Origin of the sequence: Rhodovastum atsumiense (assembly GCF_937425535.1) — a bacterium.
Lineage (GTDB): Bacteria > Pseudomonadota > Alphaproteobacteria > Acetobacterales > Acetobacteraceae > Rhodovastum > Rhodovastum atsumiense.
In genome coordinates this window covers 4752575-4867917 of the sequence record NZ_OW485601.1, presented here as the reverse complement: position 1 = coordinate 4867917, position 115343 = coordinate 4752575, and the positions used below count along the sequence as shown (strand labels likewise).

Annotated in this window: 88 protein-coding genes and 14 pseudogenes (2 of these 102 running past the window's edge); 43 read left to right on the top strand and 59 right to left on the bottom strand. The window is 65.9% G+C overall.

The annotated features are described in order from the left end of the window. Positions 1-167, bottom strand: partial view of a hypothetical protein gene (locus tag NBY65_RS21945; protein WP_150045840.1) — the 5' portion only. It extends 25 nt beyond the left edge of the window; 167 of the gene's 192 nt are visible here — the first part of the coding sequence; its start codon is at positions 165-167; the stop codon falls past the left edge of the window. 378 nt (positions 168-545) lie between these two features. Between NBY65_RS21945 and NBY65_RS21940 the strand changes: the two genes are divergently transcribed. Continuing rightward, the gene (locus NBY65_RS21940) at positions 546-1580 is read left to right on the top strand and encodes an IS630 family transposase (RefSeq protein ID WP_250265717.1); all 1035 of its coding nucleotides are present in this window, start codon (positions 546-548) and stop codon (positions 1578-1580) included. Positions 1581-1617: 37 nt separating this feature from the next. Here the strand turns inward: NBY65_RS21940 and NBY65_RS21935 are convergent, their stop codons facing one another. Continuing rightward, positions 1618-3849, bottom strand: a complete 2232-nt coding sequence (locus NBY65_RS21935) for an AAA family ATPase (protein WP_150045534.1) — start codon at positions 3847-3849, stop codon at positions 1618-1620. A 2-nt stretch (positions 3850-3851) separates the two neighbouring features. Further along, the gene (locus NBY65_RS21930; protein ID WP_150045535.1) at positions 3852-5144 is read right to left on the bottom strand and encodes a GIY-YIG nuclease family protein; all 1293 of its coding nucleotides are present in this window, start codon (positions 5142-5144) and stop codon (positions 3852-3854) included. A gap of 98 nt (positions 5145-5242) precedes the next feature. Here NBY65_RS21930 and NBY65_RS21925 point away from each other — a divergent pair, with 98 nt between their 5' ends. Further along, positions 5243-5524, top strand: coding sequence for a ribbon-helix-helix domain-containing protein (locus NBY65_RS21925; protein ID WP_150045536.1), 282 nt, complete (start codon positions 5243-5245; stop codon positions 5522-5524). 47 nt (positions 5525-5571) lie between these two features. On the opposite strand, the pseudogene NBY65_RS21920 reads toward NBY65_RS21925, so the two are convergent. Both NBY65_RS21920 and NBY65_RS34110 read right to left on the bottom strand, forming a co-directional pair. Further along, positions 5572-6696 (bottom strand): annotated as a pseudogene (locus tag NBY65_RS21920) (ISAzo13 family transposase); the annotation flags it as partial. Beyond that, the gene (locus NBY65_RS34110) at positions 6623-6898 is read right to left on the bottom strand and encodes an IS66 family transposase zinc-finger binding domain-containing protein (protein WP_162530898.1); all 276 of its coding nucleotides are present in this window, start codon (positions 6896-6898) and stop codon (positions 6623-6625) included. The gene NBY65_RS34110 and the pseudogene NBY65_RS21920, both read right to left, overlap by 74 nt. A gap of 1383 nt (positions 6899-8281) precedes the next feature. Between NBY65_RS34110 and NBY65_RS21910 the strand changes: the two are divergent. Further along, a pseudogene (locus tag NBY65_RS21910) lies at positions 8282-9150 on the top strand (IS1380 family transposase); the annotation flags it as partial. A 68-nt stretch (positions 9151-9218) separates the two neighbouring features. Continuing rightward, positions 9219-9437: a transposase domain-containing protein gene (locus NBY65_RS21905; RefSeq protein ID WP_150045538.1), complete on the top strand. Its 219-nt coding sequence runs from the start codon at positions 9219-9221 to the stop codon at positions 9435-9437. On the opposite strand, the gene NBY65_RS21900 is transcribed toward NBY65_RS21905, so the two are convergent. Both NBY65_RS21900 and NBY65_RS21890 read right to left on the bottom strand, forming a co-directional pair. After that, positions 9395-9658 carry a hypothetical protein gene (locus NBY65_RS21900; protein ID WP_162530897.1) on the bottom strand — a complete coding sequence of 88 codons (264 nt, stop codon included), beginning with the start codon at positions 9656-9658 and terminating at the stop codon, positions 9395-9397. The genes NBY65_RS21905 and NBY65_RS21900 overlap by 43 nt on opposite strands. Positions 9659-9870: 212 nt before the next feature. Beyond that, on the bottom strand, positions 9871-10071 hold the full coding sequence (locus NBY65_RS21890; RefSeq protein ID WP_150045539.1) for a hypothetical protein: 201 nt from the start codon (positions 10069-10071) through the stop codon (positions 9871-9873). Between the two features lie 322 nt (positions 10072-10393). On the opposite strand from NBY65_RS21890, the gene acuI reads away from it, so the two are divergent. The 7 genes from acuI to tnpB (NBY65_RS21855) all read left to right on the top strand — a co-directional run bounded on the left by acuI (position 10394) and on the right by tnpB (NBY65_RS21855) (position 19630). Beyond that, positions 10394-11374, top strand: coding sequence for an acrylyl-CoA reductase (NADPH) (acuI, locus tag NBY65_RS21885; protein WP_150045540.1), 981 nt, complete (start codon positions 10394-10396; stop codon positions 11372-11374). A gap of 189 nt (positions 11375-11563) precedes the next feature. After that, the gene (locus NBY65_RS21880; protein WP_150045541.1) at positions 11564-12097 is read left to right on the top strand and encodes a glycine cleavage system protein R; all 534 of its coding nucleotides are present in this window, start codon (positions 11564-11566) and stop codon (positions 12095-12097) included. 86 nt (positions 12098-12183) lie between these two features. Beyond that, positions 12184-13950, top strand: coding sequence for an ATP-binding protein (locus NBY65_RS21875; RefSeq protein ID WP_150045542.1), 1767 nt, complete (start codon positions 12184-12186; stop codon positions 13948-13950). Positions 13951-14016: 66 nt separating this feature from the next. Next, a complete protein-coding gene (locus NBY65_RS21870; RefSeq protein WP_250265715.1) occupies positions 14017-18288 on the top strand; it encodes a tetratricopeptide repeat protein in 4272 nt (1423 codons plus the stop codon). Between the two features lie 214 nt (positions 18289-18502). Continuing rightward, positions 18503-18913 (top strand): IS66-like element accessory protein TnpA, encoded by a 411-nt coding sequence (tnpA, locus tag NBY65_RS34105; protein ID WP_150045544.1) that lies wholly within the window; start codon positions 18503-18505, stop codon positions 18911-18913. Between the two features lie 91 nt (positions 18914-19004). Beyond that, positions 19005-19424, top strand: a complete 420-nt coding sequence (gene tnpA / locus NBY65_RS21860) for an IS66-like element accessory protein TnpA (RefSeq protein WP_150045545.1) — start codon at positions 19005-19007, stop codon at positions 19422-19424. Between the two features lie 29 nt (positions 19425-19453). Next, positions 19454-19630 (top strand): IS66 family insertion sequence element accessory protein TnpB, encoded by a 177-nt coding sequence (gene tnpB / locus NBY65_RS21855; RefSeq protein ID WP_203330746.1) that lies wholly within the window; start codon positions 19454-19456, stop codon positions 19628-19630. A 57-nt stretch (positions 19631-19687) separates the two neighbouring features. Here tnpB (NBY65_RS21855) and NBY65_RS21850 read toward each other — a convergent pair whose 3' ends face one another. Beyond that, positions 19688-20131: a helix-turn-helix domain-containing protein gene (locus NBY65_RS21850; RefSeq protein WP_150045547.1), complete on the bottom strand. Its 444-nt coding sequence runs from the start codon at positions 20129-20131 to the stop codon at positions 19688-19690. Positions 20132-20247: 116 nt separating this feature from the next. Here NBY65_RS21850 and NBY65_RS21845 point away from each other — a divergent pair, with 116 nt between their 5' ends. After that, positions 20248-21465 (top strand): IS256 family transposase, encoded by a 1218-nt coding sequence (locus NBY65_RS21845; protein ID WP_250265698.1) that lies wholly within the window; start codon positions 20248-20250, stop codon positions 21463-21465. Positions 21466-21944: 479 nt separating this feature from the next. Here NBY65_RS21845 and NBY65_RS21840 read toward each other — a convergent pair. Then, positions 21945-22586, bottom strand: a pseudogene (locus NBY65_RS21840) (recombinase family protein); the annotation flags it as partial. A 236-nt stretch (positions 22587-22822) separates the two neighbouring features. Continuing rightward, positions 22823-23302, bottom strand: coding sequence for a transposase (locus tag NBY65_RS21835; RefSeq protein ID WP_250265714.1), 480 nt, complete (start codon positions 23300-23302; stop codon positions 22823-22825). A gap of 63 nt (positions 23303-23365) precedes the next feature. Between NBY65_RS21835 and NBY65_RS21830 the strand changes: the two are divergent. Then, positions 23366-23518 (top strand): annotated as a pseudogene (locus tag NBY65_RS21830) (IS66 family transposase); the annotation flags it as partial. Positions 23519-23657: 139 nt separating this feature from the next. Here NBY65_RS21830 and NBY65_RS21825 read toward each other — a convergent pair. From NBY65_RS21825 to NBY65_RS21815, 3 genes and pseudogenes are all read right to left on the bottom strand, one after another. Then, positions 23658-25004, bottom strand: coding sequence for a hypothetical protein (locus NBY65_RS21825; RefSeq protein WP_150045237.1), 1347 nt, complete (start codon positions 25002-25004; stop codon positions 23658-23660). Further along, entirely contained in the window at positions 25001-26125 is a 1125-nt protein-coding gene (locus NBY65_RS21820) for a glycoside hydrolase family 71/99 protein (RefSeq protein ID WP_150045238.1), read from the bottom strand. Before NBY65_RS21820 ends, NBY65_RS21825 begins: the two co-directional genes overlap by 4 nt. Positions 26126-26513: 388 nt before the next feature. Beyond that, positions 26514-27369, bottom strand: a pseudogene (locus NBY65_RS21815) (transposase); the annotation flags it as partial. 62 nt (positions 27370-27431) lie between these two features. On the opposite strand from NBY65_RS21815, the gene NBY65_RS21810 reads away from it, so the two are divergent. Then, positions 27432-27632 (top strand): hypothetical protein, encoded by a 201-nt coding sequence (locus NBY65_RS21810; protein ID WP_203330725.1) that lies wholly within the window; start codon positions 27432-27434, stop codon positions 27630-27632. 36 nt (positions 27633-27668) lie between these two features. Beyond that, positions 27669-28562 carry a transposase gene (locus NBY65_RS21805; RefSeq protein WP_203330726.1) on the top strand — a complete coding sequence of 298 codons (894 nt, stop codon included), beginning with the start codon at positions 27669-27671 and terminating at the stop codon, positions 28560-28562. A 369-nt stretch (positions 28563-28931) separates the two neighbouring features. Here NBY65_RS21805 and NBY65_RS21800 read toward each other — a convergent pair whose 3' ends face one another. The 3 genes and pseudogenes from NBY65_RS21800 to NBY65_RS21790 form a co-directional block, all read right to left on the bottom strand. Continuing rightward, positions 28932-30266 carry a glycosyltransferase family 2 protein gene (locus NBY65_RS21800; protein WP_150045240.1) on the bottom strand — a complete coding sequence of 445 codons (1335 nt, stop codon included), beginning with the start codon at positions 30264-30266 and terminating at the stop codon, positions 28932-28934. A gap of 519 nt (positions 30267-30785) precedes the next feature. Continuing rightward, a pseudogene (locus NBY65_RS21795) lies at positions 30786-30917 on the bottom strand (IS5/IS1182 family transposase); the annotation flags it as partial. Between the two features lie 49 nt (positions 30918-30966). Further along, positions 30967-31176 (bottom strand): annotated as a pseudogene (locus NBY65_RS21790) (transposase); the annotation flags it as partial. Between the two features lie 274 nt (positions 31177-31450). On the opposite strand from NBY65_RS21790, the gene NBY65_RS21785 reads away from it, so the two are divergent. Then, positions 31451-32668 carry an IS110 family RNA-guided transposase gene (locus tag NBY65_RS21785; protein ID WP_150045249.1) on the top strand — a complete coding sequence of 406 codons (1218 nt, stop codon included), beginning with the start codon at positions 31451-31453 and terminating at the stop codon, positions 32666-32668. 357 nt (positions 32669-33025) lie between these two features. On the opposite strand, the pseudogene NBY65_RS21780 reads toward NBY65_RS21785, so the two are convergent. The 3 genes and pseudogenes from NBY65_RS21780 to NBY65_RS21770 form a co-directional block, all read right to left on the bottom strand. Next, positions 33026-34048, bottom strand: a pseudogene (locus tag NBY65_RS21780) (IS256 family transposase); the annotation flags it as partial. Positions 34049-34348: 300 nt separating this feature from the next. Further along, positions 34349-35377 (bottom strand): IS110 family RNA-guided transposase, encoded by a 1029-nt coding sequence (locus NBY65_RS21775; protein ID WP_150045241.1) that lies wholly within the window; start codon positions 35375-35377, stop codon positions 34349-34351. 34 nt (positions 35378-35411) lie between these two features. Further along, positions 35412-35945: pseudogene (locus tag NBY65_RS21770) on the bottom strand (DUF6444 domain-containing protein); the annotation flags it as partial. Positions 35946-36070: 125 nt separating this feature from the next. Here NBY65_RS21770 and NBY65_RS21765 point away from each other — a divergent pair. The 6 genes and pseudogenes from NBY65_RS21765 to NBY65_RS21740 all read left to right on the top strand — a co-directional run bounded on the left by NBY65_RS21765 (position 36071) and on the right by NBY65_RS21740 (position 41017). Next, positions 36071-37234 (top strand): IS110 family RNA-guided transposase, encoded by a 1164-nt coding sequence (locus NBY65_RS21765; RefSeq protein ID WP_150045242.1) that lies wholly within the window; start codon positions 36071-36073, stop codon positions 37232-37234. A gap of 378 nt (positions 37235-37612) precedes the next feature. Further along, positions 37613-38179 (top strand): annotated as a pseudogene (locus NBY65_RS21760) (transposase); the annotation flags it as partial. 152 nt (positions 38180-38331) lie between these two features. Beyond that, positions 38332-38718 (top strand): IS66-like element accessory protein TnpA, encoded by a 387-nt coding sequence (gene tnpA, locus NBY65_RS21755; RefSeq protein ID WP_162530862.1) that lies wholly within the window; start codon positions 38332-38334, stop codon positions 38716-38718. Further along, on the top strand, positions 38715-39062 hold the full coding sequence (gene tnpB, locus NBY65_RS21750; RefSeq protein WP_150045244.1) for an IS66 family insertion sequence element accessory protein TnpB: 348 nt from the start codon (positions 38715-38717) through the stop codon (positions 39060-39062). The genes tnpA (NBY65_RS21755) and tnpB (NBY65_RS21750) overlap by 4 nt, the downstream gene beginning before the upstream one ends. Before the next feature lie 69 nt (positions 39063-39131). Continuing rightward, positions 39132-40766, top strand: coding sequence for an IS66 family transposase (gene tnpC, locus NBY65_RS21745; protein ID WP_150045250.1), 1635 nt, complete (start codon positions 39132-39134; stop codon positions 40764-40766). Positions 40767-40768: 2 nt separating this feature from the next. After that, positions 40769-41017 carry a hypothetical protein gene (locus tag NBY65_RS21740; protein ID WP_239003181.1) on the top strand — a complete coding sequence of 83 codons (249 nt, stop codon included), beginning with the start codon at positions 40769-40771 and terminating at the stop codon, positions 41015-41017. 587 nt (positions 41018-41604) lie between these two features. Here NBY65_RS21740 and NBY65_RS21735 read toward each other — a convergent pair. From NBY65_RS21735 to NBY65_RS21715, 5 genes and pseudogenes are all read right to left on the bottom strand, one after another. After that, positions 41605-42054 (bottom strand): hypothetical protein, encoded by a 450-nt coding sequence (locus NBY65_RS21735; protein ID WP_150045245.1) that lies wholly within the window; start codon positions 42052-42054, stop codon positions 41605-41607. Between the two features lie 100 nt (positions 42055-42154). Next, a complete protein-coding gene (locus tag NBY65_RS21730) occupies positions 42155-46087 on the bottom strand; it encodes a glycoside hydrolase family 99-like domain-containing protein (protein WP_150045246.1) in 3933 nt (1310 codons plus the stop codon). A 52-nt stretch (positions 46088-46139) separates the two neighbouring features. Further along, a complete protein-coding gene (gene rfbC / locus NBY65_RS21725; protein WP_150045247.1) occupies positions 46140-46697 on the bottom strand; it encodes a dTDP-4-dehydrorhamnose 3,5-epimerase in 558 nt (185 codons plus the stop codon). Between the two features lie 7 nt (positions 46698-46704). Further along, a pseudogene (locus tag NBY65_RS21720) lies at positions 46705-46971 on the bottom strand (glucose-1-phosphate thymidylyltransferase); the annotation flags it as partial. A gap of 1 nt (position 46972) precedes the next feature. Beyond that, a pseudogene (locus NBY65_RS21715) lies at positions 46973-47399 on the bottom strand (GDP-mannose 4,6-dehydratase); the annotation flags it as partial. Positions 47400-48012: 613 nt separating this feature from the next. On the opposite strand from NBY65_RS21715, the pseudogene NBY65_RS21710 reads away from it, so the two are divergent. Continuing rightward, positions 48013-48474, top strand: a pseudogene (locus tag NBY65_RS21710) (DUF6444 domain-containing protein); the annotation flags it as partial. 65 nt (positions 48475-48539) lie between these two features. Beyond that, positions 48540-50077 (top strand): annotated as a pseudogene (locus NBY65_RS21705) (IS3 family transposase); the annotation flags it as partial. A 404-nt stretch (positions 50078-50481) separates the two neighbouring features. Here the strand turns inward: NBY65_RS21705 and NBY65_RS21700 are convergent. From NBY65_RS21700 to NBY65_RS21685, 4 genes are all read right to left on the bottom strand, one after another. Further along, a complete protein-coding gene (locus NBY65_RS21700; RefSeq protein ID WP_150042239.1) occupies positions 50482-51456 on the bottom strand; it encodes a glycosyltransferase family 2 protein in 975 nt (324 codons plus the stop codon). Positions 51457-51468: 12 nt separating this feature from the next. Continuing rightward, entirely contained in the window at positions 51469-54531 is a 3063-nt protein-coding gene (locus NBY65_RS21695) for a glycosyltransferase (RefSeq protein ID WP_162530661.1), read from the bottom strand. A gap of 8 nt (positions 54532-54539) precedes the next feature. Next, the gene (locus NBY65_RS21690; RefSeq protein ID WP_150042241.1) at positions 54540-55010 is read right to left on the bottom strand and encodes a hypothetical protein; all 471 of its coding nucleotides are present in this window, start codon (positions 55008-55010) and stop codon (positions 54540-54542) included. 434 nt (positions 55011-55444) lie between these two features. After that, entirely contained in the window at positions 55445-55768 is a 324-nt protein-coding gene (locus NBY65_RS21685; protein ID WP_150042242.1) for a hypothetical protein, read from the bottom strand. Positions 55769-56512: 744 nt separating this feature from the next. Here NBY65_RS21685 and NBY65_RS21680 point away from each other — a divergent pair. The 4 genes from NBY65_RS21680 (at position 56513) to NBY65_RS21665 (ending at position 59763) form a co-directional block, all read left to right on the top strand. After that, on the top strand, positions 56513-57085 hold the full coding sequence (locus NBY65_RS21680; RefSeq protein WP_150042243.1) for an IS607 family transposase: 573 nt from the start codon (positions 56513-56515) through the stop codon (positions 57083-57085). Next, on the top strand, positions 57082-58653 hold the full coding sequence (locus tag NBY65_RS21675; RefSeq protein WP_150042244.1) for an IS200/IS605 family accessory protein TnpB-related protein: 1572 nt from the start codon (positions 57082-57084) through the stop codon (positions 58651-58653). Before NBY65_RS21680 ends, NBY65_RS21675 begins: the two co-directional genes overlap by 4 nt. A 188-nt stretch (positions 58654-58841) precedes the next feature. Next, entirely contained in the window at positions 58842-59129 is a 288-nt protein-coding gene (locus NBY65_RS21670) for a hypothetical protein (RefSeq protein ID WP_150042245.1), read from the top strand. A 46-nt stretch (positions 59130-59175) separates the two neighbouring features. Then, positions 59176-59763: a tyrosine phosphatase family protein gene (locus NBY65_RS21665; protein WP_239002883.1), complete on the top strand. Its 588-nt coding sequence runs from the start codon at positions 59176-59178 to the stop codon at positions 59761-59763. A 190-nt stretch (positions 59764-59953) separates the two neighbouring features. Here NBY65_RS21665 and NBY65_RS21660 read toward each other — a convergent pair whose 3' ends face one another. From NBY65_RS21660 to NBY65_RS21615, 10 genes are all read right to left on the bottom strand, one after another. Then, on the bottom strand, positions 59954-61834 hold the full coding sequence (locus NBY65_RS21660) for an FUSC family protein (RefSeq protein WP_150042247.1): 1881 nt from the start codon (positions 61832-61834) through the stop codon (positions 59954-59956). A gap of 146 nt (positions 61835-61980) precedes the next feature. Next, positions 61981-62754 carry an SDR family NAD(P)-dependent oxidoreductase gene (locus NBY65_RS21655; RefSeq protein ID WP_150042248.1) on the bottom strand — a complete coding sequence of 258 codons (774 nt, stop codon included), beginning with the start codon at positions 62752-62754 and terminating at the stop codon, positions 61981-61983. Next, positions 62751-64298 (bottom strand): class I adenylate-forming enzyme family protein, encoded by a 1548-nt coding sequence (locus NBY65_RS21650; protein ID WP_150042249.1) that lies wholly within the window; start codon positions 64296-64298, stop codon positions 62751-62753. The genes NBY65_RS21655 and NBY65_RS21650 overlap by 4 nt, the downstream gene beginning before the upstream one ends. After that, positions 64295-65293 carry an ABC transporter ATP-binding protein gene (locus tag NBY65_RS21645; RefSeq protein ID WP_408895385.1) on the bottom strand — a complete coding sequence of 333 codons (999 nt, stop codon included), beginning with the start codon at positions 65291-65293 and terminating at the stop codon, positions 64295-64297. The genes NBY65_RS21650 and NBY65_RS21645 overlap by 4 nt, the downstream gene beginning before the upstream one ends. Then, the gene (locus NBY65_RS21640) at positions 65265-66269 is read right to left on the bottom strand and encodes an ABC transporter ATP-binding protein (protein WP_150042251.1); all 1005 of its coding nucleotides are present in this window, start codon (positions 66267-66269) and stop codon (positions 65265-65267) included. Before NBY65_RS21640 ends, NBY65_RS21645 begins: the two co-directional genes overlap by 29 nt. 1 nt (position 66270) lies before the next feature. Further along, positions 66271-67128 carry an ABC transporter permease gene (locus NBY65_RS21635; protein WP_239002884.1) on the bottom strand — a complete coding sequence of 286 codons (858 nt, stop codon included), beginning with the start codon at positions 67126-67128 and terminating at the stop codon, positions 66271-66273. A gap of 7 nt (positions 67129-67135) precedes the next feature. Then, positions 67136-68104 (bottom strand): ABC transporter permease, encoded by a 969-nt coding sequence (locus NBY65_RS21630; protein ID WP_150042252.1) that lies wholly within the window; start codon positions 68102-68104, stop codon positions 67136-67138. Positions 68105-68116: 12 nt separating this feature from the next. Next, the gene (locus NBY65_RS21625) at positions 68117-69730 is read right to left on the bottom strand and encodes an ABC transporter substrate-binding protein (RefSeq protein ID WP_203330559.1); all 1614 of its coding nucleotides are present in this window, start codon (positions 69728-69730) and stop codon (positions 68117-68119) included. After that, positions 69727-70155 carry a PaaI family thioesterase gene (locus NBY65_RS21620; RefSeq protein ID WP_150042253.1) on the bottom strand — a complete coding sequence of 143 codons (429 nt, stop codon included), beginning with the start codon at positions 70153-70155 and terminating at the stop codon, positions 69727-69729. Before NBY65_RS21620 ends, NBY65_RS21625 begins: the two co-directional genes overlap by 4 nt. Beyond that, the gene (locus tag NBY65_RS21615) at positions 70152-71165 is read right to left on the bottom strand and encodes a quinone oxidoreductase family protein (protein ID WP_150042254.1); all 1014 of its coding nucleotides are present in this window, start codon (positions 71163-71165) and stop codon (positions 70152-70154) included. Before NBY65_RS21615 ends, NBY65_RS21620 begins: the two co-directional genes overlap by 4 nt. A 630-nt stretch (positions 71166-71795) precedes the next feature. On the opposite strand from NBY65_RS21615, the gene NBY65_RS21610 reads away from it, so the two are divergent. From NBY65_RS21610 to NBY65_RS21600, 3 genes are read left to right on the top strand one after another with little or no spacing between them, the layout of a single operon-like run. Beyond that, on the top strand, positions 71796-78047 hold the full coding sequence (locus NBY65_RS21610) for an FG-GAP-like repeat-containing protein (protein WP_150042255.1): 6252 nt from the start codon (positions 71796-71798) through the stop codon (positions 78045-78047). A gap of 59 nt (positions 78048-78106) precedes the next feature. Then, a complete protein-coding gene (locus NBY65_RS21605) occupies positions 78107-79432 on the top strand; it encodes a glycosyltransferase family 9 protein (protein WP_150042256.1) in 1326 nt (441 codons plus the stop codon). Between the two features lies 1 nt (position 79433). Continuing rightward, a complete protein-coding gene (locus tag NBY65_RS21600) occupies positions 79434-80240 on the top strand; it encodes an FkbM family methyltransferase (RefSeq protein ID WP_162530662.1) in 807 nt (268 codons plus the stop codon). Positions 80241-80256: 16 nt separating this feature from the next. On the opposite strand, the gene NBY65_RS21595 is transcribed toward NBY65_RS21600, so the two are convergent. Next, on the bottom strand, positions 80257-81351 hold the full coding sequence (locus tag NBY65_RS21595) for a ChuX/HutX family heme-like substrate-binding protein (protein ID WP_162530663.1): 1095 nt from the start codon (positions 81349-81351) through the stop codon (positions 80257-80259). A gap of 653 nt (positions 81352-82004) precedes the next feature. On the opposite strand from NBY65_RS21595, the gene NBY65_RS21590 reads away from it, so the two are divergent. Next, positions 82005-82313, top strand: a complete 309-nt coding sequence (locus tag NBY65_RS21590) for a hypothetical protein (RefSeq protein WP_150042259.1) — start codon at positions 82005-82007, stop codon at positions 82311-82313. 188 nt (positions 82314-82501) lie between these two features. Then, the gene (locus NBY65_RS21585) at positions 82502-83305 is read left to right on the top strand and encodes a DUF2934 domain-containing protein (RefSeq protein WP_150042260.1); all 804 of its coding nucleotides are present in this window, start codon (positions 82502-82504) and stop codon (positions 83303-83305) included. Positions 83306-83349: 44 nt separating this feature from the next. Here the strand turns inward: NBY65_RS21585 and NBY65_RS21580 are convergent, their stop codons facing one another. The 5 genes from NBY65_RS21580 to NBY65_RS21560 all read right to left on the bottom strand — a co-directional run bounded on the left by NBY65_RS21580 (position 83350) and on the right by NBY65_RS21560 (position 90037). Then, positions 83350-84819 (bottom strand): carotenoid oxygenase family protein, encoded by a 1470-nt coding sequence (locus tag NBY65_RS21580; protein ID WP_150042261.1) that lies wholly within the window; start codon positions 84817-84819, stop codon positions 83350-83352. Positions 84820-84917: 98 nt separating this feature from the next. Then, entirely contained in the window at positions 84918-86069 is a 1152-nt protein-coding gene (locus NBY65_RS21575) for an MFS transporter (protein WP_203330560.1), read from the bottom strand. Continuing rightward, entirely contained in the window at positions 86066-87346 is a 1281-nt protein-coding gene (locus NBY65_RS21570) for an HdeD family acid-resistance protein (protein ID WP_150042262.1), read from the bottom strand. The genes NBY65_RS21575 and NBY65_RS21570 overlap by 4 nt, the downstream gene beginning before the upstream one ends. A 168-nt stretch (positions 87347-87514) precedes the next feature. Next, positions 87515-88687 carry an iron-containing alcohol dehydrogenase gene (locus tag NBY65_RS21565; protein ID WP_150042263.1) on the bottom strand — a complete coding sequence of 391 codons (1173 nt, stop codon included), beginning with the start codon at positions 88685-88687 and terminating at the stop codon, positions 87515-87517. Positions 88688-88831: 144 nt separating this feature from the next. Beyond that, positions 88832-90037 carry an RNA-guided endonuclease InsQ/TnpB family protein gene (locus tag NBY65_RS21560; protein WP_162530664.1) on the bottom strand — a complete coding sequence of 402 codons (1206 nt, stop codon included), beginning with the start codon at positions 90035-90037 and terminating at the stop codon, positions 88832-88834. Here NBY65_RS21560 and NBY65_RS34100 point away from each other — a divergent pair. Together NBY65_RS34100 and NBY65_RS21555 are read left to right on the top strand one after the other, a co-directional pair. After that, a complete protein-coding gene (locus NBY65_RS34100) occupies positions 90015-90263 on the top strand; it encodes a BrnA antitoxin family protein (protein WP_150042265.1) in 249 nt (82 codons plus the stop codon). The genes NBY65_RS21560 and NBY65_RS34100 overlap by 23 nt on opposite strands. A 154-nt stretch (positions 90264-90417) precedes the next feature. Then, a complete protein-coding gene (locus NBY65_RS21555) occupies positions 90418-91545 on the top strand; it encodes a S1C family serine protease (protein ID WP_150042266.1) in 1128 nt (375 codons plus the stop codon). 29 nt (positions 91546-91574) lie between these two features. Here the strand turns inward: NBY65_RS21555 and NBY65_RS21550 are convergent, their stop codons facing one another. From NBY65_RS21550 to NBY65_RS21525, 6 genes are all read right to left on the bottom strand, one after another. Next, complete coding sequence (locus NBY65_RS21550; protein WP_203330561.1) at positions 91575-92108, bottom strand: DoxX family protein; 534 nt, start codon at positions 92106-92108, stop codon at positions 91575-91577. After that, on the bottom strand, positions 92108-92908 hold the full coding sequence (locus NBY65_RS21545; protein ID WP_150042267.1) for an HvfC/BufC N-terminal domain-containing protein: 801 nt from the start codon (positions 92906-92908) through the stop codon (positions 92108-92110). The genes NBY65_RS21550 and NBY65_RS21545 overlap by 1 nt, the downstream gene beginning before the upstream one ends. Next, the gene (bufB, locus tag NBY65_RS21540) at positions 92895-93812 is read right to left on the bottom strand and encodes an MNIO family bufferin maturase (RefSeq protein ID WP_150042268.1); all 918 of its coding nucleotides are present in this window, start codon (positions 93810-93812) and stop codon (positions 92895-92897) included. Before bufB ends, NBY65_RS21545 begins: the two co-directional genes overlap by 14 nt. Positions 93813-93843: 31 nt before the next feature. Beyond that, positions 93844-94155, bottom strand: a complete 312-nt coding sequence (locus NBY65_RS21535; protein WP_150042269.1) for a BufA1 family periplasmic bufferin-type metallophore — start codon at positions 94153-94155, stop codon at positions 93844-93846. A 117-nt stretch (positions 94156-94272) separates the two neighbouring features. Further along, positions 94273-94929 (bottom strand): NrsF family protein, encoded by a 657-nt coding sequence (locus tag NBY65_RS21530; protein WP_203330562.1) that lies wholly within the window; start codon positions 94927-94929, stop codon positions 94273-94275. Further along, on the bottom strand, positions 94919-95554 hold the full coding sequence (locus NBY65_RS21525; RefSeq protein WP_239002885.1) for a sigma-70 family RNA polymerase sigma factor: 636 nt from the start codon (positions 95552-95554) through the stop codon (positions 94919-94921). The genes NBY65_RS21530 and NBY65_RS21525 overlap by 11 nt, the downstream gene beginning before the upstream one ends. Before the next feature lie 268 nt (positions 95555-95822). On the opposite strand from NBY65_RS21525, the gene NBY65_RS21520 reads away from it, so the two are divergent. Continuing rightward, positions 95823-96452: a TetR/AcrR family transcriptional regulator gene (locus tag NBY65_RS21520; protein WP_150042270.1), complete on the top strand. Its 630-nt coding sequence runs from the start codon at positions 95823-95825 to the stop codon at positions 96450-96452. Positions 96453-96633: 181 nt separating this feature from the next. On the opposite strand, the gene NBY65_RS21515 is transcribed toward NBY65_RS21520, so the two are convergent. The 8 genes from NBY65_RS21515 to NBY65_RS21480 form a co-directional block, all read right to left on the bottom strand. After that, entirely contained in the window at positions 96634-96975 is a 342-nt protein-coding gene (locus NBY65_RS21515) for a chaperone modulator CbpM (RefSeq protein ID WP_150042271.1), read from the bottom strand. Then, complete coding sequence (locus NBY65_RS21510) at positions 96972-97913, bottom strand: DnaJ C-terminal domain-containing protein (protein ID WP_150042272.1); 942 nt, start codon at positions 97911-97913, stop codon at positions 96972-96974. The genes NBY65_RS21515 and NBY65_RS21510 overlap by 4 nt, the downstream gene beginning before the upstream one ends. 690 nt (positions 97914-98603) lie before the next feature. Continuing rightward, positions 98604-99608, bottom strand: a complete 1005-nt coding sequence (locus NBY65_RS21505; RefSeq protein WP_150042273.1) for a substrate-binding domain-containing protein — start codon at positions 99606-99608, stop codon at positions 98604-98606. A 71-nt stretch (positions 99609-99679) separates the two neighbouring features. Next, complete coding sequence (locus NBY65_RS21500; protein ID WP_150042274.1) at positions 99680-100702, bottom strand: ABC transporter permease; 1023 nt, start codon at positions 100700-100702, stop codon at positions 99680-99682. A gap of 29 nt (positions 100703-100731) precedes the next feature. After that, positions 100732-102216 carry a sugar ABC transporter ATP-binding protein gene (locus tag NBY65_RS21495; protein ID WP_150042275.1) on the bottom strand — a complete coding sequence of 495 codons (1485 nt, stop codon included), beginning with the start codon at positions 102214-102216 and terminating at the stop codon, positions 100732-100734. A gap of 12 nt (positions 102217-102228) precedes the next feature. Beyond that, positions 102229-103722 (bottom strand): xylulokinase, encoded by a 1494-nt coding sequence (gene xylB, locus NBY65_RS21490; protein ID WP_150042276.1) that lies wholly within the window; start codon positions 103720-103722, stop codon positions 102229-102231. 1 nt (position 103723) lies between these two features. Beyond that, positions 103724-104656 (bottom strand): AraC family transcriptional regulator, encoded by a 933-nt coding sequence (locus tag NBY65_RS21485; RefSeq protein ID WP_150042277.1) that lies wholly within the window; start codon positions 104654-104656, stop codon positions 103724-103726. 64 nt (positions 104657-104720) lie between these two features. Beyond that, entirely contained in the window at positions 104721-105764 is a 1044-nt protein-coding gene (locus NBY65_RS21480; protein WP_150042278.1) for an NAD(P)-dependent alcohol dehydrogenase, read from the bottom strand. A 604-nt stretch (positions 105765-106368) separates the two neighbouring features. Between NBY65_RS21480 and adh the strand changes: the two genes are divergently transcribed. Together adh and adhP are read left to right on the top strand one after the other, a co-directional pair. Further along, positions 106369-107889: an aldehyde dehydrogenase gene (gene adh / locus NBY65_RS21475; protein WP_150042279.1), complete on the top strand. Its 1521-nt coding sequence runs from the start codon at positions 106369-106371 to the stop codon at positions 107887-107889. A gap of 121 nt (positions 107890-108010) precedes the next feature. Then, positions 108011-109039 (top strand): alcohol dehydrogenase AdhP, encoded by a 1029-nt coding sequence (gene adhP / locus NBY65_RS21470; RefSeq protein WP_150042280.1) that lies wholly within the window; start codon positions 108011-108013, stop codon positions 109037-109039. Between the two features lie 68 nt (positions 109040-109107). Here the strand turns inward: adhP and NBY65_RS21465 are convergent, their stop codons facing one another. Further along, on the bottom strand, positions 109108-110394 hold the full coding sequence (locus NBY65_RS21465) for an MFS transporter (protein WP_150042281.1): 1287 nt from the start codon (positions 110392-110394) through the stop codon (positions 109108-109110). 343 nt (positions 110395-110737) lie between these two features. Here NBY65_RS21465 and NBY65_RS21460 point away from each other — a divergent pair, with 343 nt between their 5' ends. The 5 genes from NBY65_RS21460 to NBY65_RS21440 all read left to right on the top strand — a co-directional run. After that, entirely contained in the window at positions 110738-112243 is a 1506-nt protein-coding gene (locus NBY65_RS21460; protein WP_150042282.1) for a mannitol dehydrogenase family protein, read from the top strand. A 39-nt stretch (positions 112244-112282) separates the two neighbouring features. Beyond that, on the top strand, positions 112283-113473 hold the full coding sequence (uxuA, locus tag NBY65_RS21455) for a mannonate dehydratase (RefSeq protein WP_150042283.1): 1191 nt from the start codon (positions 112283-112285) through the stop codon (positions 113471-113473). Between the two features lie 167 nt (positions 113474-113640). Beyond that, the gene (locus NBY65_RS21450) at positions 113641-114378 is read left to right on the top strand and encodes a GntR family transcriptional regulator (protein ID WP_150042284.1); all 738 of its coding nucleotides are present in this window, start codon (positions 113641-113643) and stop codon (positions 114376-114378) included. Positions 114379-114479: 101 nt separating this feature from the next. Further along, positions 114480-115004: a hypothetical protein gene (locus tag NBY65_RS21445; RefSeq protein ID WP_150042285.1), complete on the top strand. Its 525-nt coding sequence runs from the start codon at positions 114480-114482 to the stop codon at positions 115002-115004. 171 nt (positions 115005-115175) lie between these two features. Next, positions 115176-115343, top strand: the beginning of a protein-coding gene (locus NBY65_RS21440) for a hypothetical protein (protein ID WP_150042286.1). The gene runs 1692 nt beyond the window's last position; only the first 168 of its 1860 coding nucleotides appear in the window; the start codon lies at positions 115176-115178; its stop codon lies beyond the right edge, outside the window.

Genomic DNA, 115343 nt, shown 5'->3' with positions numbered 1-115343 from the left:
ACTCCGCCTCCTGCTGCGTCTCCAATCATCGTCCGCGCCCCCGCCAGTCTCGCCGCGCGCGCGTGACAGCGCCAGGTGATCAGGCCGCAATGGTTACGACGCACAAGCTCGAAGCACTTGGCCTCGTCCAGCAGGCCCGAGAGGTTGACTACATCGGATACGGCCATGATTGCGTAGGCTCCTCGGACCGACCGGATTGCATCTTCATCCCATCAGATCAGAGACTTGGCCTTGGTGCTACCCCTCGACATTCACCACCCCGAAACCCGATAAGAGCCTCGACGGTTTGCTGCGCCGTTGCACGCCGGTGTGTACCGCACCCGAATTCCTGGACAATAGTACCGTCGAGGCCGGGTAATGCCGGCGGAGGGAAGGAGCCCTGTCCCGCCCCAGGCGAGGGAAGGGCCAACAGCCCGGTGATTGACGATGAGTCTACCAACGCCGTCTGAAACGGTTGAGAAGCTGCAGACCTCGCTGCAGGCGAAAGCTATTGATCCGGCCTGGGCTGTCTTGGAATGAGGTAGGGCTGCGCCCAGGTCTGGCAGATGAAGCACCTGGACATGCGGAGCCTGGCGCCTGCGGCTCAAGAGGAGCGTCGTCGGCAGGTGATCGGGCTACGGGAACGTGGCTTGACCTACGCTGAAATTGCCGCGCAGGTTGGGCTGACCAAGAACGGCGTGTTCGACATCTGCAAGCGCTTCCGAGCGCGTGGGATAGCGGGGTTGCAGACCGGCCCGCGCGGCCCTGCGCCGGGGACCGGACGGTTTCTCGCGGCGACACAGGAAGCGGAGATCCGCAAGCTGATCCGCCGCGGCACGCCGGACGCCTATGGCCTGCCGTTTGCGCTGTGGAGCCGGGCGGCCGTGGCGGCCCTGATCGAGCAGTGCTGCGGCGTGCGTCTGGCGGTACGCACGATGAGCACCTACCTGGCGCGCTGGAACTTCACCGCACAGAAGCCGCTGCGGCGCGCCTATGAGCAGCGGCCCGGGCAGGTCCGGCACTGGCTGGAGAAGGAATACCCAGCCATCCAGACGAAGGCGCGGCGACAGAAAGGCGCGATCTTCTGGGGCGACGAGACCGGCCTGCGCTCCGACGACGTGCGCGGCCGCGGCTATGCCCCGCGCGGCAAGACGCCCGTGGTGCGCCCCTGCCACAAGCAGGCCAATGTCGGCCTGATCTCGGCGGTGACCAACAAGGGCGAACTGCGTTGGATGGTGCTCGACCGGGGTATCACCGCTACACTGCTGATCACCTTCCTCGAGCGCCTGATCCGCGATGCCAGGAGCAAGGTGTTCCTCATCCTCGACCGTCTGCCAGTCCACCGTGGCCGAGCTGTGCAGGACTGGCTGGCCGGGCGGCGTTCCCAGATCGAGGTGTTCCACCTGCCCGCCTATAGCCCAGAACTCAATCCGGACGAGGGACTGAACGCCGACCTCAAGCAGAGCATCCCGCGCAAGGCACCGGCCCGCAGCCGGGAGGCGCTGAAACGCAACCTCATCGGCCACATGCGCAGGCTCTCCAGGCCGCCAGCCCGCATCCGAAGCTACTTCCGCCACCCCACATTCCGCTACGCCGCCTGATCCAAGACCGCCCAGGCCGGATCAATATGTACAGTGATTATGGGCTTTCGCCATTGGCATGTCGTCGGATGACCGCCTCCGCGTCGGGCCCATCAAGCAGTTGGCGCTCCACGAGCATGGTGGCGAGCGCCCGCACAGCTTCTGTCCGCGGCCGGATGAGCAGATCCCGGGCTGCCGCATAAGCATCGTCAAGTCGGGCGCGGACGCGCTCGGCGAGCCTGGCATTCCTCGCAAGGACCACCGGAATGGTGCTGGCATCTGGCATACCGTACCACACCAAGCCGGCCTCCGTGAGACCGAGCGCCGTGTCCGCGATCACCGCCAGCCACGTGGCCCGGGCGAGGTCGCTTTCGTGTTCACCGCCCGCACCGGACGACGCGAAGCCCAGCAACTCTTCTTCAGCCGCACGACCAGCGAGCAAGATCATCAACTGGCGTTTCAGGTCGGCCTCGCACAGATGCGTGGACTGCGCCATTTCTGCATCGGTGAAGCCGCCTTTTCCATTGCCCGCCCGCAAGGACACCCCCTTGAGCGTCCCGGGCCGGAGAACGCTGATTGCTACGGCATGGCCAGCTTCATGTACGGCGGCGATCCAGAGGTCTTTGGGGGCCCTGCTCTCCATACCACTGATCTCGGCAAGCAGATCGTCCAGCATCATGGCCCTGGCAGCCGTCCTGGCGCGGCGGCGCGCACCACGCACCCATTTCTCGCAGTCGGCGCCCGTACCCCCGGTTGCGGCCAGCGCGGCTGCGGAGAGATCCACGCCCGCGAGGTCGGCTCCGAGGTGCTCACGCAGGATCGCCGCCAGGGCCGTCCGATCGGGTAGGGACAAACGAATGTGGCGGTCGAGCCGTCCACTGCGGATCAGTGCCGGATCGAGCTTGTCCGGGTAATTGCAGGCGGCAATGAGGACCACACCTTCCCGCCCCTCTACGCCGTCAATCTCCGCCAACAACCCGTTCACCACCTGGATCTCCCATTCAGCGTAGTGGTATGAAACGGTCGAGCGATTTGGAAAACTGTCGAGCTCATCAAGGAAGAGGATGCATGGTGCGGACTCCCGCGCCCGCGAGAACGTCCGTCGCATCGCCTTGAGAAGATCGCCCTGATGGGCGTTGCCCGTGCCGTGCCACTCGGAATACGATCCGGATACCAGCGGGACGTCGCAGCTCCGGGCCAGGGCGCGTGCGAATAAGGTCTTGCCGACGCCGGGTGGACCGGACAACAGGCAACCGCGATCCACTTCGGTCGAAGTCATCTTGCCTTCGGCAACCAGCCGCAAGTCACTGGCCAGGCCCACCCCCCAGCGGACCGCCTCGTCCATGCCGTGAAGACGGGTGAGATCCGGCGTGTTCCGCGGAGAGGTCGGAACGATCGCGGCACGGACTGCGGCGGCCTGATCGCGGTCCATCAGGTCGACCAGCTTACGAACATAGGCATCAGCCGCTTGGCCGGGACGTCGCGCCAGACGTAGCAGCCGCGGCGTGAGCAGGACGGTCTGCTCCTCGGAGAGACGTTCCGTGGGCGTCTCGTCGCACAGCTCGGTTACGATCGCCGAAACGTCGTCCGGACAAAGCCTTGGCACCGTCAGCCGGATGTCGGCGGCCTGGACCAGATCATTCGGCAGCCAGGCGGGATCGGCGGTGAATGCGGCGCAGTGCCGCCCCTTCGCGATGCTGGTGGCGAACTTCTCGGCGGCCTGGCGCCGTTCATACTCACGAGGCGCTTCGCTTGCCACCCAAATGGCACGAGTCCCGTAGATCTCGTGCAAGCCATCAGCAGGGCGGTTATCTGTGCAGGCCAGATCCTCCCATTCATCCTGCGCGATCATCGTCCAGACCGAGCCGGGGAGCAGGACAAGGCAAACGACACCGTCACGCCCGGCGGCGCCGGCGCTGATGCCGGCGGCCTCCAGTGCGCGAGTCAGCATCACCCGCACGGCGATGCGCGCCGGATCGGACGGTTGCTTTCGGATGTGTCCGTGGTCCGCGTCTGGATCCGGAGCGTCGACATTGTCTACAGGCGCCGTGCCGGCCGAACCGGACAAGGCAGTCGGAGCCAGGTTGGGCACATCGTCTGCATCCGCGGTCAGTGCGCCCGGATGAGCACGCCACCGCAATGAGAACGGCCATGGGAGCCGCATTACCAATTGGCTACGGATCCGACGGCACCAGCGACGCTGGTGGGTGATTCGCCGGAGATCGCAGGACAGTTCACCAACGACCTGCTGGTCGGTCGCTCGTCCGTCCTGATCGGAATGACCGTGCATGGTCAGACACCCCTCGCCTGAGGATGCACCGCGCCGGCGAGGCCCGGTGTGAACCCGAACGCCCAGGATATGGCATCCTCCGTGAACGGACCCTGCGGCCAGCCCGGCAGGCGGCGCAGGCGGGCGCGGATCGCCGATTCACCCAGTCGCTCGATGCGCCCCCCTTTCAGCCCTGGGTCGTCCAGCACCTGCCGGATCACCTCACGGACGCCGCCTGCGACGCGTCGGCCGTCAGGCAGAACGAGGGTAAGATGCACTCGGCGGTCCACCGGGGTCTGCAGCGCCGCCAGCACCATCGTAGGGTCGAGCTCAGCGACGTCGGTGTTCCGACGTCGCAGGCGGTGCCAGCGCGTCAGCACCGTGGCGCGCGGTATGCCAGTCAGGCGCGCGAAGGTCGCCGCATCCACCGGAGGCGCGGACGAGGAACGCGGATCCGGCAAAGCGAGTCGTGCCGCCCGGCATCGCTGCTGCGTCGCGTGGCAGCGCCGATCGGTTCCGGCATCGTGGCTTTCGCCATGACCGGCCTGACGAGCCCGGTGCAGCCGCGAACGCGCGGTCGCAATCGGCAGTCCTTCCACCCTGGCGAGGTCGCGCAGGCTGTCGTAGCGCCGCCCATGCCACAGAAAGGGCGGTCGACGTGTCCGCGCATCGCGATGATCGACCAGTTCGAACGCCTCGTCTGTCGGCCAACCGAGTTCCAGGCGGGCGCAAACCGTGGCTTCCGCAAGCGGCCGAAAACCGCTGCGCAGGCGCTCGGCGTTGATGTCGGCGAGCGCGGCGGAAATCGCTGGGAAGCGGAGTTCGCCGCGCACCGGATGGGAGAACGAGATTTCCTTGGCATTGCCGGGGCCGCCAACCGAGGCGCCGCCAGGCATCAGGTTGAAGCCGGTCGGGGCGGCAGTGCCGAGACGGGCGATCCAGGCCTTCTCGGCCCGACGAGCCTGCGTCAGGTCGGCGCAGACCTCGAGCACCTTGGTGATGAAGCGCTCACGCGGCTTCTGGCCTGCCCGGAGCACCTCGCGGATCGCCTCGGTGATCGTGCCGTGCCGCCCGCGGCGGCCGCCGTCGCGCATGGCGTCGGCGCAATGGGCGGTGAAGCGGACCGGCAGCGGACGCTGTGTGAGGCCGACGTAGCGCTTGCCGTCGGCGGTGCGACGGATCTCGTAGATGAGGATCGGCCGTGCCGATGGCAGAGTGGAAATCGTTGACCGAAGAGGAACTTGGTAAGAAGTGGGGGTTTTCACGCGATCATCCAGCAGAGTGATTGGCGCCTGAGTTGTGCTCGATCGATGCATGTATGAAAAGTCGACTTTTAGGATTCACACTTGATTGTGAAATGCACCTCGTGGATATCGGTCGTGCAGCCCCTGGTGCGCCACCTGATAAGGAGTCGATGACGAAGTCCCTGGAACCCGCCCACACACCCGCCGAGGCTGACGCCGGATCGCGGCGTCAGCCGTCCCGGATCGGCGCGGTGTGGGTCGGCGCGCATTTCGATCCAGCGGTCAAACGCGCCCTTCGGATGCTGGCCGCCGCGCAGGACACCACCGTCCAGGCCCTGCTCGCCCGCGCCATCAACGATTTGCTGGAACACCATGGTCACGGGCGACCGGCGGACGAGGCCGTGCGACCCCGAGGGGGCGCCGCCCGGGCGATCAAGAAAGGCGCCCCCTGACCAGGAACCTTATGGGTGAATTTAGGACCTGAACCCGAATAGCTGCTTCAGTTATAGGGCGACCTTGGTCTGATGGTGTAGTTCCATTCGCCGTGGAAGTTGGCGGTTTGGATATCGAGGCTGGCCATCTCGGTGTCGGAAACCTTGACGTCCTTCTCGTAGCTGTTGGTGTCGAGCCGACAGGCGACGGTCAGGCCGGTTCTGGTGATGGTGCTGGCGATCAGCTGCACGACCACCTGATAGCTGACCAACGGCGCGCGCCAGTTCTGGGTGATGAAGGCGAACAGGCGGTGCTCGATTCGGTTCCACTTGCTGGTGCCCGGCGGCAGGTGGCAGACGGTAATGGCGATGCCGATTTCGTCGGCCAGGGCTTGCAACTCGTGCTTCCACAGCCGCACCCGTGTGCCGTTGCTGCCGCCGCAGTCGGCGGTGATCAGCAGCTTCGTCGCGGCGGGATAGCGGGTGGTGCCGAGGTCGTGCCACCAGCGGCGGATGGCCTCGACAGCGAAGACGGCGGTGTCGTGATCGATGCCGACGCTGACCCACCCGGCATTGGCGGCGATGTCGTAGACGCCGTAGGGCACGGCTTTGCCGAGTTCGGGAATGGCGAAATCGTGGACACGAACCGCTTCGGGTTGTCCCTTTGGCCGCAGTTCACATCCGCCGTTCCTGAAATCTCCGACAAGCTCCTTCTTCTTCGTGTCAACCGAGATCGCCGGTTGTCCGGCCGCCTGGAAGACGGCCACGGCGGCGTTGATGTGTTCGAACTGAGCGTTGCGGTCGGGATGCTGCGTGCCCTCGCGGGTCTTGCGGTTGGCCTGCAGGCTGAAGCCCAGCGTGCCTACAACCGCCCGACCAGCTTCTGTCCGGCCACGAACCCACGTGTGGCGAACGCGGCCGAGAGATGGCGCTGGCTCTATGCTGGCCCAGCGCAGTGCCGCTTACGGGTCACCACGGATGGACGATTGTACCAACTCCTCAGTGCCGCCAAAAGCCCAGGTTGCGTCTCGGTCGCTGGCTTGCTGCCTCCCCCGGCGGACGCGCTGGCTGCCAGGTTGCGTACCCGAGCGCAGGTCCGCCAGCCCCCGATTGATCGTGCTACGTGCAACCCCGGTCGCTTCGGCGACCGCGGTGATCCCGCCGCGTCCGGCAGCCCGCGCCTCGCTCGCCGCGCATGACGGTCTCGCAGGCGCGGCAGCTCAGCTTCGGGCGAACATGCTTGATCACCTTGAAGTTGGCCGGGACGTATTCGAGCACTTCGCGTTCGTCATCGCCGATGCGGCTGAAGGTGGTGCCGCCGCAGCCGGGGCAGGTACAGGGCGGCTCATGGACGACGGTTTGGCGCGGCAGACCCGGCGGCAGCGGCGTGCGCACCGGCTGGCGGCGCGGCCGCTCGTCCGCGTGGGCGAGACCATCCCCGATTACGGGAATGCGTGGTAGGCGGTCATCAGCTTACGCTTACGGTTGGACCGCCTGTCTCGAGCGGCCAAAGCTGTGACGCGCGACCGTGCTGGCCGAGGGCGCCGCCGAAGAAATCATCCTGGGGGCGCCCGGTGCAGGCGGCGGCCCAGCCAGCGACCTGGCGCGCGCCACCGCCCTGGTTACGGCGGCGATGGGATCTTGAGGCTCAGCCGGAGAGGTGAGCGCTGCACAGGCGGGGGAGCGCCGTATCAGCTTGCGACCGTTGCCGCGCGCGGTCGAGGACGGGATCGACGCCATGCTGGCGGCTCGCGGCGACCTATGCGGCGGCGCTGGAGATCGCCCGCGCCCACCGCAACGGAATCGAGGTGATCCCTGCGCGCCGCTCGAGGCGGGTAAGCTCGACGGCCCCGCGGCCAAGGCGCGGCTACGTGGCGTCCAAGGGCAAGGTCCCGGCGTAATCCCGGCGCCTCACTGCGGTTACCCCCGTTTCCATGACGGCGCACGTGAATGAGCCGGGCTGGTGTCGCTGCATGGCGAGCGGTCCGAAACTGCCGCGAGGCTGGTAACGCTTTCTCTCTCGCTTGCATACTTTCACTTGCATGCACCCCAAGCACGCATCTCAGCATCGTCCCCTCGTTACTCTGGTGCTGCGTAACACATTTTCGGATTTGTGAAACACAAATTCCGGTCCTTTCGCGAAAGTGGGGGAAACACTTTTTTGGAACGAATTAGCAATTTTTCTGGTGCGCAGCTGCCGCAGAAACTTTGTTGGATGCTTGCGGCTTCCCTCTTTCAAACTGGCCAGGGCCATGTCCCCGATCATTCGCGTGCGCAATGGTGACATGGTTGTCTCCCTTGATTGATATTCCGATGGACGTTATCGGGTTCGCCACCCCAAGAGCTACGCCCGATCGGCTCAGCCCTGCCTTGATCCGGCTCGCCTCGGCGCAGCCGTTCCGTCCAACGCACCCGTATTATACGGTGTCGGGACGGTGCGGTACCGGCATTTCACCCCAAAAACACCGCATGCTGGCGGTATCCGCTTTTCCAAAACTTGTGTTTCACCGCACCGAAATAGTGTTATCCAATTTCTGAAAAATATTACCCGACTCCCAAAAAGCGTTACACAGCCGTTATTGGAAGCAAAAATGCAAGTGCGCGCCTGAAGACTTTCAAAACATTCTTCTATCAGGTAGCCTGATACCTTCTGCAGCGGTATGTACATAACACACTTGCGCCACGGCATTGAGCGCGATCTTCAGCGTGCATGCATTTTGTTGACAGAGATATCTAAAACTTACCATGCCGGGCCACGGATGAGGCACGGTCTATACTGTGGTGCTCTTATCGGAGTTCAGCTTTCCAGCTGTGGGCCGCAAGAAACTGACCGCCGCCTTCGACGGCGGGCGCATCACCTCCGATGGCGGCATGCTGCTGCTCGGCGAGGTGGAACGGCAGCTCGGCATCGCCGAAACACTGGCCAGCCTGATCGCTGATCCCCGCACCCCGCTGTTCGTGACGCACGCTGTCAGTGACATCCTGCGCGCCCGCATCCTCGCCATTGCCTGCGGCTACGAGGATGCCGACGACCTCGACCAGCTGCGCGGCGACCCGGCCTTCAAGCTCGCCTGTGGCCGCCTGCAGGACAGCGGCGGCGACTTGTGCTCGCAGCCGACCATGTTGCGCTGGGCTTGACCGCGAAAGCGGCCAAGGCGCCGACCATGCGCGAGGTGATCCGCATGACCTACGCCCTGGTCGACCGCTACTGCGCCAGCTATGCGCGCCCCCCGGTCACTGTCACGCTGGACATCGATGACACCTGTGATGTCGCACATGGCAACCAGCAGCTGGCTCTGTTTCACACCAATTACGATGAGCGGCGCTTTCTGCCGATCCACGTCTACGACGCCGCCACCACGCGTCCGGTGGCGGTCGTATTCCGCCCGGGCAAGACGCCAAGCAGGGTGGAGATCCGCGCCCATGTGCGGCGTATGATGCGCCGCATCCGCACGCACTGGCCCAACACGCGCATCATCCTGCGCGGTGACAGCCACTACGGCCGCCATGAGGTGATGGCGTGGTGCGAAGAGAACGGCCTGCGCTACATCTTCGGCCTGTCCGGCAACGCCGAACTCGACCAGATGGTGGAGTCGCTCGCCGACGATGTGCGGGTACGGCGCGCCGAGGCGCAGGCGGCACTGCTGGCGTTGCGCGGCGGCGCACCGCCGGTTGACGCGACGCAGTTCAGAGCAACAACGCGGCCGAAAGAACCATGCGCCCCCCGGTCCTCGGTAGGCGCAACCACCTCTTCTGCCTCTTCTGCGGCTCCGACCCGGGCGGCCGTCGCGCCGCCTGCATCTACACCATCATCGAGACCTGCAAGCTGAACAGCATCGACCCGCAAGCCTACCTCACCGATATCCTCGGCCGCATCGCCGATCATCCCATTCAGCGCACCAGCGAAATGCTCCCCTGGCACTGGAAAAAGTAGCCCAGCACCCGCTCGGCGCCGACGGCAAATACCGCGGTCATCGGCCGACGCTTACTGCGGAAATAGCGGCCCAACGGTAGCAACGAGCGGCCACACTTCGCCGCGTGGTAAGGGGCGCACGCATTCTCAACGAAGGCGTCGAACCCGGTGCCAACCAACTCGATCTGGAGACGGTCGTAGAAGACGTGCCCTGGTGAGCGCGGCAGTTCCGCCCAGGTCACTCGACGAAACCGCTGCCAGCACCAAAATGGCGCGCCTGCATGGTCGGCCCCCGCAAGGCGAGCGGTTGCGGGCTGGGATGCTGCACGGCCACTGTAAGACCGTCACTTTCGTCGGAGCCTTGCGACTTTCAGGCATACCCGCGCCGATGCGCGCTGCTCGGCCAACGGTGGCTTGTGCTACATGATACCGCAACGCCCTTGGATCCCGTTTTTCAGCGACGCAGGCCCTCGGTCGGAATCGGGTCGACCTGCCAGTAGGATGGGCGGGGATTATGCGTCCACAGCCAGGCGAGCACGAAACCGGCAACGATCAGCAGCACGGCTGCGCGGAACGGCCGCGACGTTGTGACCAGCCTGACGAACAACGCCAGCGTCAGGATGGCGAGCAGCACGGTCAGGACGAAGCGCAGCATGGAGCGGTCCGGACACAGGGCAGAAAAGGGCGACCGGCAGCATGCCGCCTTCCCACGCCCCCGGGCAAGATATCCCTCACACGCAATCAGGCAGGGCGGCCGCAACCCACTGACCTGCAGCAACTCGCGCACCGGCCCGATCGGCACCGGGAATCCCGCCAGCGCGGACGCGCCCGGGCGGTGAAATCACTCGATCTGCACGGCGCGACCCCCTCGCCCGCCCCCCTCGCCCGCCCCATAGCCCGCGCGCGACCGCTCTGGCATAGCTGAGTGACGAAACTCGATACCGGACCGACAGAACAGAGATGCGGAGGAAACCATCATGCAGGCCGTGTTGCTGACCCGGGGCGAGAACGGGGTCCCCCACGCCGCCCTCACCGACCTGCCCGAGTCCGAACTGATGGAAGGAGAGGTCACGCTCCGCGTTACCCATTCCGGCGTCAATTATAAGGATGGACTCGCGGTGACCGGGCTGGCCCCGGTGGTGCGGCGCTGGCCGATGGTGCCGGGCATCGACCTGGCGGGCGTGGTCGAGGTCTCGACCGATGCGCGCTTCGCGCCGGGCGATGCGGTGATCCTGAACGGCTGGGGCGTGGGCGAGACGCATCTCGGCGGCTGGGCCGAACGCGCCCGGGTGAAGGCCGACTGGCTGCTGCCCCAGCCCGCCGGGTTCACCCCCGCCCAGGCCATGGCGATCGGCACCGCAGGCTACACCGCCATGCTGACGGTGCTGGCGCTGGAGGACCATGGGCTGGAGCCCGCGCGCGGCAAGGTGGTAGTGACCGGGGCAGCGGGCGGCGTCGGCTCCGTCGCGATCGCGCTGCTGGCGCGGCGCGGCTGGCACGTGGTGGCCAGCACCGGCCGTCCCGGCGAGGCGGCCTACCTCAAGGAACTGGGCGCGGCCGAGGTGATCGACCGGGCGGAGCTGAGCGCCCCCGGCAAGCCGCTGCAGAAGGAGCGCTGGGCGGCGGCGATCGACGCGGTGGGCAGCCACACGCTCGCGAATCTGCTGGCGGGGTGTCGCTACGGTGGGGCGGTCGCGGCCTGCGGACTGGCGGGCGGGCTGGACCTGCCGACCTCGGTGGCGCCCTTCATCTTGCGCGGCGTGGCGCTGCTGGGAATCGACAGCGTCATGGCGCCGATCCCGCGCCGCCAGCGCGCCTGGCAGCGCCTGGCCGAGGACCTGGATCCGGCGACGCTGGCCCGCGCCACCACCGAGATCGGGCTGGACGGGGCGATCGAGGCCACCCGGCAGGTGGTGGAGGGTAAGCTGCGCGGGCGCACCGTCGTGCGGGTGGGCTGAGTCCCGGCGCGCGGCACGGCGGCGAGGCAGCGCCGGGACGGCTACTCGGGGCCGGGGCAGCGGCGGCGAGTCGCCGTCCCGGCGGGGCGGGTTGGCAACGAAAGCGTCCCGGCGGTGCCGGGACGGCTTGCCACACGCGGCCGCCGCCGCCACTCTCCGCGCCGCAGTGGAAGGAGCAGCGCCGTGGAAATGGCTTCCCTGATTCTGACTCTGGTCGGCCCCGATCGGCCCGGCGTGGTGCGCCAGTTGTCGGAAGAGGTCGCCGCCCGCGGCGGCAACTGGCTGGAGAGCCGGATGGCGCGGCTGGCCGGGCAGTTCGCCGGTATCGCCCTGGTCGCGGTGCCGCGCGCGGAGCTGGCCGGGTTCTCCGAGGCGGTAGCAGCCTACCAGTCGGGTGGGCTGCGTGTGCTGGTGCAGGAAGGCAGCGCCCAGACGGTCTCCATCGCCCATACCGCCTTCCAGGTGGAACTGATCGGCCAGGACCGCCCGGGCATCGTGCGCGACATCACCCAGGCGCTGGCGAACCGGGGCGTGAACATCGAGGAACTCACCACCGACGTGCTGAGCGGGTCGTTCTCCGGCGAGCACCTGTTCCGCGCCGAGATCCGCCTGCGCGCCCCGGCCGCCGAGGCGGTGGATTTGGTGCGCGAGGATCTGGAACGACTTGGAAACGAGCTGATGGTGGATATCCGGACAAGCGAGCCGGATGACGGGACGGAGTGAGGGGCTTGCTCGTTTTCGTCACTACACCAGGATGGTATTTCACCCTCAGGTTATGATAGGAGAGGTCAATTACCTGAGGGGTGCTGATGTCGGAGCGTTCGCCGGTTACAGCGTTGCGCGTTGCGAATGAGGCATTTCTTGTCTCCAGCATGATCGAACGCTGCCCGAAGACGATGATGCTTCGGGAATTGGTTGTGAACGCAATCGAAGCGGCGATGCGTGGCGAGGGCGAACGGTTGGTCGAGATCACCGCACGCATCATCGATGGAACGCCCAAGCTCTGCATCCGGAACACCGGCCCGGGCCTGTCGGCGATGGAGTTGCACAGGATCTGCGACCTCGCCTCTTCATTGCACAAAGAAAACAGCCTCGACGGTAATTTCGGCATGGGTGCGAAGGTCGCATCCCTGCCGTCCAACCGGCATATGCTGCGGTATCGCTCCTGCAAGGCCGGACGCGTCAGCGAGGTGGTCCTGTGTGAGCGGAGCGGCGTGTACGGGCGACTTTGCCTCGGCACGGATGCCGCGGGAAACCCGTTGGAAGTCCTCAACGTTACGGATATATGCCAAGCGGAGGGGGATTATGATCTCTCCCGCGACTGGACCGAGGTCGTGCTCGGGGGCAACCATGCCCGGCAGAACACGGTGGTCGATCCATACGATGGGAGTCCTCGCTACGAAGCGGGATGGCTCGCCGAGACCCTGGCGCTGCGCTTTTTCCGCCTGCCCGCTGGCCTGACGCTGCATCTACGCCCTGAGGTGGCGGGCGGCAGCACGCCAAGGCGGTTCGAGACTTTTTTCGCCCACTGGGAACAGTTCAAACAGACCGAGTCGGTGCGCACGGCAAGCGGCATCACGATCCACTATTGCTACGATCCGACTGCAGGCGAGGCCCACCCTGGACAAGGTGACGTTTCAGCCACGACGGAAGGACTCGGCTGCATCGTCTATAAAGGCGAAATCTATGACGTGCGGGCCAGAGAGCGCTGGGTTCTCGAAGGCCCGTCTTTCGGCTTCAGCTTCGGGGCGAAGCACTGCAAGGTCTTCGTGGAATTACCGGACGATTATGTTGTGCGGCCCGAGGCGTACCGACAGTTCCTGCGCTTCCGCGGCGGCGATCAGCAGCAGGTGTTTCTGGCGCATTTTTCTGCACTGGTCCGCACCCATCTGCCGGAATGGCTGCTGTGCATCATCCGTTCCTATGGCCCTGATCAGGCCAAATTCGCCAACGAGGTACAGGACGAATTGCGGGACCTGCTGGCAGAACTGGGCGTTGAGGCAAGCTTCATTCCGCGACCGTCAACAGCCCCCGGCCGCAGCGTGGAAGGGAGCGGCAAGGCCACCACAACGGAGCCGAAGACGGCAGAGTCCCAACGTCCCGAGCGCCCCCCTTCCCCACCCCGCCGTATCTATGAGCGTCCGCCGGAAATCATCGGATTGGACCAGGACGAGATGATTGCCGAACGTGGGTTGACTGGGCGCGTGGCACAGTACTTCCCGCAGTCGCATCAGATCTTCATTAACTTTCAGTACTCTGCTGTGCTCGCGCTGGCAGAGCAGCTGGAAGCGGAATTCGGCCCCCAAGCCGAAGCCGAGGAGGTGCGTGCCTCCGCAACCGAGGCAGCGCGCTGGGCAGTGACTCGGCGGATCGCCCGTGCGCTCGTCTACAGCTTTGCCAAGAAGGCGGCAGGCTGGAAAGCCGAGGACGTGCAGCGGAGCCAGTCCCCCGAGAGCCTCTGTCTCATCGTGGACGACTGGTCGGCCTTTCTTCCGGCGGCGCGGATCCGCCTGGAAGAGATGCTGCCGGTCCGCGCCGGAACGGAAGACGGGGCGCCGGGCGCCCTGGCGGCATGACACCTGGCCTTGTCATACGGATCGAAACAGTCAGGCCATATCACCAATCACGATCGGCCATGAACCATGCAGGACCTTGATCTTCTCGCGGATCCGACCAATCCAGGCCGTACGGTTCGTCTGTCCCTCGACCTGCAGCGGCAAGGCGACCTGGACGGAGCGGAGCAGGCCATCCGTTGGGCGCTCGACTTCAATCCGTCCAATGCCCTTCTGCTGGGACGGTTGGGCGAGCTGGCCGCTTACAAGGGCAATCTCGACGCCGCCATCGACTGGGTGGAACGAGGCCTCGCCGCGTTGCCGGCGACGACCGGGCTGCGGAACCAGTTGGCCGGCCTGCACCTGAGGCGCGGCGAGGCGGCCGCCGCCGAAGCCACCGTGCAGGAAGGGCTGGAGATCGAGCCGGAGCACCCGGCGCTGCTGCGGCGCATGAGCGACATCGCCGCGCGGCGTGGCGACTTCGCCGCCGCCTTCGACTGGGCCGGCCGCGCCGTCAGTGCCAATCCCGCCGACCCCCACTCCTACAACCATCAGGCCACGCTGCATCTGCAGCGCGGCGCCCTGGCCGAGGCCGAGGCCGCGGTCGCCAGGGCGCTGGAGATCGAGCCCGCCAATCCCGGCTTCCTCCGCCGCATGAGCGACATCGCCGCGCGGCGTGGCGACTTCGCCGCCGCCTTCGACTGGGCCGGCCGCGCCGTCAGTGCCAATCCCGCCGACCCCCACTCCTACAACCATCAGGCCACGCTGCATCTGCAGCGCGGCGCCCTGGCCGAGGCCGAGGCCGCGGTCGCCAGGGCGCTGGAGATCGAGCCCGCCAATCCCGGCTTCCTCCGCCGCATGAGCGACATCGCCGCGCGGCGTGGCGACTTCGCCGCCGCCTTCGACTGGGCCGGCCGCGCCGTCAGTGCCAATCCCGCCGACCCCCACTCCTACAACCATCAGGCCACGCTGCATCTGCAGCGCGGCGCCCTGGCCGAGGCCGAGGCCGCGGTCGCCAGGGCGCTGGAGATCGAGCCCGCCAATCCCGGCTTCCTCCGCCGCATGAGCGACATCGCCGCGCGGCGTGGCGACTTCGCCGCCGCCTTCGACTGGGCCGGCCGCGCCGTCAGTGCCAATCCCGCCGACCCCCACTCCTACAACCATCAGGCCACGCTGCATCTGCAGCGCGGCGCCCTGGCCGAGGCCGAGGCCGCGGTCGCCAGGGCGCTGGAGATCGAGCCCGCCAATCCCGGCTTCCTCCGCCGCATGAGCGACATCGCCGCGCGGCGTGGCGACTTCGCCGCCGCCTTCGACTGGGCCGGCCGCGCCGTCAGTGCCAATCCCGCCGACCCCCACTCCTACAACCATCAGGCCACGCTGCATCTGCAGCGCGGCGCCCTGGCCGAGGCCGAGGCCGCGGTCGCCAGGGCGCTGGAGATCGAGCCCGCCAATCCCGGCTTCCTCCGCCGCATGAGCGACATCGCCGCGCGGCGTGGCGACTTCGCCGCCGCCTTCGACTGGGCCGGCCGCGCCGTCAGTGCCAATCCCGCCGACCCCCACTCCTACAACCATCAGGCCACGCTGCATCTGCAGCGCGGCGCCCTGGCCGAGGCCGAGGCCGCGGTCGCCAGGGCGCTGGAGATCGAGCCCGCCAATCCCGGCTTCCTCCGCCGCATGAGCGACATCGCCGCGCGGCGTGGCGACTTCGCCGCCGCCTTCGACTGGGCCGGCCGCGCCGTCAGTGCCAATCCCGCCGACCCCCACTCCTACAACCATCAGGCCACGCTGCATCTGCAGCGCGGCGCCCTGGCCGAGGCCGAGGCCGCGGTCGCCAGGGCGCTGGAGATCGAGCCCGCCAATCCCGGCTTCCTCCGCCGCATGAGCGACATCGCCGCGCGGCGTGGCGACTTCGCCGCCGCCTTCGACTGGGCCGGCCGCGCCGTCAGTGCCAATCCCGCCGACCCCCACTCCTACAACCATCAGGCCACGCTGCATCTGCAGCGCGGCGCCCTGGCCGAGGCCGAGGCCGCGGTCGCCAGGGCGCTGGAGATCGAGCCCGCCAATCCCGGCTTCCTCCGCCGCATGAGCGACATCGCCGCGCGGCGTGGCGACTTCGCCGCCGCCTTCGACTGGGCCGGCCGCGCCGTCAGTGCCAATCCCGCCGACCCCCACTCCTACAACCATCAGGCCACGCTGCATCTGCAGCGCGGCGCCCTGGCCGAGGCCGAGGCCGCGGTCGCCAGGGCGCTGGAGATCGAGCCCGCCAATCCCGGCTTCCTCCGCCGCATGAGCGACATCGCCGCGCGGCGTGGCGACTTCGCCGCCGCCTTCGACTGGGCCGGCCGCGCCGTCAGTGCCAATCCCGCCGACCCCCACTCCTACAACCATCAGGCCACGCTGCATCTGCAGCGCGGCGCCCTGGCCGAGGCCGAGGCCGCGGTCGCCAGGGCGCTGGAGATCGAGCCCGCCAATCCCGGCTTCCTCCGCCGCATGAGCGACATCGCCGCGCGGCGTGGCGACTTCGCCGCCGCCTTCGACTGGGCCGGCCGCGCCGTCAGTGCCAATCCCGCCGACCCCCACTCCTACAACCATCAGGCCACGCTGCATCTGCAGCGCGGCGCCCTGGCCGAGGCCGAGGCCGCGGTCGCCAGGGCGCTGGAGATCGAGCCCGCCAATCCCGGCTTCCTCCGCCGCATGAGCGACATCGCCGCGCGGCGTGGCGACTTCGCCGCCGCCTTCGACTGGGCCGGCCGCGCCGTCAGTGCCAATCCCGCCGACCCCCACTCCTACAACCATCAGGCCACGCTGCATCTGCAGCGCGGCGCCCTGGCCGAGGCCGAGGCCGCGGTCGCCAGGGCGCTGGAGATCGAGCCCGCCAATCCCGGCTTCCTCCGCCGCATGAGCGACATCGCCGCGCGGCGTGGCGACTTCGCCGCCGCCTTCGACTGGGCCGGCCGCGCCGTCAGTGCCAATCCCGCCGACCCCCACTCCTACAACCATCAGGCCACGCTGCATCTGCAGCGCGGCGCCCTGGCCGAGGCCGAGGCCGCGGTCGCCAGGGCGCTGGAGATCGAGCCCGCCAATCCCGGCTTCCTCCGCCGCATGAGCGACATCGCCGCGCGGCGTGGCGACTTCGCCGCCGCCTTCGACTGGGCCGGCCGCGCCGTCAGTGCCAATCCCGCCGACCCCCACTCCTACAACCATCAGGCCACGCTGCATCTGCAGCGCGGCGCCCTGGCCGAGGCCGAGGCCGCGGTCGCCAGGGCGCTGGAGATCGAGCCCGCCAATCCCGGCTTCCTCCGCCGCATGAGCGACATCGCCGCGCGGCGTGGCGACTTCGCCGCCGCCTTCGACTGGGCCGGCCGCGCCGTCAGTGCCAATCCCGCCGACCCCCACTCCTACAACCATCAGGCCACGCTGCATCTGCAGCGCGGCGCCCTGGCCGAGGCCGAGGCCGCGGTCGCCAGGGCGCTGGAGATCGAGCCCGCCAATCCCGGCTTCCTCCGCCGCATGAGCGACATCGCCGCGCGGCGTGGCGACTTCGCCGCCGCCTTCGACTGGGCCGGCCGCGCCGTCAGTGCCAATCCCGCCGACCCCCACTCCTACAACCATCAGGCCACGCTGCATCTGCAGCGCGGCGCCCTGGCCGAGGCCGAGGCCGCGGTCGCCAGGGCGCTGGAGATCGAGCCCGCCAATCCCGGCTTCCTCCGCCGCATGAGCGACATCGCCGCGCGGCGTGGCGACTTCGCCGCCGCCTTCGACTGGGCCGGCCGCGCCGTCAGTGCCAATCCCGCCGACCCCCACTCCTACAACCATCAGGCTACGTTACACTTACAGCATGGGAATCTGACGGCTGCCGAGGTCACAGTGGGCAAGGCATTAGAGCTCGACCCCACCAATTCCGGCTTCCTCCGCCGCATGAGCGACATCGCCGCCCGACGTGGGGATTTCGAAGCCGCCTTCGACTGGGCCGACCGCGCCATCGTCGCCAATCCCGCCGATCCCCACTCCTACAACCATCAGGCCACGCTGCATCTGCAGCGTGGCGCCCTGGCCGCGGCCGCGGCCGAGGCCGCGGTCGCCAGGGCGCTGGAGATCGAGCCCGCCAATTCTGGCTTCCTCCGCCGCATGAGCGACATCGCCACCCGACGTGGGGATTTCGAAGCCGCGTTCAACTGGGCCAAACGCGCCGTCGCCGCCAATTCTTTTGATGCACACTCTCATATCCAGCTGGCCAAATTACACCTACAAAAAAACGATATAAATTCAGCTCGAGAGGCGACATGCGCGGCACTCGATCTACTACCCACTAATACCGAATTAGTTCGACAGCTTAGCTATATCAATGCACTAAAGCATTAATATTGATTTGTTAAATAAACGATCAAACAGGTATCGCGCCACCACCACCTAACCTCGGCTTTCCGTTGGTCGTTTCGTGATCCCATGGTGTAGATGAGCCAGCGTGGTGGGAATTTCGTGAGGTTTCAGGGTAATCCTTCGCCGAAGGCCGCCTGGGTTCGACGCCGATCGCCGCTTTAAGTAGCTGTTTAAGTCGGCGCTTGAGGTTGTGTTGATGGACGGGGTGGTCGAGATCATCACGGGTCGGGAGCGCCGCCGTCGGTGGAGCACGGCGGAGAAGCTCCGGCTGGTGGCGGAGACGCAGGAGACTGGCGCTTCGATCCGCGCCGTCGCGGCCCGACACGGCGTCTGCGAGAGCCTGTTGTTCACGTGGCGGCGTCAGGTGCGCGAGGGTGTGCTGACGGCGGCGGAGACGCCGATCTTCATGCCGGTGCGCATGATCGACGCGGCGCCGACAGCGGCACCGGCGCCACCTCCCCCTGCGGCGCGCCCATCCGCTCCCGCGCGACCGGCCGCGCCGTCCGGCCTGATCGAGATCGAACTGGGCAACGGACGGCAGGTGCGCGTTGGCAGCGACGTGAACCTGGCCGCCTTGCGCCGCGTGCTGGCGGCGCTGCGCGAATGATCCCGAGTAAGCATTGTGACGACCTCACCTACGAAAGTCGCGTGCGCGCGGAGATGATAGGTGCCGTTCTTGTTTGAAGGAGGGCACGGCGATGGACGGGATGGCACGGGATGGTGGTCTGGCGAGCCGGGTGAGCGCAGGGGGCGGACGCCGGCAGTGGTCGGCAGCGCAAAAGGCGGCGATTGTAGCGGAGAGCTATGCGACCGGTGTGCGAGTGTCGGAGGTTGCGGCCCGGCATGGTGTGAACGAAAGCCTTGTGTTCACCTGGCGGCGGCAGGCGAGGACCTTGCAGACGATGGAGGCGAGCGAAAAAGCAAACGAGGAATTGCGGTCCCCACCAGCGTCGTTTGTACCGGTGCTGCTCTGCGACGACGCAGCTGCGGATCAGCGACAGCAGCGGGTGGCCGGCAGCATTGAGATTGCGGTGGCGGATGTGAGCATCCGGGTCACGGCGGGCGTGGATGCGGCGACGCTGGCGATGGTGTTGGCGGCGGTGCGAGGGGTAGGTTGATTGCGCCACGAGCTGGGCTGCGGGTGTGGATGGCGACGCGGCCGGTGGATTTCCGAAAGGGGGTGCACGGCTTGGTCGCGTTGGTGGCGGATGTACTGTGCGCTGATCCGTACGGCGGCGATATTTTCGTGTTCCGCTCGAAGCGGAACGATCGGATCAAGCTGCTGGCGTGGGATGGCAGCGGAATGGTCGTCTCTTGGTCATGATGCCTCTCCAAAGCAGATTTAGAACGCGCGTGTTCCGGTCATAGATGCCGTGGGAGTTCACGAGGACGGCCTGGACGGCAGACGGCCTCCCGAACCGCGCTGATGCAGCAGCCGCTCGACATCGTCGAGGCGGATGAGCCAAAGGCTTCGGTCGGCGGCTACGGCGCGGCGAGCGGGCAGGCGCCCCTTGTAGAGCCAACTGTAGACCGTGCCTTCCGGCATATTCAGGCGCGCAGCGATCTCTGCGGGCGTAAACTCGTCATCACCGCGTACCAGCATGGCTGTCGGGCGCGTAAGCCGCCCCGAAACAAGGCCCATGCGGATCATGAGGGAGCGGATGCCGTTCTCCCGGTAAGGCTTGCCGTGCGCCGAGCGCCAGCCCTCTGCCACGAGGGTGCGGGCAATGGCGGGCGGGCGCCTGCCCTCATGGTGGAGAGCACGGATGCGCTCGAGCAATTCCGCATGGCGGGACAACTGCGTCGTGCGCCGGACGGAACGCACGAGGGCATGCTGCGTCCGTTGCCCGCCGGCCCAGAGGCAAATGACATCCGCCTGTTCGGAGACTGTCGGAAATTTCGTGTGCGGGATGACATGATGGGAAGGAAGGAGAATCCCTCATGGCCCGACGCAAGGAGCCGCGTATCCCGGACGCGGTGCTCGACCAACTGCTGGCGGGAGCTGACCCGAAGACGGCCTTTGACCCGAAAGGCCTGCTTGACGAGCTGAAGAAGGCGCTGGCGGAGCGGGTGCTGAACGCGGAGATGGATCACCATCTGGCTGGCGACGAGACCGGGAACAGCCGCAATGGCTATGGACGAAAGACGGTGATCACCGACACGGGGAAGCTGACCCTGGAGATCCCGCGGGACCGGCAGTCGACTTTCGATCCCCAGCTGATTGCGAAGTATCAGAGACGATTTCCTGGCTTCGACGACAAGATCATTTCCATGTATGCGCGTGGCATGAGCACGCGGGAGATTGTCGGCCATCTTCGTGAGCTTTATGGCATCGATGTCTCGCCGGATCTGATCAGTGCGGTGACTGATGCCGTTTTGGACGAGATCACCACCTGGCAGGCCCGACCGCTGGAGCCGGTCTACCCGCTGGTTTTCTTCGATGCCCTGCGGGTGAAGATCCGGGACGAAGGCATGGTCCGCAACAAGGCCGTCCATGTGGCACTTGGCGTGCGAGCCGACGGCACCAAGGAAGTCCTTGGTCTATGGCTCGAACAGAACGAGGGAGCGAAATTCTGGCTGCGGGTGATGAACGAGCTGCGCAATCGTGGCGTGGAAGACATCCTGGTTGCCGTAGTTGATGGATTGAAGGGCTTCCCCGAAGCCATCCTCGCGGTCTTTCCCCAGACCACCGTTCAGACCTGTATTGTTCATCTGCTGCGCCAGAGCCTGGATTTCGTCTCTTACAAAGATCGCAAGGCGGTCGCCGGTGCCCTCAAGGAAATCTACCGAGCAGTAGACGCCACCGCGGCAGAAGCGGCATTGACGGCTTTTGAAGAAGGGCCATGGGGCCAGAAATACCCGGCCATTGGCCAGAGTTGGCGCCGCGCCTGGAGTGAGGTGATCCCCTTCTACGCCTTCCCGAGCGAGGTTCGACGCATTCTCTATACGACCAATGCTATCGAATCTCTCAATGCCAAACTTCGGCGGGCGGTGCGGGCGAGAGGACATTTTCCGAATGACGACGCTGCATTGAAGCTGCTCTTTCTGGTCTTGAACCGGGCGGAGAAAGAGTGGACCATGCCAGCGCGTGAATGGTGCATGGCCAAGGCCCAGTTCGCCATCCTTTTCGGCGAACGGTTCACCCGGGCTCTGGCCTGAACGTGTGCAACGTCATCTCGCACACGAAATTCCGGATAGTCCCCCTGTTCGGTATCACCATGCAGCGTGACCTCGATGCGCTCCAGCAAGAGGCGCGCGATCTCCTTCCGCTCCGCAGCTGTAGTGGTTTCTGCGTGCCAGAGCGCCGGCACCTCCTCCGATAGCCGCCGGATCGCATCGCGGTCGCCAGGCGAGAGCCGCGCGGGCTCGCGGCTGAGAAAGCGCGTGTGCTCCTCGCGCAGCCGCGTCTCGGCCGTCAGCGCCTCCTCCCAGTGTCGCTCAAGGGTTCGCGCCACCAGCCGGTTTTCGGGCTCGACGGCGTTGTATTGCCGCTCGGCGCGCTCGACCTCGTAGTGCGCCTGCTCAAGCCGCAGCGCCCATTGCCGGTGTCGCGCCGTGCGCTCAAGTTCAATGTCTTCCGCCATCTGCAGGCTCACCTCGACCGCCGACGGGCGCAGCACCTCCAGAATGAGGCGGGTCACGAGCGCATCGAGTTTCGCGCCGGAGAGTGCCTGACAGGGTGGAGCGCCGTAGTTGATCTGATGGCGCGTGCAGCTGTAGCGCAGGTCATGCCCGTTGTTGCGATAGCAGGTGACCATTCGGCAGCCGCAGCGGCCGCAGTAGAGCAAGCCGGCCAATAGCGACGGCCCGCCACGGGGAACTCCCTTGTGCTTGCTTCGGTTCGCCATCAGGCGTCTCTGGTTCTCCTCGAAAGTCTCCCAACTGATGTAGGCCGGCCAGCGGCCATGTAGCAGCACCCGCCAGTCCTCCGGATCACGGCTGGGTCGCTGCGTGCACGACCTGCTTATGCGCGAGGCCGGGCTCTCCGGCGGACGTCGACCAAAGGCGTAAGTGCCAGCATAGGCCGGATTGGTCAGCAGGTTGATGATGCCGCCGCGATGCGGCCGGCGCCAAGCAACTTCGCCCGTGGCCGGTCCACTCCGAACGCGGTCAGGCAAAGCGATATCATGCTCCACGAGATAGCGCATCACACCATGCACGCTGCCGCGGCGATCGAAAATATCGAAGACAAGCCGAATTGTTTCGCGTACGCGCTCGTCCAGCCCAGCGAGGCTGCAGCTGTTCTTACCCAGGTCAATGCCGAGAACAGCGATGGACATAGCCAGTCCTCCTTCCCTCCGGTAGCCCCCGCCAGTCTACACCAGCAGGGGAAGAGGGGCGGGCCATTCCATAAATTTCCGACAGTCTCCGCCAGCGGCGGCGTCGGTGCCGGCACGCCAGCGCTGTCGCGTCCGCGGATCAATGCCCGCCTCGGCACAAGCCGCGCTCAGACGCGCCCCGGCCGCATGCGCCCGGGCAACCTCCTCCAGCAGGGTCCGGCGGTCTTCCGGCGAGGTCATGCGTCCTCGCCGTCGCGGAAGACCGCCGCCAGTTTTCCCCGCATCACCAGCAAGGCCGTGGTCTCCGCCAGCGCCTTGTCCTTGCGCTGCAACTCGCGCTCCAGCTCCTTGATCCGTCGCCGGTCCTGCTTGGTGTCGGCAGCACTGGCGCCTCGGGGCTCGCCCAGCCCGGCCATGGCGTCACGCTTCCAGCGCTCCAGGTCCGCGACGTAGAGCCCGTGCTCCCGGCACCAGGCACTGCGGCTCGCCTCGTCCATCGACGCCGTGGTGATCACCGCTTCCAGCCGTGCCGCCGGCGTCCATCGTTCCTCCCCACCCGCCGCCGCGCCGGGCTCAACCAACGCAGCCGCCCGCCAGCGCTCCAGCGTCGCCACGCTCACGCCCACCTCGCGCGACACCACCTCTACCGCCGCGCTCTCCGGTGGCAGCAACCGGGCCACCACTCGCCGCTTGTATGCCTCTCCGTATCGAGCCAATTGCGTCGTCCCGCGCCCCATCGCCTCATCCTATCCAGGCGGCAACTTCAGTGACACAGGGGGGTGTTCCGCAAGGTCACCAACGGGTTCCGCTCAGCCTGGGGCGCCAAGGTCCACGCCGGCTACCGCTCGATCACCGGGACGGCCCGCCTGAAAGGGACGACCGCCCTCAACGCCGTCCGCGCTCTCATCGATGGTTCGTTCGCCATCGCCTGAACCCCACGCGTCAGCCAACCCGGTGAGCAATTACAGATCAGGGCCCGCGATCATGCGCACCGCACATTGAGGCCAGACACATGATCGCACCCGACCGCGGCGCCGTCACGCCAAAACGCCCTTGCATCTACGAGGCCATTCACACATGATCTTGTCTGGAATTCGCAGCAGAATCATAAACGGCCCCTTCTAAAACGGCCTCAAGTCTAGCAATAATGTCATCAATATCCGAAATTCGATAATCATAGAAGCTTGGTCCCCGCGGTCCGTCATTGGGATGGTCAATGACGCCTTGCTTGCTTAGAAAGTAAGGCGTCACGCCGGACTCGGTTGCAAAGGTTCCAGAATCGAGCTTGTCGAGTGACACAGTTGGTCCGTGGACCACACCACCTGCTTGAGTGAACCATCCCAGCTTATGTTGTGGTGTACCAACGTGTGAGACATATGCGTCGATACATTGTAGTGAGCTAATAGCCTTCAGAATGGAGGTTCCGACCAGGACTTTGACCGGTAATGTGCTCGGAAGCTCCGCCATCACTTGGCGACATAAAGCGACTTCAGTGCCGATCAACGCCGAATTTGTGGTGAATATTGCGTCGGGAAGGGGCGAATCTGGCAGGCACCATCCGTCGAGAATGACGCCGAGACGCGGATAGCGTGGGAGAAAGTGGGAAACGATTTTGCTGACTACTTCTACAAGATTAAGGCAACGACGACCGTCATTTCGAACCGAAAATGCAATGACTGGGTCTGCATTGAGGATTTCGGGTGAAAATTTTTGCAACGCGCGCCGCAAAATGCGATTTCGCAACGAGCGAGGAAAAATATTGGCTCCAATTTTATGGACCTTCCCATAACCAGTTTTGACCTCGTCGTAAGACATCCTGCGGATTTTATTCGCAATTTCAGGAAACAGTTTTTGCGTGTCGCCAAAAAACTCTTTGCCAACAATCCAAAATTCATCAAATTGCTGATGCGCCCCGGTATCAATCAATCTCTGCAATCCGCTGAGATTATTCATAATCTGATGGCCAAAATTCATTGGCATCGGGACGACACCTATGCGACCTGGCCCAAGGCTCCCCGTGGGCGGATTCATACATGAATCCCAAGCGGTTTGGCACGCGGCAGGCTGGAGGTCGTAAATCACAGCCTCGGCTTTGGGGATGACGATGTGTGTCGGCCGGCTTGTAAGACCGAGCCAACCAACAAAAAAGCTTTCCCTCTTTTCGAAAATGCTTACATGCCGATGAGATGAGGCAAGCTGGCTGATAAAAGCTGGGTAATCGGAAGGTGCCTTCAGGATTGGCTCGGCAGCCTGCCTTTCGCGCAGAATAAAATTCCTGATGTACGGAGCAACGCTACCAATAAGGTTTGGTTCACAAAATATAGGTGGCCCGATCAGAATGTCATGCGCAATTTCGAAAGGAAATTGAATTTGGTCCAGGCAGGCCGGATTATTCTGTTCAAATTTAACATACTTCATTTCAGTATTTCCGCTAAGGAATTAATACGCGATACGTCTGGACCATTGTCAGTCCAGGTGGGACAAAGCCATCCTCCTTCGGTAAACTCATTCCAAGCATAAATCAGAGCGACATTAGCCGGAGCAGCCGCGCGATGCGTCCGGATCCAAGCAATTATATCATTCATTTCGGTCTTGAGTTCATCCGGATTCGGCGCATCATAGACTCGGCTCGGTCGTAAATGGGCTTGAGGTTTCCATGGCAATACCCTGTCATGTTCCGGCCGAGTATCCCAGCCCGTCATGGCAAGAGGTATAACCGGATATCCCGTTGCGGCCATGGCCGACCGCAGCGTTGATACCTCTCGCGCGAGATCTTTAAAAGTATGCTGCTCTCCATTTCCCACCGTCGCGTAGGCGCTGATAGCATCCCCACCAAATTCCGCAGCATCTCGTGCCGCCAAGGCCGCATTGGCGAACATGACGACGACATAGGGGTTGCCAACGCCCAATGTGGCGCGGCGCAAGGCGAGTACATCGGCTTTAAGTTGATCATTGGTCACGCCGGAATCCCGAAAGAGATAGAGCAACGGACGATGATCAAGCACACGCTGAAAATTGTCCTGCATGAAAAATTGTGCATAGACCTCAGGTGAAGCGTAGCCGTTCGCGCGAGTCATATCGAAGTGAAACTGGCTGTAGCCGACAATCATTGACCATTTCACCTCGTTGCGACGCAAGCTCTGCTGGTAAAGACGCCAGCCTTCGAGCATCGGGTCGCCAAGCCGGTACCAGACAAAGGCCCAGTAACCGAGTCCCGCCGTGTGTGCATAGACAATCTCCTGATCTATAATTTTACCCATTTCTGCGATAGATTTCTGATTGCAATCGAGTCCTCCATCAGCAGTCTTTTGAAAAAACCACGGTGCCCGCCAATGATATTGGCGGGCTGCCAAGGCACTGCAGGTAAAATAGCCTGGCGCCGGCGAAGAGGTCACGTACCAAGCGTCCCAGCGGATCGCACCAATCGTCGGCCTATCACCGGCAAAAGCGCTGGTGACGAAACAGAATTGACTAATTAGTAACCCCAATCTGAAACTAACTGACGTGGCACGCGCTTTTGCTGCAAACTTAATGAACAAGCCGAGCGCTTCCTTGGATGAACTGAAATTCAGCTGGGGATATCGGACAAGTTTGCGGCGAAGGCAGCCCGGGCCTTCATGTCCTGACCGCCGATCCTGTGAACCTGTCATTTCTTCAGCCTCACCATCGCCTCGTAGCCCGCTAGAGTTCGTCGTGCTGTTCGGAAACTGCCGAAGCCAAGCCCAGGCCCGGTCAGCGGTTTGACTTATCAGTGATTCTGTTCATTTGGTGCGTGTCAATGTAGCTACCGTGTCTTTTTCGTAACAAAATTCCCCTTATCCGGGCCGGCGTGATGACCAGACGTTGGCCGGATGCGGTGGTCCGCCCACCTGGGCCGAGTCTGACACGGTGCTCGCCGCAGGGAAGATCCGGTGCTCGCCGTTCTCGTCATGGGCCAGGCTGGATGACGGCGTCGCCCTTTGGGTTCAGCGTGACCGCGCTGATTGGGGTCCAATTGCGGGTCTGCCGACTCCAGCGCCGGGGATGGCGCTTGCGTGCCTCCTGGTAGAGCGCATGGCAGGCGCCGAGCAGGCGGCCATCCAGGCCGGTATTTGGCGGTGCGGAACACCGCTTCGGCGGACGCATTGTTGTCGCTCACTCGCGGGCGCGAGTACGAGGGGCTGATGCCGAGCCAGTGCAGCATAGTCAGCACCGTGGTGTCCTTCAGCGTGGCGCCGTTATCGCCATGAAACACCGGCCGGGTCGGCATCTCATGCACACCCTCCGCAAGCGCGGCACGCCGGACCAGGTGTGCGGCATGCTCAGCGCTGTCGCGGTCATGCACCTCGAAGCCGACGATCTTGCAGTTGAAGAGGTCGAGGATCAGATACAGGTGGAACCAGCGTCCCTGCACCGCAGTCGGCAGGGACAGTGTCAAGGTCACGTCCCAGCACCACACCTCGCCTGGGCGGGTGGCCATGTGGGTGGTCGGCGGGCGTGAGGCCCACGGCAGGCAGGCGCAGCCGCGGCGGTTCATCTGGCCATGGGCGCGCAGCACCCGATGGAAGCTGGACTCACTGGCAATGTAGATGCCTTCGTCGGCCAATGCTTTGCCGATGCGCGTCGGTGGCGCATCGGCAAAGCGCGCTTCGTTGGTCACCGCCACCATCTGCGCGCGCTCGGCCGCGAGCGCCTGGGAAGGCGTCTGGCGCACCGCTTCCGGCCGGCGGTCGGCACGCACCTCGGCAGACGCATCGGCCTGACCGCTGCCCTGCCAGCGCCGTCGTGTGCGCGGATAACAACCCGTTGACGAAATCGTCCTGGCCTGATTCGTGGTGCCGACGGGCATCGTGGCGGGGACGGCGGATGGCACTGAGTCGGCAGCGGACGCGGCAGGAGGAGATGCTGGTAGCCTGGGCGGAGTTGCCGCGCTCGCCGGGCCATGCGCTTTACGACCGACTGCAGTCGGAACTCATCGCGGCCGAGTTCGACCCTTTTGTCGAGGGCGTGTGCGCAGCGCATTACGCTGAGCGGCGCGGCCGTCCGTCGCTGCCGCCGGGACGCTAGGCCGATCGCGGTCTGGTCCGGGGCGAGCGGATCGGCGTGGACGCCTCGACGATGGAGGCCAACGCGGCGCTGCGCACGCTGGTGCGGCGCGACAGCGGCGAAACCCATCGCGAGATGCTCAGGCGCATGGCGCACGAGAGCGGCATCGAGACGCCGACGACGGAGGATCTGATCCGGCTCGATCGCGCCCGCAAGGACAAGACGCTCTCGAACGCCGACTGGGAGAGCCCGGTCGATGCCGAGGCGAAGATCGCCAAGATGAAGGATGGACGCACGCATCTGGCCTACAAGCCCGAGCACGCGGTGGATCTCGACACCGGCGCGGTGATTGCCGCCGAGGTGCATGGCGCCGACCAGGGCGACACCACGACAATGCCCGGCACGCTCGCCGCGGCGCGGCACCTGGCCGAGGTGAACGCGGCGCCGACCGCCGAGGCGCCAGCCGAACTGGTCGCCGACAAAGGGTATCACGCGCGGGCAGCGCTCAAGGATCTTGAGGACGGGCCGTGGAAGACCCGCATTGCCGGGCCGCAGCGCAAGGAATACCTGCGCTGGAACGGCCGGGCCGTCTATAACAACCGGGCGGGACTGCTCTCCGGCGTCGCGCGCGTCGCCTTCAGGCTGCGAGCCGAACGGGTGGAGCGATGTTTCGCCCTGGTCTTCGATCGCGGCGGCATGCGCCGGGTGTGGCTCCGCGGCCGCGAGAAGGTGCAGAAACGCTACCTGATCCACGTCACTGGCTACAATCTCGGGTTGATCATGCGGCTCCTGACCGGGAGCGGAACACCAAGGGCCTTCCATGACCAAGGCTCGGTCTGGATCGGCCTCTTTGCGTGCCCCGATGGCGGCATGGTGGCGCTGCTCATCGTCATCGCTGGCGATCAGACCGCCCTTCTCGCCATCGCCGTGCAGCCAGACGATCCAAACTGATCCAGTCGCAGCACCCGATTTCTCAACGAACTGATAAATGCCAGCCAGAGCCGGGCCCCCGCGGCACGAGCCTGCGCGATCTCCTGCAGAATGTCCCCATCGCCTCATCCTAATCCAGGCGGCAACTTCAGTGACACAGGGGGCTGCGCGTGGGCAGCGGCTGGAGAGCCCTGCCAGTGACTTTTCCGCCCTGGCGGACCGTGTATGGCTGGTTCCGGCGCCGGTAAGCACTGGAGATATTCGACCGTCTGCTCCTTGATGTGGCCTTTTTGTGCCGTCAGGTGGCAGATCGTTCGCCGGAGTCGACGCTGGGCATCATTGACACCCAGTTGGTCAAGTGCATCCCGTACGCCAAATAAAAAACCAAGATCAGAGTCGACCTTTCTTTTCATAAACGGCTCGCAAATTAAATTGTTTATCAATTTTTTCTAGCTCGGCTTTGGTGACTTCTTCAACACGATATAAAGCATCTGCCACACCTTCTAACTGCAAAAGCTTTGAATAAGTAACTCGAGTTGCTGTCAGAATCCTTTCTATAGGAGGGTCATAATTTCCTTTCTCATAATTGTTTCCCCATTGAAAAAATGTTTCAAATGGTCTTTGCTCTCCATCCATTGCCAGGGCTCCGCGCCCGCGAAATTTTTTGATCACAAATTCGCAAAATGACTTGTTCCAATAGTGGTTTATCTGTCCCGTACCATATGTCGGTTCGATTTCTACCATTGGAATGGGAATTTCTTGTAATGAAGAATTGTAAACGCTAACTCCCGGCAGAAAAATAGGAAAATGTATTGGCCACATAGAAATAATAGACCACAATTTCGATAGTGTTTTTACATGTTTATTATGCTTAGAGTAAACAAATCTCTCCAACAAAAGGCCATCCGTTCGCTCGAAAGCATTCTCACTTCCAAACCACTTCCAATTATAAAGTATTGCAATGGGACGATCAGAACCAAGTTTGTGTTCTACGTGCTCCGTCAGCTTCTGAATTGTAAGTTCTGGCTCACAGCGAGGAATTAAAAATTCATCTGCATCGAGATAGCAAACCCATTCATACTTCCTGATGTCATGTAAAAAATGAATTGAATGTTCAAAAGCTTTTCTTTGAGGGGAAACATTTTTCCCATTCTCATTTTCAATATAATGAATGATACCATGGTGAGCTAGATTTTTTAATAATGTGCTTGATTCATCTGTATTAGAATTTGCATAAATATAAATCCCTTCAAACCCAATTGCTTGATAATGCGCAATCCACTCAAGGATGCTAAGGCCTTCGTTTCTTATAGACGTAACGACTGCAGCGTGCTTTGTGCACTGCAAGCTAACGAGAACGACAAAGTTTATAGTTTTAAAAAGTGACCAATCACTAACTTCCCGGTTTTCGACGATAAAATCGTAATTAGCAGAGGCCTGCCGCACACGGTAAGAGTTTTCCTCTACGGGAAGGGGCCAATTAATTAGTGCATTCCAGCAAGATTCAGCAAAGTGTGCATCGGGGGCTGACAAATTTAAATTTTCTATATCTAATTTGATTTCTGCATAAAGAGCATCCAAAAATCTAACTGCTGTCAAGAAATTTGGATCAAGGTGAAAGTGAAACAAAACCAAATCAGCCAAAATCTGCCGCAGGGCAAGACGAGATTTTGCTTTACGAGCAGCAGTGCAATATACAGCTAGATTGTCTCTAGATACAGCCATTAGAATATTCCAATCATCTATTGGAAGGTTTCTTGCGAAACATTCTCTAAACCCATATTGGCTTGTATTATGTACCCCAATCAGTAGATCGTCAAACCAACAGGGTTTGCTCTGGAAGAGCCTCCCCTGTGTCAGTCCCCCTGTGTCACTGAAGTTGCCGCGTGGATAGGATTGAGGCGATGGGGGCGCGGGACAAGGGCATTGGCTCGATACGGAGAGGCGTTGTCAGGCGCCATGAGAATCTGGTCCTTCCGCACTTTTGGTGTGCCTGGGTCGAAATTCAGACGGCCGGTCCTATATGTGACGGATCAATATGGAGTTCTGATCAGCAATCTTGTCTCGCCATCTTCTGCCTCTGATTGAACGAAACCAGCATCATGTAGCAGACGCCACCTGCGGCCGGTTCGGGTTCTGAGATCGGCCATCTACCCTCGTTCCACTGGAATTCAGGAGGAGGGGGGCGAGGTCGTGGTCGAGTAGCTCAGCCATTCGGCTTTCGCCCTCAGTGTCTATCCGGGATCATTTCCTGCGCGGGCATAGCTTTCGGAGCATGAGTCGGACGGAAGCCCAGCGCAGGAAGGCGAGGCCGGAGCGGTTCAGGCACTCCCAATCCTTGGCCAGTCGGCGGCAGCGGTTGAGCCAAGCGATGGTGCTCGAGGGACTATCCGGAATTTCGTGTGCGAGATGACGTTGCACACGTTCAGGCCAGAGCCCGGGTAAACCGCTCGCCGAAAAGGATAGCGAACTGGGCCTTGGCCATGCACCACTCACGCGCTGGCATGGTCCACTCTTTCTCCGCCCGGTTCAAGACCAGAAAGAGCAGCTTCAATGCAGCGTCGTCATTCGGAAAATGTCCCCTCGCCCGAACCGCCCGTCGAAGTTTGGCATTGAGGGATTCGATAGCATTGGTAGCATTGGTATCAGGTATGAGGATCGCGGTGCCTGCACGTCCGGCTGGAACCGGTCTGGTTCTGGCGTATGGTACGACCATCCGGGACGAGGGGCACCGGGAGCACGCAAGGTGGGTAGGCCGATTTATACGATGAGCCAAGAGCTCGTGTTAGTAGCTGGCCGCCCCTGCGACCTGCCCGGTTGCGCCGAGAGCGCGGATCCGTAGGTGTCGTGTTGCCCACTGCTCCCGTCTGACCATAGGAGAGGAGCGGAACATGCGGCGCGTGATCGGCATGGACATTCACCGCACCTTTGCGGAGGTGGTGTTTTGGGACGCGGGTCGGCTGCAACCGGCGGGGCGGATCGACATGACTCGCTCGGGACTCGAAGGGTTCGCCCGCAGCCTGACGCAGCAGGACGAGGTGGTGATCGAGGCGACCGGCAACGCGATGGCGGTCGTGCGGGTGCTGTCACCCTACGTGGCGCGGGTGATCGTGGCCAACCCGATGCAGGTGAAGGCGATCGCGCACGCTCACGTTAAGACCGACAAGATCGATGCGGGCGTGCTGGCCTCGCTGCGGGCTGCAGACTTCCTGCCTGAGGTCTGGCTGCCCGACCCCGAAACCGAACGGATGCGGCGCCTGGTCGCCCGCCGCGACCAGGTTGTCCGCCACCGCACGCGGATCAAGAACGAGGTGCACGCGATCCTGCACGCGCATCTGGTGCCGCCGTGCCCTCATGCCGACCTGTTCGGGCGGCTCGGCCGCATCTGGCTCGGGGCACAGGCCCTGCCCGACGACGAGCGTGCCGCCATTGACCGTCATCTGCGCGAACTTGACCGCCTGGGCGAGGATTTGGATGGGCTTGAGCGCGAGATCGCCCATGCCGCGATCGGCAATCCAGCGGTCCGGCGCCTGCTGACCATCACCGGCGTCAACATGACGGTTGCGGCGGGCTTGCTCGCCGCCATCGGAGACATCAGCCGCTTTGCGGATCCGCAGAAGCTGGTCAGCTACGTGGGCCTGAACCCGCGAGTTCACCAATCGGGGCTCGGATTTGCCCAGTATGGCCGCATCAGCAAGCAGGGGCGTGCCCATGCGCGTGCCATGCTGGTGGAAGCTGCCTGGGCGGCCTCCAAGGCACCAGGGCCGTTGCGGGCGTTCTTCCTACGGATCCGGGCGCGGCGCGGCCACCAGATCGCCGCCGTCGCGGTTGCACGTAAGTTGGCGGTGTTGTGCTGGCATCTCCTGACCAAGAACGAAGACTATCACTGGGCACGCCCGGCGCTGGTCGCCAATAAGATCCGGGGGATGGAACTGCAATCCGGGCAACCAGCCAGGAAAGGCAACCAGCGCGGCGCCACCTACGCCTATAACGTCAAGGAACTGCGCGATCGCGAGGTCGACGTTGCACGTCAGGCCGAGCGTGCCTACGAGCAATTCGTGAGCCAGCGTCAGCAACGTAGCCCGGCGAAGCGGCGCACGGGTGCCGCCACTGAGGCGCGACAATGAAGGCAGCGCGGCAGGCCTTGCGTCCTCGGACCCTGCTCTTCGCCACGCGGTCACCCGTGCGAGGCCAGAATAGCACGTCGACAAGGTTCAGTGCTCGACCTGCCGGATAGCGTTGGACGAGGACGCGACCGACGGCATGCTTCAGTATCTCTCGGCAGGACGCGCCGTCGTCAAGCCCGGCGCCTGCGGCGCCCCGCTGCGCGGCTGCGGGGCTTGACCCCGGCGCGCCCGCCGAGAGCGTGGCCGTGATGCCGTCGACGCACTACTCTGCTTTCGCGTGCAGCAACAACTCGTAGCCCGGCCCGGTCTCCCCGGCCAAATTCCGGCCGTCCCGGCAAAATCGCAAAGGAGAGGGTTGTCGATCTCATCCGTCGTGTAGAGAATGCGCCGCACCTCGACCGGGAAAGCGTAGAAGGGGATCACTTCACTCCAGGCGCGGCGCCAACTCTGGCCAATGGCCGGGTATTTCTCGCCCCATGACCCTTCTTCAAAAGCCGTCAATGCCGCTTCCGCTGCGGTGGCGTCCACCGCTCGGTAGATTTCCTTGAGGGCACCGGCAACCGCCTTACGATCTTTGTAGGAGACAAAATTCAGGCTCTGGCGCAGCAGATGCACAATACAGGTCTGAACGGTGGCCTGGGGAAAGACCGCGAGGATGGCTTCGGGAAAGCCCTTCAATCCATCAACCACGGCAACCAGGATGTCTTCCACACCGCGATTGCGCAGCTCGTTCATCACCCGCAGCCAGAACTTCGCTCCCTCGTTCTGTTCGAGCCATAGACCAAGGACTTCCTTGGTGCCGTCGGCTCGCACGCCAAGTGCCACATGGACCGCCTTGTTGCGGACCATGCCTTCGTCCCGGATCTTCACCCGCAGGGCATCGAAGAAGACAAGCGGGTAGACCGGCTCCAGCGGCCGCGCCTGCCAGGTGGTGATCTCGTCCAAAACGGCATCAGTCACCGCACTGATCAGATCCGGTGAAACATCGATGCCATAAAGCTCACGAAGATGACCGACAATCTCCCGCGTGCTCATGCCACGCACATACATGGAGATGATCTTGTCGTCAAAGCCAGGAAACCGTCTCTGATACTTCGCAATCAGTTGGGGATCGAAGGTCGACTGCCGGTCCCGCGGGATCTCCAGGGTCAACTTCCCCGTGTCGGTGATCACCGTCTTCCGCCCATAGCCATTGCGGCTGTTCCCGGTCTCGTCGCCAGCCAGATGGTGATCCATCTCCGCGTTCAGCACCCGCTCCGCCAGCGCCTTTTTCAGCTCGTCAAGCAGGCCGTTCGGATCGAACGCCGTCTTCGGGTCAGCTCCCGCCAGCAGTTGGTCGAGCACCGCGTCCGGGATACGCGGCTCCTTGCGTCGGGCCATGAGGGATTCTCCTTCCTTCCCATCATGTCATCCCGAACACGAACGTATGGCCCGCCCCGTCGGCAAGCAGTTTCTTCGCGATGAACCGACCAGTCTGCGTCAACGTATCCGGCCTATGGGCATGGCCCTGGCCAAGATGGAGATCCGCGCGTCCCGGTCCTCATAAATTTCGCGGCGTCGAGCGCCATTCGTGTGCTCAGGTTTCCGGAACGCCGGTCGACTGTCAGGCCATCTCGCTTCCACCACCCGCAGACATCGGCGACCAGTCAGCGCCTCATGGCACGCTGCCAGCCGGTTCGATTACGCCGCGGCTATTGCCGCCGCCTTGAACTCCTTTCCATGCCGCAGGACCGCCCAGGCGATCCGTGCAAGCTTGTTGGCCAGGGCAACAACCGCGGCATTGTGGTGCACGCGCTCCATCAAAGCACGCAACCACTGGCCGAGCGGCGTGGCACTCTTGGCCAGCGGGGTCATGGCGGACCGGGCGCCGTGGATCAGCAGCTTGCGCAGGTACTTATTGCCACGCTTGGTAATACCTACCAGACGCGGTTTGCCACCCGTCGTCACTTGCCGGGGCACCAGCCCCAGCCAGGCAGCGAGATCACGGCCGCGCTCGAATGTGCGGCCATCACCGATGGCGGCCACCAGCGCTGTCGCGTTCAGTACACCGATGCCCGGAATGGTCGCCAGCCGCCGTGCGGCTTCGTCCTGGCGAGCATGATCAGCAAATTCGTCGTCCAGAGCATCAATGCGGCGGTCCAACTCGTGCCATTGCTCGCGCATGTCGTCGATCAAGGTCAGTATCCGGGAGCTCAGCGTTGATTTCGTCTGCTCCTCAGCCGCGTCGAGATACTTCGCGAGCTTGTAACGACCTTGTGGAACGGTAATACCGCGCTCGAGCAGAATGGCACGTAGCTGATTGATCAGAGCCGTCCGCTCCCCGACAAGACGCTCACGCGCACGATGCAGCGTCTGCATGTCGAGTTGCTCTTCACTCTTCAGTTCGACGAAGCGCATGGTCGGCCGTGTCGCGGCTTCGGCAATCGCTTCCGCATCGCGATCGTCGTTCTTCTGCGCCTTGACATAGGGCCGGACGTACTCCGGCGACATCAGCCGCACCGTGTGGCCCTGGGCCATGAGCAGCCGGCCAACGTGATGGGCACCACAGCAGGCTTCCATTGCAATAACACAGGGAGTCAGAGCAGAGGTAAACTTTGCAATGTTCTCGCGCCGCATCCGACGCCGCTTGACCACCGCCCCGCGCTCGTCCAGCCCAGCGAGGCTGCAGCTGTTCTTACCCAGGTCAATGCCGAGAACAGCGATGGACATAGCCAGTCCTCCTTCCCTCCGGTAGCCCCCGCCAGTCTACACCAGCAGGAGAAGAGGGGCGGGCCATTCCATAAATTTCCGACAGTCTCGGCCCGAACGGCGTTCCCGGTGGCATGGCCGCCGGCGTCGGGGCGCGATAGCGCCGGCCGCAACCGTGACACCGCCCGCCGAACACCTCGACCCGCGTCACCTCCGGGCGGACGACAGGAAGGTCGACGTGGTCGTAGCGCTCGCGGCACTGCTGCGCCGTCTCGGCCACGGCCGCCCCGCAATGCGGGCAGGCCTCGACCAGGCAGCGTTCCGTCTTATCGGGGGTGTCCGCCAGGGGCCGCGTCGCCCCCGGTCGCGAGGGGCGGGGTTTGCGCGACCGCTTCCGCTCTCGGTTCTTGCGCCCCGGGCCATCCTGGGATGGCGGAATGCTGGAATTCGACGACGTCTTCCGCGGTTTGCCAACCAGCGCTTCCAACTCGGCGATCCGTGCCGCCATGCGCTCAATCAGCGCCGCCTGCTCCAGCAGCAGTGCGTCCTTTTCAGCCTCGGTCAGCCGGATGCGAGGAGGGAGCGGCATTCAGATTTTGATTCACATCTCAGCGCCCAGCGCAATCCCCTCCCGCCAACCCCGTGAGAAACTATGGGGCAGGCGGTGAGGAGATGACACCATCGCCACCGTGATCAATGCCGATGGAGTGCCAGATGTCCCAGCCGAACGATCTGAGCCGATCCCTCGCCCCCTTCGAGCAGGACAGCACGCTGGTGGCCGTCATCGAACTCAGTCAGTCGAGTTGGCTGATCGCCGCGTCCGTTCCTGGCGTCGAGCGCCAACCGCTGAAGAAGATCGTCCCGGACGAGGCGGCCCTGCTACGCTTGCTGCACCGGTGGCGCGACGAGGCGATCCGGAGCGGCTCTACCATCACCCGCATCGCCGTCGCATTCGAGGCGGGGCGTGATGGAGTGTGGTTGGCACGCTGGTTGACCCAGCGGGGAATCGAGATCCATGTGATCCACTCGACCAGCGTTGCTATCTCCCGAGAGCACAGACGGGCCAAGACGGATCGTCTCGATACGGCCATGTTGATGCGGGTGTTCATGGGCTGGCTACGCGGCGAACGCGGCCACTGCGGGATGGTTGCCGTGCCGACAATCGAGGAAGAGGACGCTAAACGGCCGAGTCGCGAGCGAGAAAACCTTGTCGGCGAGCGCACACGCATCGTCAATCGCATGAAGGCGGCACTGACCCGCCTGGGTATCCGCGGCTTCAAGCCAGAGCTGCGCAAAGCACCAGGTCTTCTGGAATCTCTTCGAACACCTGAAGGCTCGCCAATCCCACGGAACACGCTCGACGAGATGCGACGTGACCTCGCTCGGTTAGCCATGCTGCGTGACCAGATCAAGGACATCGAGCAGACCCGCTTGGCACGCCTGGAGCAGGCGCCATCAACCGGGCCGACCGGCATGATTCGCCTGCTCGCCAGCATCATCGGGGTTGGTATCGAGACAGCCGATATGCTGGTCCATGAAGTTCTCTCGCGCAACCTTCGTGACCGCAGGGCGGTCGCACGCTATGCCGGGCTCACCGGGGCTCCCGATGAGAGCGGCTCCAAGCGACGCGAGAAAGGGCTAGCCAAATCAGGCAATGCCCGCGTGCGTCGCGGACTGATTCAACTCGCCTGGCGGTTCCTCATGTTCCAGAAGGAAAGCGCGCTGGCTGTCTGGTTCCGAACCCGGACCGAGGGCGCCAGCGGCACGCGCAAGACGAAAATGATCGTCGCGCTTGCCCGCAAGCTACTCATCGCCCTCTGGCGCATGGTCACCGCTGGCGAAGTCCCGCACGGCGTCGTGCTGCGTCAGCCTGCTTGACCGATTCCCCACAGCACGGAGCGCAACCATAGAGGTTCCAACGCCCATCCAGATCGATAATGGGTCGTTGACCGCGATCCGAGGTGGCGGCAACCCGAGTGATTGCATGGCTTTTCATGCCGTCGTGAGAATGGGCCCGCCGCCTTGGAGCCTCGCCGCCGAAGCGAATGGCTGCTTCATGGTCCGGCCCCGGGTGGGGCCAACCGAATACAAGGTTGCGGCGCGATGCTCCGCGCTGCCAAGGCGGGCTCCCCTCGGTTCGATCGTATATGCCAAGCGCTCATCCCCCCACAGAACGGCAGTTGCACCGCACCCAGGATAACACACGCCATGAAGCCCCCTTGACAGAGGCAAGCCCCATACAAGCAATCACCCCGTCCCGGCGAGGTTTGGTGCTGGGACGTGACATTTCTGCCGGTCACGGTGCAGGGCCGCTGGTTCTATCTGTACCTGATTCTCGACCTCTACAGCCGCAAGATTGTTGGCTTCGAGGTGCATGACAGCGACACCTCCGAGCACGCCGCCCATCTGGTCCGACGCACGGCACTCGCGGAAGGAGTGCATGCGATGCCAGCCCGGCCGGTACTGCACGGCGACAACGGGGCCACGCTGAAGGCGACCACGGTGCTGGCCATGCTGCACTGGCTCGGCATCAGCCCTTCGTATTCGCGCCCGCGGGTGAGCGACGACAATGCCTTTGCCGAGGCGGTGTTCCGCACCGCCAAATATCGGCCCGCGTTTCCGGCCAGGGGATTTGCCGACCTGGAAGCGGCCCGGGCATGGGCAGCGTGGTTTGTGCAGTGGTACAACCATGAGCACCGGCACAGCGGCATCCGCTACGTCACCCCGGCGCAGCGCCATGCCGGTGAGGCTGGCGGCTTGCTCGCCGCCCGCCATGCCGTCTACCAGGCGGCACGCGAGCGCCATCCCCGGCGCTGGAGCCGGCACCAACTCGTCCCGCAGCGTCATGCTGACCCTCCTCATCCCCGCTTGTTCCACGTATCCCTCCGCGGACGGCCGCCTTGTGGCGCTGAATCCCGGCTCTGACCTTACCGACGCTCGTACGAACATCGGTAAGAACAGGAGCAGGTAGAGCTGTGGAGATCATCACGGGGGTTGAGCGGCGGCGGCGGTGGCGACTGGAGGAGAAGCTGCGGATCGTTGCTGAGGCTGAGGAGCCTGGCGCCAATCTGACCGAAGTGGCACGTCGGCACGATGTCAGTCGGGCCCTGTTATGGAACTGGCGGCGACAGGTGCGGAACGGCGAGTTGGCGCTGCCTACAACGGCACAGTTTCTGCCGGTGCAGATGGTGGCGGAAGCGCCCGCGATGCCAGCCGAACCGCTGGCATTGCCGCGTCGGCAGCCAGCGGTGGCGGGAGATGCCGTCATCGAGATCGGGTTGCCGGACGGCACCACGGTGAGGGTCGGACGGGATGTGGGTGCGGTGGCGCTGCGGCGCGTGCTGGGGGCGCTGCGCGGATGATCCCGGTTCCCTCGGGCGTGCGGATCTGGCTGGCGTCCGGCCCATCGGATATGCGACGCGGCATGAACGGCCTGGCGCTGCAGGTGCAGCAGGCGCTCGGACGCGATCCGCATGGCGGTGATCTTTACGTGTTTCGCGGCCGCCGCGGTGACCTGATCAAGATTCTCTGGCACGACGGACTTGGCATGTCGCTGTACGCGAAGCGGTTGGAACGCGGACGGTTTATATGGCCCTCTCCCGCCGACGGCGTGGTGCCTGTCACGGCTGCACAACTCGGCTATATGCTCGAAGGAATTGATTGGAGAAATCCGCAACGCACCTGGCGGCCGCAGGCCGCCGGGTAGATTAAAATAGTTCGGAGGACACCGAAGAAAGCCGTGACGCGGTCACGGCTTTCATGATTCTATCCGGTGATGGAAGCGGAACCTGCGGCACTGCCGGACGACATCGAGGCGCTCAAGGCAGCGCTTCTTGCCGCCCGCGCTGATGCCGCCGCCGCGCGTGCCGAGCGTTCCGACGCCCAGGCCTTGATTGTGAACCTCAGGCTGGAAATCGAGAAGCTCCGGCGTGCACTCTACGGCCAAAGTTCAGAGCGCGGCCGGCGCCTACTCGACCAGATGGAACTGCAGCTTGAAGAGCTGGAGACTGCGGCGACCGAGGACGAGCTGCGCGCCGAACGGGACGCTGCGAAGACCACGCAGGTCGGCCCGTTCACCCGCAAGCGTCCGGGGCGCAAGCCGTTCCCCGACCACCTGCCGCGCGAGCGGGTGATCGTGCCGGGACCGACGACGTGCGCGTGCTGCGGCGGCACGCGTCTGGCCAGGCTGGGCGAGGATGTGACCGAGACGCTGGAAGCCATTCCCCGGCGTTGGAAGGTGATCCAGCACGTGCGCGAGAAGTTCACCTGCCGCGACTGCGAGCGCATCAGCCAGGCGCCGGCGCCGTTCCATGTGGTTCCGCGCGGCTGGGCGGGGCCCAGCCTGCTGGCGATGATCGCCTTCGAGAAGTTCGGCCAGCATCAGCCGCTCAACCGGCAGGCCGAACGCTACGCCCGGGAAGGCGTGCCGCTCAGCCTGTCCACCCTGACCGACCAGATCGGCGCGTGCTGCGTGGTACTCGACCCACTGTTCCAGCGCCTCGAGAAACACGTCTTTACAGCAGAACGGCTGCACGGCGACGACACCACGGTGCCGGTGCTGGCCCGCGGCAAGACCGATACCGGACGCTGTTGGGTCTACGTGCGCGACGATCGCCCATTTGGCCATACCTCGCCGCCGGCGGCGGTGTTCTACTACTCGCGGGACCGTGGCGGCGGTCATCCGCAAGGTCACCTGGCCAGCTACGCCGGCATTCTTCAGGCAGACGCGTTCAGCGGATATGGCAAGCTTTATGAAGCGGACCGCAAGCCAGGCCCGATCACGGAAGCGGCGTGCTGGGCGCACGCGCGGCGCAAGTTCTTCGTGCTTGCCGACATTGCCGAAAGCGCACGCCGCAAGGCGAAGGGCAAGACGCCGGCCTTCGTCTCGCCGTTGGCACTTGCCGCGGTGCGGCGCATCGATGCGCTCTTCGAGATCGAGCGTGCCGTCAACGGCAAGAGCGCGTCGGAGCGTCTTGCCGCACGGCAGGAACACAGCGCTCCGCTGGTTGCCGACCTGGAGAGCTGGATGCGCGCCGAACGCGCCAAGCTGTCGCGGCACAACGACGTTGCCAAGGCCATGGACTACATGCTCAGCCGCTGGCCTGCCTTTACGCAGTTTCTGAAAGATGGCCGTATCTGCCTGAGCAACAATGCTGCAGAGCGCGCGCTGCGTGGCATCGCCCTTGGACGAAAGTCGTGGCTGTTCGCAGGATCGGATCGCGGCGGCCAACGCGCGGCGAAGATGTACAGCCTCATCGTCACCTGCAAAATGAACGACGTTGATCCGCAGGCATGGTTGGCCGACGTGCTGGCACGGATTGCCGGGCATCCGGCTCACAAGCTTGATGAGTTGCTGCCGTGGAACTGGAAAGCAGGCGAGCCCGCATCGCACGTCGCAGAGGCGGCCTGATCGTGCCTGCCATCAGCGCCGTGTTCACGATCCGCCGCGTTGCTGCCATGCTCGGAGAAGACGAGGAATGGCTCCACGAGCTGTCTATCGGCATGTTCGCCGAAGACGGCTGCCTTCACGTCTATGATCTCGACGACGACGGCACGACGGCTTTCACCGAATACGGCATCGAGTGCCTCAGGCAGATCATCGCCGATGAACGAGAGGCCGGCCGCGCGCCGCCTCGCCGGGAGCAACCATCCGCAGAGTAGGCCGAGCAGCTGATCCGGCCGAACCAAGTCGAACCAGGCCGCGGTGCTCACCGAATGGATACTGTTCCACCCGGGGCTGGTCGGGAGCAAATCACATGAGGCAAGAGGTCAATCGTTCGGGAGCAGTTCAGGTGAGGCAATGCGCCCGACAAAGACCCAGCTTTCCGGTTCGATCGGCGCACCTGCTTTCCCGCCCCGACCTGGTAGCGCCCTGGCCACGGCGCGCAGCGAAGGGGACGGGAGGAGAGAAGCCGCCCGCAGCCACGCGCAGCGCAGCGAGCATGGCGAGCACCGGACCTTCCCCGCAGCGAGCACCGTGGCAGGCTCCGCCCTGGTCGGAGGGGCACAGCATCCAGCCCACCCACCCTCAGCACAGCCCGGATAGGGGGATATTCGTTACGAGATACAAGCGGCAACCACGTTGACACGCACCGCGTCATCTCGCACGCGAAATTCCGGATAGTCCCGGTTACGCGGTTGGCACAACGACGTATCGAGCCCGCCTACGTCATTGCATGGTCGCTCTGGCGGCATGGTGGGCCCGCCGCCAGGCGCTCACATCTGAAACGGAAAAAGCAACTGTAGTGTTAGGCATTCATACTGCGCAACGCAGCTTTCCATTTCGCGGCGGCAGAATCATAGGCTGCACTTGGGCTTCTGCCTTCCTTGACGCCGACAACTCTAAAATGCTCTGCTCCAGAAGAAATCTGGCGTTTCCGGACAGCTTCAGCCACGTCGGGATATACCTTTAAGTACCAGGCCTCATCAACATCGGGCAATGCCCCCATGCGTCCTTCAAAATAGCCATAGCCGGCGTAATGAAGCTTGGCGCTTTCGATATCTCCCATTTTAATCGCATCATTTACATCCGGATTTTCTTTCAAATAATCGCGCTCATTAAAGTCACTTGTTGCGATAGCAAGTTGAACTAAAAATTTAAAGAGACCTGTTGGAATTGAGATCTGCTTCTCGCTCTCCCAATTTGCCGCCGTTTTTCCAGATGCCTCAAGTAGCACACCAAGTGGGGGAACAAACATCACATTTCCTTCTATACTCAGAACGCGATAGTGGATTTTTCTCTCGGAACTTCAAGGACGTAACCCATACTAATATCCTTCTTTTTACGATTTTTATATATTATTTATGCCCGCGATTCATGCGCTTCTTTTTTGGCACAGATTGTCTAACGTGAATATTTTTAGCATGACTTTTAACTAGTTTTATATCAAGCTGATTAGCGATTTCATTCAAATACGAAGATTGCTCATTTCTTTTTTTGTCATCCGCACCAATAATGCCGCAAACGACAGCATGGCAATCTGCTATTTCTTTCAGATGCTGCTCTGCATCCAATTTATGGGTAACACTTTCCGCATGACGCCGGTGAATATTTAAAGGTTCCGCTTCATAAGCGACACGAGCTCCAGGTCGAGCTAAGACTTCCAAATAAAGACGCCAGTCTCCCGCAACACGGTAATTTCGAAGCTCTTCATTACATGCTTCAAGAGCTTGCAATAACGCTTCGCGGCGCCACACAACTGCGCTGACGTTCAGAATCAGGTTCTTAACAGAAATTACGTCACGGATAAAATCCGGAGCATCAAAGATCATGGTTTTAGAGAGCGTACCAGGGGCAACTGTGGAGTAATAATCTTTATAGCTTTTCCATTGCGGTGCGCCGTCGCTGAGCACCGTGCTTGAATCCGTGAAAGCAAATTGAATCATTGGATCAGCCTTAAGCATCACCAATGTTTTTGCAAGAAATTCCGGATGAGATAAATCATCGGCTTCTGCGATCCAGATATATTCGCCTGTTGTCAGTTCTGCAGCTTTTCTCCAGGCAGCAAAAACGGATCCGGAGTTTTTTTCGTTCTTTACGAAGTCGATTTCACGTCCCCAATCGGCAGCTACACGCGGAATTACAACGGCGCTATCATCCTTCGAGCAATCGTCTATCACGACGATTTCATGGATAGGATGTGTTTGCTGGAAAATTGTTCCTAATCGCCCCTCCATATAGCGCGCATAGTTATAATTTGGTACTGCCACCGAAATCTGCGGGAGGTTTGGCAATGCAAGCTCGACAAGCTTCTTTACGTATGGTTTAAACTGAAATCGCTCAGTGACTAATGCCTGTCTTTCTTTTCGCAGTTCATCTGGCAGTGGGGTGCCAATAATTTTCTCAATTGCATTAGCCATGCCGAGCACGTCCCCATAGGGAACCACCATCCCCTGCCCGGTGCTCTGTAGCATATCTGGTATTCCACCGGTCGCGTCAAATGCGACAACCGGCAACCCTACGCTTAGAGCTTCGAGAGCCACCGTTGGAAATGGATCTTCGCGGGAGGTTAAAGCAAAAACGCTCGCAGCGGACAGAATTGCATCCACATCCTGCCTGAACCCTAACAGGTGGAATGTCCCTGTCGTCGCGGCCAGATCAATTTCAGCTGCTAGCCACCCCTGTAAGTCCGGATCCATTGCACCTACCCAGATAAGGTGGATGCGTCTCTGCGGTGCCTTTCCATGAAGGAGGCGCCAGAGTTGGAGAAAAAGATCAAAACCTTTACGCATATCTGCATAGCCGATACCGACTATAACAGCATCATCGTTTCCAATAGACAGTTCGGCCCGGACTTTTGCTGCACTTTCTGGGTTCCAACTTATGTCTTTATATACTCCTTGAGGCAAAATAGATACACGCTCACTCGCTTCGCGCCCAAGCAAGCGTAACAATTCATCACGCACAAACGGAGCAGGAAACACAACCTGATCTGCATCAACCACTGCCGATTCGGCACCAGCAATTAGGTTTTTTTCTTTAATAATGCGGGGCAGCTCGTGGACCAGAGCAGTTGTTCGCATACCAACGCTCCGCACATCCATTAATATGTGCGCGGCAGCCGTCGTATTGATGATTGCAGATGCAAATCCCCTGTCAAAATATGATCCAAGCTTCGCTCTGATGCCGCTACGGCTATTACAAATTTCGGTCGGCCCTATAGATTTATATTGGCTCTCCAATTTACCGCCATCCAGCAAAAGAAATTCAACGGCGAAACCAAAGCATTTTTTTAGTGTTCTGCCAATGCTAAGAAGAAGCATTTGCGCACCACTCGGAAACGCATCATGCCCAATTAGTAGAAGTCGGGGAGCCGATGTTTCTTTGAGAAAACCGGTGATCGCACGAGATGTTGCATTAAGGTACGCAGCACCAAAATAGAGGTCTGGTTCCAGATAAGCGCCTTCGCACCATTCATTCCAAGCATTTATACAAACTATCGGCTCACCATGAAACGGCTGATCTCGTGCCATATCTATTAATTTTGTTAGCCAATTTTCATACTTATCAGGCGTAGAGCCTGTAATTGCCAACCCATTTCCCTGACGGCGCGCGTCATTATCCCAGCTAGGAACTGCAGTTTTAATTAGCGGATAATTAGCTGGCCCTTCGTTTATAGAGACCTTAATGACATCTTCATAATTGTAAACTTTTCCTTTAAATTCTTGGTCAAGAAGATCAAGTCCAATATTAATAGGAGGAAGATTAGCCGTCAATTTATGAGGTGGAAATTCAATCGCGCCATCTAACCCATAAGGGCCAGGATCAGAATCATCAAAGCTTTGCGCCATGATAATCAAAGGCTGCTCACCATGAACATTCTTGAATATTTGTCTCCACTTTTGAATTGTTTCTTTTGTATTTGGAATAAGCTTAGGCCGATAGATCATCAGCAGAGGTCTACCATCAATACGGATGTATCGGTGGTCCGCAAAATGGCGTGCAAACTCTGCCGTCATCCGCGCGTCATCGTCAGGGCGATAATCCTGCGAAATTAGTACTTCACTCTCCGCGCCATCCCAGCGACGAGTCCAATTTTCATTGGCCCACATCAGACAAAATGGCATATCCAATGATTTATTATTCAAAAATATTTCAATCGGCTGCTCCATAATTCTCTTACCGTTAAACCAATAATAATAAAATACAAACCCGTGCAGACCAGCTTTTTTCGCCATGTTGATTTGGCGCTCGATTACATCTTTATTTAGCAAATTGTAAAACCCAAGATCTCGCGGCACACGCGGCTGATAGTGACCAACAAACCGTGGAACACCACGCGAGATATTGGTCCACTCAGTAAACCCGGATCCCCACCAAGCGTCATTCTCTGCGAATGCGTGGAATTGTGGCAAATAATATGCAAGAATTTTGGCTTTCGCTACCACAATCTTTTCAGGCCGAAATTCTTCAAAAAATGGCCCGTGTTTTGCAAATTTTTTGATTTCGCGAAATATTGTGGTTTCATGATCTGGCATACAACCATAAATACCAGGATCATTTTTGTGCTCAAGATAATGCAGGAATGGGTTTGTGTCTAAATTCCCACCGCAATAGCGCTGGGCATAATAACGGACATCAAAATACTCTGATGGATTCCGATGTTCCCGATAGCCATATAAAATAAAATGCTCAAATGGATCAACAGATGCACTCTGGACATCTTTATTGTTTTCAATGTAATACTTCACATCAAATTCTTTTATTGGACTATACATGCAAGAAGTTCGGTTACTTAAATAATGACGCAAAGCAATTTCGTTTTTGTCGATGTTGTAGTTTTCTCGATACCATTTCGTATCGAATAGCGGCCCTGGCGACCGTCCTTCCTTATCACCATAGGCTGCATAGTGAAACAATGGCTGTGTAGCAGAATCATGGACGTCTTGGTAGGCAGCCAAGTACCAAAGTGGATCAAAATACGGATTCGGCTTTCTACCTTCAGTAAATCCGTAATCATAAAAGTGCTCGATAGGCTCAACCCCAGCCTGGGCAATATCATTGTACGTGTTTAGATAATATTCTCTATCAAATAAGCCAGATTGTGAAATTAGTTTTATTTCTTTAAGGCGAATAGCGGCTTGCATACTTTGACTATCAAGTCGCTCTTTTACTTTTTCCTGAACCTGAATAGGTACACTCCCTTCCACATTCTTGGGCGCATCCACATTGCCATCAGAGACAAACTTTTCGACTTTTGCACGTGTAAGAAACGCTAGAATATCATCCATGGAAGGGGGTCTTTCGATTTTTTCAACCGCGGATCTTTTCCGTCCGCGCCGGTCAGGCCCGGAACCAGACGTCACATTCGGCGAGGCGAGGCAGTTGGGTGTCCTTCTCGGAGAGCTGGACCTCCTCTGGGGCGACCGGCCAGGGAATGGCGAGGTCCGGGTCGTTCCAGATCACGCCGCGCTCGGCCGACCGGTCATAGTCGCCGGTCACCTTGTAGATGACCTCGACATCCGGCGTGAGCGTGCAGAACCCGTGCAGGAAGCCCCCGGGGATCCAGAGCTGCGACCAGTTCTCCGCGCTGAGTTCCGCCGCCACGTGCTGCCCGTAGGTGGGCGAGCCGTGGCGGATGTCGACGGCGACGTCCCAGATCGCGCCCTTGACCACCCGCACCAGCTTGCCCTGCACGTTCGGCGCGACCTGGCAATGCAGGCCGCGCAGCACGCCGCGCCGGGCGGAGAGGCTGTGGTTGTCCTGCACGAAGGGTTGGTCGATGCCGGCCTCGGCGCAGCGCCGGGCATTGAAGGTCTCGGAGAAGAATCCCCGCGCATCGCCGTAGCGCGGCGGCGTAAGCAGCAGCACGTCGGGGATGGCGAGCCGTTCGACTTTCATGGCTGTCTCAGGCCTCCAGACCGGCATCGGCGAGTTCGGTCAGCACCCGGCCGAGCTCGGTCTTGCCGAGGGCGCGGGCGTGCTGGCGCAGCCGGTCGGCGTCGATCCAGCCCATGCGATAGGCCACTTCCTCCGGGCAGCCGACCAGCATGCCCTGGCGGGACTGGACGGTCTGCACGAAGGTGGCGGCCTGCAGCAGCGAATCCGGCGTGCCGGCATCGAGCCAGGCGCAGCCGCGCCCCAGCTTCTCGGCCTGCAGGCTGCTTTCTTCCAGTCGGTGACAGCGCCCCGAACACCTCGTCGGTCGACGATGTGATGAAATAGGAACGAATCCCGGCGGGCAACAGGCAGCGACGACCAATACGCACGGGCGACGTCGAGCAGCGTGTATGTGCCGACCACGTTCGTCTGGACGAAGGGACCCAGCCCGTCGATCGAACGGTCCACATGCGTCTCGGCGGTGAGATGCATGACCGCGTCGGGGGCGTGGGTCGCGAACACCTCTCGCATGGCGGCATGGTCGGCGATGTCGGCCTGAACCAGCGTGTGACAATCATGCCGCGATGCGTCTTCCAAGGCATCCTCGGAAGCAGCGTATGTCAGCTTGTCAACATTGACCACGCTGTGCCCGGTCGACCGGATCAATTGCCGTATAATGGCCGACCCGATGAATCCACATCCACCAGTGAGTAAGATCCGCATCCAAAACCTTTCGTTATAGATATTAACTGATAGCAGCCACGCCCAACAAATGCAAAATTATTTTTTTGATACAGTAATATTTTTTATCACAATAATATTTTTTTGGTACGATAATATTTTTTGATACGATAATATTTTGTGGCTGACCATCCGACCAATTGGGTAGGTGAAGGCCGAGTGGGGAAGGCAATCTGGTAGATTGCCCCTTCGCTCAACTCATGCAATTTAGAAAAAATGGATCCGTAACATCTTCTTAATCGACCCATGCCATATAATATTGCCGCATTTGGTACAATTCTACATTTTTTAATGTAAATAGAAAACTTCTCTCAATGCCCCGCGTACCAATTGACGCAGTTCTTATTAAGAGACATTTCCGTTAATCAACTATAAATTTGCCAGAAACTGTAATTATATCATCGAATTTTAGAGTCTTCACTTTCTGAAATAAGGGTGAGCTTGAGCGAATTCAGTCGCCTTGTTCGTCAAATCTATCAACATTACGGATCATCAATTACGGTGCAACTTGCACCGACAATGCCATTTTGTCGTGATTGCTCACGGGGTTGGCGGGAGGGGTGCGCTGGACGCTGAAATGTGAATCAAAATCCGGATGCCGCTCCCTCCTCACATCCGGCTGACCGAGGCTGAAAAGGACGCGCTGCTGTTGGAGCAGGCGGCGCTGATTGAGCGCATGGCGGCACGGATCGCCGAGTTGGAAGCGCTGGTCGGCAAACCGCGGAAGACGTCGTCGAATTCCAGCCTTCCGCCGTCCCAGGATGGCCCGGGGCGCAAGAACCGGGAGCGGAAGCGGTCGCGCAAACCCCGCCCCTCGCGACCGGGGGCGGCGCGGCCGCTGGCGGACACGCCCGATCAGACGGAATGCTGCCTGGTCGAGGCCTGCCCGCATTGCGGGGCGGCCGTGGCCGAGACGGCGCAGCAGTGCCGCGAGCGCTACGACCATGTTGACCTTTCCGTCGTCCGCCCGGAGGTGACGCGGGTCGAGGTGTTCGGCGGGCGGTGTCACGGCTGCGGCCGGCGCTATCGCGCCCCGACGCCGGCGGCCATGCCCCCTGCCCCCTGTGTCACTGAAGTTGCCGCGTGGATAGGATGAGGCGATGGGGGTGCGGGACGACGCAATTGGCTCGATACGGAGAGGCATACAAGCGGCGAGTGGTGGCCCGGTTGCTGCCACCGGAGAGCGCGGCGGTAGAGGTGGTGTCGCGCGAGGTGGGCGTGAGCGTGGCGACGCTGGAGCGCTGGCGGGCGGCTGCGTTGGTTGAGCCCGGCGCGGCGGCGGGTGGGGAGGAACGATGGACGCCGGCGGCACGGCTGGAAGCGGTGATCACCACGGCGTCGATGGACGAGGCGAGCCGCAGTGCCTGGTGCCGGGAGCACGGGCTCTACGTCGCGGACCTGGAGCGCTGGAAGCGTGACGCCATGGCCGGGCTGGGCGAGCCCCGAGGCGCCAGTGCTGCCGACACCAAGCAGGACCGGCGACGGATCAAGGAGCTGGAGCGCGAGTTGCAGCGCAAGGACAAGGCGCTGGCGGAGACCACGGCCTTGCTGGTGATGCGGGGAAAACTGGCGGCGGTCTTCCGCGACGGCGAGGACGCATGACCTCGCCGGAAGACCGCCGGACCCTGCTGGAGGAGGTTGCCCGGGCGCATGCGGCCGGGGCGCGTCTGAGCGCGGCTTGTGCCGAGGCGGGCATTGATCCGCGGACGCGACAGCGCTGGCGTGCCGGCACCGACGCCGCCGCTGGCGCGGTGCACGCCGATCGTCGGCCGCAGGCCGAGCGTCCGCGGCCGGCGCAGGCGCTGAGCGCCGAGGAGCGAGCGCGGATTGTGGCGGTGGCCAACGAGCCGCGGTTTGCCGATGCGCCGCCGGCGTGCATCGTCCCGGCCTTGGCCGACGAGGGTGTCTACATCGCCAGCGAATCCAGCTTCCATCGGGTGCTGCGCGCCCACGGCCAGATGAAGCGCCGCGGCCGGGCCAGCCTGCCGAGGGCCTCGCGCCTGCTGACCACGCATGTCGCCACCCGTCCCGGCGAGGTTTGGTGCTGGGGCGTGACATTTCTGCTGGCCACGGTGCAGGGCCGCTGGTTCTATCTGTACCTGATTCTCGACCTCTACAGACGCAAGATTGTTGGCTTCGAGGTGCGTGACAGCGACACCGCCGAGCACGCCGCCCATCTGGTCCGATGCACGGCACTCGCGGAAGGAGTGCATGCGATGCCAGCCCGGCCGGTGCTGCACGGCGACAACGGGGCCACGTTGAAGGCGACCACGGTGCTGGCCATGCTGCACTGGCTCGGCATCAGCCCTTCGTATTCGTGCCCGCGGGTGAGCGACGACAATGCCTTTGCCGAGGCGGTGTTCCGCACCGCCAAATATCGGCCCGCGTTTCCGGCCAGGGGATTTGCCGACCTGGAAGCGGCCCGGGCATGGGCAGCGTGGTTTGTGCAGTGGTACAACCATGAGCACCGGCACAGCGGCATCCGCTACGTCACCCCGGCGCAGCGCCATGCCGGTGAGGATGGCGGCTTGCTCGCCGCCCGCCATGCCGTCTACCAGGCGGCACGTGAGCGCCATCCCCGGCGCTGGAGCCGGCACACCCGCAATTGGACCCCAATCGGTGCGGTCACGCTCAACCCGGAGCGCGACATCGTCATTCAGCCTGGCCCGACAAAGACCCAGCTTTCCGGTTCGATCGGCGCACCTGCTTTCCCGCCCCGACCTGGCAGCGCCCTGGCCACGGCGCGCAGCGAAGGGGACGGGAGGAGAGAAGCCGCCCGCAGCCACGCGCAGCGCAGCGAGCATGGCGAGGACGGCGAGCACCGGACCTTCCCCGCAGCGAGCACCGTGGCAGGCTCCGCCCTGGTCGGAGGGGCACAGCATCCAGCCCACCCACCCTCAGCACAGCCCGGATAGGGGGATATTCGTTACGAGATACAAGCGGCAACCACGTTGACACGCACCGGCCTCGACTTTCGGATTTTTGCCAGAATGTTTCATGGCTTCGGCTTCAGATTAGACGCTGAATGAGTCAAACGAAAGCAACACACGAGGACACGCAATATCTAAAGAACTTTGACCCATGCGGCGGCCCATTGCTCCGCAAGGGCTCGTGCCTCGGGGCTTGCATCCAACAAAAGGCCATGATGCCGGGCCAGCTTCTCAAGATACCCCATCATCATTCGAACGGCTCGCGCCTCCTCATCGACCGAAGGGGTATAACGAAGCGCTGTACCACGATAGATAATGGGATCTTCAATCAAGCCACCTAATGAGTTATAAATTGCAAAATCCCGAAACTCTATCAAATCACGCGGCCGATCACGAAATATTCTGAATGGTTCTTTATAATGAATGCTTGTGCCTCGCTCGATGCATTTTGGACCTGCTGCGAGTGCCTTTGCCCATCCCCGGGTAAATTTTGCTATGGTTTGTGGCAGCGAACGCTCTGCAAAATGCGCATATGTCAATGACAATTCGTCGTGCCATGGGCAAGCTCTGCCACCATCAATTTCCACGCCATGGTTACCATCTAAGACTTTAACAGATCTATCTAATAAATTTCCACGCACAATTACTTTAAAAACTTCCCCAGGATCACGTCGAAACCGCACTCTGGATGTAATAAGTGGCTCAGAACCATTATCTCTAGTTGTTGCTACATATGATGTAAGCCGAACACGCACACAGGAAATCATTGATGGTATCCTCTGTAATACACCACAAAATCCAACATCAATTTTCCGATCATCTATAAATTCATCCGCATCTAAAAATATAACCCAATCAGCCTTATGGTCATTTATTGCTAATTTATACAGATTTGTGTTGTAATCCTTCTCATTACAAAACGGAGATGAATTAGAAAATACAGTAATTTTGAATCCCTCTTCTTTTAAAGCGTGCAGAATTTCGACTGTTCCATCGAAACTTTTGTTATCAATAAAGATGTGATGATCTACATATGCAGCAGTATGGCGGACAAATGCTTCGATGATATCAGCTTCGTCCAAAATACGGCTAACCGCTACAATACGCATGCCCGATCCTCCCTAAGCAGCTTTCTCAGCAGCAGATTTCATTGTTTGCAATAGGAACAAGCTGACCAATTTCTCCACCGGCATGTGCAACGGCACCACCAGCCCCCCTTGCATCGACCGAATTCGCTCGGCCGGGGTGCCGATGTCGTAGGCGATCACCGGAAGGCCGGCTTCCCACATCTGCGACAGGGTAAACGACCACGTCTCCGGCCATAGCGACGGCAGGAAGCCCAGGTCCGCCTGCTGCGCCCGGACCAACCCAACCGCCTCCGGCTCCTCGTAACGGCCGGTGATCGTCACCCGGCCGGTCTGCAACAGGCGGCGGTCGTCGCAGCTATAGCCGACGACGACGAATTCCAGCGGCAGGTCCTGCTCGGCGACCAGGCTGGCGCAGCGCAGCAGGGTATCGTAGCCCTTCTCCCGGCCGATCGCCCCCAGCACGCAGACGCGTCGCCGGGGCTTCTCCGCCCCCCCCCCCCGCAGGCGCAACTCCCGCATCGGCTCCCAGGGCGCTACCGTGACCTCCGCCCCAAGCCAGCGCTCGAAGCGCCGGGCGCAATCGCGCGACGGCGCCACCACCTGCCGCGCCCCGGCAAACAGGGCAGCCGAGCGCGTCCGCAAGGCTGTCGGCGTGATCTCCTCGTTGAGCTTGCTGCCATGCTCGGCATGGCACGGTCCGCAGGCGGCCGGGGAAACTTCGCCGCAATAGCGGTTCCCCCCCGCGGTCAGGGTGATCTGCGGACAGTACCAGGAATAGTCGTGCAAGTAGATGTCATAGGGCACGCCAAACCCGGTCAGGGCACGGATCAGCTCCGGAGGATGGCGGATGAAGTGGTGGAACTCGATTTCCGCGGGCGCCAGCGCGCGCAGCAGCGCCAGCATCTCTTCCATCTCCTGCGACATCCCGAAAACCAGATTGGGGAATCCATCTCCAGCACCGACCTCCAGCCGGCAGAACACCGCCTCGCCTTTCGTCTCCGGCCGCAGCACCACGGGGCGCTTTCCCTGCTCGCGCAGCATGGCCACCCGGTCCCGGACGCATTTCTGCACCCCGCCGCCACGGTCATGCGTCACCAGCAGCACCGTCGCCGCATCGCCCATCTCGGCGTTGAGCCGGGCCCGGTCGAGCCGACGGCGGAACGGCACCAGTGGGTCGGCGGCCAGCCATGCCTGCACCAGCGAATCGTAGCCGACATGCAGCCGGTTCAGGATGGCCAGGTTGCGCGCGATCAGGTGGGTGCGGGTGGCCGAGAAGGACTGGCTGCCGGCATGGCCGACGAAGGCCCCCGGCGCAGCGACGTGGCGCCAGCCGAACAGGCTGGCACGCCGGCAGAAATCGTTCTCCTCGCCATAGCCCTGGGCGAACACGTCCTCGCGTAGCAGCCCGGTGTCTTCCAGGCACTCAGTCCGGATGTACATGCAGAACCCGTGCGCCGTCGGCACGTCGACGCAGGCATCGCCGTTGGCCTCCGCCGCCAGCGCGGCGAGTCGCGCGATGGCATCCGCGTCCGGCAGCGGATTGGCCGCATTGGTCCGGGGATAGCTGAAGATGGTCGCGTCGTTGGATAGCGGCGTCGCCGTGCCGATGTCGTCGGCGCCGTAGACGATCCGCTGCAGCCGCTCCACCCAGCCCGGGGGCGTCAGCGTGTCGCTGTTGAGCAGCACCACGTCCCGCCCCCGCGACAGCCGCAGCCCGACATTCGCCGTTGCCGGGAAACCGCGGTTGACCGGCTGCAGGCTCAGCACGATGCGCCCGGCCCCGGCCATCCGCTGCAGCGCCGCGACCAGCTCGCGATCGGGCGAATCATCCACTACCACCACGACCCGCTCATCGGCCAGGGACCGGGCGGCGAGCACGCTCTCCAGGCAGTCGAGCGTCACCTTCAGGCCGCGATAGACCGGCACGACGATGTCCACCGGCCGCGGCAGCGCGGGGCGGCCATAAGGTGGCTTCGGCCCCACCAGGTCGGCCGGGATGCTGGGCTCGGCGATCGGGCCGACCCCGGCGGGAACCGGATCGGCGGCGGACGCCCCCCCCGGCGGAAACAACGCCCGCACCCCCTGGGCGGCGCGGCGGGCACTGGCGATCATCTGGCCCGGCGTCAGCGGGCTGCCGTACAGCGCCCGGCCATGCGGCCCCTCGACATGCACCGTGCCGCCGAGCGCCGCCACGGCCTCGGCGCCGAAGATGAAGCCGCGCGGCTGGGCGCCGAAAGGAAAACCACGCAGGTCCACGAGGGGTGCCTTCGCCACCACCGAGCGCTGGCGTCCCTTCCCCTGGGCACCGCGGAGGGTCACCCGCGGCGACAGTTCCGGCTGGCCGGGCAGCCAGCACCAGCCGGACAGACCACCGGCAGCTTCCTGCACGAAGCCCTCCATCCGGGTCACCTGCCCGATGGCGATCGGGCTGCCGATCAGCGGCAGCGACCGCGCGAACACCTCCAACCGGGCCTTGCGCGCCCAGGGCTCGTTTAGGGCGAGCGCTACCGTGCCCTCGACCGCGCCCTTCTGCGGCGGGCCGATCCGGGCCGGCTGGCCGTCGAGCAGGATCTCCAGCCCGTTGCGGCGCAGCCGGGCCGCCGCGCCGCCGATATGCAGCACCCCGGCATTGTCGAGCCCGCACCAGCCCTTGGCCCCGGTCGCTTCCGACAGTTCCGCGGCCAGCCGGCAGAATGGCACCGTCAGAGGGGGGGCGTTGCCGGTCAGCGTTCTGTGCAGTTCGGCGGCAGCATGATCGGGACCGCTGAAGTGCCGGCGCATCTGGGCCAGTTGGAACAGCACATCGCGTGAGCCGGTCTGGCCGGCCAGCAGTTCCAGTGCTTCCAACGCACGCGGGTCCCCCGCATGCAGGCGCAGCAGGCCGATCGCCAGCATAATGCCGCCGTCCGATGGCGCGGCGCGTTGCGCATATTCAAGATGACGCAGCGCGGCTTCGCTCGATTCGTGCGCCAGCGCCTCCACGGCCAAGGCGACGGCGAAGCCAGCCTCGGCATTCCTGCCACGATCACTGCCCTGCAGGATGGCCCCGATATCGCGCAACGGTTGCTCGGCGGACTTGGCGTTGAGACGGCGCATGCGACGGGCTACTCGGCTGATTCGGTCCGGGACGGCGTGGAGACGGCCAGCAGATCGCGCCATTGCGCCAGATCGGCCTCGGCCCCGGCGTTCGGCGCACGCCACTCCCACGCGCCCCTGGCTTCGTCATGCGCGAGACCGAAGCGCCATTTGCCCTGGCGGACCGATTTCGCGACATCGGGGTTCTTTCTCGGATACCAGGTCTTGTCGAAGGCGACGCCCTGGCCGGAGCGCCCCTCGAAATAGCCGAATCGCACGAAATGTTCCCAGGTACCGGTCACGTCGTTGCGCCTGAATGCGCTGGCCACGTCAGGGTTGGTGCGAAGGTACTGGCCGACATCGAAATCAACGATCCTGAGCGCAGTTTCGAGGAGAAATCGCAAAAGTCTGGCCGGAACCGCGGCGCGGTTCATCGGCTGAACTGTATCGATATCGAATCTAAGATCGCGCGCCAGCAATTCATAGTCCGGAACGTACATTGGATCACGACCTCATACCACCGGAGAGTCTCCTGCCCGTCGGCATGAGGCGAAACCGCCCCGGATGTTGCAGGATCATGTTTCCCCTGGCGTCACGGGAGAGGCCGGCAGCAGCGGGAGCCGCATGCCCATATAAATTCAGTATCAATTCGAATAAAACTGGAAAGCGTGAAACATTGCGTGCCCCCTCACCGGTTCGGCAGGCCAGGACCGCGGAGAAACCGGATCAGGTCAGGAATGCGTAAGCATATAGTAACATTCCTGACTCGTGCGATTTTCGCAGTTCACCTCCCCTCCTGGCAGGAGCAGCTCGCGACAATCCTTTCCGTACCGTTTTGATTAAATATCTTGTGTTTTATTTTGAAACACAAACACCCTCAGGAGCACAAGGTCGCCCTCGCCTGCGCACGGGACAACGAAGCCGGCGGCGGAACCTACCGTTGCTGCAGTTGCGCTCTGACACAGTGGCAAAGGCCAAGAAGATCGGTGACCCGTCCGATGAATTCCTGCCGGTTGCCGGTGGTCAGATAAGCCCTGAAATCTGGATCCACACCGCCGCCCACCGCGATCTGCAGCGACAGGGACTCGCCACATCGATCCCTTCCCCGCAGGCGGAGCCAAGGCAGGAACAACCCGTCATGCTCGACGAGCCCGCCGGAAACGGTCATCAGGGTGCTGACGGAGCGCAGGACGGCGTCAAGCATCCCGTTCAGGTCACATGCTGCCGCCGGCCCGTTCGCCTTGCTCTCCGACTTCATCCTTGCCCCGTCACCATCGCGTCTCACTGGACGCTGCCACCCGTCAGCCCGACCTGCGGTGCGGTTGTTCCTGCGTGGTACCAAGCTCGCGCGCCCTTACCGATCGGCCTGGACCGGCGGGACCACCGTCGCGGACCATCCCCTGGATGTGGCCCCCAACGCCCGGCCGATCGATGCAAAATCGCACCAAAATACTCCCAACCAGGGGTGAAAATCAGGTGCCACCTCGTATTGGAATAGTTATAAAATTGCCCGGGAATGTTCCGGTCGATGCGGCAAAGAGTGACCAGATCCGGCGTGGACACGCAGCACGACCCCGATCGCGATGAGCCTGGGACAACAATTCAAGAAACCATATTAATCCATCACAATTATGAGAAGCTGTCAAGACTTTGTGAAGGCTGCCCGTTGCGGGTGTTGCGTCTTTTCTGAGACAGAGTCTGGAAAATTCGCTTCGCTTCATCTGAAACGTTACGCTTTCCGGGCAATCTGCCGGTCGACACGCCGAAAGCGGTCATGCCGGCAGATCGGCCCCCGGCCGATGCAGCGATTCGCGCCCGAGTTGCATCCACCTGCCTGGGCGAACCAGCCCCGATCCCGCCCCCGATCCCCCTGCCATCAAGCCTGCGTGCCATGACGGCGCCGCGGCCCCGCCAAATGAAACGCGCCATGGCGTCCGTCATCGTGCGTGCAGGCGCCTCCGGGGTTGCAAGAAGCTGCGTCTAGCTGTAACATTCGGACCAAATGAAGCGAAAAGTTCGACTTTCTCAATGGGCCGAGCAGCAGGGCGTGTCGCGCATGACGGCGTGGCGCATGGCCGCGGCTGGCGAATTGCCTGGCGCCACACGCACGGCGAAGGGCCATTGGCGGGTCGAAGTCGATGACGGGGAACCCGCGCCGCTGACCGTGGCGTATGCCCGCGTCTCGTCGCACGACCAGAAAGCAGACCTGGACCGCCAGATCGCCCGCATCGCGGAATGGGCCGCCACGGCGAACGTCAGGATCGACCGCTTCGTGCGGGAAATCGGCTCCGGGCTAAACGATCGGCGGCGCGATCTCGGCGGGCTTCTGGCCGACCCGAAGGTCGGCAGGATTGTCGTCGAACACCGCGACCGCATCGCCCATTTCGGCGTGGCGCAGTTGGAACGCGCGCTGGCCGCGTCCGGACGCGGCATCACCGTCATCGAGCCGAAGGAAGTCGGCGACGACCTCGTGCGCGACATGCTCGACCTGATGACGTGTTTCTCGGCACGGCTCTATGGCCGCCGCTCAGCCCGCAACCGCGCCGCCCGCGCCCTGGACGCGCTCAAGCCATGAGCCGCACCTTCTGCGCCATCATCCGGGACGGACGTGCAGACAGCGTCCTCGCGCCATTCGGCGAGTTGATGGGCAAGGCGATCAGGGCGGCCTTCAAGGAAATCCACATCCTCCAGCGCCCGGCCGGCGACGTCCAGAAGGAACTGATGGCCGAGTTCGGGCTGACACGGCGCCACCTCTATGGCGCCCGCACCGACGCGGCCCAGGCGGCGAACGCCTGGAAGGGGACGTGCGACTTCCGCGCCACGCAACTCCGCGACGCCATCGAGGCGACGGAGGAGCGCATCGCCGCGCTCGGGAGACGGGCGGAGAAAGCCAAGACCGAGCGCAAGCGAAAGGCGCTGCTGGAAGCGCAGATCCTGAAGAAGAAACGCCTGGACGTGCTGAAAGGCTGTCTGGCCTCTCTTCTGTTGGAAATCAAGGAAGGCGTCCCCCGCGTCTGCTTCGGCGGGCGCAAGCTGCTCCGCGACGGCGACGTGTGGGCGTGGCGCGACAGGCGGAACAGCCGCATCTTCGTTCCCGGCGCGAAGCACGATAACGCCGCAGGGAACCAGAGCATCCAATGGGACGGCGAGAATTTGCTTGTCAGGATGCCGGATTCCTTGGGCGGGCATGTCGAGACGCTGCGCGGCGTGACGTTCCGTTACGGTCAGGAACAACTCCGGGCCGTGCTGGAACGGAACAGGGACTTCGAGACGCGTGCCGCCCTGACCTGGCTGCTGTTCAAGGACGGGGCCGGACGCTGGCACGCCCATGTCACCGTCGATGAACCCGCGGCGGAACTCGTGACGGACGCCCGCAACGGCGTTGTCGCGGTAGACGTGAACGTGGACCACTTCGCCGTCACATTGGTCGATTACTGGGGCAACCCTGTCGGCCGGCTGACCCTGCCGTTCCCTGTCGCGGGAACGGACGAGGGCAAGGCGGAGGCGATGATTGGCGACGCCGTGCGGGCGCTGAGCCTGCTGGCGCGGAAACGCCACTACGGCATCGCCATCGAGGACCTGGAATTCTCGAAGAAGAAGGCCGGGCTGCGGGAGTATGGCGCCGCGCACGCGCGCCGCCTCAGCGGTTTCGCTTACAGGAAATTCGCCGAGTTCACGGAGGCCCGCTGCAAGCGGGACGGCGTGGACCTGGTGAAGGTGAACCCGGCTTTCACGTCCGTGATCGGCCGATGGAAATACGCCAAGTGTCGTGGGATGAGCGCGCATCATGCCGCCGCTCTCTGCATCGGACGCAAGGCGTTGGGACATGGCGAGCGTCTCGTCTCGATGGACGGCACCGCCCTCGACTCACCTGCAAGGATGAGTCCGAGGGCCGAGCGGCGCCGTTGGCGTGGCGTTCGCCGGCTGTCGCGGGAGGGTGCCCATCTGCCCGTTCGCACCGCGTGGTCGGGGACTGGAACAGCGGGGAAGGGTGTCCCGAAAGGAACTGCCACGGCTACGACGCGAAAGGCTCGTCCTGCGCGCACGGGCTGCCGGAGCGCCGGAACCGTCCAGCCTCAAGTCGGGGTCGCCGTTGCCCTGGCGTCGGACCTCTCACGCCCATCTGTGATGTTTGATACATAGACCACCAACGGTCCTGCGGATGCCCCTTGTACTGGCAGTGCGTGTGGCGAACCGGTTACACACGGCGTTGGTTATGCGCGATGTCGCGCCGCCGGTCGTGCCAAGGTGGCAGGCAGCCAATGTCGTCGCCATGATCGAGGATGTCGGCTTCTCAATCACTTTCCCGTAGTTTCAAAGAGGTCCCCGCGATGAACGAAACGCCCCACGTGCTGGACGAGACCTCCGACGACGCCAACGTCCTGTCCTTCCTGCGCGCGCAGTTCGCCCGGCTGCACCACCGGCTCGACGGCATCGACCACAAGTTGCTGGAACTGACGGAGCGGGTCGGCACGCTGGAACTCACCACCGCCAGCCTGCATCGCGACATCGGGTCGCTGGCCGAGGTGGATGCGCATATCAGCGCACGACTTGATCGCATTGCCATACAGGTGGACCGGCTCGACCGCTATACTGGAATCGCCACGCCGCGACTGTAGGGAAGGCTGCCCCCGGCCCGCGGATGGTCGAACCGAGGTGATGGCAATGGACGGAATCGCGCCTTTCAGGATCACCATCTGCGGCCTCGAGGAACTGGACGGGCACTGCGCCTCCGGCGTCAGCCACGTGCTCTCCATCCTCGACCCCGACTGGCCGGTGCCGGAGGCGTTCGGCAGCTTCGGCGAACACCGCAAGCTGGAGTTGCGGTTCCATGACGTGATCGAGCCGGACATCGCCGGCACGATCGCGCCGGAACCGGCGCAGGTGGCGGCCCTGCTCGGCTTCGGGCAGGACCTGATCAGCGATCCGCAACCCGAGGCGCATCTGCTCGTGCACTGCCACGCCGGCGTGTCACGCTCCACCGCGGCGATGGCGCTGCTGCTGGCACAGGCCCTGCCGGAGATCGCGCCCGGACGCATCCTGCAGGAAGTGCTGCGCATCCGCCCACAGGCCTGGCCGAACCTGCGCATCATCGACTTCGGCGACGCCCTGCTCGGCCGCGACGGCGCACTGATCGCGGCCACGCGGGACGCCTATCGCTGCCAGCTCGCCGGGCGGCCCTCCCTGGCCGAGGAAATGACCCGCTCCGGTCGAGGGCGCGAGATCACGCTCGCGCAGGGGGAAGACCTCTGAACAGAAAGTAAGGCCAGGGCTTTGCCCTGGACCCAGCGTCGTGCGCAGCACGCATTCGCGTGACGGCCACAAGGCCCCTGCACCCCAATCGCGCTGCGCGGCAAAGAACGGGATCCAAGGGCGCAGCCCTTGGTGGAGGTCCAGGGGGCAACGCCCCCTGGCGGGGGCGGGGCAGCGCCCCGCATCCGGTTCACCCCTGCGGATCGCCCAACAATCCGCGACTGGCCCGCAACGCCGCGGCAGCCGTGCGCAGCGCACCGGCGAGTTCCTCCGCCGCGTCCTCAGCCCGGCGTTCCAACTCCGCCGCCACGCCATCGGGATCGCGCTCCAGCCGCCGGAACGCGTCGAGGGCCGCCCCCGCCGCGGCGTCCCGCGCCGCCAGTTCCCTCAGGTCGAGCAAGGCCAGGCCGAGATTGAGCACCGCGAGCAGGCTGCTGCCCGGGCTGGCCCCGGCGGTCGCCGCCCGGTCCAGGTGCAGGCCGAGCCGCAGCACCTGGCGTGCCCCCCGCGCCCATTCCCGCCCGACATCCACGCCCCCTCCCGCTTGAGCCAGCCGCCGCAGGTCGCGACGGATCGCCCGCAGGGCGCGCGCGGCCTGGCGCGGCGCGCGAGGCGGCATGAAGCGGAAGCCGGTGGTCGCCACCACGGCGGCCAGCAGCAGCGCCGACGTCTCGTTGAGGATGGTGAAAGCATCGGTCACCGGCGGCAGCACCGCCTGCCCGGCCAGCATGAAGCACATGTTGGCGTCGATCGCCGGCCCCGCGGTGCGCCTGGCCGCGCGCGCCAGCCCGCCCGCCAGCAGGAAGGGCACCAGCGACAGGCTGAGCATCGGCAGCGTGGTCACGTGCGGCTGCACCAGGAAGCGATACAGCAGTGCCGCGGCAACCCCGGCCAGCACGCCCTTCAGCATCATCGGCGCGAATCGCTCGGGGGCGGGCATCGAGCTCAGCACCATGGAAAAGATGCAGATGCCGAGCGCGGCCAGTTCCCCGGGGCCCCAGCCCGAGGCGTAGCCCAGCATCCCGGCAAGCGTGGTGGCACCGCCGGCGAGCAGCCCGGCCTCGGCGGCCAGCCGGACATCGAGCCAGGGCGCGAGATACAGCACCTTGCTGCCGAAGGAGCGCGCATCGGCGCTGTCCGGCTCGGCGCGGAAGGCCGCCTCGACGGCAACGAGGCGCGCCACCGCCTCGGCGAGCGCCGGATCGGCGGCAACAACAGGGGCGAGATCGGGCTCTGGCGGCTCCGGGGCCAGCAGCGTCCCGGCCAGGGCGGACAGGTGAGCCGCCAGCGCCGCATCGTCCGCCGCCTGCTGCCGGGCCAGATAGGCCCGCGCCTCCGCCATCACCGCCAGCGCCGCCAGCGTCAGCCGTTGCACATGGTGCAAACGACGGTAGCCCTCGATCGAGCCGGCGGTGACCAGGCTGGCGGTCTCCTGCACCTCGGCCAGTTCGCGCAGGATCTCCCGCTCGCGCGCCTCGGCTGCCTCCGGCGGCAGGCCGCGCAGCACGGCGGCGGCGAAGTCGACCGCGTCCCGGCCCAGCTGGCGCACCCGCCCATAGAACTCCGCGCGCGGCGAATCGGGGGTCCACAGCGCGGTGACCAGCGTCACCACCACCACGCCGACCAGGGTGCATTCGACCCGGGCGATGGCGAATTCATAAGACAGCGCCGGGTTCAGCACCGCCGGCAGCGCCACCACGGCGGCGCTCATGCCGGCCATCATCGCGCCATAGGCGTGCACGCCGCGCAGCATCTGCGCCAGCGCCCCCGCCAGCCCGACCCACAGGCCCAGCAGCGCCAGCGCCATGTACGGGCCGCCGCCGAGTCGCAGCAGGCCGAACCCGGCGGCGGCACCGATCAGGGTGCCGGCAATCCGGTAGAAGGCGCGCTCCAGCAACAACCCCTTGGCCGATTGCGCCACCACCCAGACCGGCATGGCCGCCCAGAAGGCGTTCTCGACGTGCAGGAAGGAGGCGATGGTGAAGGCCAGCCAGGCGGCGAAGGCCAGCCGGCAGCCATGGAGAATCTCGGCGCGGGACAGACCCGGGGTCCACCGAACCAGCAAATGCATCGGGGCGATCACGTGATGAAGCTGTGAGAGGGGTCCGCTTTGTCTGCTGCGCGACGACCATGCAAGCGTTTTTCACACAGCCCCGTGCCGGATCAGCAATGGTTGACCCCTGTCCGCGCCTCTCCCCTCCCCCGCCAGGCGCCGCGTCAGAGCCGCTGGCCGCCGCTCGCCTCGATGCTCTGGCCGGTGACCCAGCGCCCCTGCCCGGAGGCCAGGAAGGCGACCACGCCGGCAATGTCCTCCGGTTGCCCCACCCGCCCCAGCGCGATGCCCTGCGCCACGACGCGGCTGCGCGCCGGGTCGCGGGCCGCGGCGTTCATGTCCGTCGCCGTCGCCCCCGGCAGCACGGCGTTGACGGTGATGCCGCGCGGGCCCAGTTCCACCGCGAGCAGCCGGGTCAGCGCCTCCAGCCCTGCCTTGGCCGGGGCATAGCTCGCCATCTCGGGAAAGGCGGCGCGCGTGCCCATGGAGGAGATGTTGATGATGCGCCCGTGCGCGCGCAGGCGCGGGATGGCGCCCTGGATCAGGAAGAACGGGGCGCGCAGGTTCACGTCCAGCACCTGGTCGAACGCCGCTTCCGACACCTCGCCGATGCGCAGCCGACCGCCGCCGATGCCGGCATTGTTGACCAGGATGTCGAAGCCGGTGTCACCGAAACGGTCCTGCAGTTCCGCGTCCAGCCGCGGGTAGAAGTCCCGCACCGCTCCCCGGTCCTGCAGGTCGGCGGCGAAACCCAGGGCGATGCCGCCTTGCGCGCCGATCGCGTCGATCACCGCCCGCGCCTCTGCCTCGGCACGGCGGTAATGCACCACGACAGCGGCCCCGGCGGCGGCAAGCTGCAAGGCGATGGCGCGGCCGATCCCCCGGCTGGCGCCGGTCACGACGGCCAGCCGCCCGGCAAGGGAGGAAGGGTCGGTCATCGCGACCACCCTTCGGTTGCTTCCAGGTGCCGCGCCTGCTCGATCAGCGCCTTGCGGTCGACCTTGTTGGTGCCCGCCCAGGGCAGTTCCGCCAGGAAGCGGATGCGCCGCGGGTGCTGGTAGGCAGGGCCGCCCTGCAGGGCGAAGCGCTTCACCTCCTCCACCGTCACCGTGGCACCGGGATGCGGCACCAGGAAGGCTACAGGCACCTGACTGCGTTCCTCGTCGGGCAGCGGCACCACGCTGGCCTGCTGGATCGCCGGATGCGATTCCAGCAGCTTCTCCACCTCGGCCGGATAGATGTTCTCGCCCGAGCAGACGAACATGTCATCGGCGCGGCCGACGAAATAGTAGAATCCGTCGGCGTCGCGGCGCATCACGTCGCCGCTGTCGTACCAGCCGTCATGCAACACCCGGGCGCTGCGTTCCGGCAGGTTGTGGTAGCCCCGCATCACCGCGGGGTTGCGCATCCACAGCACGCCTTCGTCCGGCGTGGCCCCACCCACCAGCTTCACCTCGCCCCTCGCCACCGGATAGCCGAGCGCGAGCGGCGGCGGGTGGATGCCCGCCGGATGCGGCCCGAACACCGCTGGGCCGGCCTCGGTGGTGCCGTAGCCATGCAGCACCGCCGCTCGCGGGAAAGTGGCGCGGATGCGCTCGATCAGCCCGAGCGTGACCGGCGCCGAGCCCAGGGCGATGCGGCGCAGCGCGGAAAAATCCAACCGCTGCACCAGGTCCTGCTCCTTGACCACGCGGGCGAACATGGTCGGCACCGCGGTCAGGGTGGTGATGCGGTACTGCGCCAGCGCCTCGGTATAGGCGCGGGCGTTGAAGCCCGGCATCACCACGACGCAGGCCGTCTGCGCGAACACCGTCTTGGTCATGAACAGCCCGTTCATGTGGAACAAAGGCTGCGCCAGGATATAGCGGTCCTCCGCGCCGTCCGGCTGGATGCGGGTGGTCAGCGCCCAGAGCTGGCCGGCATGGCTGAGCGGCACGCCCTTCGGCCGTCCGGTGGAACCGGAGGTGTAGAGCATCTGCGCGATGTCCTCCGGCCCGGCGGGCAGCGTGGCGGGGCCGGCGGGCCGGATCAGCGCGGCCCAGCCCTGTGGGCCGGCATCGTCGAAGCCGATCACCGGCACCCCTGGCCGCACCGCGTCCATCCGGGCCGCGTCGGTGAAGGCCAGCGCCACATCCGCATCCGCCATCACGTAGTCGATGGTTTCCTGCGGCAGCTTGATGTTGACCGGCACGGCGACATAACCGGCGCGCATGATGCCGAAATAGGCGATGACATATTCGGCCCGGTTCAGCGACAGGATCGCCACCTTCGCGCCACGGGGCAGGCCACGCGCGACCAGGTGCCGCGCCACCCCGTTGGCCAGCGCATCGACCTCGCCATGGCTGTAGCTGCGGGGATGCTCCGGATGCAGCAGATCGATGATCGCCAGCCGGTCCTGGTCGAGGCTGCGGTCACTGAGATCACCGAGATTATGCCAGCGCCCGTGCAAAGGGAGGATAGGCGGAACGGCAGCGTGGCTCATACGCAGGCACTTTCATCGCTGGGGACGGGTGCCGGCGCGGCATCCGCGAGGTCGAAATGGCAGGCGACACGCTGCGCCCCGCCGAGCGCGCGCAAAGGCGGCCGGTCCGCGGCACAGCGCGGCCGGGCCTGCGGGCAGCGGGTGCGGAAGGCACAGCCCGAAGGCGGGTTCAACGGACTTGGCAACTCCCCCTGCAGCACCAGGCGGCGGCGCTGCCGCGCCAGCTTCGGGTCGGGCACGGGGGCGGCCGCGAGCAGGGCCTGGGTATAGGGATGGGCCGGCCGCCGCCAGATCTCGGCGGCGCGGCCGGATTCGATGATGCGGCCGAGATACATCACGATCAGCCGGTCGGAGACGTTCTCCACCACCGACAGGTCGTGCGAGATGAACAGATAGGCCACGCCCAGCCGGTCCTGCAGGTCCTTGAACAGGTTGATGACCTGGGCGCGGACCGAAACGTCGAGGGCGGAGACCGGCTCGTCGCAGATCACCAGCTTCGGCGACAGCGCCAGGGCGCGGGCAATGACGACGCGCTGGCGCTGGCCGCCCGAGAATTCGTGCGGATAGCGCTCCGCCGCGTCGCGCGGCAGGCCGACCTGTTCCAGCAACTCGGCGACGCGATCCCGGATCTGCCGTCGCCCCCATCCCGCCACCGACAGGGGCTGGCCGATCAGCGTGCCGACCCGGTGGCGCGGATTGAGCGAGCCATAAGGGTCCTGGAACACCATCTGCACCTTGGGGCGGATGCGCCGCAGCGCGCGCGGCCCGAACGGAACGATGTCCTCGCCCTCGATCTCGATCCGCCCGGAGGTGACGGGCACCAGCCGCAGGAGGGCCTTGCTCAGCGTGGACTTGCCGCAGCCGGACTCGCCGACGAGGCCGAGGGTCTCGCCGGGGGCGACGTCGAAGCTGACATCATCGACGGCCTGCAGCCGCCCCTGCGGCGTGGCGAAGCTGACACGCAGGTCACGCACGCTGATGAGCGACACCGGCAACCTCCTTTTCCACGGCGAAGCAGGCGACGGGATGCAGGCCGGGCGGCGCCCGCAACGCCGGCGCTTCCCGCCGGCAGCGATCGAAGGCGAGCGGGCAGCGCGCGGCGAAGGCGCAGCCGGGCGGCAGGTCCGCCAGCGCCGGCACCATGCCGGGGATGTCGGCCAGCCGGGCATGCCGGGCGGCCGGGCCGGCGGCGGGGGTCGCGGCCATCAGCCCGCGCGCATAGGGATGCAAGGGACGCCCGAACAGCGCATCCACCCCGGCTTCCTCCACCTTGCGGCCGGCGTACATCACCACCACCCGGTCGGCCATTTCCGCCACCACGCCCAGGTCATGCGTGATCAGCAGCAGCGCCATGCCGGTCTCGCGCTGCAGCCGGCGCAGCAGATCCAGGATCTGCGCCTGGATGGTGACATCCAGCGCCGTGGTCGGCTCGTCGGCGATCAGCACCCGCGGATTGCAGGCGATGGCCATGGCGATCATGACGCGCTGGGCCATGCCGCCGGACAGCCGGTGCGGAAACGCATCGAGCCGCGCCTCGGCTTCGGGAATGCCGACCAGATCCAGCAACTCGCAGGCACGCCGGCGCGCGGCGGCGGTGGAAAGATCCTGGTGCGCACGGATCATCTCGATGATCTGCGCTCCCACCGTGAGCACCGGGTTCAGGGCGGACATGGCGTCCTGGAAGATCATCGCCACGTCGCGGCCGCGCGCCGCCCGCATCTCCCGTTCGGGCAAGGCCAGCAGGTCGCGCCCGGCCAGCAGCACCTGCCCGCCGCCGATCCGCGCCGGGGGCTGCGGCAGCAGCCGCATCACCGCCAGCGCGGTCAGCGACTTGCCGCACCCGGATTCGCCGACCACGGCCAGGGTTTCGCCGGCCTCGACCGCGAAGGACACGTCGTCGACCGCCCGGAGCGGCCCGGCGCGGGTGTCGAGGCTGACCGAGAGATGACGCAGTTCCAGCACCGGGGTCATCTCAGCGCCCTCGCAGCCGGGGGTTCAGCATGTCGTTCAGCCCGTCACCCACCAGATTGAGCGCCAGCACCATCAGCATGATGGCGATGCCGGGAATGGCGCAGATGTACCAGGAGGTCCGGATCAGCGTCCGCCCCTCGCCGATCAGCCGTCCCCAGCTGGCGATGTTGGGATCGCCCAGGCCCAGGAAGGAAATGGCGGATTCGTAGAGAATGGCGCCGGCCACCGCGAGCGAGGACAGCACGATCACCGGCGGCAGCGCGTTGGGCAGGATCTCGCGCAGGATGATGCGCAGGTCGCTCATGCCCATGGCGCGGCAGGCCTGCACGAATTCACGGTTGCGCAACGACAGGATCTCGCCGCGGGTCAGGCGCGCGATCTGCGTCCAGCTCACCACGCCCACGGCCAGGGTGATGTTGCCGATGGTGCCGCCGATGATCGAAACCACGGTGAGGATAAAGACCAGACCGGGCACGATCTGGAACATCTCGGTGACGCGCATCAGCACCTCGTCCACCCGGCCGCCGAAATAGGCGGCGACGGCACCGATGCCGACGCCGATGCAGGTGGCGGTCAGGCTGGCGCAGATGCCGATGATCAGCGAGGCGCGCGCCCCCCAGGCGATCATCGCGGCGATGTCGCGGCCGAGCGAATCCGTGCCCAGCGGAAAGCGCGGGTCCTGGAACGGCCAGAGCTCCGGCCGGCCGACGATGCGCAGCGGGTTGCGCGGGAAGCTCCAGGGGGCCGCGATCGCCGCCACGACGATGACGAGCAGGATGAGTGCGCCCACCAGCGCCGCCCGGTTGCGCGCGAAGCGGCCGAGGGCGGCGAAGACCAGGGGGGCTGCCATGCGGGACATGTCCGGATCACCTCCCCCGGATGCGCGGGTCGAGCCGGGTATAGGCGAGGTCGACCAGGATATTGGCGAGCACGACGACCAGTGATCCCAGCACCAGCACGCCCAGCACCACCGGGTAGTTGCGCGAGGACACGCTGTCGAGCAGCAGGCTGCCGATGCCGGGCCAGCTGAACACCGTCTCCACCACCACGCTGCCGCCCAGCACGGTGCCGAGTTGCAGCCCGAACAACGTGACGATGGGCAGCAGGGCGTTGCGCAGCACGTGCCGGATCACCACGCGGGCCCGGCCCAGCCCCTTGGCCTGCGCGGTGCGGACGAAGTCGAGGCTGAACACCTCCAGCATCGCCGCGCGCATCACCCGGGCATAGACCGCCGCATAGAACAGGCCGAGCGTGAGCGTGGGCAGCACCATGTGCTGCAGCACGTCCAGCGCGGCACCCCAGGCGCCGGGATCAGCGCCGATGGTGGTCATGCCGCCCACCGGCAGCCAGCCAAGCTTCACCGAGAACAGGATGATCAGCATGATCCCCAGCCAGAAGCTGGGGGCGGCGAAGAAGAACACCGCCAGGAAGGACAGCAGGTTGTCCCACAGGCTGTTCACCTTCACCGCCGCCACCACGCCGGCGGTGACGCCGACCAGCAGCGCCAGCCCCATGCTGGAGAGCATCAGGATCAGCGTCGCCGGAAGCTGGGACAGGATCACGTCCAGCACCGGCATGTTCTGGCGGTAGGAAAAGCCGAAATCGAGCTGCAGCACCGACCAGATGTATTTCAGCAACTGCAGCCAGGCCGGGTCGTCCATGCCGTACAGCACCCGCAGCCGCGCGATCATCGCCGGGTCCGAGATCTGCTGCTCGGCCGTCATGACGTCGAGCAGGCTGCCCGGCGCCGCCTGGATCAGCACGAAGTTCAGCACGATGACGCCGAGCACGAGGGGCAATCCCTGCAGCAGGCGCCGGAACAGCAACCGCCCCATGCCCGCGCCCCCTCAGCCCTCGCGCCAGAGATCGGCCCAGCTTTCGCCGATGTAGTTGGCCCAGCCGGAATGGTTGCGCACGTCGCTGCGGGTAACGGTGAAACTGTCGAATTCCACCATGGGCAGCAGGTTCGCCTGGGCGACCGCGTCGGCCTGGAACTGGTTGGCCAGGACCTTGCGCTTCGCCTCGTCGGTCTCGGTGGCCAGGTGGCTGACCAGATCGTCCATCGCCGGGTCGGAAAAGCCGTTGGCGTTGCGGAATGGCGCCCCCTTCACGATGCCGTCGGTGGTATAGTACTGGGTGATGATCGGCACCGGCTCGATCGGCGCGGTGTAATTGGACAGCGCGATGTCGAAATCGTAGTCGGTGTAGATGCGCTTGAGCGAGGTGGCCCGGTCCGGCGTGGTCAGGTTCACGGTGATGTCCAGGTCTTCCAGCGCCTGCTTCACGTACTGGCCGTTCTTGGCGTTCTCCTCGAACCAGTTGGCGGCCAGCAATTGCACGGTGAAGCGCCCGCCCCGCCGCTTCTTCAGCCCCGCCGCGTCCAGCAGCCGTGCCGCCTTCGCGGGATCGAAGTCGTATCGGGGAACATCGCGGTTGTAGAAGACCGGGTTGTTGCTGTGGATCGGCGAGGTGCCGACCTTGCCCTTGCCGAAATAGACGGTGTCGACGATGAACTGCCGGTCGATGCCGTGCAGCAGGGCCTGGCGCACTTCCCGCCGGTTCACATTCTCGCGGCGCAGGTTGAACTCGATGGTCGCGCACCAGCTGCACGTCTCGTAGCCGCGCGTGGTAGCCTGGAAGCGGCCGGTGCGGGTCAGGCGCTCGATGTCGGGCACCGGCACGGGATTGGAAATACCCATGTCCAGCTCGCCCGCTTCGAAGGCGGCGGCGCGGGAGGCGGGGTCACGCCACCAGCGGATGAACAGGCGGTCCAGATAAGGCTTGCCGGAATCCCAGTAATTCGGGTTGCGCTCGTACTCGACATGGCTGCCGCGCACCCATTCGCGCACCACCCACGGGCCGGTGCCGATCGGCTTGTTGTTGACCGGGTTGGTGACGAGGTCCCGGCCCTCGTAGAGATGCTTCGGCAGGATCACCGAGTTCTGGCCGGAGAGGGTGGAGCGCAGATAGAAATCCGGCACCGGCGAGGCGAAGCTCAGCACCACCGTGCGCGGGTCCTTCGCCTCCGCCCCGGTCAGCGCCTTCAGCGCCACGGTCAGCGCGAAGGGCTTCCAGAACTGCAGCACCGAAAAGACGACGTCATCGGCGGCGAAGGGCCGGCCGTCATGCCAGGTGACGCCTTCGCGCAGCCGCAGCGTGTAGCTGCGGAAATCCGGCGCGGCCTGCACGCTTTCGGCCAGGATGTTGACGAATTTCAGGTCGCTGGTCTGGCCGAGCAGGCGTTCCAGCACCTTCGTCGAGGTCATGAACGGGCTGGAGCCGCCGCCACCGGGCACGAACAGCGCCTGCGGCTCGAAACCGCCCCAGGTCGCGGTGAGCGAACCGCCGCGCCGGGGCGTGCCGGCGGCGCGGGCGGCCGGCTGCCAGATCCCGTTGAGCAGGACCCCGGCGGTGGAGGCGGCCAGAACGCCGCGGCGCGTCATCTGCATGATCGAGGTCACTTCCCTGGCTCCGTCATGGCGTAGCTGGCCCGGCCAATGGCCAGCAGCACGCCCTGCTCGTTGAACACATCCACATCGGCCACGCCGATGCTGCGGCCGTTGCGCCGGACCGTGGCGGTGGCCACCAGATCCGTGTGCAGCGCGGGGCGCAGGTAATCGACGCGGAAATTGACGGTGGGCAGGCCGCGCCCGACCAGCATGCCGAGCGCGAAATCGCCGACCGTGTCGATCACCGCGGCGATCGGGCCGCCATGCCATTGCCCGGAGCCGGCGCGGCGCTCGAATTCCGGGCGCATCGGGCAGCGCATGGTGATCTCGCCGCGGGCCAGATCGGCCGACACCACCTTCAGCCCGGAGAAGGCGATGAAGGGCGATGCATCGAGGATCGCCTGCACCGCCTCGGGCGATAGCGTGCCGCCGCTCATGGCGTCACCACGATCTTGCCGATGACGTTGCGGTCCTCGATCTGGCGCAGGGCTTCCACACCCTCGTCCAGCCCGTAGACCCGGTCGATGACCACCTGCAGCCGGCCGCTGCCCACCAGATCGAGCAACGTGCCGATATCGGGCGTGTCCCAGCCGTTCGAGCCCATGATCTGCAGCTCGAAGGTCCAGATGAAGCGCAGGTCTTCTTCCACCGCGAAGCCGGCGGTGGCGCCGCAGGTCAATTGCCGGCCGCCGAGGCGCAGGCAGCGCAGCGATTTCTTCCAGGTGTCGCCGCCGGTGAAGTTGACCGCGACATCGATGCCGCCGCCCGGCGCGCCGCGGCGGCGGCTGGCCTTGCCATAGGTCTCCTGGATGACCTTCTGGAAATCGGTTTCGGTGTAGAGGATGACCTGGTCCGCCCCGAGCTCGCGCAGGCGGCGTGCCTTCTCCGGGCTGCCGGCGCAGGCGATCACCTCGCAGCCGGCCAGTTTGGCAAGCTGCACGCAGCAGACGCCGACGCCGCCGCTGGCGCCGAGGATCAGCACCTTCTCCCCGGCCTGCACCTTGCCCACGCTGTACATCATGCGCAGGGCGGTGCCGTAGGCGACCGGCAGCGCCGCCGCCTGTTCGAAGCTGACAGTGTCGGGCAGGCGGATCAGCTGGTGGGCCTTGGCGCGGCAGAGTTCCGCCATGCCGCCATGCTGGGTTTCGCCCATCAGCCCGCCCTCGACGCGGTTGATGGGATCGACCAGCACGCGCTCGCCGACCTGCCAGCCTTCGACGCCGGGGCCGATGGCGGCGATCTCGCCGGCCACGTCGAGCCCGATGATGCAGGGGAACGGTATGCGGATGCCCGGCATGCCGCGCCGGGTGAAGACGTCATGATAGTTCAGCGACGTGGCACGGACGCGCAGCACGACCTCACCCGCTTGCGGCACCGGATCGGGGAAATCCGTCTCGAGGCGGAGCTTCTCCAGACCGCCGTGCTCACGCAGGACCAATGCCTTCATTATGCTTCCTCTGCTCCCGGCCACGCGGCCGCATTCCGGAGAAGGTGACGGACCGGCGGCCCCTCTCCGCCGGGGCGCGCCGGTTGGTGAACCGCCAGGATCCCGCCGGGCATTGCCGGGGGATCAGCGAACCACGCATGAAGCTGGTGTTTTATCCGCGCTGATCCGGGGCCATCCCGGGAATCCGGGGTCGCCGGCATCCGCGCCAGGGCCAGCAGGGCGGGCGCCGGAAGGAGAATTCAACGGCAAAACATTGCATTTAGAGACGAAACTTCTTCCGTAACGCGTAGTACGGTAAGAGCCACATCATGGAATGTCAATTCACGCGCGAATAAAATATAATTTCGTAATAAAAAGACTCTGTTTATGCGATTTTTATGCGTGAAATATCGCTTCGCGTTTGCCCGCCTGCGGTTTCCATCTGGCGGTCGCGGCGGCGGTGCGTTTGCCTCCGGGGGCGCAAACAGCACGTTACATTTTGTTACATATTGATAATATAAATGATTAAATTGTCATATTGCACGAGATTCCTGCAATCGATCTGGGCAATACATCAAACCTATTGCGAAGTGTCATCAAGCTGTAGTGTTCGATGCGGATTGTGCCGCCTCCATTAAATGGAACGGCAGGATGAGCAATTCCACTTTCGGAACAATCCGCTCCCTTGGTCTCGCCGCGATGCCGGGCACCGGCGGGAAAGCCCTGAGCTTCCCCGCCGCCGCGCCCCACACCGGCGGCTACCTGATTCGCCCCGGCGTGTCCGGCAGCGTCACCACCTTCACGCTGGTCTATGACCTGCTGATCCCGGCAGGCCAGTCCTCCGGTTATGGCGCGCTGTTCCAGACCGACCTGAGCAACCGTTCCGATGCGGATCTGTTCCTGAAGCGGCTCTCCGCCGATTCCGCCGGGATCGGCATCTCCGGCACCTATGACGGCGAGGTCTCCCTCGGCGGCTGGCACCGCATCGCCTTCACCTTCGAAGGCCAGGGTGACGGCAGCTCGGTGCTGTCGAAATATGTCGATGGCGCCCTGGTCGGCCAGCAATCCGTCTCCACCAGCCGCTTCAGCTTCGACGGAGACAGCGGCTTCCTGATCCTCACCGACGAGGACGGAGAGACCTGGGCCGGCGCGCTGAGCAGCTTCCTGTTCACCACCACGGCCCTGAGCGAGCAGCAGGTCGCCGCCCTCGGCGGCACCACGGCCGGCGGCATCCTCGCCGCGGCGCCGGCGGAAGGCAGCGCCACCCAGTTCGACTTCGAGAGCGGCACCCTCGCCGCCAGCTTCGGCCCCGGCACCATGGCGGCGGTCGACGCGGCGCAGGCGGGCGGCATCGCCTCCCCGGCCGAGCTCGGCCTGCCGGCCTATCCGGCCGATCCGGCCGGAGTGCTGCACTATCCCGCCTCCGACATCGCCCAGGGCTATACGGTGACGACCGGCGCCACCGAAACCGTCTCTTCCTTCACGCTGATCTACGACCTCTATCTCTCGGCGAAGGACCTGGGCGGCTACGCCGCGCTGTTCCAGACCGACCCCGGCAACGCCAGCGACGCCGACCTGTTCCTCAAGAAGCTTGGCACCGGCATCGCCGGCATCGGCATCTCCAGCGTCTATGAAGGCGAGATCACGCTGGATGCCTGGCACCGCATCGCCGTCAGCTACCAGGACATGGGCAACGGCAACACGGTCCTGCGCAAATACGTCGACGGCGCGCTGGTCGGCGAACAGACCCTCAGCACCTCCCGCTTCTCCATCGACGCCAGCGGCCGGTTCCTCATCCTGGCCGACGAGGACGGCGAGACCGCCGCGGGCTTCCTGAACAGCTTCGCCTATGTCGGCCATACGCTGACCGGGGCCGAGATCGCTGCGCTGGGCGGGGCCACGCGCGGCGGCATCTTCACTGATGCGACCGTTCCCGCCGGCACGCTGCAGTTCGACTTCGACAAGGGCGGCTACGGCACCACCTACGGCACCGGCACGCTGGCGCCGCGCGGCACCGATGGCGGCAGCATCGGCGATGCCGACAAGCTCGGGGTGGGCAAATTCCCCGGCGATGACAGCGGTGTGCTGGGCTTCCCCGCCACCGGCCCGGGCGAGGGCTACCAGATCGGCGTGAATGTCCCGGGTAGCATCAGCAGCTATTCGGTGCTGTTCGACCTGCTGATCCCGGCCGGCCAGGACGGCGATGCGGGGGCGCTGTTCCGCACATCCGCCGACATGGACGCCAATGCCAACGTGTTCCTGGTGCGCAACCAGGACGGCAGCATCGGCATCTCCGTCGCCGGCGAGACCCATGGCAGCTTCGCCTTCGGCCAGTGGCACCGGCTGGCCATCACGGTGCAGGACCAGGGCAACGGCAGCTCGGTGCTGACCGCCTATGTCGATGGCGCGGTGGCCGGGCACTTCACCGTCGATGCCGCCAAGTTCTCGGTCAACGGCACCACCGGCTGCACCGTGCTGTCGGACAATGACGGCGAGACCTGGGCGGGCTACCTGAACAGCCTGCACATCACGCCCGCCGTGCTGGACGGCGCCGCCATCGCAGCCCTCGGCGGTCCGACCATCGGCGGCATCATCGCCCAGGCCAACGCCAATCCCTATGCCACACAGTTCGACTTCGACAATGGCACGCTGACCGCGAGCTACGGCTCGGCCACCATGACCGCGATCGGCATGCTGACCCCGCCGGCCATCGCCCAGGCCATCGACGACCAGCGCCTGACCACGGCGACCGGCACGATCACCATCGACCTCGCCGGCGTCTTCAGCGGCGGCGATCTCACCTACAACGTCACCACCGGCGACGGGAAAATCGCCACCGCCCGGGTCGTCGACGGCAAGCTGGTGGTGGATGTCAACGGCTGGGGCATCACCGACATCACCGTCACCGCGTCCAATGCCGCCGGCGACGCAGTGTCCGACAGCTTCCGCCTGCGCCATGTCAGCGCCAGCGCCTACACCGTCGCGGTGGTGCCGGACACCCAGGACTACACCGACGACCCGGCCGGCGCGCGGCTGTACCACAAGATGACGCAGTGGCTGGCCGACAACAAGGCCGCGCTGAACACGGTGTTCGCGCTGCAGGTCGGCGACGTCACCCAATGGAGCGCCCCGGAGCAATGGGCGATCGCCAAGGACGCGTGGTCGACGCTGAACGGCGTGGTGCCCTACGCCGTGCTGCCGGGCAACCATGACCTGGCGGAGGGCAGCGCCTCCAACCACACCACGCTGCTCGGCCAGTACTTCACCCTCGATTATATGACGCAGAACAGCACGCTGGGCGGCGTCTATGACGGCGAGCCGAACAGCACCGCCAATGCCTGGTACACCTTCGAGGGCAGCGACGGCACCAAGTGGATGGTGCTGATGATGGAATTCGGCCCGCGCGACGACGTGGTGCGCTGGGCCAAGGGAGTGATGGACGCCCACCTGGACTACAAGGTCATCCTGGCCACCCATCACTACACCAACATGGGCACGCGTGCCGATCCGCTCTCGAACGAACTCTATGGCGAGGGCACCGGCAAGGACTACGGGATGGTGAACGATCCCCAGGGGGCCAGCGACGGCGAGGATCTCTGGCAGACCCTGGTCAGCCAGTACTCCAACATCTCCTTCGTCTTTTCCGGCCACGTGTTCGGTGACGGCGCCGAGACCATCGTCAGCTACAACCAGTTCGGCCAGCCGGTCTACCAGATGTTCGTCAACTACCAGGACGGCGTCGCGAGCGAGATCACCGGCAACGGCGACGCCTCCGCCGGCGGCAATGGCGGCAACGGCGCCATGCGGCTGGTGACGATCGATCCGGAAACCGGCACCGTCTACACTGAAACCTACCTCGCCAATCTCGACACCTATCTGACCGGGGTGCGCCAGACCACGACGCCCTCGCGCGACGGCACCAGCACCGCCGACCTGACCGGGCCCTATCTCGACCACGAGCAGACCATCCCCGGCTTCGACACCGATGCGCCAGACTACCAGTTCAAGGCGAAGGCGGGCGACGACCTGACCCTCGATGCCGGCAATGCCGGCACCATCAAGGTGACGCTCGACGGCAGCGCCAGTATCGACCTGCTGTCGCAGGTGGCGAAATACGAGTGGCTCAATGCCGCCGGCGAGGTGATTGCCACCGGCAAGAATGCCGCGCTGGAGCTGGCCGCCGGCAAATACAGCTTCACCCTGCGTGCGGTGACCGCCGACGGCGTGACCAGCACCGATACGGTCGACGTCACCGTCACCGGCGCCGCCACCCTGCTGCGGGACAACTTCAACGACGGCAACGCCAATGGCTGGACCCGCACCGGCGGCACCTGGCTGGTGAAGGGCACCGCCGCCGCCACCCCCACGGCGGCGAACGCCCAGGGCGCGCTCTATGCCTACAACGACAGCTCGGGCGCCATGATCTGGTCCGACCCGGCGGCGAAGGCCTGGACCGGCTATACGCTCGACGTCACCCTGATCACCGAGGATGACGACACCATCGGCGTCTATTTCTACTACACGGACGCCAACAACTTCTATCGCCTGACCTTCAACATCCAGAACAACGAGCGGCTGCTGGTGAAGGTGAAGGACGGCGTGAGCACCACGCTCGCCCGTGAGACCATCACCACGCCGTTCGACCAGACCATGGACCTGAAGGTCAGCGTCGCCGATGGCCGCATCTTCGCCACCCTCGACGGCGACGCGCTGTTCGGCGGGGCGGTGACCGACGCCACCGCCCCGCTCACGGGCGGCACCGTCGGGCTGGTGTCGAACAGCCAGCACCAGTCGATCTTCGACGACGTGCTGGTTACCGCCGGCACACTGCGCGCCTATGCCGGCCGCGATATCCGGGTGATCGACAGCGACGGCGACGGGGCGGCGACGATATCGCTGACCGGATCGCACAGCTTCGCCCTCGGAGGCATCGCCGGCGCGACCTGGAGCGAGAACGGCAAGGTGGTGGCGAACGCGGCCGACGCGGAGATCTCGCTCGGCGCCGGCACGCATGTGCTGACGCTGAACCTCACCGGCGCCGGCGACAGCGGCCATGACAGCGACAGCGTCATCGTCACGGTCATCAAGGCCAGTGACGTGCTGGTGCAGGATGACTTCGCCGATGGCAACGCCAATGGCTGGCGCTTCGTCGACGAGCACGAACTCGGCGCCGCGCCGGACTGGCAGGTGGTGAACGGCCGCCTGACGCAGCTCGCCGACAGCTACAGCCGCCAGCTCGGCGGCAGCGGCGACACCGCGCCGACGCCGGAATGGCGACTCACCTGGAGCCCGCTCGGCGACGGCATCTACGCGCTGCGCAAGGGGGCCTACGCCCTGTGGGACGAAGCCGGCGCGCGGGAGTGGCGGAACTATTCGACGGAAGCGACCATCCGCTGGGCCGACACCGGCGGCGTCGGCTTCCTGTTCCACTACACGGACGCCAACAACACCTACAAGCTGGAGCTCGACTCGGAGACCGGGCTGATCCAGTTGTTCAGCCTGAAGGGCGGCATCGAGCAGACGCTGTGGCAGAGCCCGAACGCCTTCACCGCCACCGACACCGCGGTGCTGCGGGTCGACATCGTCGAAGGCGTCATCACCGCCTGGCTCGACGGCGTGGCGCTGTTCGCCTCGCCGATCGCGGTGCACGACACCGAGCAGGGCACGGTCGGGCTCTACACCTGGGGCAATCCGGGGGTCAGCTTCGACGACGTGCTGGTGACGCGGCTGAACGGCGCGACGGTGCCCGGCCAGGAGATCACCGGCACCGCGGCATCGGAAATGCTCACCAGCGGCGCCGGCGATGACGTCATCCGCGGCCTCGGCGGCAACGACACGCTGGTCGGCGGCGGCGGCAACGACACGCTCGATGGCGGGGCCGGCGCCGACGTCGCGGTGGTGAATGCCACCCGCGCCGGCAGCACCCTCACCCGCCTCGGCGACGGTAGCTGGCGCCTGACCAGCGCCGACGGCACCGACGTGCTGCGCTCGATCGAAGTGGTCCGCTTCACCGACGGCGATCTGGCGCTGCACACCGCCCCTGGCGACTTCCTCGGCACCGCCACGACCGACCTGCTGTTCCAGCATGGCGGCGGCACGGTGGCGCTGTGGTCGGTCGCGAACGGCGCGGTGACGGCCTCCTCCGGGCTCGGCACCCTGCCCGCCGGGGCGACGGTGCTGGCGAGCGGCGACCTGACCGGCGACGGCATCGCCGACATCCTGACGCAACGGGCGGATGGCAGCCTTGCGGTGTGGGAGACGCATGGCGGCACGGTCACCACGCAGCATGCGCTGGCAGCCCCCGGCGCGGGACGGCAGGTCGCGGCGATTGGCGATGTCGATGGCAACGGCGCACAGGACATCGTGCTGCAGGGCAGCGACGGTGCCATCACCGCCCTGCGGATGCAGGGCGGCACGGTCGCAGGGGTGACCACGCTCGGCCACACCGACGCGGCCTGGACGCTGCGGGCCGCGACCGACCTCGACGGCGACGGCACCGACGACCTGGTGTTCACCAGCACCGGCGGTGACGTGGCGGCCTGGATGGTGCGCGACGGCGTCGCCGTCAGCGGCAAGGGCATCGGCCACCTCGCCGATGGCTGGAGCTTCGAGGCCGCCGGCGACGTGACCGGCGACGGCACGCCCGACCTGGTGTTCGCGCATACCAGCGGCACCATGGCCTATTGGGCGCTGCAGGACGGTGGCGTCACCGCCACCGGCGCGATCGGCCAGTACGCCGAGGGCTGGAGCTTCGCCACCGCCGGCGACCTCGATGCCGACGGCACCACCGACCTGGTCTTCACCCACGCTTCCGGCGCGGTAGCGGCCTGGCAGGTGCAGCACGGCCTCGCCGTTTCCGCCACCTCGCTCGGCGCCACGGCGCCGAACTGGCAACTGGTCTGAAGCCAGGATGACTGCCCGCCCCCTGCCGGCGCCCCCGGCAGGGGGCGGGATCCTCTTTCATGGAGCAAGCCCCCCTCGTGCGAGACGTGTCCCTGACCACCTTGACGCGGCGCCTCCGCCGTTTCTCCGCCACCCTGCGCGAGACCTATGCCCGCGACGGCCTGAGGGCGACCACGACCCTGCTGGCGCGCCAACTGCGCCGCAAGGGGCCGATGCTGGGACGGCACCTGCTGGGGGCAGGACGGCTGCGGCTGGTGCGGGCACGGATCGGGCGGCAACGCGCGGGCTTCCCGCCGTCACGCATCCATTGCGCCGTCGCCGTCACCGGCGGGCTCGGCGATTGCCTGGTGATCGCCCGCTTCCTGCGCGACCTTGCCGCGAGCTGCGGCGACATCGCCTTCGACGTGTTCTCCCCGACCCCGGAGCTGGCGGGCTGGGCCTTCGCCGCCGTGCCCGGCTTCAACCAGGCCTATGACGACATCCTGTTCGAGCGCCTGCTCGGGGAATACGACCTTGCCCTGCGCGCCAACCAGACGGTGGTGGTCTATCGCGAATGCGTCCGCTGGGAGACGCTGCGCGAGGCCCCGGCGCTGGTGCGGGCGCTGCGGACGCTGATCCACGCCCGCGCCGGCGTCGACGTGTTCATCAACCAGCATCCCTATCTCGACAACTTCCTCGGCCAGAGGGCGGTCTTCGCCGGCGCCACGCGGCGCGACTGGCTGCACCGGATGGCGGGCATCGCCTATGGCGGCGACCGGCTCGCGGTGCCGGCCAACCGGCTCGCCCCGGCACGGCTGGGGCTGCCGGCGGGCGGCTACGTCACCGTGCATAACGGCTTCGACACCCGCTTCGTCATCTCCGGCCGGCGCGCGACCAAGTGCTATCCGCAGTTCGGCGCCGTCGTCGCCCGGCTGAAGCAGGCATTGCCGCATCTGCTGTTCGTCCAGCTCGGCGCCCGCGACACCAGCGAGCCCCTGGCGGAATGCGATCTCGACCTGGTCGGCCGCACCACGCTGCAGGACGCCGCCGGGGTGCTGGCACAAGCGGCCTTCCACATCGACAACGAGGGCGGGCTGGTGCACCTGGCGCGCTGCTACGGCGTGACCTCCGGCGTGGTGTTCGGGCCGACCCCGAGCGATTACTTCGCCTATCCCGACAATGTCAGCCTCGACCCGCCGGTCTGTGGCAATTGCTGGTGGCTGACCCGCGACTGGATGGATGCCTGCGCCAAGGGCCACAAGGAGCCGCGCTGCATGACCGAGCAGCATCCGACCGACGTCGCCGAACGGCTGCTCGCGGCCATGCTGGCGCACGGCCTCGGCACCGCCCTCCCCCCACCCGATGCGGTCGCGGCGCTGCCCTGCACGCCCGGCGAGGATGCCTGAGATGGACGAACGTGATTTCGCCGCCCTGCTGGAGACGGCGCTGGAACGGCAGGTGGGCACGCCGCTGCGGGCCCTGGCCGAGGCGATGACGCCGCGGCCGGCGGCACCGGCGGAGGGTGGACTCGGGCCATGGAATTACCGCGGCCACCCCGACCAGCCCTTCGGGCCGGTATCCTACGCCCAGTTCGGTGAGGACCTGATCCTGCAGAACCTGTTCCACATGCTGCGCATCGAGCGGCCCGGCTTCATCGATGTCGGCGCCCATCATCCCGTCGCCTGCAACAACACCGCGCTGCTCTATGCGCGCGGCTCGCGCGGGGTGAACATCGATGCCAACCCGCATTTCATGCCGGCCTACGCGGAGCTGCGGCCGGAGGACGTGACCCTCAATCTCGGCATCGGGCCGGCAGCGGGGGAACTCGACTACTACATGATCGACGAGTTCTCCGGCCGCAACGGCTTCGACCGCGCCACCGCGGAAGCCTTCGTCGCCGCGCATCCCGCCTTTTCCATCCGCGAGGTGCGGCGCATCCCGGTGGTGACGCTGGACGAGGTGGTGGCGACGCAGTGCGGCGGCACATGGCCTGATCTGCTGTGCATCGATGCCGAGGGGCTGGACTGCGCCATCCTGGAATCAGCACATTTCGGCCCGGCGGGGCCGCGCGTGCTGTGCGTCGAGAATGTCAGCGGCGATGACCACGACGCGGCCGGGCGGCTGGAGGCCATCGCCGCCGCGCGCGGCTTTTCGCTGTTCGCGCGGACGGTGGGGAACCTGATCCTCTGGCGCCCCACCGCGCCGGGCGGCTGACCGCGCGCCGGCGCGCTCAGCCGGCGAAACGGTGCCAGCTTTCCGCCGTCAGCGGCGACGCCGGCGCCAGGCCTTGTGGATCAACGCCGTCGCGCGCCAGCCGCCGGCCGCAGAACATCGCCATCGGCGTGCCGTCGGTGGCGAACAGCTCGAGCGAGGTCACCACGCCCTGCGGCGTCGGCGTCGCCACCACCCACCCTCCGGCGATCGCCCGCGCCCGCAGGTAGAGCACGGCATCGGCGCCGCGCACCTGCAGCCAGGGGCCGGCATCCGTCACCACCTCCAACAGGCCGGTATGGGTCTGCAGGCAGCCCGGGTTGCCGACCATGACCGTCAGCGGCTCCGCCGCCGCCACGCGGCGCAGCAACCCGACCACCGCGTCCGGCGACACCCGGCGTGCTTCCCCCAGTTGCCGCGGTGCCCAGGTGCAGCCGGCGCTGCACCGGTCGGCACCGCAGTGCCCGGACAGGCCGGAGACTTCGCGCGCGTCGCGCAGGGCATCCCAGGTGGCACGGAAGGCGGCGACGTCCATTACCGCCTCTGGCGGCACCGGAAAGAGCGGCGGTGCCGGCGGGGCGGCGGGATCGATGTCGATGGCGGGCAGGCCCGGCGCGGCCAGGGCCACCAGCAGCCGTTCCCAGACGGACAGGTCCGAGTCCTCGGTCAGCAGCACCTTGTGCACGGCGCTGCCATCGGCGGCGAAGACCTGCAGCGCCCGCCGTCCCTGCCCGGTGGTGGCCCAGGCATGGCACCAGTGATCGAGCGACAGCCGCAGTTCCACTTCCTGGCCGGGAGGGCGGACCGGACCGGGCCGCTGCTGGGCGAACATGGCGTGGCCATGCGCCTCCAGCACCGCATGGGCATTGCCGGTCTGGGCGAGCACCGGACCAAGCCGGCGCAGCCCCTCCAGCAGGGAGGGCCAGTCGGCGCGCAATCTGGCACTGGTGCTGCCCTCGTCCATTTCCACCAGTTCGGCCTCGGTGATCGCCAGCCGGCGGGCGATGTCGCTGCCATCAAGCTGGGGCCAGACCGTCTCCGCCATGGAAAGCCCGTCCCCCGGCACGTCGATGGACGAGGGTGGTTTCAGCGCAGGGGAGAAGCAGGCGGTCATGGTGGACTCCGTGGAATCGGCGGCGACGTCGGAAAGCGGAGCAGAAGGAACGGTAGGGTAATTGAGAATTACTTGCAATCTCCTGAAGCATCGCAATGTCGCTGCCGGCACGGCCGGATCAGCGCACGCAAATAGATGCCGCCAACGCGCGCAGCGTCGCAGCACGGACCCGCATCCCCGGGTCGAATGCGACAACGGGCCAGGGGCCAGGAAGTTGCGCAGGGCGGAGTAACGATGTGGCCCCGTTCCGCCCGGGGACAAGCGGTCGTGCCGTGACGAAATCGCCGCCGCCAGCCCGGCGCGCGGGGCACGTCCCGCGCCCGCGCCGACGGCGGCATGCCATGCACGGCGTGGCGGACGAGAGAGGAGCACCGCCATCCGTTTCGGGCAGGACGGCACCTCCGGCTGGGCCGGCCGGGCAGCGCTGTCCTTTTCGTCATCGGCCATTGGGCCATGGCCGTCGTGGTGTCGGTCTAGCTGAAACTGCGAATGAATCGCAAGTCAATTCCGTGCGGGCCGTCACCCATGGCGCAGGCGGCCGGGCAGCGCCACGATCGCTGCCACGATCCCGGGCATTGACGCCATAATCTGGCCACATGGCGCGCGCCATGTGAGGCCGGCGACAACAGCCCATCATTCGTCGGACAGCCACCATGGCACAGGCACTTCAGGCCGCAGCGGATTGCCACCCGGCACGCGCCTACGCGATCAGCGAGAAATTGCTGCGTCTTTTCGGCCTTCGCCCCTCCGACCCGCCGCCGATGGACCCCGCCGCCCTGGAGGCGGTGCTGGCCTTCCGTGGCTTCACCTCGTTCATCGGCCTGCCGGTGCCGGTGTTCGTGCCCGCCATCACCCCCGCCGGCGAGGCCGCGGACGAACCCGAGCCCACCCGGTGGTCGCGCGCCGCCCCGGAGAACCATGCCGGCGCATCCTGGCTGCGCCCGCGCGCGCTGCGTCGCTGACGCGACCCGGACAGCCACACTTAAAAGCCCAAACCTGACAGCGATCATCACGGCCGGGACGCTGCCGCCCCGGCCGCGCCCGTCGTTGCACGCGCATCCTGGCCCCGCATCTTTCGCGTCGGCCTGCCCTGCCACTGGGGCTGCGCCCCGGCGTTTTCCCTCCGCCTGCATGGCAGTAGGGAGAGCACATGCCCAATCATCAAGAACGCATCCGGCAACGTGCGCACGACATCTGGGAACAGGAGGGGCGTCCCGAGGGGCGCGAGGAAAGCCATTGGCTGCGTGCGAGCCGGCAGATCCGGACCGAGCAACACCAGGCCCGCGTGATGGCGTCGATGCCCGCCCTGGTGTTTCCACCGGGACGGCATCGGCATGCGGCGGGCCGCCCCGCCCCGTCGCCCCCCCGGCGCGACGCCGCCGCCGAGGACGTGCCACGCACCCCGCCACTCACCCGCGATGCCGAGCCGGCTGCCCCGGCCTCTGCTGAATTCCCACCCGCCGTGGCCGGGGCCACACCCCCCGGCATCACCGATGCCCCCGCGCGCGAGGCCGCGGCCTCGCGACGCAAGACGGAACGGCGACGGATGCAACGGCGCGACACGCCCCCGGCACAGGCCATCTTCACGGCGGTCTTCGACCTGGGCCTGGCCTGGCTCGACTGGATCCTGGGCGTGCAGAGGGCCTTCCTCCAGTCCTTCGCCTCCCCCGCTTCGGGGGCGACGCGACGCAGCGCCAGCCCTCCCCGCCCGGCCACCCGGGCGGGCACGACGCCGCGCCGGGACATGACGAAGCCGGAGTCCACGACCGCCGGGAAGCGCCCGAGGAAAACCGCGGGCGACAAGCTGCCCGGATCGCTGCGGCCGACCGTGCCCGATTTTCGTCCGCTCGGTCCGGCGGCACCGGCCACCAGGGCCGCGCCACCGCACCGGCCCACCGCCGACCTCGATGCACCGCCGCCCCCCATCCTGCAGCCCACCGGCACCAAAGGCTGAGCGCGTTCCCCGGCGGCTCCCCGGCCCGACCAAGGGGCCGCCGGTCAGGCGACCCAGTTGCCGTGGAAGCCGTGCGGCACCCGCCGGGGCAGCATCACCTCGGCCACCGGCGGGCGGCCGATCGCGAGCGCCTCCAGCAGCACGAAGCGGGACGTGTCGGAGCCCTGGTCGTAGACCCAGGCACCGATCCAGCCATCCGCCTCGCCCTTTCCGCCAGGACGGGGAATGAACACCGGCTCACCCACTGCCTGCCCGGGGCCGAAATCATGCAGCTCCGTCGCCCCGCTCCCAAGGTCGTAATGGATCAGCGCCCCAAAGCTCGCGGCATGACCGGGCGTGGCGCCGTTGCCCGTGCTCCAGCCATGGCGGTTGGGCCGGCCCAGCACGGCCGGATCAACGCGGGGAAATTCGGCGCGCCGGTCGCTGAGCGGGCGACGTTCCACCCGGCCGGTGCCGGGATCCAGCTCGGCCCGCCACAGGCAGGGCGGGGCGGCGGCGGCGACGGCGGGCCCGAACCCGGCATACTGCACGTAGTCGACGACGATGCGCCCCCCGGCATCGAACGCATTGAGGAAATGGAAGACGAAGAACGGCTCGGTCTCGAACCAGCGCACCGGGCCGGCGCCGTCGCGCGGCACCACGGCGATGCGGGTGCCGCGCTCGGGCTGCCAGGACAACATGCTGCCGCCCTTCGCCACCGCCTCGGGATCCAGCACCACCGGGCAGAGGAAGAACACCATGTGCGTGGCGGTCGCGGCGAAATCGTGCAGCATCACCGGCACCGGCGCTTCCAGTTCGATGCGCCGGGCCACGCGGCCTTCGGCATCGATGACGAAGCCGACCAGGAAGGGCGGACGGAGCCTGTAGCGGAACGCCACCAGCTCGCCGCTGGCCGGATCGGGCTTGGGATGCGCGGTGAAGGCGTCGGTGATCTGCCCATCGAAGTCGTAAAGCCCGATGGTCTCGAGCTGCGGGCCGAGCTCGGTCGGCAACCCGCCTTCCCACAGCGCCAGCGTGCGGCCGGCATGGTGGATGACGTTGGTGTTGGCGGTGTTCTTGATCGGCCCCGGATCGCCGTCCGGCCCGATCAGCGCGGGCTCTGGCAGCACCGGCGCCAGCACGCTGCCATAGAGCGCGCGGCCGGCACGGCGCTCGGCCCGCAACCCGCGAGTCTCGACGAAGCGGTTGCGGTAGGCGACCCGGCCCCCACGGAAGCTCAGCGCATGCACCATGCCGTCGCCGTCGAACGGATAGGAGTAGGAGAGCGGCGGAAAGGCGACGTTGGGGCCGTTGCGCAGGAAGCTGCCTTGCAGCCCCTCCGGCAAGGCGCCGCGCACCGGCAGGTCACTGAGGTCGCATTCGTCGCCAACCGGCGCGTAGGCGCCCTGCAGGAACGGGTTGTCCGCGGCGGGGGACGCGGCGAGGTCGTTGACCGGCAGGTGATGCGCGGGGCGACCGCCCGCGCCATCGGTCTGAGGCCCGCGCAACGGCACGGCGTGACGGCGCGTCTGCATGGTGATCCCCCTTCGCGGCGCTGCGGCGTGCCGGGAAGGTGGGATCGGGCCGGCCGGGGGACGCGGGGCCTGACGTCGTTGTGAAACCGCGCCTCGGCTCAGGCGGCGGGGGCAGTGGCGCGGCGGCGCGCGAGCACGGCGCAGACCGTGAAGGCCGCACAGGCCAGCGCCACGAAATACACCAGGCCATGGTCGGATGCCTGCATCGCCAGCCCGGCACAGACCGGGCCGAGCAAGGCGCCGACGCCCCAGAACAGGCTCATGACCGCATAGAGCCCGACCAGCCGGCTGCCCTGGAAACGGCTGCCGACGATCGCCAGCATCATGGTGTAGATGCCGACGAAGGCCCCGCCCCAGGCGAACAGCAGCGCCCGCGTCGCCCAGGGCCAGCCGAGCGCCCAGGGCCAGGCCAGCGCACCCAGCGCCGACAGTGCCGCCAGCAGGATGATCATGCGCTCGCGGTCGACCTTGTCGCCCAGCCAGCCGATCGGCAGTTGCAGCACGATGGCGCCGAACATCATCCAGGTCATCAACTGCGTCGCCTCGGCCTCCGGCCAGCCCACCGACATGGCATAGAGCGTCAGGAAGGTCAGGCCCGCCGTCTCCACCGCGGCATTCAGCGCCGTCGCGCCCATGGCGAGCGGGGCGAGGCGGATGGAACGCCACGGATTGGCGTGCTCGGGCGGGGCGAATGCCGGCGCCGTCACGAAGCGCGGCAGCACCAGGAACGCCGCCCCCACCGCCAGGGCGGCCCCCGCCACATAGGGGGCGAACCCCTCCGCGCCGATCAGCGACAGCAGCAGCGGGCCAAGCGCCAGCCCCACCGACAGGCCCGCGGTGTAGGCGGCCATGGTGCGGGCCCGCGTCGCCTCCGTGCTGAGGGCGTTCAGCCAGGTCTCCGACAGCACGAACAACGCCTCCGAGGCGGCGCCGAGCAGGACCCGCAGCCCGAACCACGCCGCCAGGAACGGCAGCGCCGGAAACAGCAGCAGCAGCCCCGCCGCAGCCAGCAACGCGCCGATGACGGTGCGCCGCAGGCCAAGCCGCGCCGTGATCGCGGGCAGCAGGAACGCCATGCCGAGCACGCCCACCGCATGCATGGCGGCATTGGCGCCGATCAGGGCCTCGCTGAAGCCCCGCCCGGCGAGGTCGAGCGCGATCAGCGCCGCCGCCAGGCTGTAGGTCAGGCCGAAGATCACCGCCACCACGATGATGGCGAGGCGCGCGGCCAGGGTGCGGTTGCCGGTCACGCGGCCGGCACCGCGCGGACCGGCGCCCTGCCCCCGGCCCGCGCCGGCAGGTCGAGCACACCCGCCAGGGCCCGGGCATAATCGAGCATCAGCCCGGGGGTCCACGCCATCGCGGCGGCGCGGCGGCGGATCAGGCCGGCGGTCCACAGCTCCGGCAGGACCAGCAGCCGCAGCAGGAACCACGGCGAGCGCGCCCGCCCGGCGAAGCAGCCCTCCACCGCGGCATCCAGCGCCCGCGCCACCGCGGTCGAGCAATTGCGGCGGGTGAGGTTGTAGGTGGTGTCCTGCCGGTAGCCCTCCCAGAACGCGCGCAACGCCCCGAGATCCAGGCCGCGCAGCTCCACCTGCACGGTCGAGGGACACCACTCCCCGCTTTCCTCCGCGTAGCCCGGCAGGAACCGGCCCGGCACATCGTTGTCCACGGTCGCGCGCAGGGTGCGGGTGAAGGCCGACTGGTCGCGGTCGATGTCGGCCGCGGGATAATGGCTGATGTAGACATCCGGCGCCTCCAGCGCCGCATGCCCGGTGGAAATGACGCCCTTCTCGTCCAGCGCCGCCACGTAGCGCGCGATGCCGTGGCGCAACGGTGCGAGGGACCCGGTCGGGGTCCAGACATGGACAACCAGATTGCCTGCCATCGCCGGAACAGGGGCCTCGCCGGCCGCATCAGGCCAGCGGCCGCGCGGCCAGCCGTCGCTCAGCAGCCGCGACATTGGCATGCCCGCCGGCAGCCGCCGGATGCGCCAGGCCAGCACCAGCAGGCTGATGGCAGTGACCATCATCAGCGTGCCCACGTCGAGCCCGACCTCGCCCTGCCAGCCCGTCGGCCATGGCACGAAGGACCAGACGCCGAGCGCGAACTCGAACACAGCCACTCCCAGCGCGCCGCGCCAGCGGGGGAAGCGCACCACCGTGGCACTCGCCGCGCGCCAGCCCGCATCCAGCACCAGCAGGATGCCGACCAGGAAGCCGATGACGATGTCGCTGCCCCAGGGACGCAAAATGATCAGCAGCGAAATGACGGCCAGGATCGCCGCCTTGGCGAAACGCAGGCCACGGCGCGAGTCGATCCCACTCAACCCGGCAACGAACGAGACACCCGCGTCGAGCAGCAGCGGAATTGCGAAATACACCGGCCAGATGCGGAATTCATCCAGCAGCGCATCGACGAAGAAGAACGCCCCGACGAGCAGCCAGGCCAGGCCGATATACCCGATGGTCCGCCATTTCTCCCGGACGACCTGCGCGCCAATCAGAAGTAACAGCAGCTCTGTCATCGGCGCCGGACCACGTACCTCCCGGAACGCGCAACCTGCGCGCTCCGGAAAGATACGGTCCATCACCTTTTTGGCAAGAGAGCGTTGGGGCTTCGCCCCAAACCCGACCAGGAGGCTCTGCCTCCTGGACCTCCGCCAAGGGCCACAAGGCCCTTGGATCCCATTCTTTTACGCTGCCGGCACCAGGCTCGCTTCCAGGATGCGCCGGCTGACCTCGGGGGTGATCTCCTTCTGCTCGCCCAGGGCGGTCATGCCGTGCGTCTCCAGCTGCGCGACCAGCCCGTCGATCGCCTCCGTGCCGACCGCGTAGCTCGACAGCCGCGTGGGCAGGCCGAGGCTTTCGAAGAACGCCTCGGTCCGGCGGATCGCCGCCTCGATGCGCGCGTCCTCGGTCCCTTCGGTGATGTGCCAGACGCGTTCGGCGTACTGCAGCAGCTTGCCGCGCTTGGCTTCCCGCCGCTCGCGCAGCAGCGCCGGCAGCACGACAGCGAGGGTGCGAGCGTGGTCGATGCCGAAGCGGGCCGTCAGCTCATGGCCGATCATGTGCGTCGCCCAGTCCCCCGGCACCCCCGCCCCGATCAGGCCATTCAGCGCGAGCGTAGCGGTCCACACCAGGTTGGCGCGGGTGTCGTAATCCTCCGGCTGCGCCACCGCCCGCGGCCCGATCTCGATCAGGGTCTGCAACAGCCCTTCGGCGAAACGGTCCTGCACCCGCGCATCGACCGGGAAGGTCAGGTACTGCTCGGTGATGTGGACAAAGGCATCGACCACGCCATTGGCGACCTGGCGCGCCGGCAGGGTGAAGGTCTTGCTCGGGTCGAGGATCGAGAACTGCGGGAAGGTGTACGGGCTACGGAAAGCGAGCTTGGCGGCCGTCTCGGTGCGGGTGATCACCGCGGTGGGGTTCATTTCCGATCCGGTGGCCGGCAGGGTCAGGACGCTGCCAAACGGCATCGCACCGGTGACGTTGGCGCCGTGCGTCTCCAGGATGGTCCAGGGATCCTCGCCGGTGAAGGACAGCGCGGCGGCGACGAACTTGGTGCCGTCGATCACCGAGCCACCGCCCACCGCGAGCAGGAAGTCGAGCCGCTCCTGCCGCACCAGGGCGACCGCGCGCATCAGCGTCTCGTAGGTCGGATTGGGCTCGATGCCGCCGAACTCGCGCACCTCGCGCCCGCCGAGCGCGGCCCGCACCTCGGCGAGCGTGCCGTTCTGCCGGACGCTGCCGCCACCATAGAGCACCAGCACACGCGCCGCCGGCGGCAGCAGCGCATCCAGCCGCGCGATCGTGTCGCGGCCGAAGACGATGCGGGTGGGATTGTGGAATTCGAAGTTCAGCATGAAGCGCTCCTGTCGGCCTCGTCGCCGGTCAGAGGCGCCTGAAACCGATACCGCCGTCCAGAACCGCCCGCGCGCGGCTGCCGTGCGAACACCACAGACCTGACATCCTCTCGGGGCCGAAGCCCCGAGTTCCGGAGTGCTGCATCACGCTGCCCTCCGGCGGGTTCCTGCTTCTCTGGGCCGCTTAGCGCGGTGTCCCTCCACAGGCAGCACCGGACTGTCCGCCCGGCGAAGAATGTTGATTGCCGCATTCCCATCTGCGTTGGCTTCGTGGCCGCAGGCCGTGCAGCGGAACTGCGACTGGCTGATGCGGCTGGCCGCATCCACCGCGCCGCAAACCGAACAGGTCTGGCTGGTGTATGCCGCCGGCACTTCGATCAGCCGGCCGCCGCGCTCCGCCAGCTTGTAGCCGAGCATGACGCGGAAGCCGTGCCACCCTTGATCGAGGATGGAGCGGTTCAGGCCAGCCTTGGCGCGCACGTTTCGGCCGGGCTGTTCGACGGTGCCGCCGGCCGAGCGGACCATGTTCCGGACTTCCAGCTTCTCCAGCACGACCTTGCCGTGGTTCTGGGCAACGTGGCTGGATGCTTTGTGCAGGAAGTCCTTGCGAGCACGGGCGACCCGCGCATGTAGCCGGGCAACCCGGCGAACCTGTTTTCTTCTGTTGTTGGAGCCTCTTTTCTTCCGCGCCAGCTTCCGTTGTGCCCGGCGCAATGCCTTCAGCGCCTTCTTGCCGCAGTCGGCGGGCGCAATGCTGGTGCCGTTCGACACGGCTGCGAACACTGCCACGCCCCGGTCGATGCCGACCGCTGGCAGGGTGGACGGCGATGGATCGGCAATCTCGCGCTCATACTGCGCTGCCACGGTCCAAATACCGGCACGCCGGCCGACGGTGATGTTCTTTACCGTGCCGGGGATATCGCGATCCCAGCGCAATCGCACCCATCCGAGCTTAGGCAGCTTCACCTCGCCCCAGTGCCGGGAGATGCGGCGGAAGTCGAAGGTCGCTGGGTCGGGGAACCGCATGGCATCGTTCAACCCGCGCTTGCGTGGCTGCGGTGCCTGTGCGCGTCCTTCCCACCAGTTCATATAGGCGCGGTCGAGGTCTTTGATCGCCTGTTGCAGCGGGTGGACCGGCACATCTCGCAGCCAATCCACCTCCGCCCGCAACGTGGTGACTTCGCGGCATTGGCTGGCGAAGTTGAAGGTCCGGCCTGGCCGATACCAATCCCGGCGCTGCTCAAGGGCGATGTTGTAGGTGAACCGCACGGCACCGACCCACTGGCCGAGCTTCTGTTCCTGCTCGTCGATGGGATAGAGGCGGTAGATGTGTGCCTTGCGGATCAGCATGAGATGTATTGTATATACAGACGCGCTGCGGCGCAACAGAAAACTGTATATACATATGCCCCGAGGCGACCCGAAGAAAGCCGTGTCCATTCGCCTCGATCCAAAGCTGATCGAGGCAGTGCGAGCAACAGGCGAAGAGTTAACCACCGCTGTCGAGAGCGGTCTGCGCCTATGGTTGAAGCGGATCACCAAGAAGCCCTCCATCCGAAAACCGACACCCGACTGACTCATGTCGGCGCAGACGCGCCTCACGGCCTTACCCGGCCCTGAACGGCCGCGCTTGCGGCCGATTTTTGGTCAGCGGCGGACGTCCCGGCCCGATCGGCGCGATGGCGGAGCGAACTTGTCCGCCGGCGCCCCGGCCCCTATAGCCTTGGCCCATGCCCAACGACACGCGGTTCCTGCTCCGGCTGCTGGCCATCACCGCGGCGATACTGCTGCTGGTGCTGACATGGCGGGAGCTGCCCCTGATCGAGGCGGAATGGCTCGCCCCGCGCGCCAGCCCGCGCCCCGTCGAGCCACGCGGCGACCTCGCGGCGGACGAGCGCAGCACCATCGCCCTGTTCGAGAATTCCCGCGATTCGGTGGTGTTCATCACCACGCTGGAACGGGTGGTCAACCCCTGGACGCGCAACGCCCTGCAGGTCACGCGGGGCACCGGGTCGGGCTTCGTCTGGGACCGGCTGGGTCACATCGTCACCAACAACCACGTCATCGCCGGCGCCTCCGGCGCCACGGTGCGGCTGGCCGACGGGCGGGCCTTCAACGCGACGCTGGTGGGCACCAGCCCCGACCACGACCTCGCGGTGCTGCGCATCGGCGTGGGAGGCGGCGCGCCGGCACCGCTGCCGATCGGCAGCAGCCACGACCTGCGGGTCGGCCAGAAGGTGTTCGCCATCGGCAACCCCTTCGGGCTCGACTGGACGCTGACCACCGGCATCGTCTCGGCACTGAACCGCGAGCTGGCCGACGAGCGCGGCGGCGCGATCCAGGGCCTGATCCAGACCGACGCGGCGATCAACCCGGGCAATTCCGGCGGGCCGCTGCTCGATTCCGCCGGGCGGCTGATCGGGGTGAACACGGCGATCTACAGCCCCTCCGGCGCCTCGGCCGGCATCGGCTTCGCGGTGCCGGTGGACACCGTCAACCGCGTGGTGCCCCGCCTGATCGCCACCGGCCGCTATGTCCGCCCCACGCTCGGCATCCGCACCGAGCCGCAGATCAACGACGCGCTGGCGCAGCGGTTCGGCATCGAGGGCGTGTTCGTGCTCGACGTCGCCCCCGGCTCGGCCGCCGACAAGGCCGGGCTGCGCGCGGCCGAGCCCACCCCGGGCGGGGGCGTGCGCATCGGCGATGTCGTCCTCGCCATCGGCGACCGCCCGGTGCGGCAGGTCGCCGAGCTCGGCGCGGCGCTGGACCCGTTCGAGCCGGGACAGCAGGTCCGGGTGACGATCCTGCGCGACGGGCAACGGCTGGAGGTGAACCTGGCCCTGGACGCGGGACCATGACCGAACCGGCAAAGCCGCCGGGACAGGGATCAATCCGGCCGCCGGGGTGACCGGCCGCCGGGCAGGCAGCGCCGCAGCAGCGCGTCGCAGGACAGGCCGCCGGGCCCCCAGACGATGAGCCCGAGCGCCAGCGCCGCCCAGGTGAGATGCACCGGCCAGCCATCCGGGACCACCAGTTGGACGACGCCGGTCATCAGCAGCAGCGCCAGCGCCGCCAGCCGCGTGCCCAGTCCCAGCACCAGCAGGACCGGCGCCGCGATCTCGACCGTTCCCGCCAGGAAGGCCATCAGCGCCGGCGCCGGCAACGGATAGGGACCACCCGGCAGATGCAGCCGGAATTCCTCGGTGAACAACAGCACTGCCGTGTCGCCGAGGCGCAGGAAGCCATCCCATTTGAGCAGCCCGGATCGCCAGAACGGCACCGCCAGGGCAAGCCGCAGCAGCAACTGCGCCGCGGCGGGAGGAACGATCATCCGTGCGAGAGCGGCGGTACGATCGTACAGGGCCGGCACCGGCCGGCCGGCATCGCCGCCCGCCATCAGGGAGTCGCTCTGCGGAGACATCAGGACCCTCCGTCGCGGATGGCGGCGAACACGCCGGCCGTGATCATGCCGGCGATGTTGCCGGCAAGGTCGAACGCCGCCGCTGCGGCGAAGCCGGCTTCGGCCGCCTCGCCCAGCGTTGCCCCCGCCAGCAACCGGGCCAGGAAGGGGGCGCCGCCGGGGGGAAGATGGCGGACCATGACATCCTGGTCCGGACGGGTGACCAATGCATCCTCGGCCACGAAAGCCGCGAGCGGCCCGGGCGGGCCGTCGTTGCGGTTCATCACGAACAGAGAGAGCGCGGGAAACGGCGAGCGGAGGACACGGCTTGCCGGATGCGGCACGAAGCGCAGCGTCTCCAGGTCCGGGGCGGCGATCGCGGCAAGCGCCCCGGCCCGCAGCGCCGGTGCCTCGGCGGCATGATAGGCATCGAGCCAGGCACGCTCGAGCCTGGCGACATCGGCAAGCCAGGGCAACGGCCGCGCGTACTCATAGCCTTCGATGAAAGCGGGGAAGTCGCGGCCGTACTCGAAGAGCAGCGGGGAGCGCGGCGGGGTCGCGCGGATGTGGAAGCGCGCCATCGCCCGGAAGAAATCGGGGCCGGTCAGCCGCTGCGTGGCCGGGAAGATGGCGGCCAGTGCGTCGATCAGGCTGACGGTGACGTTGTTGCGGTGGACGTTGTAGCGCCGGACCGCGCCCTTGCCACGCGGCCCGGTCAGGTTGGCGGGGGGCGGCAGGGTCGGATCGGTGAGCCCCGGCGCCAGCAGCGCGGCGAAGCACGGCACCGCCCGCCGCGACAGGACGGCATCATCCGTGCGCATGGTGGCCTCCCGCCGCGGCATGCCGGTCGAGAATGGCCTGCGCGGCCTGCGCCTCGGCCCGCAGCACCGGCCAGGGCGGCAGGGCGCTGTCCCATTCGATCAGGGTCGGGATCGGACCGCAGCGGGCGATGACCGTCTCGAACAGCGCCCAGACCGGCGACGCCACTTCCCGGTCGTGGCTGTCGATCAGCAGCACCTCGCCTTCGTCGTCAGCCTGCACGGCATGGCCCGCGAGATGGATCTCGCCGACCCGCGCCAGCGGGAAATCGGCGATGTAGTCCGCCGCGGCGAAACCCTGGTTCGTGGCCGAGACGAAGACATTGTTGAGGTCGAGCAGCACCCCGCAGCCGGTGCGGCGGACGAGCGCCCGGATGAAGTCGGCCTCGGACATGGTGGCATCGGCGAAAGTGACATAGGTGGACGGATTTTCCAGCAGGATCGGCCGCCCGATCGCGTCCTGCACCTCGTTGACATGCGCCGCGACATGGGCCAGCGACGCCGCGTTGTAAGGCAACGGCAGCAGGTCGTTGAAGCAGATGCCTGCGTGCGTGGACCAGGCAAGGTGCTCGGATACCAGGGCCGGTTCGCTGCGCGCGACCAGGGCGCGGAACCGCCCGAGATGGTCGGGATCGATGCGGCCGGGCCCACCGATCGACAGGCCGACGCCGTGCACCGACAGCGGATAATCCCGCCGGATCCGTGCCAGGATGCGATGCGGCGGGCCGCCCGCCCCCATGTAGTTTTCCGCGTGCACCTCGAAGAAGCCGCCCGCGAAGGGCTCGGCCTCGATGGCCGGCAGGTGATCGTGCTTCAGGCCGGCCCCGGCACGGCCGGCAATGGGATGGGCCGGAAAGCGGAGATCCCGCTCCGGGCGGCCGCGATCGATGCGCGTGAGTGCGTTCACCTTGGTCTCCCCTTTCCGGCAGCCGGTCAGGTCAGGAGCGGGACGGGGTCAGCGAGCCATGCCGGCCACCGGGCACCACGATGCCGGTGCAGGTGCCGCCCTGGACGAACTTCCAGGCATTGCCCTGGAAATCGACGGTCGAGGTGCCCTGGCAGGAGGTGCCGGGCCCGGCGGCGCAGTCATTCTGGCCCTTGAGCGCGACCCCGTAGCATTTCTCCTTGTGCGCGGCGGTGGCGGCATCGGCTTCCGCCCGGGTCAGCGGCGCCGCGGCGGCGGCCGAAGCGATCGCCGCCGTCACGGCGCCGGCAAGGAGAGCGGAGGAAAGCCTGGTTGCAGCTGACATGTCTGTCTCCGATGGTGTGGCAACATGCGCGATGGCACGCACATTGACCTCTTCGGAGCAGAAGGGCCGGGAGTTACAGCGGCCATGCCGCGGCGCGGATTTTTTCCACGCCGCCGCTCACCAGCGCGCGAGCCGCGGCAGCACCAGCCGCGCGAACAGCGTGACCACGCCGCAGCCGAGCGAGTACCAGACCGCAACATAGAGGGGATCGTCGAAAGGACAGGCAAAGACGAAGACGAAGGCCCCCCAGCCCGACGCGGCGAGGCCGGCGGCCAGCGCGGTGCCGGCACGGTCGGTCGGCGCACCACGGCGCATCACGACACCCAGCGCGATGACGGCCGGCACCGACAGGGCAACGATCTTGCCCAGGCATTGCAGGCCGTGATGCCAGTCGAGCCGCCCCACCAGGGCCGCCAGCCCCTCGCGCGACGCATCCAGCAGCCAGCCGCCGCCCAGGCAGACGGCGATCAACACCGCCAGCCAGCGCAGCCCCGGCCGTGGTGATCGCACCGGATCGAGCGAGAACAGGGTCACCGCGCCGCCCACGAGCCCGATCAGGCCGAGACTCGCGAGCTTCCACCAGAAGACCGGCAGTTGCATCGCCGCCGTCATGTCCGGGCGCATCAGGCCCAGCCCCAGGAACAGGCCCAGTTCGATGGCACCAAGGCCGAGCAGCAGCGCCGCCTCCCGCCATGGCGCGCGGCGGCGCACCGGCCTGAGCTCGCGGGCAAGCCGGTCGATCAGGGAACCGGTCGGCAAGGGTTCAATCGGCATCGGCGCCCGTCCGCAACAGGGAGATCAGCCGCCGCAGCCCGCGGTGGATGTTGACCTTGACCAGCGACACGGACTGGCCGGTCGCCTGCGCCGCCTCCTCGACGCTGAACCCCTGAATTTTGACGAGGCGGATGGCATCCGACTGCGCCGGCCTGAGCATCATCAGCAATCGCTCCAGGGATGAGGCACTGACCACCCCATCCCCATGATCCGCCACCGCGATCGCGTCGTCGAGCGTCTCCGTCGGCCTTGCCCTGAGCGCGCGCAGGGCGTCGATCCATTTATACTTCGCGATGGCGGCAAGCCAGGCCCCGAAGGGACGCGACGGGTCGTAGGTGTGGCGCTTCTCGTGCAGCGCGACCAGCGTGTCCTGCACCGCGTCGTCGACCATCGCCGGCGGCAACCGCCGGACGAAATAGCGGCGCAGCCAGGGGGCGACCGCTGACAGCAGGCGATGATAGCTGGCCGCGTCGCCACGCTGGGCGGCGGCCATCAGCGCATCCCACTCCGCGCCGGCACTGCCTGCTTCCCGCGGCATGATCTCCCGCGCCACCGCCCGGCCCTCCCAGCTCCACCATGCCAGCACCGTGCCCGACACGTCGCCCTCCCCCCACGCACCCGTCATGGGTTCGGTCGGGCGGCGGGGCCGGTTACACCGGCCGGGCATCGCCGCCGCGATCGTGATGGGGCGAGGCAGCGGAAGCGCAGGGCCACCTGTTTTGGAACGCGCGTGCCAGAATGCCCCGCCCGGGCCCCCGTGGCAATGGCCACGGCCCCGCGTCGGCCAGGGGACCGGTTGTGGTTTTATGGCACGCATTCTAAAAACCGGTGGCGTTCGCCCCCGGCAGCCTGCCCGGCTGCCGCCGCGAATGCTCCGCGGGGGGGGAAAGGCGATGGCACGTCCACGGGAGTTCGACGAGGCGGCCGTGCTCGACGCCGCGATGCACTGCTTCTGGCAGCGCGGCTACGAGCAGACCTCGATGCGCGACCTCGCCGGGGAAATGGGGATGACCAGCGCGAGCATGTACAACGCCTTCGGCGACAAGCGCGCCCTCTATCGCCGTGCGCTCGACCACTACCTGGCGCAGACCGTCCGCGACCGCATCGCGCGTTTCGCGCCGCTGCCGCCCCTGGCGGCGCTGCGCGGCTTCTTCACGGAAATCGTCGAACGCTCGGTGGCCGACCGGCAGCGACGCGGCTGCATGCTGGTCAACTCGGCCCTGGAGGTGGCGCCGCACGATGCCGGGTTCCGCAGGCTGGTGGCCGGGGAACTGGAATTCGTCGAGGCGTTCTTCCGCCGTTGCATCGCCGCCGGGCAGCAGGACGGCACGATCACCGCACACCCCCCGGCGGAAAAACTGGCGAAGCTGCTGCTGAGCCTGTTGCTGGGCATCCGGGTGCTGGCGCGAACGCGGCCGCAGCGCGCCGTGCTGGATGGGGCGGCACAGGCGGCACTGGCGCTGCTCCAGCCCGAGCCGCCGGCCACGGTTCCCGGCCACGGAAGCGACGGTCCCCCTGGCTGATCCCGGGCAGCCGCTGCAGCAACCAGCGCCGCGCCAGGCGCTGCGCCACGTGAGATCGTCCCAGCGCATGTCGTTCCGGCATCCGTGATAGGCTGGCCCGGATGTGGTCCCTGTCCCCGCAGGAGCCCAAGCCCGTGTCTGGAACGGCCGGCGAAAGGTCCGATGGTGACGCGGGCGCGGGTCAGGACGTCCCGCCGGGGAACGCCCTTCCTTCCCGCAGCGCGGCGATGGCATCGCGCCGCACCGGCTCGGGCAGCGTTCTGAGCAGGGCAGCGAGGCGCTGCAGCGCCAGGCGCAGGCCATGCACCTGATCGAGCAGCCCCAGCACGACCGGGATGCCCTCGTCGTTCACGCCCAGATCCTCACGCAGGTCGCGGATCAGGCAGGCGCGCGCGAGATCGGGCTCGGAGAAGCCTCGCCCGCCGAGCTCGGCCTGCGGTGCCAGCCATCCCGCCTCGATCCAGGCCTCGAGCACACCCGCGTCGAGGCGCGCCCGCACCAGGAAGTCCTGCCACGCGATCATGTCGCCTCCATGCCCTTGCGCGGGTCATGCGCGCGGCCCGCCGCCCAGCCGGCGGCGAAGCTCTCCAACGCGGCGTCCGGGTGATCGGGCAAGACGATCCGCAGCGTCGCATAGGCATCGCCCTGCGTGCCGTCCGGCCGCTTCACCCCCCTGCCCCGCAGCCGCAGCACCGTGTCGGTGTTCGATCCCTTCGGCACCGTCACCGTGACCGGCCCGGCCGGGGTCGGCACCTCCACCCGGGCGCCGAGCACCGCCTCCGGCAAGGTGACCGGCAGGTCGAAATGGATGTCGTCGCCGCGGCGGCTGAAATGCGGGTGCCCGCCCACCGTCACCTCGACCAGCAGGTCGCCCGACGGGCCGCCGCCCAGGCCGGACGCGCCCTTGCCGCGCAGGCGCAGCACCTGGCCGTCCCGTGTGCCCGGCGGCACCGTGACTTCCACCGTGCTGCCATCGGGCAGGGACAGCCGCCGCGTCGTGCCGTTGACCGCCTCCAGGAAACCGAGCGCGAGCTGCCCGCGCAGGTCGCCGCCGCGCATCTGCGCCCGCCCGCCCCCGCCCGCCCTGGCACGCCGCCCGAACAGCGCGGCAAGCAGGTCGTCGGCCTCGGCCATGTCGGCGAAGCCGGCATCGGTCGCATAGGGCGGCGGCTCGCCAGTTCCCGCGCCGGCCCCGGCCCCGGCATAGTCGCGATAATAGCGCGGCTGCGGGCGCTCGGCGCCGGAGGCGTCGATCTCGCCGCGGTCGAAGCGCGCGCGCTTCTCCGGCGCGCCGAGGATGTCATGGGCAGCGGAGACGCGCTTGAACCGCTCCTCCGCCGCGCTGTCGCCCGGGTTGAGGTCGGGGTGATGCTTTCGCGCCAGCCGCCGGTAGGCCCGCCGGATCTCCTCCGCCGAGGCGTCGCGCTTCACGCCCAGGGTCTCATACGGGTCGTCGTTCACAGCCGCCCCCCGCCATCCCGGACGGGGCGGCACGCACGATCGCAGCCGGTCCTCATCTCCATGTCCTTGCCAGAAGCGCCTTCGATGCCACCTTCCGGGCAGCCGGGCCGTTACGGCAGAGGTGCCCGCTGCTTCCTGGATTGGATGCCGGGCGGCACGATTCAAGGGCCGTGCCACGCGGCCGGCGCGCGTCTGCCCGGACGGCCCGATATCCCTGCCGCGGGAAGGAAAGCTTCGCCCGATGCTGCACGCCCTTCAGGACGTCAACCCGGCCCTGACCCATGCGCTGCTGGTGCTGGCGGTGCTCGTCTGGTTCTTCTTCCTGCGCCGCTGACGGAGCCCGGCGCGTGGCGAAGACGACGCCGGGTGATCGCCCGCAATCATGGCGATCACGTCTCTGCAATGCGCCGAACCTGGGATTTCCCGACGCGCTGTCTCCCGACCGAGGCAAGGGGCGCCCGGGGACTTGCTGAAAACACAAGACGTGGGAGACAGGGTCAATGTCGTCTTACATTATTGGAATCGTCATCATCGGGGCCGTGGCGTGGTGGTCGGTGAACTGGCGCAACCTGCCGCCGTTCAAGAACAACAAGCAGCTCACGCCGTAAGCAGGGCCCGCGCCGGCCACCACCACGCCATGCGACCGCGCCGGGACGGTCATGTCCCGGCGCGGTCGCGTCCGTCATCCGCCTATTTGCGCGCCTCCAGCAGGGCGTCGGCATTGGCCGGCGTCACGATCGTCCAGGGCACGTCGTAGCGCTTGGACTGGCCGTCGTTCCAGGGCATGTCCTTGCCGTACTGCGCCCAGATCGGCGACATCGGCTGGTAGTCGGGCCCGAGCACCGCGCGCATCGCGACGTCGATGCTGCCCTGCATCTGCCCCTTTGCGTCCTGCAGGATCGAGGTCATCTCCCCGGCCTTCACCGCGCGCAGCGCGTCGGAGACGCCGTCGATGCCGGCGATCGCGTATTTGTTCACATCCTGGCCGGACGCCTTGATCGCCTCGATCGCGCCCAGCGCCATCTCGTCGTTCTGGCCGATCACGCCCTGGATGCGGCCGCGATGCTTCACCAGCCAGTTCTGCATCAGGTCATAGGCCTCGGCGCGCGACCAGTTGGCGGTCTTGCGCTCCAGCACCTTGACCGCGCCGGCCGGACATTCGGCGATGGCCTTCTCGTTACCCTGGCCACGCTGAATCTCGCCCGAGCCGCCCTTCGGCCCCTCGATGATCACCACGTTGCCCTTGCAGCCGAGCTTCTTCAGGACGTCCTTGGCTTCCAGGTAGCCGCCGAGCACGTCGTCCGAGACCACCTCGGCATTCATCGCCTGGGTGTTCAGCCGCGCATTGGTGACCACCACCGGGATCTTCGCCGCCTTCGCCTTGGTAACGACATCGATATTGGCGTCGAAATCCATCGGGTTGACGATGATCGCATCGACCTTGTTGTTGATCGCGAGCTGCGCCTGGTCGTTCTGCACCGAGGCGTCGTAGCGCCCGTCATAGAAGGTGATGTCGGCCTTGCCGCTGGTCACCGCCGGATGCTCACGGCCGTAGCGCTGCATCAACTGCACGAACTCGGCCTTGTTGCCGTACATCAGCACGGCAATGCGCACCTTCTTCATCTCGGCCGCGCCGGCCGTAGACGCACAGGCCAGGGCCGCGAGGCCGCAAGCCGCCAACAAGAACTTCTTCACAGACTTTCTCCCGATTTCGTTGCAGTCGCCTCGCCACGGCCGGCGCCCCTGCCCCGGCCGTGGCGAAATCCCTAGTGCTGTTCGGCCTTGCGCGACGAATCGACGATCACCGCCGAGACGATCAGCACGCCCTTGATGATGAGCTGGTAGAAACTCTCCACGCCGAGCAGGTCGAGCCCGTTGTTCATCACGCCGATGATCAGCGCGCCGATCAGGGTTCCGCCCAGCTTGCCGACGCCGCCGGCGAGGCTGGTGCCGCCGATCACCGCCGCGGCGATCGCATCCAGCTCGTAGGAACTGCCGGCATTGGTCTGGCCTGATCCGGTCTTGGCGGTCAGGATGATGCCGGCGATGCCCGCGAGCAGGCCGGACAGCGCATAGACGCCGATGATGATCCGATCGGTCTTGATGCCGGAGGTGCGGGCGCTCTTTTCATTGCCGCCGACCGCGTAGACATAGCGGCCGAACACAGTCAGGTTCAGCAGCACCCAGGCGCCGGCGAAGACCAGCAGGAAGATAAGGATGGGCACCGGGATGCCGAGGATCCGCTCGGTGCCGAACCAGCGGAAATCCGGGCTGAGGGCGGAAATCGGATTGGCCCCGGTCAGCGCCATGGTCATCCCGCGCGCCGCCAGCAGCATGCCCAGCGTGGCGATGAAGGCCTGGATGCGAAAGCGGGCGATGATCCAGCCGTTCAGCGCGCCACAGGCGCTGCCGATCGCCAGCGCCGCCAGCACCGGCACCAGCACCGGATAGGTGCCGGCCCAGGCCGTCACCGTGGTCGAGCGGGTGGCGAAGGACGCGGCCAGCATCCCCGACAGCGCCAGCACCGATCCCACCGACAGGTCGATCCCGGCCGAGATCACCACCAGCGTCATGCCGATCGCCAGGATGCCGTTGACCGAGATCTGATACAGGATCAGCAGCAGGTTCTCGGCGGTGAGAAAGGTGTTCTCGCTCCACTCGCCCTGGATCACCTTGTACTGGCACAGCGCCGCCACCACGACGCACAGGGCCAGGAAGGCGATGATGATCCCGTACTGCCTGAAACCGCTCCCCAATCGTGGGGTCCGTACGGTCAGTGCCTGCAACATGCTTGCCTCCCGCCCCTGCCGCACCCTGGTCAGGCAGCGGCCATCATCAGTTTCTTCTGCGTCGCCTCGGTGCGGTGGAACTGCCCGTTCACCTGGCCACGGCACAGCACGATGGTCCGGTCGCTCATGCCGAGGATCTCCTCCAGCTCCGAGGACACCATCAGCACCGCCCCTCCGGCTTGCGCGAAGCCCGAGATGAAGCGGTAGATCTCCTTCTTCGCCCCGACATCGACGCCGCGCGTCGGCTCGTCCAGCAGCAGCACCAGCGGATCGGTCAGGATGCTGCGCCCGAGCACGACCTTCTGCTGGTTGCCGCCGGAGAGGTTCTGCACCGGCTCCTGCGGACCCGGCGCCTTGATGTTCATCATCCGGATCGCCCGGGCGATGCAGGAGCGTTCTTCGGGAAAGTGGATGAAGCCGCCACGCTGCAGCCGCGGCAGGGCGGCGAGCGAGAGATTGCGGCCGACAGTGGAGGACAGCACCAGGCCACTGCGCTTGCGGTCCTCGGTGACATAGCCGAGCCGGGCGCCGATCGCCTCGGCGACATCGCCGCCGGCGAAGGCGCGGCCTTCCATCAGGATCGCGCCGGCATCCGCCCGGCGCAGGCCGAAGATGGTGTCGAGCAGCTCGGTGCGGCCGGAGCCGACCAGGCCATAGATGCCCAGCACCTCGCCCCGGTGCAGCGCGAAGCTGACATCACTGAACCAGGGACGGCGGGTCAGGCCACGGACTTCCAGCAGCGGTGCCGTGGTCGGCACGTTCTCCTTGACGTATTCCTGCTGGATGGCACCGCCGATCATCATCTCGATCAGCCGCTCGCGGGTGATGTCGGCGATCCGCCCGGCAGTGACGTAGGCGCCGTCCTTGAACACCGTGTAGTGCGTGGCGATGTTGAAGATCTCGGCGAGGCGGTGGGTGACATAGATGATGCCCTTGCCGGCGGCGGCGAGGCCGCGCAGCACGTCGAACAGCCGCTCGCTGTCCTTCTCGCTCAGCGCCGAGGTGGGTTCGTCGAAGATCAGGATGTCGGCATCGGCATGCGACAGCGCCTTGGCGATCTCCACCAGTTGCTGGGCGGCGACGCTCAGGCTGTCCATGGTCGCGGTGGGATCGATATCGAAGCCGAGCGAGGCCAGCAGCTCGCGCGCGCGCCGGTTCAGCTCACGGAAATCGACGAAGCCGAAGCGGCGCGGCTCGGCGCCGAGATAGATGTTCTCGGCGACGGTGAGATGCGGCACCGCGCTGAGTTCCTGCTGCACGATGGCAATGCCGGCATCGAGCGCCTGCCTGGCATCGGCAAAGCGGACCTTGCGCCCATCGATCAGAATCTCGCCCTGGTCGGGGGCAATGAAGCCCATCAGCACCTTGAGGATGGTGGACTTGCCGGCGCCGTTGCCGCCGCAGAGCGCCAGGATCTCACCGCGATTGAGTTCCAGGCAGCCATCCACCAGCGCCCGCACCCCGCCGAAGCTCTTTTTGATCCCCCGGATCGACAGCAGCGGGGCGGTGGTCATGCGCCCCTCCCCTCAGCCGGCCACGCCATGGATCTGCTGCAGCCGCTCGCGATAGAGCGCGAAGGCCGCGTCATAGGCCGCCCGCCGGCCGGCATCGGGCTGCGCCGATTTCGCCGGATCGATCGCCACGCAGCGCGCGGTGATGTCGGCCAGCGCCTCGGTCGCGCCGCGCTGCTTCTTCTCCGCCCACATGGCCTGCAGCGCGCCGCCGAGGCAGCCGCCCTCCTCGGTCACGGGCACCACGATCTCGGCGCCGGAGGCATCGGCGATCAGTTGTCGCCATTGCGGGCTGCGCGCGCCTCCGCCGATCAGGAAGATGCGCGCGGCGCGGCGCCCACCGAGCACCAGCTTCAGCCCGGCGAGCACGCCGAAGCTCACCCCCTCCACCATGGCGCGGACCAGGTTTCCGGCGTTCATGTTGTTCGCCGTCAGGCCGAGCAGGGTCCCGGTCGCGTTCGGCAGGTCGGGCGTGCGCTCGCCGTTGAGGAAGGGCAGCGCGGTGAGGCCGCCCGCCCCCGGCGCGGTGGCGTCCAGCGCGTCCGAGAGATAGCCGATGTCGCGGCCCAGCAGCTCGACGATGCCGCCGGTGACATTGGTGGCGTTCATGGTGCAGACCAGCGGCAGCCAGCCGCCGCTGCTGGAGCAGAACGGCGCCAGCCAGCCGCGCGCGTCCAGCACCGGCTCCGGGCTGAAGGAGCACACGGTCGCCGAAGTGCCCAGGCTCATCGTCACCACGCCCGGATGCACGTTACCGGTGCCGATCGCGCCCATCATGTTGTCGCCGCCACCCGCCGACACCAGGCAGTCGGTGGAAAGCCCTAGCGCCTCGGCGGCGGATGGCTGCAGGGGGCCGACGATGTCGTCGGCGCCAATCAGCGCCGGCAGCGCGGCGCGCAACTGGCCGGTGCCGCCGTCGATCAGATCCAGCGGTCCGGCTGCCCAGGCGCGGCGGCGGATGTCGAAGAAGCCGGTGCCGGACGCGTCGCCGCATTCGGCGACATGCCGCCCGGTCAGCCAGAAATTGAGGTAGTCATGCGGCAGGGCGATATGGCGGACACGACGGAAATGCTCCGGCTCGTTCTGCTTCAACCAGAGCAGCTTGGAAATCGTGTAGCCGGTCAGCGGAATGATGCCGTACTCGGCGAACCACTTCGACGGGCCGCCGAGGGCGAGCACCAACTCCTGGTTCTGCGGGCTGGTCTCGGTGTCGTTCCACAGCTTGGCCGGGCGGATCGGCTGGCCGGCCTCGTCCAGCACCACCAGCCCGTGCTGCTGGCCGGAAACCCCGATGGCGCGGATCTCCCGCCCCGGCAGGCCGGATTGCGCCAGCGCCTGGCGCACCGCGTCGATCATCGCCGCGACCCACCACGCGGGATCCTGCTCGCGCGCGCCGTTGGGGCGTTCGATCAGCTCATGCGCGGCGTGACCCTTGCCGCGGATGGTGCCGTCCTCGGCGACAATCAGCGCCTTGGTGCTCTGGGTGCCGCAATCGATGCCTAGATACATGTCATGCCACTCCTGCATGGACCGGTGCATGGGCCGGCAGATCCGGGCGGTGCCGGGGCAGGCGCCGCTGCGCCCGGAACTCCGACGGGCTCGCCCCCATGAAGCGCACGAAATTCCGGTTGAAGGTGGAGATCGTGCTGTAGCCGGAATCGTAGCCGATCGCCGTGACCTGGGCGTCGGTCTCGATCAGCAACTGGCAGGCACGATAGACGCGCAGGCGGTTGATGTACTCGTTGCAGCTGCAGCTGATGTTGCGCTCGAAGAAGCGGGAGAAGGCGCTCGGCGTCATCTTCTCCATCGCCGCGAGCTCGTTGCAGCTCAGGCTGTGCCGGTTGTAGTTGGCGGCGATGTATTCCAGCACGGAGGCCAGCCGCTTGGGACGGTTGCCGGTCGCGTTCGGCGGCGTCACCGACAGCAGGCGCCGCTCCGCATCTCCCGCGAGCACGTGCAGCAGGGTGAAGAAGATGCCGACGCGCTCCAGCCCCGAGGCATCCAGCAGCGAATGCATGATCCGCCACGCCTTGCGCGCCACCGGCACCGAGAACTGCACGCCCGCCCGCGCCGCGTCCACCAGCGCCTGCAGCCCCGCGCAATCGGAGAAAGTGGCGATGCAGCGTTCGGCGAAGCGGCCGCTGAACTGCAGCACCAGGTCGCGGTCGCGGATCAGGCCGGCTTCGTCATACTGCGCGTCCGGACCGCCATCGGTGACCCACATATGCGGCAGGTTGGGCCCGGTCAGGATCACCTGGCCGACATCGAACGGGCCCGCATGGGTGCCGACATAGCAAAGGCCGCGGCTCTTGCGGATCAGGTGGATCTCATACTCCGGATGGAAGTGCCAGCCGGAATACGGGAAAGGATAGTCGTGCTGGAACACGCGGAACGTTCCCTCCAGCGAGGGCCCGATCACTTCGCACAGCGGCTTGACCTTCATGGCACCGGTCCTGCCTGGGCCGTTCCCCCCGGTCAATCCTGGCCGGGGGAATGCGGCGCGGCGGTCAGAGCGCGATCTGGATCTTCACGTCCTCGGGCCGGTGCTCGGCCGCACGTCGGAAGGCGGCGATCGAGTCGTCGAAGGGATAGGTGGCCGAGATCAGCGGCCTGAGGTCGATCTTGCCACTGGCGACCAGCTTGATCGCGCGGTCCCAGACATTTGCGTACCGGAACGTGCCGGTCAGCTCGATTTCCTTGACCTGCAGGGCGACCACGTCAAAGGGCACCTTGTCGAGCGGCATGCCAACCAGCACCGCCCGCCCGCCCTGGCGGATCAGATCGATCATGGAGTCGTAGGGCTTCGCGCTGCCGCTCGCTTCGAAGAAGATGTCGGCGCCGCGGCCATCGGTGCGCGCGCGCACGACCTCGCCCAGGTCCTGGCGGGTCAGGTCGACCGTGGTGATCTCGCGATGCCCGGCCAGCAGCGCCAGCTTGGCCGTGGCCACGTCGCTGACGATCACTTCCGAGCAGCCGGCAGCCAGCGCCGAGAACACGATCATCAGGCCGATGGTGCCGGCCCCGGTGACCACGGCGACGTCGCCGGGATGGATGCGCGCCTTGGCAGCGGCGTAGACGCCGATGGCCAGTGGCTCGATCAGCGCGCCTTCGGCCAGGCTGACCTGCTCCGGCAGGCGATAGGTCAGTGCCGCCGGATGCACCACTTCCGGCGTCAGGCAGCCATGCACGGGCGGGGTTGCCCAGAACTGCACCGCCGGATCGAGGTTGTACATGCCCTGCAGCGTCTGCATCGAGCCGAAATCGGGAATGCCCGGCTCCATGCAGACCCGGTCGCCGACCCGCAGATGCGTGACCGCCTTGCCAATTTGCGTCACCACCCCGGCAGCTTCGTGGCCGAGGATCATCGGCTCCCGCACGACGAAGTCACCGATCCGGCCATGCTTGTAGTAGTGAACGTCACTGCCGCAAATGCCGACTGTCTTGACGGCAATTTTGACTTCGTTGTCGGCGGGCTGGAGTGTCCACGGGACATCGATCTCACGGATAGACAACTGCTCGATTGCATCGAGCACAACGCCTTGGACTTTCACGGCCCACCTCCAGTGTTTAGATGGAGTCCAATCCACCCCTTGTTAGTTACATATTTTGGATATCCTGGCCGGATCAGGCTAGGCCAAATTGACGCAAACGCTGAGCATAAATTTCCACTGCCTGCTTTTTCGTCATCACACCGACGCCAGGGAACACGACCGTTTGCGCGGCCGCGATGATCCCGCATTCTTCTCGTTGCAGACAAAAGGAATGCGCTTCCTGTCCCGCCGCCCCGGCAGATCCCCTCCCCGGCCGGGCAGCGCCATCACGGCCGGATCGTTTTTTGATAGGTATTATATCGTTTCAGTCATGCATGACTGCAACCATGCCGCAATGCCCCCAACCGGCAGGCTGCTTATCGCAGCGCGCTCTCTGCCCCCACCCCCTGCGGGAAAACACCGTTGCGGCACTATGTCCCGCCCGGAGCCCGCACCAGCCCGGCGCAAAAGTTGAAGACAATGACTCTTTCTTTTACATAAGAAATTTCTTGCAGAACGGGCGCCGCCACTGCTCTTGTGGACTCATCGTGGCTGCAAGACAGGCCGCACTCCGCATTGCCGCAGTGGAAGCAATCGACCACCTGTTCAAAGCGGGAGGAAACACATGAATGACCTGGCGCCAGCGGCGTCGCACCTGGCGACGCCCTTCAGGCTTCGTTACGGGAACTTCATCGGTGGCAAATGGGTCGAGCCGGCCGATGGCCGTCGCTTCGACAAGGTCACCCCGATCACCGGGCGGAAGATCACCGAGATTCCCCGATCGCAACAGGCCGATATCGAGCTCGCGCTCGATGCCGCCCATGCGGCGCGGGACCGCTGGGGCCGCACCAGCCCGGCCGAGCGGGCCCGGCTGCTGCATCGCATCGCCGATCGCATGGAAGCCAATCTCGACCTGCTGGCGCAGGCCGAGACCTGGGACAACGGCAAGCCGATCCGCGAGACCACGGCGGCCGACATCCCGCTTGCCATCGACCATTTCCGCTACTTCGCCGGCGCCGTGCGGGCGCAGGAAGGCACGGTCGGCGAGATCGATACCGATACCATCGCCTACCATTTCCACGAGCCGCTCGGGGTGGTCGGGCAGATCATTCCCTGGAACTTCCCGATCCTGATGGCGGCCTGGAAGCTCGCCCCCGCGCTCGCCGCGGGCAATTGCGTCGTGCTCAAGCCGGCCGAGCAGACGCCGGCCTCGATCCTGCTCTGGGCCGAGCTGATCGCCGACCTGCTGCCCGAGGGCGTGCTCAACATCGTCAACGGCTTCGGTCCCGAGGCCGGCCGTGCGCTGGCCTGCAGCCCGCGCATCGCCAAGATCGCCTTCACCGGCGAGACCTCGACCGGGCGGCTGATCATGCAATACGCCAGCGAGAACCTGATCCCGGTGACGCTGGAACTCGGCGGCAAGTCGCCCAACCTGTTCTTCGCCGATATCGCCGCCGAGGACGACGACCTGTTCGACAAGGCCATCGAAGGCTTCGTGCTGTTCGCCTTCAATCAGGGCGAGGTCTGCACCTGCCCGAGCCGCGCTCTGGTGCAGGAGGCGATCTATGACCGCTTCATGGACCGGGCGCTGCGCCGCGTCGCCGCCATCCGCCAGGGCGATCCGCGCGACCCGGCGACGATGCTCGGCGCCCAGGCCTCGCAGGAGCAACTGGAGAAGATCCTCTCCTACATCGAGATCGGCCGCCGCGAAGGCGCCGAGGTGCTGACCGGCGGCGCGCGCACCGTCCTGCCCGGGGAGCTCGCCGGCGGCTACTACGTGGCCCCCACGCTGTTCCGCGGCGACAACCGCATGCGCATCTTCCAGGAAGAGATCTTCGGCCCGGTGGTCTCCATCACCACCTTCCGCGACGAGGCCGAGGCGGTGGCGATCGCCAACGACACGCAGTACGGGCTTGGCGCCGGGGTGTGGACACGCGACATCAACCGCGCCTACCGCGTCGGCCGCGCCATCCAGGCCGGCCGGGTCTGGACCAATTGCTACCACGCCTACCCGGCCCACGCCGCCTTCGGCGGCTACAAGCAATCGGGCATCGGCCGCGAAACCCACAAGATGATGCTCGAACACTACCAGCAGACCAAGAACCTGCTGGTGAGCTACAGCCCGAAGGCGCTCGGGTTCTTTTAAGGCCAGCACCGTCATCCGCCGACGCAGGTCCGCCATCTTGCGCAACGGCACGATGGCGGATTGCGCTGCGCTTATCCGCCCTACGCCCGCCCGAAAACAAATCAACCGGAGGAACGAGACCATGGGGAAGACCATGAAGGCAGCCATCGTGCGCAGCCTCGGCCGTCCGCTCGTCTGCGAGGAAGTGGCGCGGCCCGAGCCCGGCCCCGACCAGATCCAGGTCAGGATCGAGGCCTCGGGCGTCTGCCACACCGACGTGCATGCGGCCGATGGCGACTGGCCGATCCGGCCGACGCCGCCTTTCATCCCGGGGCACGAGGGCGTGGGCGTCGTCACGGAAATCGGCGCCAATGTGCGGCACGTCCGCGTCGGTGACCGCGTCGGCGTACCCTGGCTGCACAGCGCCTGCGGCCATTGCAGCCATTGCCTCGGCGGTTGGGAGACGCTGTGCGAATCGCAGCGCAACACCGGCTATTCCGTCAATGGCGGCTTCGCCGAATACGCCGTGGCGGATCCCGACTATATCGGCCACCTGCCGGCCAATCTCGGCTTCGTCGAGGCGGCGCCGATCCTGTGCGCGGGCGTCACTGTCTACAAGGGGCTGAAGGTCACCGACACCAGGCCCGGCCAATGGGTGGCGATCTCCGGCATCGGCGGGCTGGGGCACATGGCGGTGCAATACGCGCGGGTCATGGGGCTGAACGTCGCCGCGGTGGACATCGCCGAGGACAAGCTGGAACTTGCCCGGCGGCTGGGGGCGCAGCTGACCATCAATGCCCGCAGCACCGACCCCGCGGCAGTGCTGCGCAAGGAAATCGGCGGCGCGCATGCGGTGCTGGTGACGGCGGTGTCGATCCGCGCCTTCGAGCAGGCGCTCGGCATGGTGCGCCGTGGCGGCACCATCTCGCTCAACGGCCTGCCGCCCGGCAGCTTCCCGCTGCCGATCTTCGACGTGGTATTGAACGGCATCACCGTGCGCGGCTCCATCGTGGGCACGCGGCTCGACCTGCAGGAGGCGCTTGACTTCGCCGCCGCCGGGCAGGTGCGGGCCAACGTCACCACCGAGCGCCTCGACAACATCAACGACGTGTTCATGCGGCTGCGTGAGGGCGCGGTCGACGGCCGCGTCGTCATCGACATGCACGCCTGACGAATCGACAAGGGCGCCGCTGGCGCGACGCCCTTTCCGACAGGACGACAGGCAGGCAGGCGGTGGGATCAGTGCGCCGCTTGCGGGGTAGCTGCGGCCGCCGCCGCGTCTTCCTTGCGCTCCCGCACCAAGGTCCACAGCAGCACCGCGCCGACCAGGTCGAGCAGCCCGAGGCAGACGAAGAACGGGTTGTAGCCGATGGTGCTGACCAGGGCGCCGATCATCAGCGAGAAGATCAACTGCCCGGTCCAGCCGCAGGTGCCGGCGAGCCCCGCGACGGTGCCGACCTCGCTGCGCCGGAACAGGTCGGAGGCCATGGTGATCACCGTGGTCGACAGCATCTGGTGGGCGAAGCCGCCGACGCAGATCAGCGCCATCGCCGTATAGGCGCTGTCGGCGAAGCCGATAAAGGCCGGGGCGAGCATCAGCACGGCGCCCATGGTGAAGGCGCAGCGTCGCGCGTTGATCAGGCTCATGCCGGTGGTGCGCTGCAGGAAAGAGGCGACCGGACCGCCGACGATGCAGCCGAAATCGGCGGCCAGGAAGGGCAGCCAGGCGAACATCGCGATCTGCTTGAGATCCCAGTGCCGCACCGAGGCCAGATACAGCGGCACCCAGAAGGTGAAGGTGCCCCAGGCCGGATCGGCGAGGAAGCGCGGCAGGGCGATGCCCCAGAAATTGCGCTGGCGCAGGATCTGCTTCAGCGACGGCTTCGCGCCGGTCTGCAGATGCGTCTCCTGGCCGGAGGTGATCAGCGTGCGTTCCTCATCGGTCAGCGCGGGATGCTTGTCCGGACCCTGATAGAACCACAGCCACAGCACGGTCCACACCAGTCCGAGCGCGCCGGTGATCAGGAAGGCCGCCTGCCAGTTGTAGTTCAGGATGGCCCAGACCACGAGCGGCGGAGCCAGCATGGCGCCGACCGAGGTGCCGGCGTTGAACAGCCCGCCGGCCAGACCGCGCTCCTTCGCCGGGAACCATTCCGCGGTGGTCTTCATGCCCGCCGGGATGGCGGTGGCCTCGGCCATGCCCATCAGGCCGCGCAGCCAGGCCATGCTGACCCAGGAGCCCGCGAGCCCGTGCGCCATGGTCAGCACCGACCAGGCCACGGCAAAGAGGGCGAAGCCGATTTTCAGCCCGATCACGTCCAGCACATAGCCGCAGATCGGCTGGGCGATGGTGTAGCCGGCCTGGAAGGCGCCGAGGATCCAGGAATATTGCTGCGTCGAGATATCCAGTTCCTTGAGCAGCGTCGGCGCGGCCACGCCGAGCGTGCTGCGCGCGAGATAGTTCGTGATCGTGCCGAGGCAGACCAATCCGATGATCCACCACCGCAGGTGCCTGATCTTGGGCATCTCGTATTCCGTTGGGTTGTGTGAGTTGGCTGTGCCGCGGTGCCGGAGGGATCCTGCTCTCCCGCCCCGCCTGGGCCGGCGCCGCCGCCGCACGGCAGACACCGGCCGGATGCGCGTTATCCGGAGGGGGCGACCGGAACCGGAGGAAAGCTGGCGATGACCATGGCGGCCACTCCGCGTGGTAGTATGTTAGTCGACACATATCGCATCACGGAGGCGTGTTCAAGCCGGGAATTCGGGGTCGAAATGTAGCAAATGCAAGGAAAATCAGATGGCTGTTGCATTGGCCCACGTCAAAGTCTACCATACTAGAGTTCATTAAACGCCAGGAGACCTCGTCGTCATGGCAGATGCAGTTTGCCGTCCAGGAACGGCGCCCCGGCTCGCGCAGGCCACGCTGGGGGCGGTTCCGGCAGCGGTCGCCCCCCCCAGCTACGACCGCGCGGCGATCTCGCCCGGCATCGTGCATATCGGCCCGGGCGCGTTCTGCCGGGCGCACCTGGCCGTCTATACGGAAGACGTGCTCGCCCGGGGCGCGCGCGACTGGGGCATCGTCGGGGTCGATCCGCTCTCACCCGCCGTGCGCGAGGCGCTGCAGCCGCAGGACCATCTGTACACGCTGCTGGTGCGCGAGCCGGAAGGCGACCGGCCGCGCGTGGTCGGTTCGCTCTGCGGCGTGCTCGGCCCCGATGAGCGCGAGGCGGCGCTGCAGCGCATGGCCGATCCGCGCACCCGCATCGTCACCCTGACCGTCACCGAGAAAGGCTATTGCCAGGACGCCGCCACCGGTGCGCTGGACGAGGCGCATCCGGCGATCCGCGCCGATCTCGCCGGGGATGCGCTGCCACGCAGCGTGCCCGGACTGCTTGCCGAGGCGATCCGCCGCCGCCGCGCCGCCCAGGTGGCGCCCTTCACCGTGCTGGTCTGCGACAACCTCTCGCAGAACGGCGCCAAGGTGCGGCGCATCGTCTCCCGCTTCGCCACGCTGCGTGATCCGGACCTGGGCAAGTTCGTTGCCGACAGCATCGCCTTCCCCTGCACCATGGTCGACCGCATCACCCCGGCGACCAAGGACGAGGACCGCGCGCAGGTCACCGCCGCCTATGGCTACGTGGATGCCTGGCCGGTGGTGACCGAGCCGTTCCGGCAATGGGTAATCGAGGACAACTTCCCCGGCGGCCGGCCGGCCTGGGACGAGGTCGGCGCCATCATGGCGCGCGACGTGCACCCCTTCGAGGTGATGAAGCTGCGCTGCCTCAACGGCGCGCATTCCGCCCTGGCCTATATCGGCGTGGTGGCGGGGCTGGAAACGGTGGCGGACGGCATGGACGATGCCGATCTCTCGGCCTTCGTGCGCCGGCTGTGGCGCGACGACCTGGTGCCCACGGTCCCGCCGGTGCCCGGCACCGACATCGTCAGCTACACCGGCGAGCTGGAGCAGCGCTTCCGCAATCCGGCGATCCGCCACCGCACCATCCAGATCGCCATGGACGGGTCGCAGAAGCTGCCGCCGCGGCTGCTGGATCCGGCGCTGGAACGGCTGCGCGCGGGCGCGGACGCAAGCTGCATCGCCTTCGTGGTCGCCGCCTGGATCCGTTTCCTCGCCGGCTGCAACGACGCGGTGGAGGGCTATGCCGTCTCCGACCCGATGGCCGACCGGCTGCTGCAGGTGCGCGAGGCCTGCAACGGCGACACCGTCGCACTGGTCGACGCGCTGTTCGCCATTCCAGAGATTTTCGGCCCCGACATCGCCGCCCATGCCGGCTTCAAGGCCGCCGTTGTCGCCAACCTGCGCGCCATCCGCGCCGATGGCATGCGCCGCGCCCTGGCCGGCTTCCTGCGCCGCTGATCCGGCGCGGCATCACCGTTTCAATTCATCGAGGTCATCATGCTGCAAACCTGGAGATGGTTCGGTCCCGACGACGTCGTGACCCTGGAGAACGTGAAGCAGGCGGGGGCGACGGGCGTCGTCACCGCGCTGCATCACCTCAACACCGGCGGGGCCTGGCCGGAAGACGAGGTGGCGAAGCGCCGCAAGCAGATCGAGGAGGCCGGCCTGACCTGGTCGGTGGTCGAGAGCATCGGCGTGGGCGAGGAGATCAAGACCCGCACCGGCGATTTCCAGAAGAAGATCGACAACTACAAGCAGTCGATCCGCGCCGTCGCCCGCGCCGGGGCGAAGGTGATCTGCTACAACTTCATGGCCATCACCGACTGGACGCGCACCAACCTGGAATGGAAGCTGCCCACCGGCGGCTACGCGCTGCGCTTCGACGCGATCGACTTCGCCGCCTATGACCTGTTCGTGCTGAAGCGCCGCGACGTGGAGGCGGACTACACGCCCGAACGCATCGCCGCCGCCGAGGCGCGCTTCAAGGCGATGACGCCCGCGCAGGTCGACGCGCTGGAGAAGATCCTGATCGACTGGCTGCCCGCGCGCGACTTCGTCTATGACCGCGCCGGCTTCCTGCGCATGCTCGACCTCTATCGCGACATCAGCAAGGAGGGCATGCGCGCGCACCTGATCGCGTTCCTGCAGGAGATCACGCCGGTCGCCGAGGAGGAAGGCGCGCGGCTGTGCATCCATCCCGACGACCCGTCCTTCCCGATCTTCGGCCTGCCGCGGGTGATGTGCTCGGCCGAGGATGTGCGCGCCCTGTTCGCCGGCGTGCCGAGCGAGGCCTGCGGCCTGACGCTGTGCACCGGGTCCTTCGGATCGAACCGCGCCAACGACCTGGTCGCCATGGCCGGGGAATTCGCGCCGCGCATCCACTTCGCCCATCTGCGCAACACCCGCCACGAGCCGGACGGGTCGTTCTACGAGGCGGAACACCTCGATGGCGACACCGACCTGATCGGGGTCGCGGCGGCGCTGATGCGCGAGGAGGACCGCCGCGCCGCCGAGGGACGGGCGGACGCGCAGATCCCGATGCGCCCCGATCACGGGCATCTGCTGGGCGACGACGTCGGCAAGAAGATGAACCCGGGCTATTCGAACATCGGGCGGCTGAAGGGGCTGGCCGAGTTGCGCGGGGTGATGCAGACCATCGCGGCCTTCCGCGCCGGCCGCGTCAGCTAAGCGGGGAACGAAGCGGAGACGGACGGACGTGAGGGGCGACAGGGCGGGGACAGGTTTCGCCCCGCCCGCCATGGCACTATGGTGCCGGGGAACATGTTGCCAGGGAACGACACACGCGGCATGCGCCCCTGCCCCTCGCGTTGTCCGCCAGCTTCGGGAAGCCATACATGGACCGGCGCAGCCCACGCCTGACTGAACAGGTCTTCGACCGGTTGCGCGACGAGATCGTCCGCGGCGTGCTCCCGCCCGGGGCACCGGTGATCGAGGCCGACGTCTCGGAACGGCTGCAGGTCAGCCGCACCCCGGTGCGGGAAGCGCTGATCAAGCTGGCCGACGAGGGGCTGGTGCGGGTCTTCCCCCAGCGCGGCAGCTTCGTCGCGCCGATCTCGCTGCAGGCGGTGCGGGAAGCCCAGTTCCTGCGCGAGCACCTGGAATGCGCCATGGTGGCCGACGCCGCGGCGCAGATGACGCTGGCCGGTTCCGGCCGGCTGATCGAGAATCTCGATGCCCAGCGCCGCGCGGCGCGGCAGGACGATGGCGAGCGTTTCTACCGCCTGGACGAGGAATTGCACACCATCATCGCCGAGATCGCCGGCCATCCGCGGGTCTGGCGGGTCATCCAGCAGGAGAAGGTCCACATGGACCGGATCCGCTACCTCAGCTTCGCCGACCACGCCCATCTGGAGCGGCTGATCGGCCAGCACCAGGACGTGGTGGAAGCCCTGGTCGAGCGTAACGCCGATCGGGCAACCGGGGCGATGCGGCTGCACCTGCGCGAGGTGTTCGGCACCATCGACAAGTTGCACCTGGTGGAAAGTTCCGAACCGATCTCCCTCCCGCCCCGACGGCGACGGCAAACCAGCGAGGAGAAAGCCGCCCGGAGGGGCCTGCCCCAGGCGTCGTGATCCGAGATGCCGCGCTTGCGGCCCCGGTGATGGCATGCCTGAATTGTTCCCCGCCGACTCGGTTTTCAGGCCGGGCCGACCCGGACAGGGAGGATTGCCGCATGAGCGTCGCACATGGACAGGCACGGCAGGTCGCCATGGCCCTGCTCGGGGTTGGGCTGACAGGGATGTGGGCATCGCCGGCACGGGCGGACGAGGTCTGCCAGGGCAGCTACATGGCCTCGGTGATGCAGCAGCGATCGCTCGCCCGGACGGTGGCGCTGGCGGAGGCGCCGGAGAATCCGGGGCTGGCAGCACAGTTCATCAACGGATTTCGCGAGGGCGGGGCAAGCATCGATTCCGGTTCCAATTTCCGGTTGAGCCTGGTGTTCACCCTGGCCTCGGCCGGTTCGGGCCAGGTCTTCAACAATTTCACCTGGGCGGACCAGCAAGGCGGCTTCACCGATGTCCAGGCCAGCACCCTGCGGGTCACCGCCCAGGTGCTTGATACCACCGATTATGCCTATGTCTGGGTGATCTCGGCCGATTGCCAGATCCAGGTGCGCGACGCCAACCGGGTTGCCCACAGCCTCGGCCTGCTGGTCGGGCGGACACTGGGGCGGAGCGTGCCGAACGGGACGATGTGAGAAAAGACAAGGGCTCCGCCCTTGACCCGCAAGGGGTCAGGGGACCCCTTGACCCCAATCGCGCTGCGCGGCACAGCCTCAACACGCACTGTTTTTTGACCGCATCGTTCTGGCGACCGAGTCCCCGGCTCCGCATTATCCGGCCACTTGCCGCCGGGTCCGGAGCCGCCGATGCACGAAGACAGATCACCGATCGACCGTCGCCGCCTGGCCACGATGCTCGGGGCGATGGTGCCGGTGGCCACGATCGCCGCCGCCACCCCGGAGGGCAGGCCGGTCACAACCCTGGGCCTGTTGCGGGATCTGGGCTCCGTCCACGTCCCGGCCGAGGTCACGCGC

Excerpts from the sequence above, each read along its gene's own strand:
- NBY65_RS21670 (WP_150042245.1), top strand. The coding sequence starts at position 58,842 with ATGAACGAAACGCCCCACGTGCTGGACGAGACCTCCGACGACGCCAAC.
- NBY65_RS21680 (WP_150042243.1), top strand. The coding sequence starts at position 56,513 with ATGAAGCGAAAAGTTCGACTTTCTCAATGGGCCGAGCAGCAGGGCGTG.
- NBY65_RS21905 (WP_150045538.1), top strand. The coding sequence starts at position 9,219 with ATGCGCCCCCCGGTCCTCGGTAGGCGCAACCACCTCTTCTGCCTCTTC.
- NBY65_RS21550 (WP_203330561.1), bottom strand. The coding sequence starts at position 92,108 with ATGTCTCCGCAGAGCGACTCCCTGATGGCGGGCGGCGATGCCGGCCGG.
- NBY65_RS21640 (WP_150042251.1), bottom strand. The coding sequence starts at position 66,269 with ATGACCCCGGTGCTGGAACTGCGTCATCTCTCGGTCAGCCTCGACACC.
- uxuA (WP_150042283.1), top strand. The coding sequence starts at position 112,283 with ATGCTGCAAACCTGGAGATGGTTCGGTCCCGACGACGTCGTGACCCTG.
- NBY65_RS21565 (WP_150042263.1), bottom strand. The coding sequence starts at position 88,687 with ATGCTGAACTTCGAATTCCACAATCCCACCCGCATCGTCTTCGGCCGC.
- NBY65_RS21880 (WP_150045541.1), top strand. The coding sequence starts at position 11,564 with ATGGCTTCCCTGATTCTGACTCTGGTCGGCCCCGATCGGCCCGGCGTG.
- NBY65_RS21655 (WP_150042248.1), bottom strand. The coding sequence starts at position 62,754 with ATGACCGACCCTTCCTCCCTTGCCGGGCGGCTGGCCGTCGTGACCGGC.
- NBY65_RS21585 (WP_150042260.1), top strand. The coding sequence starts at position 82,502 with ATGCCCAATCATCAAGAACGCATCCGGCAACGTGCGCACGACATCTGG.
- NBY65_RS21610 (WP_150042255.1), top strand. The coding sequence starts at position 71,796 with ATGAGCAATTCCACTTTCGGAACAATCCGCTCCCTTGGTCTCGCCGCG.
- NBY65_RS21685 (WP_150042242.1), bottom strand. The coding sequence starts at position 55,768 with ATGAAGTCGGAGAGCAAGGCGAACGGGCCGGCGGCAGCATGTGACCTG.
- NBY65_RS21730 (WP_150045246.1), bottom strand. The coding sequence starts at position 46,087 with ATGGATGATATTCTAGCGTTTCTTACACGTGCAAAAGTCGAAAAGTTT.
- NBY65_RS21605 (WP_150042256.1), top strand. The coding sequence starts at position 78,107 with ATGGAGCAAGCCCCCCTCGTGCGAGACGTGTCCCTGACCACCTTGACG.
- NBY65_RS21530 (WP_203330562.1), bottom strand. The coding sequence starts at position 94,929 with ATGCCGATTGAACCCTTGCCGACCGGTTCCCTGATCGACCGGCTTGCC.
- NBY65_RS21845 (WP_250265698.1), top strand. The coding sequence starts at position 20,248 with ATGGCCCGACGCAAGGAGCCGCGTATCCCGGACGCGGTGCTCGACCAA.
- tnpA (WP_150045545.1), top strand. The coding sequence starts at position 19,005 with ATGGACGGGATGGCACGGGATGGTGGTCTGGCGAGCCGGGTGAGCGCA.
- NBY65_RS21665 (WP_239002883.1), top strand. The coding sequence starts at position 59,176 with ATGGACGGAATCGCGCCTTTCAGGATCACCATCTGCGGCCTCGAGGAA.
- NBY65_RS34100 (WP_150042265.1), top strand. The coding sequence starts at position 90,015 with ATGTGTGCCTTGCGGATCAGCATGAGATGTATTGTATATACAGACGCG.
- NBY65_RS21495 (WP_150042275.1), bottom strand. The coding sequence starts at position 102,216 with ATGACCACCGCCCCGCTGCTGTCGATCCGGGGGATCAAAAAGAGCTTC.
- NBY65_RS21825 (WP_150045237.1), bottom strand. The coding sequence starts at position 25,004 with ATGAAGTATGTTAAATTTGAACAGAATAATCCGGCCTGCCTGGACCAA.
- adh (WP_150042279.1), top strand. The coding sequence starts at position 106,369 with ATGAATGACCTGGCGCCAGCGGCGTCGCACCTGGCGACGCCCTTCAGG.
- NBY65_RS21485 (WP_150042277.1), bottom strand. The coding sequence starts at position 104,656 with ATGAAGGTCAAGCCGCTGTGCGAAGTGATCGGGCCCTCGCTGGAGGGA.
- NBY65_RS21775 (WP_150045241.1), bottom strand. The coding sequence starts at position 35,377 with ATGTCCATCGCTGTTCTCGGCATTGACCTGGGTAAGAACAGCTGCAGC.
- NBY65_RS21800 (WP_150045240.1), bottom strand. The coding sequence starts at position 30,266 with ATGGCTGTATCTAGAGACAATCTAGCTGTATATTGCACTGCTGCTCGT.
- acuI (WP_150045540.1), top strand. The coding sequence starts at position 10,394 with ATGCAGGCCGTGTTGCTGACCCGGGGCGAGAACGGGGTCCCCCACGCC.
- NBY65_RS21580 (WP_150042261.1), bottom strand. The coding sequence starts at position 84,819 with ATGCAGACGCGCCGTCACGCCGTGCCGTTGCGCGGGCCTCAGACCGAT.
- NBY65_RS21445 (WP_150042285.1), top strand. The coding sequence starts at position 114,480 with ATGAGCGTCGCACATGGACAGGCACGGCAGGTCGCCATGGCCCTGCTC.
- NBY65_RS21590 (WP_150042259.1), top strand. The coding sequence starts at position 82,005 with ATGGCACAGGCACTTCAGGCCGCAGCGGATTGCCACCCGGCACGCGCC.
- NBY65_RS21635 (WP_239002884.1), bottom strand. The coding sequence starts at position 67,128 with ATGTCCCGCATGGCAGCCCCCCTGGTCTTCGCCGCCCTCGGCCGCTTC.
- NBY65_RS21660 (WP_150042247.1), bottom strand. The coding sequence starts at position 61,834 with ATGCATTTGCTGGTTCGGTGGACCCCGGGTCTGTCCCGCGCCGAGATT.
- NBY65_RS21545 (WP_150042267.1), bottom strand. The coding sequence starts at position 92,908 with ATGCGCACGGATGATGCCGTCCTGTCGCGGCGGGCGGTGCCGTGCTTC.
- tnpA (WP_150045544.1), top strand. The coding sequence starts at position 18,503 with ATGGACGGGGTGGTCGAGATCATCACGGGTCGGGAGCGCCGCCGTCGG.
- NBY65_RS21785 (WP_150045249.1), top strand. The coding sequence starts at position 31,451 with ATGGACATTCACCGCACCTTTGCGGAGGTGGTGTTTTGGGACGCGGGT.
- rfbC (WP_150045247.1), bottom strand. The coding sequence starts at position 46,697 with ATGAAAGTCGAACGGCTCGCCATCCCCGACGTGCTGCTGCTTACGCCG.
- NBY65_RS21765 (WP_150045242.1), top strand. The coding sequence starts at position 36,071 with ATGTCCCAGCCGAACGATCTGAGCCGATCCCTCGCCCCCTTCGAGCAG.
- NBY65_RS21875 (WP_150045542.1), top strand. The coding sequence starts at position 12,184 with ATGTCGGAGCGTTCGCCGGTTACAGCGTTGCGCGTTGCGAATGAGGCA.
- NBY65_RS21935 (WP_150045534.1), bottom strand. The coding sequence starts at position 3,849 with ATGCACGGTCATTCCGATCAGGACGGACGAGCGACCGACCAGCAGGTC.
- tnpC (WP_150045250.1), top strand. The coding sequence starts at position 39,132 with ATGGAAGCGGAACCTGCGGCACTGCCGGACGACATCGAGGCGCTCAAG.
- NBY65_RS21535 (WP_150042269.1), bottom strand. The coding sequence starts at position 94,155 with ATGTCAGCTGCAACCAGGCTTTCCTCCGCTCTCCTTGCCGGCGCCGTG.
- NBY65_RS21890 (WP_150045539.1), bottom strand. The coding sequence starts at position 10,071 with ATGCTGCGCTTCGTCCTGACCGTGCTGCTCGCCATCCTGACGCTGGCG.
- NBY65_RS21690 (WP_150042241.1), bottom strand. The coding sequence starts at position 55,010 with ATGTACGTTCCGGACTATGAATTGCTGGCGCGCGATCTTAGATTCGAT.
- NBY65_RS21525 (WP_239002885.1), bottom strand. The coding sequence starts at position 95,554 with ATGACGGGTGCGTGGGGGGAGGGCGACGTGTCGGGCACGGTGCTGGCA.
- adhP (WP_150042280.1), top strand. The coding sequence starts at position 108,011 with ATGGGGAAGACCATGAAGGCAGCCATCGTGCGCAGCCTCGGCCGTCCG.
- NBY65_RS21930 (WP_150045535.1), bottom strand. The coding sequence starts at position 5,144 with ATGCATCGATCGAGCACAACTCAGGCGCCAATCACTCTGCTGGATGAT.
- NBY65_RS21700 (WP_150042239.1), bottom strand. The coding sequence starts at position 51,456 with ATGCGTATTGTAGCGGTTAGCCGTATTTTGGACGAAGCTGATATCATC.
- NBY65_RS21460 (WP_150042282.1), top strand. The coding sequence starts at position 110,738 with ATGGCAGATGCAGTTTGCCGTCCAGGAACGGCGCCCCGGCTCGCGCAG.
- NBY65_RS21465 (WP_150042281.1), bottom strand. The coding sequence starts at position 110,394 with ATGCCCAAGATCAGGCACCTGCGGTGGTGGATCATCGGATTGGTCTGC.
- NBY65_RS21560 (WP_162530664.1), bottom strand. The coding sequence starts at position 90,037 with ATGCTGATCCGCAAGGCACACATCTACCGCCTCTATCCCATCGACGAG.
- NBY65_RS21515 (WP_150042271.1), bottom strand. The coding sequence starts at position 96,975 with ATGATCGCGTGGCAGGACTTCCTGGTGCGGGCGCGCCTCGACGCGGGT.
- NBY65_RS21870 (WP_250265715.1), top strand. The coding sequence starts at position 14,017 with ATGCAGGACCTTGATCTTCTCGCGGATCCGACCAATCCAGGCCGTACG.
- NBY65_RS21630 (WP_150042252.1), bottom strand. The coding sequence starts at position 68,104 with ATGGGGCGGTTGCTGTTCCGGCGCCTGCTGCAGGGATTGCCCCTCGTG.
- NBY65_RS21500 (WP_150042274.1), bottom strand. The coding sequence starts at position 100,702 with ATGTTGCAGGCACTGACCGTACGGACCCCACGATTGGGGAGCGGTTTC.
- NBY65_RS21620 (WP_150042253.1), bottom strand. The coding sequence starts at position 70,155 with ATGAGCGGCGGCACGCTATCGCCCGAGGCGGTGCAGGCGATCCTCGAT.
- tnpB (WP_150045244.1), top strand. The coding sequence starts at position 38,715 with ATGATCCCGGTTCCCTCGGGCGTGCGGATCTGGCTGGCGTCCGGCCCA.
- NBY65_RS21555 (WP_150042266.1), top strand. The coding sequence starts at position 90,418 with ATGCCCAACGACACGCGGTTCCTGCTCCGGCTGCTGGCCATCACCGCG.
- NBY65_RS21695 (WP_162530661.1), bottom strand. The coding sequence starts at position 54,531 with ATGCGCCGTCTCAACGCCAAGTCCGCCGAGCAACCGTTGCGCGATATC.
- NBY65_RS21925 (WP_150045536.1), top strand. The coding sequence starts at position 5,243 with ATGACGAAGTCCCTGGAACCCGCCCACACACCCGCCGAGGCTGACGCC.
- NBY65_RS21450 (WP_150042284.1), top strand. The coding sequence starts at position 113,641 with ATGGACCGGCGCAGCCCACGCCTGACTGAACAGGTCTTCGACCGGTTG.
- NBY65_RS21735 (WP_150045245.1), bottom strand. The coding sequence starts at position 42,054 with ATGTTTGTTCCCCCACTTGGTGTGCTACTTGAGGCATCTGGAAAAACG.
- NBY65_RS21810 (WP_203330725.1), top strand. The coding sequence starts at position 27,432 with ATGGCACTGAGTCGGCAGCGGACGCGGCAGGAGGAGATGCTGGTAGCC.
- NBY65_RS21600 (WP_162530662.1), top strand. The coding sequence starts at position 79,434 with ATGGACGAACGTGATTTCGCCGCCCTGCTGGAGACGGCGCTGGAACGG.
- NBY65_RS21675 (WP_150042244.1), top strand. The coding sequence starts at position 57,082 with ATGAGCCGCACCTTCTGCGCCATCATCCGGGACGGACGTGCAGACAGC.
- tnpB (WP_203330746.1), top strand. The coding sequence starts at position 19,454 with ATGGCGACGCGGCCGGTGGATTTCCGAAAGGGGGTGCACGGCTTGGTC.
- NBY65_RS21520 (WP_150042270.1), top strand. The coding sequence starts at position 95,823 with ATGGCACGTCCACGGGAGTTCGACGAGGCGGCCGTGCTCGACGCCGCG.
- NBY65_RS21615 (WP_150042254.1), bottom strand. The coding sequence starts at position 71,165 with ATGAAGGCATTGGTCCTGCGTGAGCACGGCGGTCTGGAGAAGCTCCGC.
- NBY65_RS21570 (WP_150042262.1), bottom strand. The coding sequence starts at position 87,346 with ATGACAGAGCTGCTGTTACTTCTGATTGGCGCGCAGGTCGTCCGGGAG.
- NBY65_RS21650 (WP_150042249.1), bottom strand. The coding sequence starts at position 64,298 with ATGAGCCACGCTGCCGTTCCGCCTATCCTCCCTTTGCACGGGCGCTGG.
- NBY65_RS21595 (WP_162530663.1), bottom strand. The coding sequence starts at position 81,351 with ATGACCGCCTGCTTCTCCCCTGCGCTGAAACCACCCTCGTCCATCGAC.
- NBY65_RS21940 (WP_250265717.1), top strand. The coding sequence starts at position 546 with ATGAAGCACCTGGACATGCGGAGCCTGGCGCCTGCGGCTCAAGAGGAG.
- xylB (WP_150042276.1), bottom strand. The coding sequence starts at position 103,722 with ATGTATCTAGGCATCGATTGCGGCACCCAGAGCACCAAGGCGCTGATT.